95 protein-coding genes and 1 riboswitch (1 of these 96 only partly in view) are annotated in these 115,343 nt (G+C 48.9%); of the genes, 54 read left to right on the forward strand and 41 right to left on the reverse strand.

Features of this window, described 5'->3' with window-relative positions; genetic code table 11:
* The 5 genes from RQP52_RS25330 to RQP52_RS25350 form a co-directional block, all read right to left on the reverse strand.
* Positions 1–1,076 carry the 5' portion of an ABC transporter permease gene (locus RQP52_RS25330; RefSeq protein ID WP_315954414.1) on the reverse strand. It extends 583 nt beyond the left edge of the window, so only the first 1,076 of its 1,659 coding nucleotides appear in the window; the start codon lies at positions 1,074–1,076; its stop codon lies beyond the left edge, outside the window.
* Between the two features lie 98 nt (positions 1,077–1,174).
* Positions 1,175–2,209 (reverse strand): ABC transporter substrate-binding protein, encoded by a 1,035-nt coding sequence (locus RQP52_RS25335; protein WP_315954415.1) that lies wholly within the window; start codon positions 2,207–2,209, stop codon positions 1,175–1,177.
* Between the two features lie 24 nt (positions 2,210–2,233).
* A complete protein-coding gene (locus RQP52_RS25340; protein ID WP_315954416.1) occupies positions 2,234–3,019 on the reverse strand; it encodes a DUF3919 family protein in 786 nt (261 codons plus the stop codon).
* A gap of 43 nt (positions 3,020–3,062) precedes the next feature.
* Positions 3,063–4,499 carry a HAMP domain-containing sensor histidine kinase gene (locus tag RQP52_RS25345; protein WP_315954417.1) on the reverse strand — a complete coding sequence of 479 codons (1,437 nt, stop codon included), beginning with the start codon at positions 4,497–4,499 and terminating at the stop codon, positions 3,063–3,065.
* Positions 4,500–4,502: 3 nt separating this feature from the next.
* Positions 4,503–5,177: a response regulator transcription factor gene (locus RQP52_RS25350; protein WP_315954418.1), complete on the reverse strand. Its 675-nt coding sequence runs from the start codon at positions 5,175–5,177 to the stop codon at positions 4,503–4,505.
* 270 nt (positions 5,178–5,447) lie between these two features.
* Here RQP52_RS25350 and RQP52_RS25355 point away from each other — a divergent pair, with 270 nt between their 5' ends.
* The 18 genes from RQP52_RS25355 (at position 5,448) to RQP52_RS25440 (ending at position 28,316) form a co-directional block, all read left to right on the forward strand.
* Positions 5,448–6,479, forward strand: a complete 1,032-nt coding sequence (locus tag RQP52_RS25355) for a fatty acid desaturase (protein ID WP_315954419.1) — start codon at positions 5,448–5,450, stop codon at positions 6,477–6,479.
* An 808-nt stretch (positions 6,480–7,287) separates the two neighbouring features.
* Positions 7,288–8,220 (forward strand): ABC transporter permease, encoded by a 933-nt coding sequence (locus RQP52_RS25360; protein ID WP_315954583.1) that lies wholly within the window; start codon positions 7,288–7,290, stop codon positions 8,218–8,220.
* Positions 8,221–8,238: 18 nt separating this feature from the next.
* Positions 8,239–9,120 (forward strand): carbohydrate ABC transporter permease, encoded by an 882-nt coding sequence (locus RQP52_RS25365; protein WP_315954420.1) that lies wholly within the window; start codon positions 8,239–8,241, stop codon positions 9,118–9,120.
* Between the two features lie 161 nt (positions 9,121–9,281).
* Positions 9,282–10,865: an extracellular solute-binding protein gene (locus RQP52_RS25370; protein ID WP_315954421.1), complete on the forward strand. Its 1,584-nt coding sequence runs from the start codon at positions 9,282–9,284 to the stop codon at positions 10,863–10,865.
* A 92-nt stretch (positions 10,866–10,957) separates the two neighbouring features.
* Positions 10,958–11,998, forward strand: coding sequence for a response regulator (locus RQP52_RS25375; RefSeq protein WP_315954422.1), 1,041 nt, complete (start codon positions 10,958–10,960; stop codon positions 11,996–11,998).
* The gene (locus RQP52_RS25380) at positions 11,995–13,842 is read left to right on the forward strand and encodes a cache domain-containing sensor histidine kinase (RefSeq protein ID WP_315954423.1); all 1,848 of its coding nucleotides are present in this window, start codon (positions 11,995–11,997) and stop codon (positions 13,840–13,842) included. Before RQP52_RS25375 ends, RQP52_RS25380 begins: the two co-directional genes overlap by 4 nt.
* 579 nt (positions 13,843–14,421) lie before the next feature.
* Positions 14,422–15,189, forward strand: a complete 768-nt coding sequence (locus RQP52_RS25385; RefSeq protein ID WP_315954424.1) for an SDR family NAD(P)-dependent oxidoreductase — start codon at positions 14,422–14,424, stop codon at positions 15,187–15,189.
* Complete coding sequence (locus tag RQP52_RS25390) at positions 15,186–17,204, forward strand: heparinase II/III domain-containing protein (protein WP_315954425.1); 2,019 nt, start codon at positions 15,186–15,188, stop codon at positions 17,202–17,204. The genes RQP52_RS25385 and RQP52_RS25390 overlap by 4 nt, the downstream gene beginning before the upstream one ends.
* A gap of 17 nt (positions 17,205–17,221) precedes the next feature.
* Positions 17,222–19,525, forward strand: a complete 2,304-nt coding sequence (locus tag RQP52_RS25395) for a DUF4962 domain-containing protein (RefSeq protein WP_315954584.1) — start codon at positions 17,222–17,224, stop codon at positions 19,523–19,525.
* Positions 19,526–20,199: 674 nt separating this feature from the next.
* Positions 20,200–21,546 (forward strand): extracellular solute-binding protein, encoded by a 1,347-nt coding sequence (locus RQP52_RS25400; protein ID WP_315954426.1) that lies wholly within the window; start codon positions 20,200–20,202, stop codon positions 21,544–21,546.
* 101 nt (positions 21,547–21,647) lie between these two features.
* Positions 21,648–22,538 (forward strand): carbohydrate ABC transporter permease, encoded by an 891-nt coding sequence (locus RQP52_RS25405; protein WP_181646517.1) that lies wholly within the window; start codon positions 21,648–21,650, stop codon positions 22,536–22,538.
* 56 nt (positions 22,539–22,594) lie between these two features.
* Positions 22,595–23,437: a carbohydrate ABC transporter permease gene (locus RQP52_RS25410; RefSeq protein WP_127454106.1), complete on the forward strand. Its 843-nt coding sequence runs from the start codon at positions 22,595–22,597 to the stop codon at positions 23,435–23,437.
* A gap of 141 nt (positions 23,438–23,578) precedes the next feature.
* A complete protein-coding gene (locus RQP52_RS25415; protein WP_315954427.1) occupies positions 23,579–25,345 on the forward strand; it encodes a sensor histidine kinase in 1,767 nt (588 codons plus the stop codon).
* A gap of 4 nt (positions 25,346–25,349) precedes the next feature.
* The gene (locus RQP52_RS25420) at positions 25,350–26,525 is read left to right on the forward strand and encodes a response regulator (protein WP_315954428.1); all 1,176 of its coding nucleotides are present in this window, start codon (positions 25,350–25,352) and stop codon (positions 26,523–26,525) included.
* 188 nt (positions 26,526–26,713) lie between these two features.
* Positions 26,714–27,241 (forward strand): C40 family peptidase, encoded by a 528-nt coding sequence (locus RQP52_RS25425; RefSeq protein ID WP_315954429.1) that lies wholly within the window; start codon positions 26,714–26,716, stop codon positions 27,239–27,241.
* 65 nt (positions 27,242–27,306) lie between these two features.
* The gene (locus RQP52_RS25430) at positions 27,307–27,702 is read left to right on the forward strand and encodes a pyrophosphohydrolase domain-containing protein (RefSeq protein ID WP_315954430.1); all 396 of its coding nucleotides are present in this window, start codon (positions 27,307–27,309) and stop codon (positions 27,700–27,702) included.
* Between the two features lie 24 nt (positions 27,703–27,726).
* Positions 27,727–27,945, forward strand: a complete 219-nt coding sequence (locus RQP52_RS25435; RefSeq protein WP_315954431.1) for a helix-turn-helix domain-containing protein — start codon at positions 27,727–27,729, stop codon at positions 27,943–27,945.
* Between the two features lie 170 nt (positions 27,946–28,115).
* The gene (locus RQP52_RS25440; protein WP_126140957.1) at positions 28,116–28,316 is read left to right on the forward strand and encodes a cold-shock protein; all 201 of its coding nucleotides are present in this window, start codon (positions 28,116–28,118) and stop codon (positions 28,314–28,316) included.
* A 273-nt stretch (positions 28,317–28,589) separates the two neighbouring features.
* On the opposite strand, the gene RQP52_RS25445 is transcribed toward RQP52_RS25440, so the two are convergent.
* The 6 genes from RQP52_RS25445 to RQP52_RS25470 all read right to left on the reverse strand — a co-directional run bounded on the left by RQP52_RS25445 (position 28,590) and on the right by RQP52_RS25470 (position 37,163).
* Positions 28,590–29,906, reverse strand: coding sequence for an ABC transporter substrate-binding protein (locus RQP52_RS25445; RefSeq protein WP_315954432.1), 1,317 nt, complete (start codon positions 29,904–29,906; stop codon positions 28,590–28,592).
* A gap of 151 nt (positions 29,907–30,057) precedes the next feature.
* Positions 30,058–31,659: a response regulator transcription factor gene (locus tag RQP52_RS25450; protein ID WP_315954433.1), complete on the reverse strand. Its 1,602-nt coding sequence runs from the start codon at positions 31,657–31,659 to the stop codon at positions 30,058–30,060.
* A complete protein-coding gene (locus RQP52_RS25455; protein ID WP_315954585.1) occupies positions 31,637–33,388 on the reverse strand; it encodes a cache domain-containing sensor histidine kinase in 1,752 nt (583 codons plus the stop codon). The genes RQP52_RS25450 and RQP52_RS25455 overlap by 23 nt, the downstream gene beginning before the upstream one ends.
* An 87-nt stretch (positions 33,389–33,475) precedes the next feature.
* Positions 33,476–34,327: a carbohydrate ABC transporter permease gene (locus RQP52_RS25460; RefSeq protein ID WP_379173421.1), complete on the reverse strand. Its 852-nt coding sequence runs from the start codon at positions 34,325–34,327 to the stop codon at positions 33,476–33,478.
* Positions 34,324–35,286: a carbohydrate ABC transporter permease gene (locus tag RQP52_RS25465; RefSeq protein WP_315954434.1), complete on the reverse strand. Its 963-nt coding sequence runs from the start codon at positions 35,284–35,286 to the stop codon at positions 34,324–34,326. The genes RQP52_RS25460 and RQP52_RS25465 overlap by 4 nt, the downstream gene beginning before the upstream one ends.
* A gap of 803 nt (positions 35,287–36,089) precedes the next feature.
* A complete protein-coding gene (locus RQP52_RS25470) occupies positions 36,090–37,163 on the reverse strand; it encodes a YncE family protein (protein ID WP_315954435.1) in 1,074 nt (357 codons plus the stop codon).
* Positions 37,164–37,376: 213 nt separating this feature from the next.
* On the opposite strand from RQP52_RS25470, the gene RQP52_RS25475 reads away from it, so the two are divergent.
* The gene (locus RQP52_RS25475) at positions 37,377–38,492 is read left to right on the forward strand and encodes an amidohydrolase family protein (protein WP_315954436.1); all 1,116 of its coding nucleotides are present in this window, start codon (positions 37,377–37,379) and stop codon (positions 38,490–38,492) included.
* A 280-nt stretch (positions 38,493–38,772) separates the two neighbouring features.
* Here the strand turns inward: RQP52_RS25475 and RQP52_RS25480 are convergent, their stop codons facing one another.
* Both RQP52_RS25480 and RQP52_RS25485 read right to left on the reverse strand, forming a co-directional pair.
* A complete protein-coding gene (locus RQP52_RS25480) occupies positions 38,773–40,113 on the reverse strand; it encodes a 5'-deoxyadenosine deaminase (RefSeq protein ID WP_315954437.1) in 1,341 nt (446 codons plus the stop codon).
* Positions 40,114–40,183: 70 nt separating this feature from the next.
* Positions 40,184–40,283, reverse strand: a riboswitch (purine riboswitch).
* Between the two features lie 94 nt (positions 40,284–40,377).
* Entirely contained in the window at positions 40,378–42,495 is a 2,118-nt protein-coding gene (locus RQP52_RS25485; protein WP_315954438.1) for a multicopper oxidase family protein, read from the reverse strand.
* Between the two features lie 340 nt (positions 42,496–42,835).
* Here RQP52_RS25485 and RQP52_RS25490 point away from each other — a divergent pair, with 340 nt between their 5' ends.
* From RQP52_RS25490 to RQP52_RS25500, 3 genes are all read left to right on the forward strand, one after another.
* Positions 42,836–43,036 (forward strand): cold-shock protein, encoded by a 201-nt coding sequence (locus RQP52_RS25490; RefSeq protein WP_127453854.1) that lies wholly within the window; start codon positions 42,836–42,838, stop codon positions 43,034–43,036.
* A 94-nt stretch (positions 43,037–43,130) separates the two neighbouring features.
* On the forward strand, positions 43,131–43,358 hold the full coding sequence (locus RQP52_RS25495) for a cold-shock protein (protein ID WP_315954439.1): 228 nt from the start codon (positions 43,131–43,133) through the stop codon (positions 43,356–43,358).
* Positions 43,359–43,462: 104 nt separating this feature from the next.
* On the forward strand, positions 43,463–44,863 hold the full coding sequence (locus RQP52_RS25500) for a M23 family metallopeptidase (protein ID WP_315954440.1): 1,401 nt from the start codon (positions 43,463–43,465) through the stop codon (positions 44,861–44,863).
* A 58-nt stretch (positions 44,864–44,921) separates the two neighbouring features.
* On the opposite strand, the gene RQP52_RS25505 is transcribed toward RQP52_RS25500, so the two are convergent.
* Positions 44,922–45,956 carry a potassium channel family protein gene (locus tag RQP52_RS25505; RefSeq protein WP_315954441.1) on the reverse strand — a complete coding sequence of 345 codons (1,035 nt, stop codon included), beginning with the start codon at positions 45,954–45,956 and terminating at the stop codon, positions 44,922–44,924.
* An 85-nt stretch (positions 45,957–46,041) separates the two neighbouring features.
* On the opposite strand from RQP52_RS25505, the gene RQP52_RS25510 reads away from it, so the two are divergent.
* Positions 46,042–48,357: an ATP-dependent DNA helicase gene (locus RQP52_RS25510; RefSeq protein WP_315954442.1), complete on the forward strand. Its 2,316-nt coding sequence runs from the start codon at positions 46,042–46,044 to the stop codon at positions 48,355–48,357.
* Between the two features lie 95 nt (positions 48,358–48,452).
* Here RQP52_RS25510 and RQP52_RS25515 read toward each other — a convergent pair whose 3' ends face one another.
* The gene (locus RQP52_RS25515) at positions 48,453–49,616 is read right to left on the reverse strand and encodes an iron-containing alcohol dehydrogenase (protein WP_315954443.1); all 1,164 of its coding nucleotides are present in this window, start codon (positions 49,614–49,616) and stop codon (positions 48,453–48,455) included.
* 107 nt (positions 49,617–49,723) lie between these two features.
* Between RQP52_RS25515 and RQP52_RS25520 the strand changes: the two genes are divergently transcribed.
* Together RQP52_RS25520 and RQP52_RS25525 are read left to right on the forward strand one after the other, a co-directional pair.
* A complete protein-coding gene (locus tag RQP52_RS25520; RefSeq protein WP_315954444.1) occupies positions 49,724–50,149 on the forward strand; it encodes a VOC family protein in 426 nt (141 codons plus the stop codon).
* 159 nt (positions 50,150–50,308) lie between these two features.
* On the forward strand, positions 50,309–52,117 hold the full coding sequence (locus RQP52_RS25525) for an ABC transporter ATP-binding protein (protein WP_315954445.1): 1,809 nt from the start codon (positions 50,309–50,311) through the stop codon (positions 52,115–52,117).
* A 325-nt stretch (positions 52,118–52,442) separates the two neighbouring features.
* Here the strand turns inward: RQP52_RS25525 and RQP52_RS25530 are convergent, their stop codons facing one another.
* The gene (locus RQP52_RS25530; protein ID WP_315954446.1) at positions 52,443–53,057 is read right to left on the reverse strand and encodes an FMN-binding negative transcriptional regulator; all 615 of its coding nucleotides are present in this window, start codon (positions 53,055–53,057) and stop codon (positions 52,443–52,445) included.
* A gap of 171 nt (positions 53,058–53,228) precedes the next feature.
* On the opposite strand from RQP52_RS25530, the gene RQP52_RS25535 reads away from it, so the two are divergent.
* From RQP52_RS25535 to RQP52_RS25550, 4 genes are all read left to right on the forward strand, one after another.
* Positions 53,229–54,215, forward strand: a complete 987-nt coding sequence (locus RQP52_RS25535; protein ID WP_315954447.1) for a Gfo/Idh/MocA family protein — start codon at positions 53,229–53,231, stop codon at positions 54,213–54,215.
* Positions 54,216–54,407: 192 nt separating this feature from the next.
* Positions 54,408–55,457, forward strand: coding sequence for an ABC transporter substrate-binding protein (locus RQP52_RS25540; RefSeq protein WP_315954448.1), 1,050 nt, complete (start codon positions 54,408–54,410; stop codon positions 55,455–55,457).
* 112 nt (positions 55,458–55,569) lie between these two features.
* Positions 55,570–56,484 (forward strand): ABC transporter permease, encoded by a 915-nt coding sequence (locus RQP52_RS25545; RefSeq protein ID WP_315954449.1) that lies wholly within the window; start codon positions 55,570–55,572, stop codon positions 56,482–56,484.
* Entirely contained in the window at positions 56,484–57,278 is a 795-nt protein-coding gene (locus tag RQP52_RS25550) for an ABC transporter ATP-binding protein (RefSeq protein WP_127453829.1), read from the forward strand. Before RQP52_RS25545 ends, RQP52_RS25550 begins: the two co-directional genes overlap by 1 nt.
* Before the next feature lie 650 nt (positions 57,279–57,928).
* On the opposite strand, the gene RQP52_RS25555 is transcribed toward RQP52_RS25550, so the two are convergent.
* Positions 57,929–59,365: a DHA2 family efflux MFS transporter permease subunit gene (locus RQP52_RS25555; protein WP_379174439.1), complete on the reverse strand. Its 1,437-nt coding sequence runs from the start codon at positions 59,363–59,365 to the stop codon at positions 57,929–57,931.
* A gap of 155 nt (positions 59,366–59,520) precedes the next feature.
* On the opposite strand from RQP52_RS25555, the gene RQP52_RS25560 reads away from it, so the two are divergent.
* The gene (locus tag RQP52_RS25560; protein WP_315954451.1) at positions 59,521–60,063 is read left to right on the forward strand and encodes a PadR family transcriptional regulator; all 543 of its coding nucleotides are present in this window, start codon (positions 59,521–59,523) and stop codon (positions 60,061–60,063) included.
* 81 nt (positions 60,064–60,144) lie between these two features.
* Here RQP52_RS25560 and RQP52_RS25565 read toward each other — a convergent pair whose 3' ends face one another.
* The gene (locus RQP52_RS25565) at positions 60,145–60,630 is read right to left on the reverse strand and encodes a hypothetical protein (protein ID WP_315954452.1); all 486 of its coding nucleotides are present in this window, start codon (positions 60,628–60,630) and stop codon (positions 60,145–60,147) included.
* Positions 60,631–60,801: 171 nt separating this feature from the next.
* On the opposite strand from RQP52_RS25565, the gene RQP52_RS25570 reads away from it, so the two are divergent.
* Positions 60,802–61,479, forward strand: coding sequence for a response regulator transcription factor (locus RQP52_RS25570; protein ID WP_315954453.1), 678 nt, complete (start codon positions 60,802–60,804; stop codon positions 61,477–61,479).
* Positions 61,476–62,555, forward strand: a complete 1,080-nt coding sequence (locus tag RQP52_RS25575) for a sensor histidine kinase (protein WP_315954454.1) — start codon at positions 61,476–61,478, stop codon at positions 62,553–62,555. Before RQP52_RS25570 ends, RQP52_RS25575 begins: the two co-directional genes overlap by 4 nt.
* A gap of 516 nt (positions 62,556–63,071) precedes the next feature.
* Here RQP52_RS25575 and RQP52_RS25580 read toward each other — a convergent pair.
* The 3 genes from RQP52_RS25580 to RQP52_RS25590 all read right to left on the reverse strand — a co-directional run bounded on the left by RQP52_RS25580 (position 63,072) and on the right by RQP52_RS25590 (position 65,141).
* Positions 63,072–63,464, reverse strand: coding sequence for a DUF2500 domain-containing protein (locus tag RQP52_RS25580; RefSeq protein WP_315954455.1), 393 nt, complete (start codon positions 63,462–63,464; stop codon positions 63,072–63,074).
* Between the two features lie 43 nt (positions 63,465–63,507).
* Positions 63,508–63,945, reverse strand: coding sequence for a GNAT family N-acetyltransferase (locus RQP52_RS25585; protein ID WP_315954456.1), 438 nt, complete (start codon positions 63,943–63,945; stop codon positions 63,508–63,510).
* Positions 63,946–64,064: 119 nt separating this feature from the next.
* A complete protein-coding gene (locus RQP52_RS25590) occupies positions 64,065–65,141 on the reverse strand; it encodes a M42 family metallopeptidase (RefSeq protein ID WP_315954457.1) in 1,077 nt (358 codons plus the stop codon).
* Positions 65,142–65,295: 154 nt separating this feature from the next.
* Between RQP52_RS25590 and RQP52_RS25595 the strand changes: the two genes are divergently transcribed.
* Positions 65,296–66,021: an MBL fold metallo-hydrolase gene (locus RQP52_RS25595; RefSeq protein ID WP_315954458.1), complete on the forward strand. Its 726-nt coding sequence runs from the start codon at positions 65,296–65,298 to the stop codon at positions 66,019–66,021.
* 20 nt (positions 66,022–66,041) lie between these two features.
* The gene (locus tag RQP52_RS25600) at positions 66,042–66,611 is read left to right on the forward strand and encodes a TetR/AcrR family transcriptional regulator (protein WP_315954459.1); all 570 of its coding nucleotides are present in this window, start codon (positions 66,042–66,044) and stop codon (positions 66,609–66,611) included.
* Between the two features lie 293 nt (positions 66,612–66,904).
* Here RQP52_RS25600 and RQP52_RS25605 read toward each other — a convergent pair whose 3' ends face one another.
* Positions 66,905–67,636 (reverse strand): DNA-3-methyladenine glycosylase family protein, encoded by a 732-nt coding sequence (locus RQP52_RS25605; protein WP_315954460.1) that lies wholly within the window; start codon positions 67,634–67,636, stop codon positions 66,905–66,907.
* Between the two features lie 107 nt (positions 67,637–67,743).
* On the opposite strand from RQP52_RS25605, the gene RQP52_RS25610 reads away from it, so the two are divergent.
* From RQP52_RS25610 to RQP52_RS25625, 4 genes are all read left to right on the forward strand, one after another.
* Positions 67,744–69,744, forward strand: a complete 2,001-nt coding sequence (locus RQP52_RS25610) for a TetM/TetW/TetO/TetS family tetracycline resistance ribosomal protection protein (RefSeq protein ID WP_315954461.1) — start codon at positions 67,744–67,746, stop codon at positions 69,742–69,744.
* A 198-nt stretch (positions 69,745–69,942) separates the two neighbouring features.
* Positions 69,943–70,506: a glycerol-3-phosphate responsive antiterminator gene (locus RQP52_RS25615; protein ID WP_315954462.1), complete on the forward strand. Its 564-nt coding sequence runs from the start codon at positions 69,943–69,945 to the stop codon at positions 70,504–70,506.
* A gap of 17 nt (positions 70,507–70,523) precedes the next feature.
* Complete coding sequence (gene glpK / locus RQP52_RS25620; RefSeq protein WP_315954463.1) at positions 70,524–72,023, forward strand: glycerol kinase GlpK; 1,500 nt, start codon at positions 70,524–70,526, stop codon at positions 72,021–72,023.
* 167 nt (positions 72,024–72,190) lie between these two features.
* Positions 72,191–73,876, forward strand: a complete 1,686-nt coding sequence (locus RQP52_RS25625; RefSeq protein WP_394358175.1) for a glycerol-3-phosphate dehydrogenase/oxidase — start codon at positions 72,191–72,193, stop codon at positions 73,874–73,876.
* 331 nt (positions 73,877–74,207) lie between these two features.
* On the opposite strand, the gene RQP52_RS25630 is transcribed toward RQP52_RS25625, so the two are convergent.
* Complete coding sequence (locus tag RQP52_RS25630; protein ID WP_315954464.1) at positions 74,208–75,908, reverse strand: hypothetical protein; 1,701 nt, start codon at positions 75,906–75,908, stop codon at positions 74,208–74,210.
* Positions 75,909–76,159: 251 nt separating this feature from the next.
* Between RQP52_RS25630 and RQP52_RS25635 the strand changes: the two genes are divergently transcribed.
* Both RQP52_RS25635 and RQP52_RS25640 read left to right on the forward strand, forming a co-directional pair.
* On the forward strand, positions 76,160–76,693 hold the full coding sequence (locus tag RQP52_RS25635) for a GbsR/MarR family transcriptional regulator (protein WP_315954465.1): 534 nt from the start codon (positions 76,160–76,162) through the stop codon (positions 76,691–76,693).
* A 222-nt stretch (positions 76,694–76,915) separates the two neighbouring features.
* Positions 76,916–77,506, forward strand: a complete 591-nt coding sequence (locus RQP52_RS25640) for a TVP38/TMEM64 family protein (protein WP_315954466.1) — start codon at positions 76,916–76,918, stop codon at positions 77,504–77,506.
* Between the two features lie 21 nt (positions 77,507–77,527).
* On the opposite strand, the gene RQP52_RS25645 is transcribed toward RQP52_RS25640, so the two are convergent.
* From RQP52_RS25645 to RQP52_RS25665, 5 genes are all read right to left on the reverse strand, one after another.
* Complete coding sequence (locus RQP52_RS25645) at positions 77,528–78,262, reverse strand: DUF421 domain-containing protein (protein ID WP_326062573.1); 735 nt, start codon at positions 78,260–78,262, stop codon at positions 77,528–77,530.
* 49 nt (positions 78,263–78,311) lie between these two features.
* A complete protein-coding gene (locus tag RQP52_RS25650; protein ID WP_315954468.1) occupies positions 78,312–79,193 on the reverse strand; it encodes an SDR family oxidoreductase in 882 nt (293 codons plus the stop codon).
* A 37-nt stretch (positions 79,194–79,230) separates the two neighbouring features.
* A complete protein-coding gene (locus RQP52_RS25655) occupies positions 79,231–79,731 on the reverse strand; it encodes a DinB family protein (RefSeq protein WP_315954469.1) in 501 nt (166 codons plus the stop codon).
* A gap of 69 nt (positions 79,732–79,800) precedes the next feature.
* Entirely contained in the window at positions 79,801–80,736 is a 936-nt protein-coding gene (locus RQP52_RS25660; protein WP_315954470.1) for a helix-turn-helix transcriptional regulator, read from the reverse strand.
* A gap of 16 nt (positions 80,737–80,752) precedes the next feature.
* Positions 80,753–81,292, reverse strand: a complete 540-nt coding sequence (locus RQP52_RS25665; RefSeq protein WP_315954471.1) for an NUDIX hydrolase — start codon at positions 81,290–81,292, stop codon at positions 80,753–80,755.
* A gap of 131 nt (positions 81,293–81,423) precedes the next feature.
* On the opposite strand from RQP52_RS25665, the gene RQP52_RS25670 reads away from it, so the two are divergent.
* Together RQP52_RS25670 and RQP52_RS25675 are read left to right on the forward strand one after the other, a co-directional pair.
* Positions 81,424–82,872, forward strand: coding sequence for an amidase family protein (locus RQP52_RS25670; RefSeq protein WP_315954472.1), 1,449 nt, complete (start codon positions 81,424–81,426; stop codon positions 82,870–82,872).
* 85 nt (positions 82,873–82,957) lie between these two features.
* Positions 82,958–83,794: a hypothetical protein gene (locus tag RQP52_RS25675; protein ID WP_315954473.1), complete on the forward strand. Its 837-nt coding sequence runs from the start codon at positions 82,958–82,960 to the stop codon at positions 83,792–83,794.
* Positions 83,795–83,865: 71 nt separating this feature from the next.
* On the opposite strand, the gene RQP52_RS25680 is transcribed toward RQP52_RS25675, so the two are convergent.
* Complete coding sequence (locus RQP52_RS25680; protein ID WP_315954474.1) at positions 83,866–85,095, reverse strand: aminopeptidase; 1,230 nt, start codon at positions 85,093–85,095, stop codon at positions 83,866–83,868.
* 84 nt (positions 85,096–85,179) lie between these two features.
* On the opposite strand from RQP52_RS25680, the gene RQP52_RS25685 reads away from it, so the two are divergent.
* From RQP52_RS25685 to RQP52_RS25700, 4 genes are all read left to right on the forward strand, one after another.
* Positions 85,180–86,841 (forward strand): glutamine--tRNA ligase/YqeY domain fusion protein, encoded by a 1,662-nt coding sequence (locus RQP52_RS25685; RefSeq protein WP_315954475.1) that lies wholly within the window; start codon positions 85,180–85,182, stop codon positions 86,839–86,841.
* Between the two features lie 635 nt (positions 86,842–87,476).
* On the forward strand, positions 87,477–88,181 hold the full coding sequence (locus tag RQP52_RS25690; protein ID WP_315954476.1) for a response regulator transcription factor: 705 nt from the start codon (positions 87,477–87,479) through the stop codon (positions 88,179–88,181).
* Positions 88,175–89,563, forward strand: coding sequence for a sensor histidine kinase (locus tag RQP52_RS25695; RefSeq protein WP_315954477.1), 1,389 nt, complete (start codon positions 88,175–88,177; stop codon positions 89,561–89,563). The genes RQP52_RS25690 and RQP52_RS25695 overlap by 7 nt, the downstream gene beginning before the upstream one ends.
* A gap of 93 nt (positions 89,564–89,656) precedes the next feature.
* Positions 89,657–90,469: a hypothetical protein gene (locus RQP52_RS25700; protein WP_315954478.1), complete on the forward strand. Its 813-nt coding sequence runs from the start codon at positions 89,657–89,659 to the stop codon at positions 90,467–90,469.
* A 303-nt stretch (positions 90,470–90,772) separates the two neighbouring features.
* Here the strand turns inward: RQP52_RS25700 and RQP52_RS25705 are convergent, their stop codons facing one another.
* Entirely contained in the window at positions 90,773–91,882 is a 1,110-nt protein-coding gene (locus RQP52_RS25705; RefSeq protein WP_315954479.1) for a winged helix DNA-binding domain-containing protein, read from the reverse strand.
* 161 nt (positions 91,883–92,043) lie between these two features.
* On the opposite strand from RQP52_RS25705, the gene RQP52_RS25710 reads away from it, so the two are divergent.
* Complete coding sequence (locus RQP52_RS25710; protein WP_315954480.1) at positions 92,044–92,538, forward strand: CBO0543 family protein; 495 nt, start codon at positions 92,044–92,046, stop codon at positions 92,536–92,538.
* Between the two features lie 72 nt (positions 92,539–92,610).
* A complete protein-coding gene (locus RQP52_RS25715) occupies positions 92,611–93,444 on the forward strand; it encodes a DUF72 domain-containing protein (RefSeq protein ID WP_315954481.1) in 834 nt (277 codons plus the stop codon).
* Positions 93,445–93,508: 64 nt separating this feature from the next.
* Here RQP52_RS25715 and RQP52_RS25720 read toward each other — a convergent pair whose 3' ends face one another.
* Positions 93,509–93,955: a MarR family winged helix-turn-helix transcriptional regulator gene (locus tag RQP52_RS25720; RefSeq protein ID WP_315954482.1), complete on the reverse strand. Its 447-nt coding sequence runs from the start codon at positions 93,953–93,955 to the stop codon at positions 93,509–93,511.
* A 197-nt stretch (positions 93,956–94,152) separates the two neighbouring features.
* Between RQP52_RS25720 and RQP52_RS25725 the strand changes: the two genes are divergently transcribed.
* From RQP52_RS25725 to RQP52_RS36640, 5 genes are read left to right on the forward strand one after another with little or no spacing between them, the layout of a single operon-like run.
* Positions 94,153–94,590, forward strand: a complete 438-nt coding sequence (locus RQP52_RS25725; RefSeq protein ID WP_315954483.1) for a MarR family winged helix-turn-helix transcriptional regulator — start codon at positions 94,153–94,155, stop codon at positions 94,588–94,590.
* Positions 94,587–95,246, forward strand: a complete 660-nt coding sequence (locus RQP52_RS25730) for an efflux RND transporter periplasmic adaptor subunit (protein ID WP_315954484.1) — start codon at positions 94,587–94,589, stop codon at positions 95,244–95,246. Before RQP52_RS25725 ends, RQP52_RS25730 begins: the two co-directional genes overlap by 4 nt.
* Before the next feature lie 21 nt (positions 95,247–95,267).
* Positions 95,268–96,584, forward strand: coding sequence for an efflux RND transporter periplasmic adaptor subunit (locus RQP52_RS25735; RefSeq protein WP_315954485.1), 1,317 nt, complete (start codon positions 95,268–95,270; stop codon positions 96,582–96,584).
* An 11-nt stretch (positions 96,585–96,595) separates the two neighbouring features.
* Complete coding sequence (locus tag RQP52_RS25740) at positions 96,596–98,161, forward strand: DHA2 family efflux MFS transporter permease subunit (protein ID WP_315954486.1); 1,566 nt, start codon at positions 96,596–96,598, stop codon at positions 98,159–98,161.
* 51 nt (positions 98,162–98,212) lie between these two features.
* The gene (locus RQP52_RS36640; protein WP_315954487.1) at positions 98,213–100,537 is read left to right on the forward strand and encodes an S-layer homology domain-containing protein; all 2,325 of its coding nucleotides are present in this window, start codon (positions 98,213–98,215) and stop codon (positions 100,535–100,537) included.
* 455 nt (positions 100,538–100,992) lie between these two features.
* Here the strand turns inward: RQP52_RS36640 and dgoD are convergent, their stop codons facing one another.
* The 7 genes from dgoD to RQP52_RS25780 form a co-directional block, all read right to left on the reverse strand.
* The gene (gene dgoD / locus RQP52_RS25750) at positions 100,993–102,141 is read right to left on the reverse strand and encodes a galactonate dehydratase (protein ID WP_315954488.1); all 1,149 of its coding nucleotides are present in this window, start codon (positions 102,139–102,141) and stop codon (positions 100,993–100,995) included.
* Between the two features lie 32 nt (positions 102,142–102,173).
* Positions 102,174–102,806: a bifunctional 4-hydroxy-2-oxoglutarate aldolase/2-dehydro-3-deoxy-phosphogluconate aldolase gene (locus RQP52_RS25755; RefSeq protein ID WP_315954489.1), complete on the reverse strand. Its 633-nt coding sequence runs from the start codon at positions 102,804–102,806 to the stop codon at positions 102,174–102,176.
* Between the two features lie 18 nt (positions 102,807–102,824).
* The gene (locus tag RQP52_RS25760; protein ID WP_315954490.1) at positions 102,825–104,441 is read right to left on the reverse strand and encodes a response regulator; all 1,617 of its coding nucleotides are present in this window, start codon (positions 104,439–104,441) and stop codon (positions 102,825–102,827) included.
* Positions 104,438–106,198 carry a sensor histidine kinase gene (locus RQP52_RS25765; RefSeq protein WP_315954491.1) on the reverse strand — a complete coding sequence of 587 codons (1,761 nt, stop codon included), beginning with the start codon at positions 106,196–106,198 and terminating at the stop codon, positions 104,438–104,440. Before RQP52_RS25765 ends, RQP52_RS25760 begins: the two co-directional genes overlap by 4 nt.
* Before the next feature lie 116 nt (positions 106,199–106,314).
* A complete protein-coding gene (locus RQP52_RS25770) occupies positions 106,315–107,130 on the reverse strand; it encodes a carbohydrate ABC transporter permease (RefSeq protein ID WP_315954492.1) in 816 nt (271 codons plus the stop codon).
* On the reverse strand, positions 107,127–108,011 hold the full coding sequence (locus tag RQP52_RS25775) for a carbohydrate ABC transporter permease (RefSeq protein ID WP_315954493.1): 885 nt from the start codon (positions 108,009–108,011) through the stop codon (positions 107,127–107,129). Before RQP52_RS25775 ends, RQP52_RS25770 begins: the two co-directional genes overlap by 4 nt.
* A 79-nt stretch (positions 108,012–108,090) precedes the next feature.
* A complete protein-coding gene (locus tag RQP52_RS25780) occupies positions 108,091–109,440 on the reverse strand; it encodes an ABC transporter substrate-binding protein (RefSeq protein WP_315954494.1) in 1,350 nt (449 codons plus the stop codon).
* A 606-nt stretch (positions 109,441–110,046) separates the two neighbouring features.
* Here RQP52_RS25780 and RQP52_RS25785 point away from each other — a divergent pair.
* Positions 110,047–110,745, forward strand: a complete 699-nt coding sequence (locus RQP52_RS25785; protein ID WP_315954495.1) for a hypothetical protein — start codon at positions 110,047–110,049, stop codon at positions 110,743–110,745.
* Between the two features lie 335 nt (positions 110,746–111,080).
* Here the strand turns inward: RQP52_RS25785 and RQP52_RS25790 are convergent, their stop codons facing one another.
* Genes RQP52_RS25790 through RQP52_RS25800 form a run of 3 tightly spaced genes read right to left on the reverse strand, consistent with a single transcriptional unit; the run spans position 111,081 to position 115,092 of the window.
* Positions 111,081–112,862: an ABC transporter ATP-binding protein gene (locus tag RQP52_RS25790; protein ID WP_315954496.1), complete on the reverse strand. Its 1,782-nt coding sequence runs from the start codon at positions 112,860–112,862 to the stop codon at positions 111,081–111,083.
* Positions 112,855–114,612 carry an ABC transporter ATP-binding protein gene (locus RQP52_RS25795; RefSeq protein ID WP_315954497.1) on the reverse strand — a complete coding sequence of 586 codons (1,758 nt, stop codon included), beginning with the start codon at positions 114,610–114,612 and terminating at the stop codon, positions 112,855–112,857. The genes RQP52_RS25790 and RQP52_RS25795 overlap by 8 nt, the downstream gene beginning before the upstream one ends.
* Before the next feature lie 33 nt (positions 114,613–114,645).
* A complete protein-coding gene (locus tag RQP52_RS25800; protein WP_315954498.1) occupies positions 114,646–115,092 on the reverse strand; it encodes a MarR family winged helix-turn-helix transcriptional regulator in 447 nt (148 codons plus the stop codon).
* Between the last annotated feature and the right edge of the window lie 251 nt (positions 115,093–115,343).

Here is a 115,343-nt window from a genome sequence, read left to right on the forward strand (position 1 = left end):
GCGATGAGCGACAGTACCAAGCTGTTAAGAACAGCGGGGCTGGAAGGGTTGAACACCATTTTCGTGATATGACTCAGTGTAAATGTGTTGTCTCTCCCAAAGTTCTTCGTGAACGCGAACAAGATCGTAATCGCGAACATCGACAGGATGAAAAGCGTCATGATGCTGTTAAAAATAAAGAGAAGGATGTCCGTTTTGCGGGACGTTTTGACTCGGTTTAGTCCGGAAACGGGTTTTCCGGTTATCGTGGAATAGGAGCCTTTGGACAGCAGTTTGCTTTGAATGACGAAAACCAGCAGGGCGGGAATCACGAGAATGATGCCCATCACGGATGCGAGGCCAGGCTCGTTATTAATAATTTCTCCGTAAATTTCAACAGCCAGAAGGGAGTAGTTGCCCCCAATCAGCTTGGGATTTCCGAAGTCGGCAAAACAGTTGATCGCCACGAGCAGGAAAGCGTTGATAACACCCGGCAGCGCTAATTTAAATGTAATGGTGCGGAAAAGCTTGAAGCCGCGTGCCCCCAGGTTCTGGGCGGCGATTTCCAGATTAGGCGATATGGAGCGTAGAACGCCGGTAATGGTCATGTAGGCAAGCGGGAAATAAGAGATCGTTTGTACGATCCAGAGGCCCGGCAAGCCGTATAAATCAAGCTCGACGTTGAACCAGGCTTTGAGTGTTTGCGACACCATGCCGCCTCTGCCGAATAGAAGCAAGAAGGCCAGGCCGGTCATAACGGAAGGCGCGAGAATCGGGAGAAAGGCGATAAACCGGAAAAACTTTTTCCCCACAATGTTGCTGTAATGAATCGAATAAGCGTAAATAAAACCGCAAACCGTTGCCGTTAGTGCGGAAAGGGAGGAACTGACGACCGTGTTCAACAGGGCGGTGCCGTAACGGCTTTTGCTGAAGAAGGTCGTCCAATCCGTCGCTCCCGGCAAGGCAATGACATATATAAGCGGATAAATGACGAAGAGACAGAGTATGGCGAAACTGATGAGTACGAGGATCAGCGAGGAGGGATCTTTCACCAGCTTGCTGATCGAGGTGCTCATGCCTTTTTTTTCTATAATCATAAGGGGCTCACGACCGCCTTCCACATTCTTGGTTTAGAGGGGCATTGGTCCGCAGAAGATCCGGGAATATGCGGCACCAATGCCCTGGAAACGCTTTCTTATTTGAGGTTCTTGAGCGCGTCCTGCAGCTCTTTACGCTGCTCGGCAGCTTTCCATAAGCTGTAGCTTGTATTGTATTTAGTTGTTTTGATGTCGATACCGCCTTTAGGAATCGGTACCGTAGGTTTCACGGAGCTTGCGAAAGCCGATTCGGTATAAAGAAGTCCAGGTTCATTCGTTAGCATGAAATCCATGAGTTTCTTGGCGCCTTCGGTGTTTGCGCCGCCTTTGACAATAGCCAGTCCGCCAACTTCATAACCTGCGGCTTCCGGAACGATCGAAATAATCGGGCTGCCCTGATTCTTCATTTTCAGTTGATCGCCAAGAAAGGTGATACCGATGGTGTACTCTCCTTTAGCCGCTTTTTGAATCGGCTCGATCCCTGACTTCGGTCTTTCTTTCAGGTTAGGCAGCAGTTTGGCTACATAGTCCAGCATTTTGTCTTTGCCCCATACTTGCGCCAGGGAGGCAACGGCTGTGTAAGCGGTACCGGAAGTTGCCGGATCGGACATGCCGATTTCGCCTTTAAATTTAGGGTCAAGCAGCTCTTGGAACGTCTGCGGATAAGGCGCGGTAGCGTATTTCTCTTTCCAACGCTGCTCGTTGATGCCGATAGCAATTGGATTCAGGTAAAAACCAGTCCAAGAACCCTCTTTATCTTTCATATTGTCTGGGATATCTTTGGCGTTCGGAGAAATGTAATTCTCCAGTGCGCCGGCTTTTTTCAATACCTCGTGCGAATCTGCCGGACCGCCCATGAGGAAGTCCGCTTGGGGTTTGCCCATTTCATTTTGAACGCGTGTCACGGCTTCACCGCTCGGAAGACGAAGAACGTCATAATCGATTCCGGTCTCTGCCTTGAATTTATCCAGAATCTTACGCGCTTCTTCTTCTTGGAAAATGGAATAAACGGTAATTTTACCTTTCGCTTTCCCACCAAAAACACCAGACTTGTACAGGAAGAATCCTGCGACAAGCACGACAACAATAACGGATAAAATCATAACGGAGCTGTTACTTTTCTTTCTAGCCATTTCATCAACCATCCCCTCGATAGGTTAGGAGGCGTCACTTAACTTGAAATAGGCTTTATGGTTGGTTTCGTCCAGCAAATCAAAAACAATGAAGTAAGCGTTGTCATAGAGATCGATATGCAGCCAATGCTTCCCGCTCGCAGCTTCATCCTTTAGCTGTACAACATAGTGAGCGCTCGGGCGCTCCGCCATGAAGTCAAAATGGCTGAAGTCGATCAACCGGACCGCCGTTCGCATCTGTGCTGTCAGCGCAGTCCGATCCGCCTCGGATAACGCGGCAAGAACGCCTTCCTGCAAGCGAAATACTTGATGGACCGGGTTCGCAATCACACTGCTGACGGTTTCTGCGGTGAGCGTTTTGTCGATCAGCATGTTTTGCAGTTTGCGGATCTCCGCGCTAGTATCCAGCGAGTTCACCAAGTCACTGCCGAAACGAAAGCCGCTGGTCCCGATTTGGAACGGCACATCCTCTTGATCCAAGTAGGCCATGGAGCCTGTCAGCAGCAGCCGTGAAGCGTTTGCATGAGTGGGCTGCCCGCCTCCGTTTAATAAACGTGTGAACGAAGCTTTCCATGCAATCAACTCTTTGGGATCATCAATGGAGATGGTGCCGATACCCGGGTATGTGACATTCATGCTCATGGGAACGCCGTCGAACATGTCACGGCTGTTCGGGTCCTTCGGAACCGTTCGAACTTCATCGACTCCAATTCGGAATACATAAGCAAAAATGCCGATCAGCGTACAACCGATTACCATTTGCAATAAGATGAGACGCAACCATGAAAGCCCTTTCTTCTCCTCTTGCATGTAGATTACTCTCCTTTTATCTCAGAAAAATCATCGATTTGTATCAATTTTGTAACAGACTTTGGGGGCGTACAGGTTCCATTTGGAAGCTCAAAATGACTTCCGTTCCGCTTCCCTCACGGCTGTGAACGGTGATGTCGCCACCTTGCAGCTCCATCAATTGCTTGCAAAGCAGCAGTCCAAGCCCGTGCGAGTGGGCGGATACAGGCCGCTCGGCTTTTTCGGCAGAAGGATGGAACAGCGTGCGCGTTTCCTCTTCGTCCATGCCTTTGCCATTATCGGTAATGCGCACGAGACAGTGGTATTCCTGCTGCTCCAACCGTACGTTCAGCTGCGTGCAGTCACTGTGCTTGATTGCATTTTCTATAACGTTGAACAAAACTTGCTGTGTACGTTTTGGATCCATGTATACCTCACATGGTACTACTTGGACAGCAGTGGTAATGGCCGATTTATGGAGTGTAGGTTCTAAAATGCGCAAGCTATCCGTCAAGATCGCGGCCAAGTCTGTACGCTCAAGCTGCACCCGCCAAGCCTCATCGCCTTTGAGTGACGTTTGCAGCAGCTCTTCGACCATTTGCAGCAATCGCGTGCTTTCCTTGCGGATGTATACATTACAGGTTCGAATATCATCGATGTGCTCCATTTTATCAATCAGATCGGAGAAACCGATGATGGAGGTTAGCGGTGTTTTCAACTCGTGCGTGACATTGTCGTAAAATTTTTTCTGCTTGCTCTGCTCATAATGGAGCAGCTCGATATGTTCTTGCAGCGCCTCGGACATTTGATTAAAGTCATCGGCCAGCTCCCGCACCTCGTCCTGGCTGCGTACGGTTATTTTTCGACTGAAATCGCCTACGGTTACTAGCTTCAAAGCTTGCTGTAAGGCGTGCAGCGGCTGCATGATGAAGAAAGAGAACGAGTAGCTCGCGAGCAAAGCGACAAGCAGGCAGCCCAGTGCGACGCCAATAAACCAGGTCCTCATGGCGGACAGGGTTTCTTCGTGTTTGTTTAAATCAAGCAGGTAGCGGAACCCGCCGACAATTTTGCCTTCGTAAAGGAAAGGAGAGGCATAGATAAGCATCTTGCTGTTCTCACCTTCCGTAATGACGGTGGCGGTTTGCCCTGCGAGTGCAGCGTCGATATCGCTTCGCTTCACCAGATCTTCCCGATTTCCGCTATCGCCGATAATGGTGCCCTCCGGATCAAACAGCTGGACTTGGAAGTTGCTGTTGGCGGCAAGGTGTGAGGCGATCAGCGGGGCATACGTCCCGGAAAAAAGCTGCTCGATGCTAATTTTTTTATCGTTTACAATTTTTAACGCCTCGATGCGGTGGAGGTCGTAATATTGACTAAGCGTCTGGGTATCCCGCTCAATCATACTTTTGCTTAGCGTATAGTTTACGACCACATACATCGCGGCCAGCAGCATGATGATCGTAATGGTGTGCTGAATGAACAGCTTGTTGCGCAGCTTCATGGCTTAAACCTCCAGCTTGTAGCCCATGCCGTGAACCGTGGCCAGCACATGATCGTGGGGTTTCATTTTCTCGCGGAGCCGGTTCACCATCATATCGACGGAGCGGGTTTGTCCGTAGTATTCGAACCCCCATACCTGGTCCAAAATATGCTCTCGCGTGAACACCTTTTTCGGATTTTTACACAACAACCAGAGGAAGTCGAACTCTTTGCTGGTTGTTTTGACGAGTTGGCCCGCCACTTTCAAAGACCGCTCGTTCCGATCGATCTCTATGACGCCGGCTTGGAGGATATCGACCGCATGTGTAGTGGTATCCGGGGTCATTCGACGCATAACGGCCCGAATTCGCATGATAAGCTCCCGTGTTTCAAAGGGCTTGGTCAAATAATCATCGGCGCCGAGCTGGAAGCCTAATATTTTGTCGTTCATTTCGTTTTTCGCTGTAAGTACGATAACAGGTATATCTTTATAAGCTTGTTGGAGCGTTTTCAAAAGCTCAAACCCCGACTGATCCGGCAGCATCAGATCCAGCAAGATTAAATCAATCGGCTGCGCGGCGAGCACGTCGAGACCGGAGGCGACGGTACCGGCTACGATAGGGTGGAAACCCTCAACTTCCAGGCTTAATTTGAGCAGCATTTGAATACTGGAATCGTCTTCAATAATTAATATCGTCATTTGGAAAGCTCCTTTCCGGCAGTCATTTTGCATATCGTACGTATGTCTGATTAGGCATCATCTATGTGTATACATTCTACACAACAGACGAGCTATGTAAATACGATTGACTTATATTGCATTTTACAAAAAGCGTTTTCAACCGTATGATGAAAGTGCGATGTAATATTTCTTTCCGTATTAGGGAACTTAATTTGATCTGCAACGTACTACAACAGGTGACAACAAATCAGATCCGACACGATGTGGAGAGAAGGAGTTCTAAACTGAATGAAACATGATGATAAAAACGGATGGCGTTCTGACATCGCGCCCTACGAAAGACCGCATATGAGGCATAGCGTCTGGCAAATTTTGAATACGGTAATTCCCTTTTTTGCACTATGGTATTTCGCTTATTTAAGCCTTTCCGTCTCGATTTGGCTTACGCTAGTAATTGACATTATCGCCTCAGGCTTTTTGGTGCGCATCTTTATCATCTTCCACGATTGCTGTCACAAATCATTTTTCAAAAATAAATGGGCTAATGAAATTGTCGGTACGTTGACAGGAATTCTGACATTCGTCCCTTACCATCAGTGGCGTTACACGCACTCGATTCATCATGCATCCAGCGGCAATTTGGACCGCAGAGGTGTAGGCGATATTTGGACGTTGACGGTTGATGAATATCAGAAGTCCTCATGGAAAAAAAGACTTACCTACCGGCTGTACCGCAATCCGCTGATCATGTTCATTATTGGACCGATCTTCATTTTTCTTATAGATTATCGTTTTAACCGCAAGCGTGCGGGAATGAAAGAACGCATGAATACGTATATTACGAATGTTAGCATCGTGGGAAGTTTAGCGTTATTGTGCTGGGCGATTGGGTGGCAGTCTGTGCTGCTTATTCAAGGACCGATGTTTTTCGTTTCGGGCATGATGGGCATTTGGCTGTTTTATGTGCAGCATAACTATGAAGAGACTTATTTTGAAAATGAACCTGAGTGGGACTATGTCAAAGCGGCGATGCATGGCAGTTCTTTTTACAAATTGCCTAGAGTGCTGCATTGGATCACGGGGAATATCGGGTTTCACCATATTCATCACCTGAGCCCGCGAGTTCCGAACTATTACTTGGAAAAGGTTCATAACAAAAACGCTGTGCTGCGCAACGTGCAGACGATTACGCTCATGACGAGCTTGGAATCGCTCAAATTCCGTATTTGGTGCGAAGATACGAAAAAATTCATCCGTTTTAAGGATTTGAAGCCTATAAAAGTGAAGAGAAGCCTCGTCAAAACGTTGGAAATGGACTAGGTTATAAGGCAGAGCCGGCAGTTAAAGTAGAGAATCTACTTTGATTGTTGGCTTTTTTATTGTGTTTGTGGTCGGTGGATGGAGATTGGGAGATGGACCGCGGCCGCGAGCTGGGCGGGGCGTTCATTAATGTGTTTTGAGCCTCGTTGGATGAAATCCAATGAAAAGGCGATTTGGGGTGCTTTTAGACCCGGTTCGTTGGACTAAATCCAACGAGGTGTTCGATTTGGCGCTAATATGAGTCAATTTTGCGAGGAGTGAGTGGATTTCATCCAAAGGAGCGGAGGAATTAAGACGATAAAGTGTGTTTTCATTGGAAACTCTCCAATGGAACTTGAAGTGGCGGGAGAGGGGGGACACTCGAGCCGCCTGCGTCACATATCTACGTTGCACTTTCTACAACGTAGAAGCCGCATAAACAGCACAAGCCTTACTCTCATTGCACAAAGTACAATCATTTCACCTAAAGTGGCTCTTAGAGTAGCTAATTTAATGAAATCGTTTCACAAAGTGCAACGTAGAGTGCTTCAGGTGTGCGCAATCAGCCTTTTCGTTGCACAAAGTGCAACGTAGGACAGCCTAGGCGCAAGCAATCAGCCTTTTCATTGCACAAAGCGCAATATAGCCGGGCATGGAGGCCAGTAGAGTCTGAAATGATTGAACACGACAACCTAAAAAAAACACAAGTCGGTGAAAAGACATTCCATTGTTGCAAGCGCTTTAGGAAGGTACCATAGGGGTATAACATCGACGAAGAAATAGTGAGGGGGGCTAGATGATGGCGGTAGGCGCGCAAGCGGTAGAACAGATGAATAAGCGTGCGCAGACGAAAAAGGGCAAGTCCTTTCTGCGAACGTTTTGGAAGTATAGGGCGCTGTATCTGATATCAGTTCCAGGGATTTTATATTTTATTATTTTCAAGTATGTACCGCTGCTGGGTTCAGTTATTGCCTTTCAGGATTACAACATTTTTGACGGCTTCACCGGAAGCAAATGGGTGGGTTTAGAACATTTTACACGCATGTTTGCCCATTATGATTTTATCAAAATTTTGAAAAATACAGTCTTAATCGGTATCTACGATTTAGTGCTTGCATTCCCTGCGCCAATCATCCTGGCTCTCTTGCTTAACGAGCTGCGCGTTGTGCTGTACAAGCGCGTTCTCCAGACGGTCGTATACATGCCTCACTTCCTGTCATGGGTTATCGTGAGCGGGATTGCCATCGGCATTCTTTCCCCTTCGACTGGTGCGGTGAACCACTTCATCGCTTGGCTGGGGTTTGAACCGATTTATTTCTTGGGCGAAGAATCATGGATCCGCACCGTTCTCATCTCGTCAGGGATTTGGCGGGATTCGGGTTACGGCACGATTATTTATTTGGCAGCGCTTGCGGGAATTAATCCGGATTTATATGAAGCTTCGGAAGTGGACGGTGCCAACCGTTGGAGACAAACCATTTCAATCACGCTTCCATCGCTGCTGCCAACTATTATGATTTTGTTCCTGCTGCACATTGGTAAATTCTTAGATTTCGGCTTCGAGCGCGTGTATGTGTTCTTGAATCCGCTGAATAAAGAAAATGGTGAAATTCTGGATACCTACATTTATACCGCGGGATTATTAGGCCAACAGTTCAGCTATACAACGGCCATCGGTCTTTTCAAAGCCATAGTAGGTGTCATCTTTATTGTAACGGGTAATGTGCTCAGTAAAAAAACAACGGGTGAAAGCTTGTATTAAGACGGAGGTGAACGCTATATGAATCGCAAGCCGACAGCCGGCTGGCAAGTTTTTAACATAGTTAATGTCGTATTTCTAACTCTCTTATCATTGGCGATGCTCCTGCCGTTCTTAAACGTGCTGGCTCAATCGTTCAGTTCATCTCAAGCTATCGTGAATGGCAAGGTTTTGTTCCTGCCGGTGCAATTTACAGCGATCAACTATCAATACGTGTTTAGCGACGCGGCCATCTGGCGTTCTTTCGGAGTAACCGTGTATATTACGGTAGTGGGCACGCTCATCAACTTGATTGCAACAGCTTCACTGGCTTATCCGGTGTCGCGCCCCGAGTATGCCGGACGCAACGCGGTTGTGATTATGGTTCTAATTACGATGGTCTTTACAGCACCATTAATTCCTAACTTTATTTTGATGAAAAACTTGCATCTGACGAACTCGCTTTGGGCTCTTATGATTCCAGGTGCGATCAGCGCCTTTAACTTTTTCGTGATGAGATCGTTCTTCCTGCAGATCCCTAGCGAATTAATTGACTCCGGCCGGATCGACGGCTGCTCGGAGCTCAGAATGATCTGGAACATCGTGCTTCCTCTATCCAAGCCGGTTATGGCGTCCCTTGGGATTTTCTATGCCGTAGGCCACTGGAATACGTATCAAAGCGCGCTCTACTATATCAACAAACCAGCACTATGGCCGCTTCAAGTGAAGCTGCGCCAGCTCATTGTATCCGAAGATATCAGTATCGATCCTAACTCATCGCAATTTAGCGGACTGGCTCATATGGATCCGGAGGGTATCAAAATGGCGACGATTATTATCGCGACGATCCCGATTATCCTGATTTACCCGTTCTTGCAGCGTCATTTCGTCAAAGGGATGATGGTAGGCTCCGTCAAATCATAAAGAATCATTTGTGAAATCATGTATGAGATGGCGAGTTTTGACAACATTCTAAAAAAAATACAATTCGAACTAAAGACAACCCATATCGACAAATTGTAAACGCTTTTACAATGAGTGTGTGTATGAGGTCATATTTTAGCGAAATGAAAAGAGGGGTAGAAATGAAAAAATGGATTCCCACGACGATGGCCGCAGTTCTCTTGGCCACTACGATGGCAGCTTGCTCTTCCAAGCCAGCAGAACAACCGGCAACCAGTGCAGCAGCTAACGGGGCTAGCGCAAAGCCGGCGGAAAAAACGAAGTTCTCCATCTCCTTGCGTACACTGGCATTCGGACACGTGGAGAAGTCACCTGATATCAACCAAGACAAATGGGTAAAGAAACTCGAAGAACTAACAAACTCCGATTTGAATATCGTGCTTGTTCCGCACAAAGAATATGAACAAAAAATGATCCAAATGTTTGCAACCAACGACATTCCTGATGTTGTTCAAGGAAGCGGCGGTGTAAACGGGAAAGAAATGGCGGGCTCCGTCAAAGCAGGCGTATTCATGCCGCTGGACGATTTGCTGAAGCAGTACGGCCCGAACTTGCTGAAAAAAGTGCCGAAAGACGCTTGGGATAACGTAACGTACAACGGTAAAATCTATGCGATTCCAGAGTATTTGTCGAACCCTTCCCGCCGCGCGATCTTCGTTCGTAAGGACTTGCTGGATAAAGCCGGTCTAGGCGTGCCGAAAACGGTCGATGAGTACATGGCTGTACTTCGCAAGTTCAAAGAAATGGGCGTTGAGAACCCTTACATGGGCCGCGAGAACTTTAAATATGCGGATTCCTTCTTCGGAGCCTATGACGTCTATCCATATCTCTCCATGTTTGAGAAGTCCGGCGATCAAATTTTGCCGAAGTTTTTCGACACAGAGAATATGACCAAAGCGCTTCAAACGTACAAAACGATGTTTGACGAAGGATTGATCAACAAAGAATTCGCTACGATCAATGCAACGGTATTCAAAAACACGATCCTTGCCGGTAAAGCAGGTATGTGGTCCATGAACGCCAATGAAATGCTGCAATGGGAAACACAGTTGAAAACGACGGTGCCAACGGGCGATATCGAAATCATCGCATCTCCGACAGGACCGGACGGTAAAGGCGGTCACTACTTGTACGGACCTGCGCCGCGTGCTTACTTCATCAACAAAAATGTGAAAAATGCTGCGCAAATCATTAAATTCTACGATTGGATGATGTCTGACGAAGCTGAGAAATTCTTCACATTCGGTATCGAAGGCGACACGTACAAAACGGTAGACGGCAAAATCGACTACAAATCGCCGACAGATTCTGCTGGTGTAGATGAAGAGCGTTACCGCCAATCCTTCTTGTGGTTGGTTCAAGATACAACTTATAATAAAGGCACACTTAGTATGACAGAAGATGGCAAGAAATTAATGAACGTGTACGATACGACTTTGAAAAATGAAGGACGCGACGGTATCAACTTCGAGCCGCGCTTAGAGTCCTTAATGAAAAATCCTGACATTTCACCGCTGTCCGATCAAGCGCCTCCTGTTATTCTTTCCCACATGGTCAAAATGGTGTACGGCAAAGAGCCGATCTCCGATTGGCCGAAAGTATTGGAAGAGTGGAAGTCCAAAGGCGGCAACGAAGTGATCAAGGAAGCTACAGAGAAATTCAATAGCGAAGATTCCGGTACGACTGTGTCGATGCCGCGTAAATAAGCTCAAGCAATTGAGCATGACCGACTCCTCACGAGCACACCAGCGCGTGGGGAGCGGGCATTTCAGAAGGGTAAGAAGGGAGCTGCCGCCTCATGTACCGCATCCTCATTGTCGATGACGAACCGATGATACGCAAAGGATTACAAAAGCTAGTCGAACAGTCGGAGCTGCCGATCGAAAGCCTGCGAACGGCTGAGAATGGTGTTGTCGCTTTACAGCGGATTCAAGAGGATCGACCTGACTTCCTGTTTACCGATATTCGCATGCCCAAAATGGACGGTTTGGAGCTGTGTGCCCGCGTTGCCGAAATGGATGCGGACATCCAGGTTGTCGTTATTTCCGGGTATAGCGATTTTGAATATGCCCAGAAATGTGTTTCTTATGGCGTCAAAGAGTATTTGCTGAAGCCGGTGAATATCAAAGGGTTTCAGAACGTGTTGGAGAAGCTGATCCGTACCAAGTCCAAAGTAAGCTCCGAATCTTTCGTTGCCGTAACGAAGCTGGAACAATGGGCAAGCCGCATGGAGCATGCGGTCTGGATGCTGCATCAGGCGGAATTAGACAGCTTGCTCGAAGAAATTTATACAGAGCTCAAAGATTATAAGTTGAAGCTGAACCGGCTTCTCGATATTTTGGAGGAAATTCATACCCTGCTGCACCAACGTTTGAATGTGCGTGATGTTTATCTCATGCAAGGCGAGCTTGCCTTAACTGGAGCTGTCAGCGAAGAGGAAGCTTGGCTACGATTCACCGGGGCAGTCTACGGCCACTTGGATGAGCTGAGAAATAAGCGGAAAGGGAAGCTGAAAGACCCTGTGGAGGTAGCGAAGCAATACATTGAGACGCACCTCGCAGAGGAAGTTTCCTTAGAGGAAGTAGCTGAGTTTATCGGACTCAACCCGTCGTATTTTAGCCAATTATTCAAGCAAAGCACTTCGGAGACGTTCGTTCAGTACCGCACACGCAGGCGCATGGAAAAAGCGAAAAAGCTGCTGGAGCAGCCGCAATGGCGCATCACGGATATTTCGGGGGAAGTTGGATACGCTGACCACCCGCATTTTACAAAAACGTTCAAGAAGTATGAAGGCTGCCTTCCATCCGAGTATCGCCAGCAGATGGGGATTCGTACATGAGAGGCAAGACGCTGTCACGGCAAATTTTTTCCAACTTTCTTATTGTCATTGTGCTCTCCCTCGTATCGGTTGGAGCTTTCTCCTATGTGCAGTCTTCCAGAGCGCTCGATGGCCAGGTGAAGCAGTACATGGAGCAAATGATCGACAGTGCCAACTATCAGACGGATAGCTATTTGCAGGCCTATGAACTTTTGAGTAACGCATTTTCCTCCAATTCGGATGTGCGCGCATTTATGGAAATCAAACCGGATGATTCGTACGAGTACTATGTTTACAGCGAAAAAATCAAGGAATTTGCACGTATTTCGGTGATTTCCGTTGTGACGTTATATAAACAGTTGAACATGATCTATGCGGTTGGTCAGCATGGGCGATCCGTCATCTATGAAAATCAGAATTTGCTGAACTTCGATCCCGTACTGGTGAAAGAAAAATATGATTATTTGATGAAAATGACGCCGGTTGACGGCAAAATCTCGCTGCTGAATATGAGCATTCGCGAGGTGGATCAGGGCTCTGTTGTGACGATGGCACGTAAAGTAAGAGGACCTTCTTACGGGGATGCCAATCGCGGAGTCGTCGCCATCGAGATCAAACTGGATGAGCTGGCGAAGACGTGGGATCGGGTGAGTCTGGGAAAAAAAGGGTTCTTTTTCATCGTAGACGATGCCGGGAACTACATCTACCCTCGTTCCATGAGCGAGCGCAAGCCGCAGGACGATTTGGCTTCGCATGTGCTGGCAAGCGGCAACCAGACCTTCATTTACAAGTATGACGGTGAGGAGCGCATGTTTGTATCGCGCAAATCCGGTTACTCCGATTGGAATCTGGTTGCTTCCATGCCGGTTGACGAGCTGAGGCGTCCAGCGAATACGATTCGAACGACAACGATCAGTGTGGGATTGATTACACTCGCCATTGCGTTATGGCTGGCCTCCCGTTTCGGACGTTCGATTATTGCGCCGATCCGATGGTTGAAAGACAGTATGAGAGAAACGGAAAAGGGAAATTGGCAGTACATCGATGAATCGGGCCGTACGGACGAGATCGGCGGACTTATTCATAGCTACAACCTGATGGTGACGCGCCTTTCCGATATGATTGAACGGGTCTACGAGGCGGAGCTGGAACAGCAGAAAAATGCCCTGGAGTTAGGGGAGACGAAGCTGGAACGCCAGCGGGCGGAATACCAGTCGCTGCAGCTGCAAATTAATCCTCACTTTTTATATAACACGCTAGAAACGATTAACTGTTATGCCATCGTTCAGGACTCGACGGAAATCACCGAAATGGTGGAAGCTATGGCGTTCATGCTCCGTTATTCCGTTCAGACCAACCTGGAAGAGATTACAGTAGCCAATGAGTTGAACCATGTTCGCAACTACATGATTGTTTTGCAGCATCGGACTGGCAAAGAGTTTGAAATTGACGTGGCGATCCCGCCATATCTGCTGCTGGAGAAAATGGTTCGGCTGACGCTGCAACCGTTGATTGAAAATATTTTTCAACATGCTTTTCCGGACGGTGTGGAGCCGCATCACTTTATCCGTATCAATGCCAAGAAGGAAAACGGCTTGTTCCAGGTTTTTGTGGAAGACAACGGCATCGGTATGAAGCCGGAGCGGCTTGAGGAACTGCGAAAGAAACTGGAGCAGAACCGATTGGCGGAGCCGGAAGAGAACGGCTCGCCCCGCCGAGGCGGCATTGGCCTCATGAACGTGCATCGGCGCATACAGATGGTGTTCGGTGAGGCTTACGGGCTGTCGATCGACAGTGAGTGGGGACGCGGCTCGTGCCTGACGATGACGATGCCGGAGACGGCGCGGCCGAAGATGCGGAGCTGATGGAAGCGGGCCAATCCCGCCACGTCGCCACGCCTCTGACCATCTACGGGCAAGATGAGAGGGTGAAGCTGGGCTGGCGGGCCAGAGGAGGAACGCCTGGGGAACGCTGGAGTCACGTTGAGGTACTGCTGAGGCACATCTGAGAGCACTTGAGGCAACACGATGAACTTTCTTCGTGACGATGGCGAGAAGTCAGAGAAATAAGCAGGTGCGGAAGGGTTGCTAATGCCGCTACGCCACGGACCCCCGCCTCTGGCCTTCTACGCTAACGGACGCAGATGACCTTAATCGGGTCAAAAGTCTATCGCCAACTATTTTAACTGACACAGTAGTCCTTATTGGCTGGATATGATGGCATTTCTATGCTCTGAAGTGGGAATAGAGTCTCTCATGTCCGTTAGCCTTGAACAAGGAAGCAAATAGACTCATATAACGTTCCTTGAGTCCGTTACACTCATCGAGACGCTAGTCGCCAAGGCGAACGCTGAAAATTTTCGTTGGTAAACGGGGAATAGAAGTCGCTAGAGGCTCTTATTTCCCATTCATATATATCTTAAACAAAACATGGGAGGAATTCATATGAACATCAACTTAACGGGGAAAATTGCACTGGTAACAGGATCAAACGCGGGGATCGGACGCGCCATCGCACTGGCTTTGGCTAGCAATGGAGCAAAAGTTGGCGTGAACTGCCTGAACAACGTAGCACAAGGGCAAGAAGTTGTCGCAGCGATTCAAGCGGCGGGCGGAGAAGCTGTGTTAGTGCAAGCCGATGTGACGAATATCGAGCAGATCGATAGACTCGTAAGTGAAGTGGAGCAAGCGCTAGGTGGCACCATTGATATTTTAGTCAACAATGCAGGCCATTTGGTACAGCGTGTGCCGAATTCCGAAATGTTTGAAGAGATGTACGACCGCATTATGGACGTTAACTTGAAAAGCACCGTGTTCATGTGCAAAAGAGTGCTTGCCGGCATGAAAGCGAAAGGCTACGGCCGTATCGTCAACATGACATCTGTGGCTGCGCATAACGGCGGCGGACCGGGTTCGAGCATATATGCAGCAAGCAAGGCAGCCGTACTTACGTACTCTAAAGGCTTGGCGAAAGAAGTCGCAGCAAGCGGCATTACCGTGAATAACGTATCCCCAGGCTTTATCGGGAACACGATGTTCCACGCAACATTTACAACGGATGCAGCTCGTACAGCGACCATTAACGGCATTCCGCTTGGACGTGAAGGAGCACCTGATGATGTAGCTGGCGCCGTGCTTTACCTTGCTTCCGATTTGGCTTCTTATGTAACAGGCGAAACAATCGAAATCAACGGCGGGATGATGATGCGATGAGTACCGCGCTAAGATCGGACCGTATAGCCCATATCTTAAAAGAGGAAATCGACAAGCTGCAGCAGGCCGGCAGCCTGTCGATTCCGAAAGAACCTGGTGGCTGGTGGCACCAGTATGTTTGCCCACATCATCACACCGAACTGGTGTTCGATGACGGGCAAGTGGACGCAACCGATTTCGCGTGCCCGCACGGCTGCAGCATTGAAGGCGAAGCCTACCGCGGCGCTTGGCTCGTCTTTAAACATCAGTTGCTGGCACGCGTTGCGTTGCAGGCAGCGGCTGTCTATGCAGCGCTTGGCGAGGTTTCCTATGCCCGGCTTAGCAAAAGACTGCTCGTCGAATACGCCGAGCAGTTCCCGCTCTACCCCGTGCATCCGGAAGCACAAAGCTGGATGCTGAAAGGGCGCGCGTTCCATCAAGCGCTCACGGAGGCTATCTGGTCCACAACCCTGATTCGCGCTTACCTGTTATTGCGCGATAAAGGCGTTGTGTTCGACGGGAAGGAGCAGGCGGCTATCGACGTCTTCTTGGGATTGCTTGCCGGGAGTATGGAAGAATATCGGCACATTCTTATTCATGAGCGGAACAATGCGGAGAACAATTACACCGCTTGGCTGAACGCGTCATTGTCTTGCGTCTACGCCGCGCGTGGCGAACAAGCGGCGCTGGAAGCGCTGATTGAAGGCCAAGGCGGCTTCAAGCATCATCTCTCGATCGGCGTGAAACCCGATCAGTTCGAATTCGAAGGGAGCACGTATTACCACGTATTCGTGCTTCGGGCGTACTTGATCGCTGCGGAGATGGCACAGCGCTTCGGCATTGACCTCTACGCCGTCACAGGCGCAGAGGGCCAATCCATGCGCGGCATGCTGGAGGCGCTCGCCGAGCTGGCCGACGACCAGGGCGCGCTGCCTGCCCTGCATGACGGGCCGCTCGCGCGTGCTCCCTATGCCCGCGAGATCGCTGAGATCGCGGAGCAGGGGCTCGCGATCTACGGCATTGCCGGCCTCGCGCCAGTATTGCGCGAAGCGTACCGCCAGCTGGGCGCTGCCGGCGGCGAGCAGCTCGAGGCGCTGCTCTATGGCACAGACGAGCGCCCGCAGGCTCCTGCGGCTCCGCGGGCTTCAAGACTCTGGCCGGATGCCGGATTCGTCATCGGCCGTGTGGCGGGGAACCCGCTGTCGTTCCTCGCCGATTTCGGCGAGCATGGTGGTTCCCATGGTCACTACGACAAGCTGCATCTGACGTTGATGCACCCTGCGCAAACGCTTACTCCCGATTTTGGCATGGTGCCTTACGGCTCGCATATGCGGAAATCGTGGTTTGCCGAAACGTCCAGCCACAACACGGTGTCGCTGGACGGCATGTCCCAAGCGCCGCATGAAGGGCGCTGCGTTCGCTATGAGGCGGCTAATGACGGGAAGTCCGTCTACGCTTGGCTGCAATCCACCGGAGCCTACGAAGGCTGCACGATGAATCGCCACCTGCTGCTCACGGACGAATGGCTGCTGGATTGGTTCCAGGTTGAGCTTGCCGAAGGGGCGCGAAGCATAGAATGGTGGATGCATCCTGCCTTTCAGCCTCTAACAGGAACGCTTGAAGAACGGGACGAGGTGTACACACTTCGGATTAAAGAAAAAGATGCTTCCGCTTCCGCGATAGCTGAACTGAAGCTTCCGATCATTGGCGGGCTGGTGCCGGATGCAGGCCAACTGCAGTTGTCTTATGCGCTCGGGGAGAACACCGTCGTGTTCCACACAGCATTGGCAGAATCGGGCGACGAGCTGTTGGCGGTACAAACGCCAGGAGATTCTATCGACCCAAGTCAGCCGCTGACAGCCGTCCTGCACCGTCGTAATGACCGTAGAGCTGATTTCATCCACGTGTATCGGGCAGATAGCAGCGCCTCAATTATCCGTGTTTCCACGCAGGAAATTGAGATTACCGTACCCGGTCAACCGGAAAGTGCATCACGCATTCAACTTACGGAAGATAAAGGTTTGATTTTCATATAGAGGAAGGGAGCATCGTGATGACAACCCTGTCGCCATTATACGAACCGCAGAGCGGCGTATTAACCGTACAATACGAACCGAATGAGCAAACTAAACTGTTGGAGAACCCGCCACGCTTCACGTGGATTCCGGCCCAACTGGAGAATGACCGTTACGTGCTGCAAATTTCGCAGTCGGACGTATTTTCCGAGGCTGACACGCAAACGATCAAGCCGATTCCCTATAATTTATATACACCGGATGATGCCTTTGAAGCAGGAACTTACTACTGGCGCTACGCACTCCTTCAAGAGAACGGCGAGCAGACGGCTTGGAGTAAAGTCAGAAGCTTTGAGGTAGGAACGGACTTACCGGAAACTCCGCTGCCTAGTCGGGAACGCCGTTATGCCGAAGCCTCATTGCAGCACCCTCGGCTGTGGCTCCAGTCCGCTGAGGTTGAAGCTTTCCGAAGCGAGCTGGAGGCTGATCCGACTTACTGCGGGTTCGATGTTTTTTATGAAAAGTCTGTTAAACCGTGGATGGATCGCGAATTTATCGCTGAGCCGCAGCCATATCCGGGCAACAAACGTGTTGCCAAGCTGTGGCGTCAAATGTACATGGACACGCAAGAAGTCTTGTATGCGATCCGTCACTTGGCGGTAGCTGGAACGATTTTGGCTGACGAAGAGATGCTGGACCGTGCCAAAACGTGGCTGCTGCACGTCTGCAATTGGGATGTCAACGGCACAACAAGCCGGGATTACAACGATGAGGCCTCTTTCCGAATGACTGGAACGATTGCATGGGGCTACGATTGGCTGCATGGGCGGTTAACGGAGCTTGAGCGGAAGCTTGTGCGAGAGGTTTTGCTTGCACGTGCCCGGCAGATTGCTACGCATGTGATAGATCACTCCAAAATTCATCACGTGCCATTTGACAGCCACGCCGTTCGTTCGCTTTCCAGTGTGCTGGTCCCGAGCTGCATTGCCTTGTTAGAGGAAGAGCCGGAAGCACGCGAATGGCTGGATTATACCCTTGAATACTATGCATGCATCTATTCCCCTTGGGGCGGGCCGGATGGAGGCTGGGCGGAAGGTCCGATGTATTGGACGACCGGGATGGCTTTTGTTACGGAAGCGATGAACTTGCTGAAAAAATATACGGGCATTAACTTCTATAAACGGCCATTTTTTACGAAAACGGGTGATTTCCCGCTGTACGCTTTCAGCCCGGATACGCTTCGCGCAAGCTTTGGCGATCAATCCACATTGGGAGATCCTGTAAGCCTGAAGACAGGCTTCAACATCCGCCAATTCGCCGGTGTTACGGGGAACGGCCTGTATCAGTGGTATTTTGAGCGGGTACGTGAGACAGATACCGATTCTGAAATGAAGTTTTACAATTACGGCTGGTGGGACTTCCGCTTTGACGAAATGGTTTTCCGTCACGACTATCCGCAAGTGGATGCTATTGTGCCAACGGATGCGAATATCGAGCAGGTAAAATGGTTCCGCGACATCGGTTGGGTCGCATTCCACTCGAATATGGCGGATCCTGAGCGCCACATTATGCTGCTTACGAAGAGCAGCAAATATGGCTCAGTCAGCCATAGCCATGGGGACCAAAACGGGTTCCTGCTGCACGCATATGGTGAACCGCTTGCGATTGAGAGCGGCTACTACGTGGCGTTCAGCTCCACGATGCACATGAACTGGCGCAGACAGACGCGTTCGACGAATAATATTTTGATTGACGGCCTTGGTCAATACGCGGAGAAGAACAAAGTACTGAACATGGCGGCGAACGGGTTCGTTGAAGTGGCTGAGCAGCGCAAAGGCTATGGCTACTCCCGCAGCAATGCCACAGCAGCGTATAAGGAGTATGTTCCTTATCTGGAGCGGTATGTACGCGAGCTGTACTTCTTTGGGACTTATGTTGTAGTCGTGGATCACATCGATCTGGCACAGACGGGCACCGTGGATTGGCTGTTCCAGACGCTGTACGAAATGAAGCTGAACGGACAGACCTTCAAAGTCCAAGGCCGCAAAGCCGATATGGACGGTCGCTTCGTCTATTGCTCTTCCGGCGAGCTGGAGCTTACGCAGCATGAGGGCTTCGCGGATGTGGACATGAGCGAGATCGAAGGTTTGCCGCTGCACTGGCATCTTAAGGCGACGACGAAGCCGGCGCGCAGCCACCGGATCGCTACGCTCCTTGTGCCGATTAAGCATGGCGAGCCGAAGTACGTGTCCTATTTCATGGACGATCAAGGGTTCGATACGCATATTTACTTTACGGAAGATGGCGTCACTCATCGTGTTGAGGTGCCTAAGGCTTATTAGTCTATTCATTAGAACGACTCTCCTTTGCCAGCTTGGCGGGAGGGTCGTTTTTTATTTTCACGGCATGCGCTGTGTTGAGTTATTAGATAATAGTGGTAAAACCTACCGTTATTTGAGCGTTACTGAGGCGTGAATATGAATTAACTGGAAAAACTCCAACTAAACTGCTGGGTTTCTATGCTTAACAGGGCTATTACATGAATTTAAAGTGAGAAACTCCATTTATTTAAGATAAAACCTCGAAGCTAGCTGGATTAGCGGCAGTTTTTACAGTTAGTTGCTCGTGCAAGCCCCCCAAAAATTGCGATATCAAACCACATCTTACCGCCTCTGTACGTCACTACAATCAACAATACGGGGTATCCTACTGAATATCGGGGCGATGGCAAGCCTTGCTCAACGTTCAAAGCTCTTCATGCCTTAACAGTACTTTCACGCTCTTTGACAGTCACATTTTCAACGCTTTCCAACGCATTTTCAATAGCTTCTCTAGCTCGACTCAAGGCTCTTCAAACCCTATCGCCGGTCTTTCCCAAGCCCTTGAAAGGATACATTCAGGTACATAAACCTATAAAAAGTAAACATGAATCCTAAAGTTCACACATTGTAAGGGTTGCCAATTTCGAGCGATAATAGGGTCATCAAGTTCACCAAACAAACGAGGGGGATTCACATTGATTAAAAAATATAAAGGTCTTCAATTAACAGCAGCAGGCTTACTGGCTATCTCCTTAACAGCATGTGGTGCAGGCGGCAGCACAACAACACCGGCACCTGGCGCAAGCGCATCAGCAGCTCCAAGCGGTGGAAACACAACGAAAGAAAACGTAACGATTACGTTCCAAAACATATATCCCGATCCAACAGATCCGAAAAACGGTATGTTGAAAAAGATCGTGAACGACTACCAAACGAAAAACCCGAACATCAAAATCGAACTTGATTCCCTGAACACGGATCAACAAAAGCTGAAGCTTAAAACACAAGCAGCTTCCAAAGAAGTTCCGGATATCACGATCGTGAATCCATCCGCTCAAATGAAACCTTTCGTAGACGCAGGATTGTTCGCGCCGCTTAACGACATGGTTGAGCAAAACGGCCTGAAAGGCACGTTCCAAGAAGGCATTTTGAACTGGTACACATTCAACAACAACATCTATGCATTGCCTGATGGTAACAACATCGGTCTCGTTTATTACAACAAAGACTTGTTCAAACAAGCCGGCGTAGAAGTACCGAAGACATTCGAAGATATGGTCGCAGCTGTAAAAACACTGAAAGGCAAAGGCATTCAGCCAATGGCTATCGGTGAAAAAGATTCCTGGACCGGTTCCTTCTTGTTCATGAACGTGCTGCTTCGCACAAATGGCGGCCCTGGCTTCCTGCAAGCTGTTGTTGATGGCAAGAAAACATTCGCAGACCCAGCATTCACGGATGCTGTAAGCAGCTTCCAAGACTTGATTCAAGCTGGCGCATTCCAAGAAGGCGCAACTTCCTTTGACTACAACGCAGGTGAAAACTTGTTCAAAACAGGTAAAGCCGCTATGTACTACATGGGTTCATGGGCAACAGGCGGTATCGAGACTTCTTCCGTTAACGGTAAAGTCGGCGTATTCAAATTCCCAACGGTTAAAGGTAAAGGTAACCCTGACGAGTTCATGCTTGCACCAGGAAGCGCGTTCGCAATCTCTGCAAACAGCAAACACTTGAAAGAAACCAAAGATTTCTTGAACTACTTCATGTTGAACTTCCCGAAAGAAGCATTCGCGGTTAAAGGCGCAGTAGGTATCGCTCAAAAAGTGGACGGTGACTTCAAAGCAGCTGGATACTCCGATATGGCGATGGAAGTACTGGATATGTTCAAACAAGTTAAAGGCGGCGACCTTGCGTTCGATAACACAATGAACCCAGGAACAGCACAAGGCCACTTAGCAAGCATCCAAAACCTCTTCGTTCAGAAGAAAGATCCTGCTGAAGTTGGCAAAGAGCACCAAACAGCTTACGATACGAACAAAAAGTAAATAAATAATCATTTAGCAGCCAAATCGGAATTTATCCTTAGCGCCGCAAGGGTGTAGAGGGTGAATTCCGATTGGTATATCTCATGAAGGAGGCGAGCCAAGTGAATGTGTTAAGAGTCTCCAAGTGGACGATTGCCATGTTTGTACTGCCATGTTTGTTGATTTATGTCTGTCTCGTTTTTGTACCGATTCTAGTATCGTTATATAGTGGATTGCTGGATTGGAACGGGATCAGCGGTGCAAAATTCGTTGGTTTGGATAATTTCCGTAACTTGTTGTTTCATGATCCTGTGTTTTGGCCGTCCGTGAAACGGACTTTAATGTTTGCCGTATTTTCAATGGTTGAAATTCCAATTGCATTAGGTGTAGCCGTTCTCTTGAACCGATTCATCAAAAAGCCGAATTTTCTAGTTTCTGCTTACTTCTTACCGGTTATTTTGTCCGTTGTTATCGTCGGACAGCTCTGGAAAACCATCTATAACCCTGCCGCAATGGGCGGTATGCTCAATCAAGTATTGGACATGTTGAATTTGCATAGCTGGTCGAGATCCTGGTTAACGGATCCGAAGATTGCTATGTACTCTCTGTATTTCGTAGCCCTGTGGCAGTACCTGGGGTACCACACTTTGATCCAGTTCACCGGCATTCAGAACATCCCTGCCGATATTTACGAAGCAGCGCGGATTGATGGAGCGGAGGGCCTTAAAGCCGACTGGTATATCACTTTCCCTATGAATATTCCGATTTTCAAAATATCGATCGTTCTTGCCTTTATCGGCTCTTTACAAGCGTTTGACATGGTCATGGTTATGACCGGAGGTGGTCCGGCTCATGCCACAGACGTTATTTCCACGCATATGTACAACATGTCGTTCCTATCCATGAAGTATGGATATGGTAGTGCGATTGCTGCCTTCTTGGTTGTCTTATGTTTGATTGCAACTGTAATTATCAATGGTATCTTTAATAAACTAGAGAGAAGATTTACTTAAGGAAGGGGAGTGTCACCATGCAAGATGTCAGGAAAGCAGCGGTAGCTGCACCTGCAATGACTCGGAGACGCAAAAGCTTCTCTATCCTGAAAGTTTTGGTCATTGCACTCTTGTCGTTGCTCGTAGTTACACAAGTGTATCCATTGCTTTGGTTGTTCATTTACTCGTTAAAAACGAATGAGGAAATCTTGTCGGGGCGGTTTTTCGCCCTCCCCCAAGTGCTTCAATGGAAGAACTTCTCCTCGGCTGTAGAGGCGGGGCATTACTTCCAGTACTTGAAAAACAGTCTTTTCGTCACATCGGTTACAATGGTCTGCGTTATCTTGCTTAGTTCCTTGGTTTCTTTCGCCATTACAAGGTTCAAGTGGAAATATGGCCAAGTCGTCATGATCATCTTCCTGATCGGGATGATGGTCCCGATGCAAGCGACATTGCTGCCGCTGATGATTATTTTCAAAAACTTGAATGCTTTGAACACGCATCTATCCATCATCTTGCCTTATATCGCGTTTCAGACGCCAATTGCGGTCTTTATCCTCAGCGGCTTCATGAAATCCATTCCGGCTGAGATTGAAGAATCTGCTGTCGTAGACGGCGCGGGGGTTTTCCGAATCTTTGGAAGTATTATTCTTCCGATTTCGATTCCTCCGATGATGACGGTGTGTATCTTGACCTTCATCAATATTTGGAACGAATACATTCTTGCGGCGACATTCATTTCGTCGGAGCGGCTCAAAACGCTGCCTTTCGGGGTGAACAGCTTCGTCAGTCAATATTCGGTTAATTACGGAGCTATCGGTGCGTTTCTCGTGTTAGGTGCGCTGCCGGTCATTATCATTTATTTCTTATTAGCCGATAAAATTACAAAAGGTATGGTAGCGGGAGCGGTGAAGGGTTAACTTCACCCCTCTCTTTTTGCCGTTTAGGAAACAGCCTGTGATATGATAGCCTGTAACGACTAACGAAAGGGGACCGATTTCGAAGTGACACGGGGCCTTCATTCTATTCATAGCCGGCTGTTTTTGCTTTTTATTTCCTGCATGCTGATCCTTTTAACTTTGGTAAGCGTGCTCTATTACAAGAAAACAACGGACATTATTCATAGCAAAATCAGTGATTTGGCGGAGAAAAATATTTCCCAGACGGTAGGTCTCTTTGATCTGCTGCTGCAGGGTTATGACAGCATTACGAAATCGCTCAACAGCAACTATGAGATGCTCAGGTTAATCCATGACCGTGACACAAGCAAAGATGAAGCGGTCAATATCATTAATGAGCGCACCATTACGAATATCATGGGAGCAGCCTACTACTCCAGAGATGACATTGTCGGAATTCATATCATTACGAATGCGGGCAAAAACTATAACTATGAACGTGGTTTTGACAGCGTCATAAATGCGGACTATGCCAGTACGGCCTGGTACCATAAGCTGCAGGATTCCTCCGGTGAGATGGTTTGGCTGGGTCTATCCAAAGGCTCGATCATCAACCGGTTTCAGCAAGATTCTGTTTTCGTATTCGGACGCAAACTGTACGATTTAACCGATCATCGCTTGATTGGCGTGCTGGTGATTGAAACGAACCCGCAGCCGATTCTGGCGGCGCTTTCGAACGTGAGGATTTCCCCGAACAGCCAGGTGTATATCGTCGATAAGGAAGATCATATGATTGCCTCTACCGCGGGAGAAAAGGACAGTCCACCTTCTTTCGGAGGCCTGCCGCGCCCGCAAAACAATGAGATCGTCGTGGATGACCGAACGGAACAACTGATTGTTTCCGCTAAAGCGAAGATGTCCGATTGGACCGTATTCGGTTTAACTCCCAAAGGTGATATTAACTCTGAGGTTGTGAAAACGAGAGAGTACCTGTACCTCGTGATCCTGGCGGTGGTGTTCCTATCCTTGGTGCTTGCGAGTATTATTTCCCAGAATATTTCCTCACCTCTTAAGCTGCTGATACGGGAGATGAAGCAGGTGGAGATGGGGAATTTCAAAGGGTCAGTAACGGTCAAATCGTTCGAAGAAATTAACTCGCTCGTGTCTTCCTTTAACCGCATGGTGAATCGGATGGATGAGCTGATTGATCGCATTACGCTCGCCACCGTAAGTGAGAAGAACGCGGAGCTGCAAGCGCTGCAATCTCAAGTTAATCCGCATTTTCTCTATAATACGCTGGATATGATTTATTGGATGTTAGACGAGCGGGAGAACGACCGTTTAGGTAAAGTTATTTTGGCTTTGTCCCATATGTTCCGCTACAGCAGTGACTGGCAGGAGGCCTCGAAGACAACCCTTCGCCAAGAGCTGGATCAAATGCGTCATTATATGACGATCATTGAGAGCCGCTTAGAAGGCAGGGTCAGCACCGTATTGGACGTTGCGCAGGAGTGTCTGGATGTGGTTCTTCCGAAAATGACGCTTCAGCCAATCATTGAGAATGCGGTCAAATACGGGCTGGAGCCGCTCGATCGTCCTGGCGTGCTGCGGGTCTACACGGAGATCAGCGAGCATGAGCTGCGGATTGTGATTGAGGATAACGGTGTCGGCATCGAGGAGAGTGCCCTCCAGTGCATGCAGGAACAGCTGATCAAGGACGCATCGGATATCGACGGTGCGATGGCGTCTCTGCAATCTCCACAGACAACCGGTGCATCCGGACAAACTAGACGAGGCATTGGCATTACCAACGTGCATCGCCGGATTGTTCTTATGTTCGGAGATATTTATGGACTTCGCATTCATAGCAAGCAGGGGGAAGGAACGACCGTCATCATTGCGATGCCGCTTCCTCGGAAAGGAGAGTAAAACCATGGACATTCTCATCGTAGACGATGAAACGGTGATCCGGGAGGGCATCCAGCGTACGCTGCTCAACCGCTTCCCCGAGCATCAGGTTCATCTCGCGGCGAACGCGGAGCAAGCGATTGCTTTGCTGCGGAGCCACCGCATTCAAATCGTCCTCACCGACATTCTCATGCCGGGAATGACAGGGCTGGAACTTATGAATATGTCCCGGAGCCGGCATCCGAATGTGAAATGGGTGGTCATATCCGCGTATTCCGAATTTTCGTATGCGCAGGAAGCTGTGCGGCTCGGGGCCAAGGATTATTTGCTGAAGCCGATCGGCAAAGAGGTGCTCAGCGAGATGATCCGGAAGCTTGGCGAGGAAATCGCTCACGAAATCGAGCTGAACGAGGAGTCTGAGCTCCTGAAAGCGAACCGCAAGTATTTGCAGGAAGCTGTCTTTCAGCGCTTTGCGCAAGGACTGGATACCGGGCGCATCGATATGAAGCCCTTCATGGAGCAGCACCCGTATTTCCATCTGATTATGGTGAAAATGGAGAGCGATAAGGCCGTTTTCCTCGAAAATTTCATTATCGAGAACGTCCTTCAAGAGCTGATCGAGCGCTACGGCAAAGGTTTCGTAACAGTGCACGACAGCAAAAGCCTGCTCGGCATCGTCACACTGCCGGACGCCGCGCTCTTAACCACACTCGTGGATGAGCTGCGCAGCCACCTCGTGAAGTATTTGAAGGTGCCCTTTCAGATTATGAGCTCCGAACAGATCAACCGCTTCGAGGCGGTGCCAGCCGAAGTACAGCGCATGCGTCAAGCTTCGACGACGCAGGTCTACGAGCATCATGCGAGCGGCAGCGACCGCTCGGTCGATGTGGCTTTGCAATATATTCGCACGCACTATCATGACGACCTGTCGCTGGAGAAGGTCGCAGCGATCGTTTACTTGAATCCGGTTTATTTCAGTCAGTTATTCAAACAGAAGATAGGCCAGGGATTCAAGGAATATGTTACGCATCTTCGTCTGGAACAGGCGAAGCAGCTTCTTTTGAACCCTAAGCTGAAACTGGCGGACGTCGCCGATCGAATCGGTTATCAAGACATGCGTCATTTCTCGCAGGTGTTTCGCAAGAAGTACGGTGTGACCCCCTCTGAGTATCGAAATGAGCAGACGCCGAACACGGTGTGAGAGTTGTCAAGAGTTAGCGGCTCAGCCAACTTTCAGCAAATTCTAATAATAGCGCTTAAAGCTAGGCGCCGCTTGGATATCTCGTAGGACTGGTAAATACCGGTCCTTTTATGTGTGTTATGGTGGACCCAGGGCCAAACAAGCCCATCACCATGATCCATGAAGGAGGATATCCCATCAAGTTACTAGTGAAAAAGAGCCGCCTTAGCAAATCATTCGTGGGAATTGGCCTGGCGCTTTCCTTATTAACGTCCGGAACGATGTTATTCGGACCTCAGTCAGCCTTAGCTGCTGCGAGTGATTCCACAACAACCGCAGCATATAGCGCCACGAGCACAAGCAAAGCAAGCGGTGTTGTGCGCACGGCACGATCCTATATCGGTAAAGTGCGTTACAAATTTGGCGTAAGAGACACGTCACGTTTGATTCTGGATTGTTCCTCTTTTACACAGATGGTTTTCAAGAAGAACGGGATCACGATCCCATGGAGTTCGGCTGATCAAGCGAAGTTGGGGACAGCCGTTAAGAAGAAAGCGAACCTGCGCGAAGGCGATCTCGTCTTCTTCAGTACGTCCAAGCCCGGCCGTATTAATCATGTGGGCATCTATGTCGGTAATGGCAAGTTCGTGAGCAACACGGCGAGCTCCGGCGTCGTCATGCTGGATATGAATGATAGCTACTGGAAAAATCGGTTTATCACAGGCCGTCGGTTGTAATTGACCGATGGCTCTCTTTAATGGTATATAAAAGAAAACCTACATAAGGGAGCAGGGAAGCCATAATGAACTTGAAGAATGCTTTTAACGATGTGAAAAAGTTCCACCAGACCTTTGAGCACCCGGTAGGCACAACTCCGCAGCGCTTGTCGGAGAGCCGCAAGGCGGCTCGCCTGGCTTGGATGCAAGAAGAGCTGGACGAGTTCAAAGAGGCGGCGACACTGGAAGACGAAGTGGATGCCATGATCGATGAGTTGTACTTCGTGTTGGGTACCTTAGTCGAGATGGGAGTCGAGCCGGGGCCGATTTTTGACATCGTGCATCATGCTAACATGTCCAAAGTGTGGTCGGACGGTCTAGTCCATAAGAACGAATTTGGCAAAACCATTAAGCCCCCCGACTGGCAGGACCCTTTCGACAAAATTAGAGCAGAAATTCGCAGGCAGATGGACGATAAATAAGTTTTCAGTGGAGGAGGAAGAGGCATGTTATTTCATACCAGGCTGAAAGAGCTGAGACAACAGCAAAATCTAACGCTGCGCAAACTTGGCGAGAAAGCGGGCGTCAGTTATTCTATCCTGAATGCCATCGAAAATGGTCGAATACAACCGTCGAATGATGTCGTAATTGCTCTAACAATTGCCTTGAAAATAGAGGATAAAGAGGAACTCTTATCCTTAGTAAGAAATGCCTCTGAAGGGTAATTGCATTAGCCAAATATGTGTGGTACAGTATTAATAGTCTTTGGGGTAAAACCTGAATTGCTTATTGCAAAGGGTTATCATTTTAGTTTGTGAAACCTTTTCCAATGTGTAATTTTTTTGTTCGAAACAAGAAAAAAGACATGTTAATTAAAACTTTGGAGGTATTACCCATGGCAGTAGGAACAGTTAAATGGTTTAACGCAGAAAAAGGATTTGGCTTTATCGAAGTAGAAGGCGGCAACGATGTATTCGTACACTTCTCCGCAATTCAAGGCGAAGGCTTCAAAACTTTAGACGAAGGTCAACAAGTTGAGTTCAACGTTGTTCAAGGCAACCGCGGACCACAAGCTGAGAACGTTGTAAAGCTGTAAGCTTTTGCTTGCATAGATAGCAGTTCGGAGAACAACTCTTAACATTATGTTAAGAGTTGTTTTTTTGCGTCGGGAACTGCGATAGCCCCTACGAGGCGTTTTACGATACGTTCGAGGGCTTGAAGGACCTTTATCCGCTACTGCTCAGAAAACGGAACAGAGACGTGCTCAGAAGCCTCTCAGGAGGCGTCCGTGCCATGAAAAAGGGCTGCCCCTTGAGTAGATGATCTACTTCGGGGCAGCCCTTCTTGATACTTGTCTGTCGATGAGAATTTACTGATACTCTTTCGCCTTTTTCACAAGCTCGTCATAAGCAGCTTCCGGTGTGATTTTGCCGAACATGACTTTCTCGCCGATCGTTTTGAAATCCTTCGCTGTGTAGTTGCTCCAGCCTTTAGCCCCGGCATTGAAAGGTTGAGCGTCAGGAGCTACATTCTTAATAAGTTCAATTTGCATTTTATCAGCAGGGGTGAGTTTCGGTGTTAAATACTCGAGCATTTTCTTGGAAACCGGCACGCCCCGTGTTGTGGTTAGAATATCTGCCGCTTCGCTGTCATTCACGAACCAGTCGATGAACTTCTTGGATTCTTCAGCATACTTGGAATCCGCGCTCACAGACCAGAACATGGAAGGCTTCAGCCAACCGCTGGATTGCACGCCTTTCGGTTGATTCACAAGGGAATAAACGTTAGGTTTTACAGCTTCATAACCAGGCAGCAGAGCAGCGAAAGTACGCTTCATAAATACGTTGTCATTGTTCATGAGGTCGAGCTTTGCATCAGACTCTTTATCCGTGGTCGCAATTTCTGCCGGAGGAATGACACCGGCTGTGCGAAGCTCGGCATATTTTTTAACAAAAGTTAGATAGGTGTCTTTGTCGATGTTGAATTTGCCGTCTTCCGTAATCGGATAGCCCTTGCCTTGGCTCAGTTGATAAGCGGTGTAGACCGTATAGTCAGATGTTGCGTCCATCAAGACATATTTATCTTTTTCCAGCTTGGCTTTGGCATCTTTACCGAATTGGAAGTATTCATCCCATGTCCAGTTATTTTTAGGTGGCGTGATTCCGAGTTTATCAACCGCATTTTTGTTATAGATCATACCGGTTGCGTTATTGCCTAACGGGATAGCGTAAAGTTTATCTTTGTACTTGCCTGAGTCTACGAGCGACTTGTCGATATCTTCAGTGCGAATGCCTTTCGATAAGTCAGCAAGCTGGTTTCTGCCCGCATATTCGGAAAGCCAAGCCGGGTCCATTTGAATGATATCAGGCGCATTTTTGGCGGCTGCCTGGGTAGCGAGCTTATCGGCGTAACCGTCAAATCCCGAAAATTCCGGTTCGAAGGTCACATTCGGATGTTTTTTCGTATAAGCATCCAGTGCTTTTAGCGTAGCATCGTGTCTTGCTTGTGAGCCCCACCATACAATACGCAGTTTCACAGGTTGCGTGCTTGCAGCGTTCGGCGCTGTCGTTGCAGCTGTGCTACCTCCTGCTGTACTTGCTTTATTCCCAGAACCGCATGCGCTTAAAGACAGCGCTATCAAAGCAGTCATGCTGAGCATGCCCCATTGTCTCATCTGCATTTTCATTGATAATCCCCTCTCGCTAGCTAGTCTTCCCTACAATCTCATTATAGGATTAACGGAAAAAATGAAGAATGATAGTAATGAACACACTTCTTTCACTTTTGATCACAAAATTACAAAGCACAAAACGGATGCTTCATTTCATGAACGACGGTTAACCGCTTTTGCCTACTTCGCTTGGACTCATGCCTGTATACTTTTTGAAAATAGAGCTGAAGTAAGGAACGTTCTTGTATCCAACCTTCTCAGAAATTTCATAAATGAGATGTTTGCCTTCGGCCAGAAGGGCCTGCGCTTTCTTCATTCGAACCTGAATCAGGTAGTTGGTGAACGTTTCGCCGGTTGATTTTTTGAAAATCTGGTTCAAATAGTTCCGGGATAAGTACAGTTTTTTCGACATATCTTCCAAGGATACCTCTTCGGCATAGTGGTCATGCGCATATTGAATCATGAAATCGACAGCTTCTTTATGTTTCGAATTCTCATTCCAATGCCGGCTGGTGGCGATGATATGAATTTTGGCGCGCAGCCACTCTTGCAAGTGGGTTGTCGTTTGAATTTGCATGATTTCCGACGGCAGATGCATGTCCGGAAATAGTTCATCCAGCACAATGCCAACACTGTACAGGGAGTAGGCGAAGATCGTCCATAACTCTGTGCAGAGATACTGTAAGTAAGCAGGCGTTATCGTTGGCATCTGCTGCAATTGATGAATATAGGCATCTACAATTTGTGAAGCAGTCTCTTCCTTCGAATACACAATGGCTTCCGCAAGTTCCTGATAAAACTTGATTGGCCGAATCGCCAAATCCGATGGCAGGGAGGTTGGTTTGCCTAGCTGCGGAGTCATCGTTTGCTGGAGCAGATCCAGGAAAGCCTCCTCGGTGGAATCGGATATTTCCTGCCAAGCTGTTTTCACTTGACCTATTCCAATACGGATGTTCAGTTTAAGATACATAAGCACACAGTCAGTAATCCGGTTGCCGATTGCGCGAATGCGGCCAAGGGATGCGTCAGCAGGCTCCGAAGGTTCAATATGAAACATGATCGCAGCATGATGGCTGTGAAGCTCGATGAAGTCGGATTCAGGCCAATCTTCCGATAAAATTTCCTGAATGATATTAGCCAGCGCAAAACGGAATAAATTCCAATCGATCAGCGACAGGTTTGCCGTGCGTATTGTGCTCATCAACTCAATGCCCATGACAAGGTGATGGCGATGAATCCAGTGCTGCTGCTCAGCGGGAGGGAGATTTAGGCCGGAAACCCATTTATGGGACGTCCCCGTCATGACCGATTTCAACCATTCCTGCTGCCCGAATGGTTCATAGAGCATCAGCTTTTTTCTAATGTCTTCTTGTTCCATCTTGATAAGCTCTTTGGCTTCTAGTTCTTTAATGACTTTCTCCAGCACAGTCCGAAGCTCATCTACGGTAACGGGTTTGGATAAATAGTCACTGACATGCAGTCGCAATGCTTGCCGGGCATATTGGAAATCGGTGTACCCGCTCAGGATAATGATCTCCCCTGGAAAGTTCGCTTCCCGGAGTTTTTCGATCATTTCAAGCCCGTTCATCACAGGCATGTAAATGTCCGTAATGACGATATCCGGCTGGGTCTGGCTGATCATCTCCAGCCCCTCGGCGCCGTCGCTGGCCTCGCCCGCGAATTCAGCGTCAATGGCTTCCCAAGGAATCGCCTTTTTCATGCCTTCGAGCACTTGAAAGTCATCGTCAATGATGAGTATTTTCCACATAATACCGCTCCTCCACCTGTTCTTTGTATTGAATTTGTGGCAGCAGAACCGTGACAAGCGTGCCATTGCCTTTAGAACTGGTCATTTGAACGCCGTAGGGAGGCCCGAAATAGGCTTCAATCCGCTCCTTCACGTTGCGCACACCATAACCGCCCGTCTTTCTTACCTTTGGTTGATTCCAATCGGGACGCAGCCCTACACCGTCATCCTCAATCTGGAATTGGATGTCTTGATTGACCAGCTGTACGTTCACCTGGATCTCGCCTTTTTTTCTGCCGTGGAAACCATGAATAATGGCATTCTCTATAAAAGGTTGCAGCGTTAACCTCGGAATGTAGAGCTCTCTGGCGGAGTCGTCGACGTTAATGGTGAATGACAATCGGTCGCCCCAGCGGATTTGTTGAATTTGCAAATAACATTCGACATGTGTGATCTCGTCGGCGATCGGAATGAGCGTCTCCCCGTTAGATAGGCCGATACGGAACATTTTGCCCATCAAGGAGAGAATTTTACTAATTTTGTCTTGGCCTGAATCAATGGCTAGCCAGTTTAGTTGATCCAACGTATTGTATAAAAAATGCGGATTAATCATCGCTTGCAGCGCTTGAATTTCCGCTTCACGCTGGCGTTTATGTTGAGCTTTCAAGGAATCCAGCAGCTCCTCAATGCGTTCCATTTGTTTGCGATAACCGTTAAACAGGTTTCCGAACTCATTGGTATAGTCTTGGGGCAAGTCTGCCACAAAACCCCGGTCCGGCAGCTTGCTCATGAAGGCGAGCAGTAACCTGATGGGCTTGGTAAATTGTCTGGAAATAAAAAACGTGACAAAAAATCCAACAATAATAGCGGAAAGCCCTACCGTTAAGAGAATCAGTGCCAGACGGATACTGCCGTTAATGATGTTCTTCCAAGGCGTTACCTCAACCAACATCCAGTTGGAAGGCGATTTGCTCCATACCAGTAAGGAATCGCTTTGCTGTTTGGCTGACAGATGTATGCTTCCGAACTTTTCATTTATGACTTTCAGTTTATCCAGTACATCGCCTTGCAGACTTTGATCCCCAATCGATGTCATTTTCCTGCCGCTAGCATCGAATAACAGCCGGCTTCGGCCTTCCGTTTCCCCCCGAATCAAGTCCTGAATTTCCGAAGATTTCACGTTCAGCATCAGCATGCCATAGTAAATACCGGAGTTATTATAAAGTTTCCTGGCATAGCCGATTACAGCGAGCGGACCTTTGTTGGTCTGAATCGTCCGTTCTTTAATCCAGGCCGAATCGTTATTTTGAATATCCGGAAACCAGTCTTCCTCCCGTACCTTTTGCAAATTATAGACGCGGATAGGACCCTGCGAATCCGGCATAAAAGGCCGCTCCGTATACAAATAAATCGACTGCACCATGGTTGTGCTGTAGGTGATGCTTGCCAGCAAATTCTCCAAATCCTGCTTCCGGCGATTGCGCTCAAATAAGTCGCTTTCGAGTGGATCGTATCCGATAATATCGATGTTTCTGGAAGCGGCTAGCGACATTTGCTCTATCGAGTTTAGCTGAATGACCAGACGTTTATTTAATTCATTTAATAGATCCTGCTGATAATTAGCGGTATTGCTGGCCAGCTCGCGCGAAGTGAGGCTGTAGCTTATCCATGAGGTGACGAGCAGCAGCACGGCGATGAAGGCAGCGAAACTGCCAAAGAACAGCCGGCCGATGCGGACACGCTTGAACATAGTAAACAAGGCTGATCCCCCTCATAAGATGCTATTAAACTGGAAAAAGGCTGCCAAATGCGCAACCTTTTTCATATTTATTTCATTTTAGCCTTTCACAGCACCTGAGGCAATGCCGTCAACAAAATGGCGCTGCGCCATAAAAAAGATGATGAGCGAAGGGATGATGGATAGCAGCGACATCGCCAGCAATTGTCCCCAAGGCAGTGCCGACTGGCTGTCCACGAACAGCTTCAAAGCAAGCCCGACGGTGTATTTGCTAACCGAGTTAATATAAAGCAAGTGTCCGAAGAAGTCGTCCCAGTTCCAAAGGAAGCAATAAATGGCGACTGTGACGAGCGCTGGCTTTGTAAGAGGAAGCACAATTCGCCAGTAGATACCGAACCAGTTACAGCCGTCCATCTTGGCCGACTCGTCGAGCTCACGCGGAATGCCGCGGATGAACTGCACCAGCAGGAAGATGAAGAAGGGGCCGCCAATCCCCCCAGCTAAGGCGTGCGGCACATAGAAGGGCAAGTACGTATTCACCCATCCCCAAGTATTAAACATGATGTACTGAGGCACCAAAGTAACTTGGCTTGGCAGCATCAGCGTAACCATCAGGATGGCAAACCAGAAGTTCTTTAGCGGAAAATCCATCCGGGCGAAGCCGAACGCGACCAAACTGCAGGAAATGACAGACGTAATAAGCACTCCGGCAATTAATTCAAAGGTATTGATATAGAAATGGGTAAACGTAAATTTAGGAATGGCGACCCAACCTTCGCTGAAGTTGCTCCACAACCACTCATTTGGCAGAAGAGAAGGAGAGCTCATTTCTGCATTGGATTTAAAAGCCGCTCCGAACCACCACAGCATGGGATAGATCATGATTAAGCTGAATATAGCCAATAAGGAATGAGTTCTTAACGTTCGAGATGACATCAGTGGGTTTCTCATTTACCTTTCGCTCCTTCTGTTTCGTAGAATACCCAGTAGCGGGACGAGGCGAAAATGATTGCGGTCACAACAGCGATGACCACAAGAAGTATCCAGGCCAGCGCCGAGGCGTAACCCATCTCATATCGGGAAAAGGCGCGATCATAGAGGTACAAAGCGTACATATAAGTCGAGTTAATTGGGCCGCCTTTTGTAATGATGAAGGCTTGCGTGAACATCTGGAAAGAACCGATGGTTTGCAGCACAAGGTTAAACAGCAGAACAGGGGACAGCATAGGCAGGGTAATACTGACAAACTGTCTTACTTTCGAAGCGCCGTCAACGGATGATGCCTCATATAATTCGGTGGGGATTTGTTTAAGGCCTGCAAGGAAAATCACCATGGATGAACCGAACTGCCAAGCGACAAGGATGATCAATGTTCCTAAAGCTGTCTTGGGGTTGCTGATCCAGCTGGTGCCGTTTATGCCGAGCATGCCAAGAAATTTATTAATAAAGCCGTCCATGCCGAAAATATTTTGCCAAAGGATAGCTACCGCAATGCTGCTTCCAATCAGAGAAGGCAGATAGATGAACGTGCGATATACCGAAATTCCTTTAATTTTCTTGTTGAGCATCATGGCCACCATAAGAGCGCTAAACAGCTTGATTGGCACAGATAATACGACAAACAGAATCGTTATTTTCAAAGACTGTCGAAAAATCTCGTCGTCTGCAAAAATTCGCTCATAATTACGCAAACCAATCCATTCCGGAGCGTCAAGCAGCGTATATTTGGTGAAGGAATAATACATCGATTGGATCATCGGCCAAAGTGTCAGCAGCAGAAACCCAAGGAGCCAAGGGGAAATAAACAGATACCCCGCAAACGGCGACTCCCAGCGGCCTTTCAAAGTGAAGGATGATGTTATTTTTCGGGAATGAACTCTTTGTGGAGCGATACTCGTTTCAGCTTTCATCGGGAATAACCGCCTTTCATGTCAGAACATCTTTATGCTTAGTATAAAAGCTAACAGCCCTCTGAAACATGAGAGTAATGAACACACTTCATTCACAATCGAACACTGGTAAAACATGCAACATGATTGTAGGCTTTCTCGGCCATGGCTTGTCTATATGAAGGTTTTCCTTATCTATCACTTCACACAACAGTGCAATTCAGCTTTTTGGTCAGCTTGCAGCATCAATTGCTTATGACCCTCCCTCTTTTTGCCCTGTTTTTTTGTGCGAATTTCATGCATTTTAGCTATTTTTTTGGTAGTTTTACATTGCTACCTACCTTAAAATAATAGATTTATTTTTCTGACTATTTTTTGTTGGTGATTAAAATTTACTTATATATATGTATTACTTATAAAATATCAGTATTGTATGATAATTTAGATAACTTGGGAGGACCTGATGAAGCAAGATTATCCGCTTAATCCCAATGGGATGGAGATTGTGTTTCTTGCTGTGTTTTTAATTTTGATCTAGAAATTTTACGGATATAAGCCCTATAATTGCCACCTCTTTAACGGCTGCCTGATAATATAGGGAACGGATTACAATGAAAAGTAGATTTATATGAACGCTTGTTTTTAGACGGGAATCATATAATGGATATTAAAGTTTTAATATTTTGAATTTTAAATTTTTAAAATGTAGATTGAAAAAAGTGGCAACTATTTCTGGGAGTCTTATCGTTGACACAGGCTAGCGTTTGCTTCACAAAACAAACAAGCCTCCAAGCCCACCTTCTGTGGGTTTTGGGGCTTATTTATTATTTATGATCTTGAACAACGGTGATCGAGTTTTCATTGCCGACATAAATCCGGTTGCTTCGCTTATTCAAAGCCATGTTCCCTGCTGACTGCCCCGTTCGCAGCTTGACCAGCAGCCGATTCGTTAGTCCGCTGTACACGAACAAATCTCGGGTGTCCGTATCTCCGACATAATAACGGTTCGTCAACGGGTTGACGAGGAGTGAAGAGAACGTGGGAATGGGTAAGGTTGCCGCAATCGTATTTGTTAGCCCGCTAACCACGAACAGTTTGCCTTTCCCCTCTTGCTGAGCGCTTGCCAGATAGATGCGATTCGTTAGGTCGTTTACGGCAAGCTCGCTTTGGAGTTTTCCGAGTTGAATGGGCGTGCTTTTACCGAGCGTTGCACCTGATATCACAGAGGCAAACCGGCTTAGATTATTAGCTACATAAATCCGATTCGTCTGAGGGATGATACCCGGCGTAATAATCGGATTTTTGCCTACTTTAATCGTTTTAATTACGCTCAACGTAGAGCCGTTGATAACATGAACAGAGTCTTCCATTACATTTGTTACATAGACCCGATTAGTTCGTTTATCCATAGCGATAAGGGCCGGTGATCCGCCGACTATTATGGTTTTCAGGACACGGTTGGTGCCGCCGTCGATGACGCTTATCGTTCCACTCGTATTAGCGACATAAATGCGATTTCTTATTCGATCAACAGCAATACCAAAAGGGCGCTCGCCGACTGGTACGTTGGTGATGGCCTTGTTTGTTTTTCCATTAATAACAGTGACGTTTGCAGCTCGGAAGTTTGTTGAATAAATTCGGTTGGTACGCGTGTTCACAGCCAGAAATGTAGCGCCATCTCCCGTCTGCACACTGCCGATCACTTTATTCGTGTTACCGTCCAGTACGCCTACCAGATTCTCGTCAAAGACATAATAGACGCGGCTTGTAGACGAATTAACGCGAATATCACCCACTTGGCCAGCCACGGGCACAATTTTGATAACTTGCGGGTTATGGGTTTGTTTAATCTTAACTTGGACCTTAGTTTGTATAAGGGGTTTTGAGAAGTGGACCATTGGAGTCCCCCCTTCCCTGTATTTAATGAATGCAATAGTATATGGTCGACGAAGGGAATCGGAAACTTGTACTTTTGTCTCAGGTGAGTTTTAGAGAACAATAAGTCCGCTAAGAGGGTCCTCTTGACGGTTTTTCTCTATACAAAATGAAAATAATGGTATAATTTAGGCGGTGAGTATTTAGGGGATTGCTAAAGGAGCGGAGTGTCTAAGATGTCTAAAAAAAGGTCAAGTATGCTAGTTGGTGTAAGCGTTTGCGTTTGTATTGGAACCGGGATTTGGGGCTTAAGCTCGCTTAATTTCAGGGAAAGGACAAGCAACCCGACAGCGATTGTAACCTCCCTGGCAGCAACAACCGCGGCAACACCTGTTGAGAGTACACCACCCACGCTTGCGAAAAAAAGTTTCAACAATCTTCTTCAGCAGTATGGCTCTATACCGCTTTCGGATGCGCATAACCATGATGCGAGTGATTCGAAGTACATAAGCATGCAAAATATGTGGAAGCGGGATGCAATGGATCGCATTGTTCTTTTCGGGGATGTATCGGAATCGAGCGCGATTCGAACCGATGCCTATGCCTGGGATGCCTATATAGAAAAGCCGGATTTCTTTGTGCCTTATTTCTCAGGCTTTGATCTTCATGATCCATCTAGTTTGGAGGTCGTGAGGAATAATCTGGAACAAGGCTATTTTGGACTAGGTGAAATTGCTGCCGCTTCGTATAATTCTCCCGTTGTATCGAAAGTGGAATGGAAGGCTAAGGATCCTATGGACGGCTTTCTACCGCAAATTTATGAGTTGTGTGCGGAGTATCAAGCGCCGATTCTACTCCATATCGATCCACCGAATGGCTTCGTGATTGATAAATTGGAGGAAGCCTTGGCTGCACATCCCAAGACAACCTTCATTTTCGGTCATGCGAATGCCTATAATTCACCTGAGAATATCAAACAATTATTAGAAAAGCATGATAACATCTATATGGATTTTTTTGCTGGGTTTACCGTGCTTAATTTGGAAAGTTCGAACCGGATCGAGGATTTTCTGCCTGTTATGAAGCAGTTCCCTGACAAGTTTATGCTCAGCACTGACTCCGGCTTCGGACTTGCAAGCGAGGATGCTGCCATCGAGGCGATGTATCGTGTCATGGATGCTATCGGAGATCCTGCACTGATCAAGAAAGTGGCTTATGATAATTTAGATGCGATCCTTCAGAATGAACCAGCTACCAAAACGCAGAAGGAAGCTATTCTGAAGAAGGACGCAAATCGTGATGTTACGAAGCTTTCGAAGCTAGAGGCTGGGAGGCTGCTTTGGGGTAAATAGTGATGAGCGTGATGAGTAATGGCTAGTCACATCAAAACATGCAAAAAGTACATCAAATTTAGAATAATTACCCCATTCTAGGTAATCTCTAATGTTTTTGATGTACAAAATGCACGAACACTTCTAAAGTAGGCTAAAACGCAAAGGTTTGCTGTACTTTTTACACTTTCTCGCAGACGCGTCGTGCATCGTCCGCGATAATAATCAGATAACAGTGAAGCATGGCGAAAAAGCCAGCCCCCACCGCATACGAATACGGTGGAAGGCTGGCTTTTTCTCGTTAGCGAAGATTAGCGCGCTTCAGCAGCCGCTGGATCGAGCGGTTTGCCTCAGGCAGGACAATGTCCTTGTCGATCGTCCGCATGATGCGGTTTTCCATGACGATCCGACCGTTAATGATCGTTGTCTCCACATCCGCGCGTGTCGCGGAGTACACGATGCGCGAGATCGGATCCACGTCGAAGGACGGATACGTGTGGAAATTGATGAGATCGAGGATCGCCAAGTCGGCTTTTTTGCCGACCTCGAGGCTGCCGATCTCTTTTTCCATACCGACCGCACGGGCGCCGCCGATGGTCGCCATGCGGAAGACCGTCTGCGCGTTCATCGCCGTCGGTCCGTGCACGGGCTTCTGGATGAGCGCAGCCAGCCGCATCTCGTTGAACATGTCGAGATTGTTGTTGCATGGTGCGCCATCAGCGCCAAGCGAGACGGAGATGTCGAGCTTCAGCATGTCGGGCGTCTCGGCAATACCCGAAGCAAGCTTCAAGTTTGAGCCCGGGCAGTGGCTCACGTGGACGCCACGCTCATGGATGATGCGCTTCTCCTCATCATCCAGCCAAATACAGTGCGCCAGAATGAGGCGCTCATTCGCTAAGCCCAGATGGTCGAGATACACGACATTGCGCATGCCGGTCTCGGCCTGCACAATCTCGATCTCGCCCAGATTCTCGGATGCGTGCGTATGCACTTTCACTTGGTACTGCTCGGATAAGCTGCGTACTTCACGCAGCAGCTCTTCCGTGCAAGAGATGACGAATCGCGGCGAGAACGCGTACTGAATGCGGCCGCCGTCGTGGCCATTCCATTTTTCGAGCAAATCGACGCTTTGCTGGAGCGATTCGGATGTTTTTTCTTGCAAAGGGAATGGCACCTCATCGCCCTTGTCCATCATCACTTTGCCGGACAAAGCGCGGATCCCGCTCGATGCGATGGCTTGGAAGGCGAAGTCGGTATGATGCACCGTCTCCATATCTACGATGGTCGTTGTACCGCTTTGAATCAACTCGCCGATGCCGAGCAAGGCGGAATAATAGATGGATTCCTCGTCGTGGGAGGCTTCCAGCGGCCAAATCCGCTGTTTCAGCCAATCCATCAGCTCCAAATCGTCCCCTTTGCCTCGGAACAACGTTTGGCACAAATGAATATGAGTCTGCACGAAGCCTGGAATGACCGTCCGGTTCTTTGCTTCTATCACCTTATCCACTTGTGCGGGGTCCACATCCAGATCAGGTCCAATTGCCTTAATTCTGTCGTCTTCAATGAGCAGATCTCCAACGAAAATATCCCCGTCGCGGTTCATTGTTACTATTTCTGCCTGTTTAATAAGAATCGTCGCCATGGGCATAAACCTCCTACTTCTGTTTATTGTATGACGTCAGGAACATAAAAAAACTAGCCACGAAAAATATGCAAATGCGCACATTCTTCGTAGCTAGAAATTTACGGTTTCTAAGTAGAGACCCTTAATCCGATTATTAAGGTTATACGAAAGAGATTATTCAGTTCGTGTAGTTCCTGCTTTTCTCTAGCGTAAACGGGCATCGGCTTTTTGTCAACGAAATGTTATGAATGCTAACACGAACCCTACATCCCCTCCCTCTTTTTACTCGGGATGATTTTGTGTTCCGCTGCCCACGGCATAAGGGGTCTTCACGCCTTCATACATGAGGTGCATTGACATGCCTGCGGCGGCATGCACAAGATTGTGGCAGTGATCCATCCATAATCCCGGATTATTGGCTACAAAGGCGACCTCATACGTCTCTCCCGGCATCACGTTCAGCGTATCGGACCACCAAGGGCTGCCGGTTGAGGGCTTTCCATTGCGCGAAAGGACAAGCACGTGATGTCCGTGCAGATGCATCGGGTGGTCGACATTTCCTCGGTTAATGAAGGTTGTTTTAACGAGATCCCCTTCCTTCACCATAAACATAGGCGCATTGGGAAATACTTCTCCATTCAAAGTGTAGAGAAAATCAAAGTTACGGTTAAAAATGCCGAGCTTATTGTCCAGAATTAGCGTAAATTCTCTATCGAAGCGGCTGCTCGCATCAAAAGCGGTTGCCGCGGGGTTACCATAGGTAAGAGGATCGAAGGCTACGGTAGGCGGAATCTCAGGGACATCCCCACTGCCATCGGAAGACATAAGAATGCCTCCGCTCCGATTCCCTCCTACATTTAAGTAGACCGGGCGCTCAGGCATGATGAACGTGATATCATACCGTCCACCTGTAGGAACAACTACGTGGGTATTCGTTAACACATCGGGCTTATTCAGTTCTGTTCCATCAATAGCCGCCACCTCAAAGTGGGTGCCAACGAGTGTATAGTTTTGATTCACCCAATCGTCCGTGTTAATCAGCCGCATTCGGACAGGCGTTCCTGGAGCGATCGCCATGCGTTCGAGTTGATCCGAGGCGCCAACGGCAATCGAAGCTCCTTTCCAACGATGCGTCATCACGGTAATGTCTTTTACAGGCTGAAAAGGTTCCGTTTTTGGCTCCACGATCAAAGCCCCGAAGAGTCCCATGCTGACGGCTTCGCGCGAGTCCTGATGAGAGTGATACCAGAACGTGCCGACCTGCTCGGCGCGAAAGCGGTACGTATACGTTTCACCCGGCATGACCGCATTTTGTGTGGCCCCCGCAACGCCATCTTCGGCATTCGGCACATCCAGACCATGCCAATGCGCCGTAACGCCCTGCTCAATATCTTGGTTAATGAGTGTAACCTCGATCAACTCTCCCTCTTTCATGCGAAGCTCGGGACCCGGAATTTGCCCGTTGTACGTCCAGGCATCGACGGTTTTGCCGGAGCTGAGCGTGACAGTCTTTTTCTGAGCGGTTAGTGTAAAATGGCGATCAGGTATCCCCTCGCGCGGACCCGCCAGGTCGGCGACAGAGATCATTTTGCCTGAATTACTGGTCATTGCAGCCATTCCGCTTTGGTGATTATGCTGACTCATATCGGCCGGCATCACACCGCCGTAATCGTACGTCCCGCTTGCCATATCGATTTCGGGAGGCAGCTCACTTTTGTCCATGGCATAGTTAAAAAGATAATAACCTGATGCTCCCAGCACGGCGAGTACACAGACCATAGCCAAGCCTCGTTTCCAAAAGGCCGGGGCCGTATAAGCTTCCATTTTGCTTACCTCCCTGTAACGGAACTGATGCCTCCACCAAAGTCCTGCCGTTGCCAGCACGAAGACAGCCAGCGGTATGGAAATATCAAGCCATTTGAACGGAACAGGCGGAACTAGTGCGAAGTAAAAGGAAGTTAATGCGGCGAGCGCTGCCATCTGAAAAGGAATGATGAGGCCTGGAGCTGCTGCTCTCAAATGTGCTGTTGAATCAACAGGCGCTGCCTGCTGCGTGTCTCCAAGTGCTTGTTTGGTGATCGAGCGCAGCTTGAGCAGTTTAGGCACGGCTACGAACCAGATGGTGAGAAGCGGCAAAAGGATCAGCGGTGCTTGGATGAACACGTGATCGATCCAAAAGGTAGTGAGCATGGTCTGCTGCATCCAAGCGATAGCGCCTAGAATAGCGGCGGCCGGAATAATTGGGAACCAGGCCCAGAACAACAGCTTGCGCGTTTTGCGATGCATGCGTTCAATGGTGCGGCTATAGAGCAGTCGAGAAGCTTTCACGCTCCCGATCCAGGTGCATATCACGAATAGCAACGAAGCTGCCAGAATAGTTCCAATACTTATGTTGTACAAAATGAAGCCCCTCCTAAGTGTTTACGATAGCTTCAGTATAGAGTCGCTGCTTGAAGCGGCAAACGGTCCGGGGACCAAGTATCTACCTAGACTAAAGTTGGGGACGCTCATCTTCTTTAATCACCAGCAGGGTCGGGTAAGCGATTTCATTAGCATGTAAGAATTGGAAATAGTTTGCGTTTTCAAATGTGATATGTTATGATGAATCCAATCGACAAAAAGAACCTGAATTCACATATTGTAAAGGGTTTTCATTTTTGTTAGTGAACCTTTTGCAATGTGTGAATTTTTTCTCTTTGAAGAATAAAAAACATGTTAATAATTTTTGGAGGTATTTCTCATGGCTACTGGTACAGTAAAATGGTTTAACGCAGAAAAAGGTTTCGGTTTCATCGAAGTTGAAGGCGGCAACGATGTATTCGTTCACTTCTCCGCTATCCAAGGCGAAGGTTTCAAAACTTTGGATGAAGGTCAACAAGTTGAGTTCAGCGTTGTTCAAGGCAACCGCGGACCACAAGCAGAAAACGTTGTAAAACTGTAATATAATTTAAAAGACTGCCTTTACTTTGTAATGGCAGTCTTTTTTCAATTTAGCTATTGAAGTTTACTTACGTAAAACGCTGAGGAGGTCCATCATGTATTCCAGAAAAAAGTCCTTTGAAGAGATGCCTCTAGAAAATGTGACAATATGGTCTTGTGAACAAGAAGGTTGTAAAGGCTGGATGCGAGATAATTTTACATTTGATCACGTTCCGACTTGCCACTTGTGTCAGTCCACTATGGTTCGAAGCGTCAAGTTACTTCCTTTAGTTAATAACACGAGCATTGATCAGAAAACGCTCAAAAAAGGCGTTCAAATTTAATATAACAAAAGCCCGGAGACTCTGCTGTCTTCGGGTTTTTTATGTTATTATGGACACGTATTGGAAGAAAATAGCCCATCGCAAGTGAGGGAGGAATAGATGCTGTGAAATCAAAAAAACGCCGGCAATGGCCGCTGCTGGTAGGCGCTTGTGTGCTTGCGGCATGTGTCGTCATCGTGATCGGCAAATCGCCGTTTGGCCCGGTCTCTTCTTGGATGGCAGCCGGGAAGGATGTTCCGGCTGCAGCAACACCAGTGCCCACGCCTCCACCTAGAGAGGCATTGGAGTTCCGCATGGTCGATCTCGACCATGGCTGGGTGAAATACGCCGATGGGATCGCGGCGACAGAGGATGGCGGCGGCATGTGGCAACCGGCCGCTGGAGAAGTGGCTGCTGCAGAAACAGCAGTCGACGGTACTCTAGCTGAGCTGCTCAGCTTGGAAGCTGGCTCAGTTAGTTCTACTCCTGCCCCGTTAACGGCCACGTTAGGCGGGGCTGCGTTACCGGTGAAGCAAACGCAGTTTCTGACACCGCGTATTGGTTGGGCGCTGCCCGCCAGCAGCAAGGATGCGAAGAATCCGCTGCTGATCACCGTAGACGGCGGGCAATCTTGGGTGGATGGCATGACCGCGGAGGTCAAAGAGGCCATCCTCAAGGAGAAGGACCATTTGCAGCAGCTGGCGAAGGAAAGGGATCTTTACGCAACGAAGGAAGCGGCGAAAGGGATCATGAGCGCCAAATGGAAGCTCGTGCCTGAGAGCGCGGCGCCCGGAGATGCGGTTCTTGTGCGTCACGATGAGCCAGGAACGATTACCTGGCTGAACAAAACGTACACGCTCCAACCATACGGAGCGGGGTATTTCACGTATTTGCCGATTTCGATGAGTGCGAAGCCCGGCAAATATCCGATCGGCGATCAGACCCTCACCATCGTGGCGAAGAAGTTTGAGACGCAGTATCTCAAGGTCACGTCGGAGATGGAGAGCATGAAGCAGGATACGGCGCGTATCAACGCCGATCAGAAGAAAATCGATCTGGCGCGAAGCAAGTCCGAGCCGGAATTTCTGTTCAGCGGGCCGTTCGTGAAGCCCATCGAGGGGATTTTGACGACGCCATATGGGTACACCCGTTACGTGAACGGGAAGTACGATAGCGCTCATATGGCGGTTGATCTGGCCGCAAAGGAAGGTACGCCGATCAAAGCGACTAATGACGGGATCGTTGCGCTGGCCGAGAGCCTGTATTTGACCGGCAATTCCATTTATCTCGATCATGGGATGGGGCTTTTTTCGCAGTACGCGCATCTCTCCGAGCTGCGGGTGAAAACAGGTGACCGGGTGAAGCAGGGCGACATTATCGGGCTTGTCGGCACGACCGGGTTCTCGACAGGGCCGCATTTGCACTTTACATTTTGGGCGCATAATGTACAGGTGAATCCGGATTTATTTTGGAATACGACACCGTTTCGTTGGGTTCAGCCCACGCAGGCTAAGCCTAAGGGTTGAACATAAGAATAAAGGATACCATTCCTCGCTATGCGGAGAGGTTGGTGTCCTATTTGTTTTATTTTAGCGTGGAGAGACGCTCGTAGGTTTCCGCGTCACAGATGACGAAAAGCTGCGCATCCTCGGGAATGAGCTGATCTAACTTCTGATTGATATTCAGTTGATCACGGTCCGAAATCAGTGTCGCCCCCTCAAGGAGCAGCTGCTCAAAGGCGTCGCGGTATGTGCGCCAAGAGCTTCTTTTACCAAGCACCTGAAGGTTGCTGCTGGACTGTCTGGTCAAGAGCTGGGACACAATCCGTGATGATCCCGGTGAGAACGCCGAGCGAACGGCAAGCTGTGAAATCGTCTCGGAGCCGAGGATAAATTCATTCACATTAACATGCTGGAAATTTTGCATATTTTCGCTGTTTTTAATCTCGACGATGGAGTGGACGTTGCGGTAATTGCGCTCGATGGTTGTGGCGACCAGCAGTGTTTTGCCGTCCACAAAGGAGGGATCGCGCAGCATCGCCTGATCTTCCGTGATCTCATTGGCAAAGATGAAGACGGAGCGGGCTTTTTCCATATTCGCCATCTCCAAAGTTTCCATATGTGTAGGATTGCCTCTTATATAATGAACTCTGTTATGTACAATCGGCGTTTTCTCGAGAGTATCGATGAGCACGACCTCAGTGGATGTATCGGTGTTCAAAATTTCTTGAATCGCCAGCTCCGCATGTTTGCTCCAATCAATGATCACGAAATGCTGTTCGCCTTGATATCTCAATTTGCCCGCTTCCTTTCGCTGTCTGTATATGAATAATGAATCAACGACTTTGCTGATTGTGACGGAGATGAGACCAATTCCGAAAATATACAAAAAGATGCCGAGGCACTTGCCGGCCACGGTTTTTGGCGCATAATCTCCATACCCAGTGGTGGTCACGGTCGTCATTACCCACCAAAGTCCGTTGAAGACGCTGCCGAAGGTTTCTTTTTCCAGCATATAAGCACTGATCGCAGATAGAAGGATGAAAAGAAAGGCCAGACTATAGATGAACTTGTTGTTCATTCGCAGCAGTTTAAGAAAAATCTTACTGAAATAGAACATGGGGCTCCCTTCCTGAAAAAGTAGATATTTGGTCCGTCCGCATGCTACAATCAAAGAACAAATGTTCTGGAACGGAGAAGGACGAATGGCTGAAACGATCAACATTTCCGTGCGCTCTCTGGTTGAATATGTGTTTCGCAGGGGGAGTATTGAGTCCGGTTTTCGGACAAGCACTGCGCTGGTTGAAGGTACGAAGGCACACCAAAAATTGCAGAAACAATATGGCGAAACGGATCAGCATGAAGTGTATGTTTCCGCTGAAATTGCTTGCCGGGAGCTCCTATTCGTGATTGACGGGCGGTGCGACGGTCTTCTTCAAGATGCGGACGGCGGCCCAGTGACGGTGGATGAGATCAAGTCTACCTCCTCGGACATAAATGAGATCCAAGAAGACTCGTACCCCGTGCATTGGGCGCAAGCGATGTGCTATGCCTATATGGTAGCCAAAGATCGCGGGCTTCATCATATGCGGGTTCAACTTACTTATATGCAGGTGGAGACGGAAGATACGCGCCGATTCGTGAAGGAAGCTTCGTTTAGTGAGTTAGAAGTGTTCGTGCATGACGTGGTAGAGCGGTATTACCCCTATGCACAGGCGATTTATGAGCATGAGCAGCGAAGGAATCGCAGCATCAAGGAGCTGGCATTTCCATTTCCAGCGTATCGCGAAGGCCAGCGGAAACTGGCAGGAGCGGTGTACAAAACGATCAGCGAAGGGCGCAAGCTGTTCGCCAAAGCACCGACCGGTATCGGGAAGACAATGTCGACCTTGTTTCCGTCGGTGAAAGCGATTGGCGAGGGGCTGCTGCAGCGGATTTTTTATTTGACGGCAAAGACCATCACCCGCACGGCAGCAGAGGAAGCGTATGGCCTGCTTCAGGCACATGGTCTTCAGCTTCATGTCGTGACCATCACGGCGAAGGAGAAGGTGTGTCTGAAGGACGAAGTCCGCTGCACCAAGGAGCACTGCGAATTCGCCGATGGTTATTACGACCGAATTAACGGCGCTGTGCTCGATCTTCTTCAATCGGAGACGATTATGACGCGCACGGTCATTGAGTCATATGCTCGGAAGCATCGTGTTTGTCCCTTTGAGTTTTCCCTTGATGTCGCTTATGCCGCGGATGCGGTCATTTGCGATTACAATTACATTTTTGACCCGCGTGTCAATTTAAAAAGGCTGTTCGAGGAGCAGAGGCGGTACACGACTTTGCTTGTGGATGAAGCGCACAATTTGATTGACCGGGCGCGCGAGATGTACAGCAGCACGCTCTCCAAATCTGGGTTTCTTGCGCTGCAGCGGGAGTTCAAAGGCGTTCGCGCGGATTTGCACGATGCGGCTAAGGCCATCAACCAATATTTCATTACGCTTCGCAAAAGAATCGGAGACCGCCAGATGCTGGTAGAACCGGAGCTGCCGGAGGATCTCTTGGCGCTGCTCGATGGTTTCCTTGCAAGCGCTGAAAAGGAGCTGGCTGCAAGCGGTGGAAGCCCTGCGAGCCCGCTGCTCCTGGAGACTTACTTCGCAGCCCACAATTTCGTCCGTATAGCCAAGCTGTACGATGAACGCTATATGACATTGTTCACGTCTGATCGTAACGAAGTCAGTGTGAAGCTCTTCTGCCTGGATCCCTCCCATCTGCTCCGGCAGATGGGGAAAGGCTATCGCTCGCATGTGTTCTTCTCGGCGACCCTTTCGCCGCTGTCCTTTTTCATGGACACGCTGGGAGCGGGCGAGGAGGATTACTCTGTGAGCGTGCCTTCGCCTTTTGCCAAGGAACAGCTGGAGGTTTTCGTCCAGCCGCTGTCGACCCGGTATCAGGATCGCGAACGAAGCCGGGAGGCGATTGCCCGTTCGATTTATCAGATGGTGACCCGTCGTTCTGGCAACTATTTCGTGTTTTTCCCCTCGTATGCGTATATGAGCAGTGTCTATGAGGCTTTTACGGATCTTGTAGGTGAGCAGGGAGAGGATAGTCAGCTGCGCGTCCTGGTTCAGACGGTTCAGATGCCGGAAGAGGAGCGGGAGCAGTACTTGGCCGAGTTTCAAGCGGGACGTGATGGGACGCTGGTAGGCTTTGCCGTGATGGGCGGCATCTTCTCGGAGGGCATCGATTTGGTCGGCGAGCGGCTGACCGGCGTGGCGGTTGTTGGTGTAGGGCTGCCGCAGCTCGGGCCTGAGCGCAATCTGATCAAGGCCTACCTCGAAGACACAGGCAAAAACGGCTACGAATACGCCTACGTTTTCCCCGGCATGAACAAAGTTCAGCAGGCAGGCGGTCGGCTCATCCGCTCCGAAACGGATCACGGCGTGCTGCTGCTGATTGACGACCGGTACCTGCAGCCGCTGTATCAGCGATTGCTGCCGGAGGAGTGGCGTGATTATACGGTGCTGCGGTAGGATGGGAACTACAAAAGGAATAGGTGATCCGGCGGTTTGCCCATAAAAAAAGGCTATCCTCAAGCAAAAGAATCTGCTCAAGGATAGCTCTTTTTTTATAAGGACATCCGGTAAATGTTAACGACATCTTCGCGCGTCAACTTCTTGAAGTTCCCGAAATCGCCGTACACCATGGCTTTGTCAGCCATCAGCTCGATCGTGGAATCGTCGATGTCGTAATCCGCCAGGCGACTTGGCGCGCCGATGGAGTTAAGGAACCCGCGAAGCTCCGCGATACCTTCCTCGGCTACTTGGCGGTCCGTTTTACCGGTGGTTGTAACGCCAAAGACGCGCTGCGCGAACTGCTTGTACCGCGCTACATTGGTATCCAGCGTGTAGCTCATCCAGTTCGGGAATAGGATGGCAAGACCTCCGCCGTGCGGGATATCATGAACGGCTGACACCGCATGCTCGAGATTGTGCGTCGCCCAGTCGCCGCGAACTCCCATGCTAAGCGTCCCGTTCAGCGCCATCGTGCCGCTGTACAGAATCGTCGCACGATTCTCCAGATCCGTGAGATCCTGCAGCAAGCGAGGCGCCGTATCGATCACGGTGCGAAGAATCGTTTCACAAAAGCCATCTTGAAGAAGTGTATTATCGACATGATGGAAATATTGCTCAAAGACGTGTGACATGATATCAACCATACCATATACGGTTTGATTTTCAGGCAAGGAAGTTGTGTGGGCAGGATCCAGGATTGAAAATTTCGGGAAGGAGAAGGGGCTGCCCCAACCGAGCTTCTCTTTGGTCTCCCAATTTGTAATCACAGAGCCGGAGTTCATTTCCGAGCCCGTTGCGGCAATCGTCAGTACGGTGCCTAGTGGCAGCGCCCCCGTTGCGGATGCTTTACGCGTAACGATATCCCAGAAGTTGCCCTCATATTTGGCGCCGACGGCAATCGCTTTGGCACAGTCGATTACGCTGCCTCCACCTACGGCGAGGATTAGGTCGATGTTCTGAGTGCGGCACATTTCCACACCGCGGTGGACGGTTGTAAGTCTTGGGTTAGGCTCAACACCGCTCAGCTCGAAAATTGAAGCATCGATGCCTTTCAGCAGGTGAACAACTTGGGTGTAGATGCCGTTCAGTTTAATGCTTCCACCGCCATATACGAGCAGCACGTTCTTGCCGTATTTGGGTACCTCCGCAGTTAATTTCTCGAGTGTCCCCTGTCCGAAATGCAGCGTGGTTGGATTATAATAAGTAAATGTATTCATCGAATTACCTCCTCGAGATCATCTATATGTAGTCTTACCCCTATATTGTATAGAAAGAAACAGCAAAAAACAAAATTAGAAGGACGAAGGCGCAGAGCCGATTCTAGTTGGATCAACACCATAATAGGAGGAATGATCATGGCAACATTAACACCATACTTTATAGCAGAAATGCAAGAGAGCAGTCGGACTTTTATGTAAAAGCGTTTGGGGGCGAAGTCGTCAGCCTGCGTACGTTCAGAGATATGCCGGGGGCCGACGAGTCTATGAAGGATCGCGTGCTTCATTTGGAGCTTCAAGCGCTGGGCTTACGCTTTTTCATGGCGGATGCAGGTACGGAATCGGTAGATAGAGGCAAGGGGTTGGATTTGACGTTGGAATTTAAAGGTGAAGAGGAGGCGAGACGTATTTTTGAAGCGTTATCCCAGGGTGGCCATGTGATCATGCCCTTTGAGCGCATGTTTTGGGGTACGATGTTCGGTCGCCTTGAAGACCCGTTCGGTGTGATTTGGCAGATTTCTACGGAGGCATAAGGCTTGAGTTGAGCCCCTCTACGTCCACGGACCGATTCGTTCCCGTTTATATTCCGTTTAAAATACAGGTGTATGATTCATTTTGCAAAGAGATACTGGAAAGCAAAGAATCATTCAGATGACGGATGTATATTCGATTGGGTAAAGGAGTAGAGATACATGGCAGTTACAAGGAAAGAAGCGCCACAGAGCGCAAGCAATTGGCGGGGATTCATCCGCTTGATCATGCAGGCGAATCCACCCAAGCTTCTTCTAGGCATAGCATTAGGATTAAGCATTATTTCAACATTGGCAGGACTTGTGATACCGCTATTTACGAAAAATGTGGTCGACAGCTTTTCGCTCGACAACTTGAATTGGATGCAGATTAGTGGCATGGCGATCGCTTTTGTCGGTTCGGCGGTTGCCTCCGGCGTCTCGGTTTATTTATTGAATCACGCGGGTCAAAGCGTAGTGGCCGGCATTCGTGAGCGACTATGGAAAAAGCTCCTCGTGCTGCCGGTTCGTTATTACGATAACAATCAGACGGGGGATACGATTTCCCGGATGACCAATGATACGGCTGTGATTAAAGGGCTAATCGCCGAGCATATGTCAGGGTTCGTGACAGGTATTATTTCAATAATTGGTTCTATTGCGGTGCTCTTGTATATGGATTGGAAAATGACGCTTATCATGTTCAGTGTATTCCCGATAGCCTTCCTCATCCTATTTCCACTGGGCCGGCAAATGTTCAAAATCTCCAAGGGCATGCAGGCTGAGACAGCAAGTTTTACATCTGTGCTCAATCGTGTCCTTTCCGAAATCCGCTTGGTGAAAGCGGCCAATGCTGAACCTGTAGAGTACCAGGAAGGCAGCTCAGGGATTCAAAGGCTTTTTAAATTTGGACTTCGCGAAGGTAAGATTCAAGCATTAATGGCGCCGCTTGTAACGTTTGTTATGCTGATGTTGTTTGTTGTTCTGTTCGGTTATGGCGGTATGCGAGTGGCTTCAGGCGCGATAACCGCAGGTCAATTGGTGGCGTTCATGCTCTATTTATTCCAAATTGTCATGCCGATTACGCAGATCACACAGTTTTTCAATCAGGCTCAAAAAGCGATGGGAGCAACGGATACCATTCTCAAAGTGTTGGATTATGAAGAAGAAAATCCGCATGCAGGAGTGCCCGTAGCGAACGCTTCACAGTCGATTCATTTCGATCAAGTGACCTATGGCTACAAAGAAGGGGAGTCTGTCCTGAAAAATGTCAGTTTCACGATGGAAGCTGGCAAAGTGACGGCCATCGTAGGACCGAGCGGAAGCGGGAAGACGACGACGTTCTCCCTGCTCGAGAGGTTCTATACGCCGCAGAAGGGCTCGGTTACCTTAGGGTCCGATCCGATCGATCAGTTCTCGCTTGTTTCCTGGCGCAGCCAGATCGGCTATGTTTCACAAGAGAGTCCACTGATTGCGGGCACGATCCGGGATAATATTTGTTATGGCTTGCAGCGTGAAGTGACGCTGGAAGAGTTGAAGCGGGCTTCGCAGATGGCCTATGCGGATACGTTTATTGAGGAGCTGCCGCAACAGTATGAAACGGAAGTCGGCGAGCGCGGCATCAAGCTGTCTGGCGGACAGCGGCAGCGGATTGCGATTGCGCGAGCTTTGCTGCGCGATCCGAAGATTTTGATGCTGGACGAAGCGACATCCAGTTTGGACAGCAAGTCCGAGGTTGTGGTGCAGCAGGCGCTGCAAAATCTGATGCAGGGAAGGACGACGCTGGTCATCGCGCACCGCTTATCGACGGTGGTGGATGCCGACCAGATTATCTTCCTGGACAAAGGCGTGGTGACCGGCAGCGGAACGCATCAGGAACTGCTGGAGTCGCATGACATGTACCGCGAGTTTGCTACGCAGCAGCTTCAGCTGCGGGAGCAGCTCTCCGCGGATTCAGGTTTCGTGCCTGAGGAGGCTCCTTCACATCGGTAATTGTACAGGGTAACTGCAGCGCGGGCTGCAGAGTAGGTCTACAATAAGGACTGTTTCAAAAGCAGATTAATCTGCGATTGAGATAGTCCTTTTTGTAGTTGAGGGCATGTTGCAGACGAGAGCATGGCAACTCAGCGGGAACTACAGGGCGCTATTTGAGCTAAATCCGCTGGATTCAGGTCTGAACGGAACCACAGGCTCTTATTTGGGCCTAAAACCTTACATTTCAATTGAAATGGGGGAAATAGAGGGCCGTAGTTCCCCTTCACCCAGGAAACGGGTTCATTCACACGGAATAGAGGACCGTAGTTCCTCATCTTTGATTTTAAAGAAGCTCAAGGTTTCTTTTCATCAAAGCAGCGATATTCCTTTCATTCTCCCGATTGAAAGCTTCCAATCTCTGAATGACGAGTTCTTGGCGCTGAACGGGATGATTTTGGCTTAATTTGGCCTTACCCTCCATGTTCGATATGTGGATTTTAAAGCCTTGAATGCCTTTGCTTAATCCGGACAAGTAGGCGGAGTCTACGGATTCTAAATCATAGGGGCTATCGGGCTCCTCATATTTTTCAATCAAGCTCTTCATGGAGGACATCACTTCATCCTCATCGTCGATGAGCTCGGCTTGCCCGTATACGTGAACAGCCACGTAATTCCATGTCGGAACGGAATCGCTGGTTTCGTACCAGGAGGGGGAGATGTAGCTGTGCGGCCCTTGAAAGATGACCAGAACCTCCTGCTGCTGAAGATCTCTCCACTGTGGATTCGGACGAGCAACATGTCCATACAAGCATTTGTTGGTGCGATCAAGAGTAAGCGGCAAGTGGGTTGCCATCGGGTGGCCGTCATGCTGGGAAACCAGGGTCGCAAAGCCATTTTGTTCGATAACCGTGTACATGAGTTCGTCATCTTTTATTTTAAAATAGGAAGGGATGTACATGTTGCTTTTCACCTGCTTCTTTAAATTTAACGGTATTGTAACAAGGGAAATGGGCTAAATATAGTGCCAATTTTGATGGGAAATAGTGTGCCACTATACAAAAGGAGGAAGAGTGCTGTTGTCGAATAAGTAAAGTAGCATTCAAATGATGATCTGGAGGGATACGCATTAATGGATAAAGTGCGTTGGGGAATTATTGGTTGTGGAGATGTGACCGAAATTAAAAGCGGGCCGGCCCTCCAAAAAGTGGCGGGTTCTGAACTTGTGGCCGTCATGCGGCGCAATGGCGCGTTAGCGGAAGATTACGCGAGAAGACACGGCGTTGCTAAATGGTATGATGACGCGAATGCGCTTATTCATGATCCGGATGTCAATGCCATATATGTCGCCACGCCGCCTGGTTTTCATCATGAATATACGTTGATGGCGGCTAAAGCAGGGAAGCCGGTTTATGTGGAAAAGCCCATGGCTAGGAATCACGGGGAGTGTCTGGAGATGATCGACGCGTGTGAAGTGGCTGGGGTACCTCTTTTTGTTGCTTATTATCGCCGGGGTTTGCCAAAGTTTATTCAAATTAAAGAACTGCTGGATAGCGGTGTTCTAGGGGAAATCCGGTTCGTCCATACGACTTATCTACAAATGCTCAGAGAAGACCAGGGTCAGGATCTTCCGTGGCGGTTGCAGCCTGAGCTTTCCGGAGGCGGGCTTTTCGTCGATTTAGCCAGTCATACGCTGGATATTTTGGACTATTTGCTAGGGCCGATTGGCGAGGTCAAAGGTTTTGCTCGCAATCAGAGCGGTCAACTGCAAGTCGAAGATATCGTGACAACGGCGTATGCGTTTGAATCAGGCGTGATGGGGACGGGGATTTGGAGCTTTAACAGCTTCAAGCGCAGCGATGCGAACGAGATTGTTGGAAGTCTCGGCAAAGTCATTTTTTCAACATTTGGCGGGGATCTTCGTTTGGAGACAGCGGACGGTCAAGTGCAGGAGTTTACGATTCCGAATCCGGCCCATGTGCAACAGCCTTTAATCGGGATGGTAGTGGATGAGCTTAGAGGTGTGGGGAAAAGCCCAAGTACAGGACAGACGGCCGCGCGGACAAATCGGGTTATGGATGAGCTGCTTCACGACTTTTATCGCCAAAATCAGCAGTAATCTCGTCCATATATTAACAGAATGGATAAAACGATTGACGGAAACACGCGAGCCAATTAAACTATGGTAAATTAGAATCACAGCTTGGATGCCAAACAGCGCCTACATACTTTGCCGAGCAAAAGCGTTAAAGTGGTGAGCGGGCAATGGGTTCAAGTCAACCAAAAGGGAAAAAAGAGAGGGGTAATTAGGTTGAAAAAGAAAGCACTTGCATCACTTGTATTATCAGCAGCTCTTATGGTCGTAGCCGGTTGTGGTCAAAAAACAGAGACAACGCCTGCAGCAGGCGGCGCATCAACAGCTCCAGCAGCAACGGCAGCTGCGGCAAAAACGTACAAAATCGCGATTTCGCAAATTGTGGAACATCCATCTTTGGATGCAACTCGTCAGGGCTTTTTGGCAGCGCTTAAAGACGCTGGAATCGTAGAAGGCACGAACCTGAAGGTTGACTACAACAATGCGCAAGGGGATCAAACGAACAATTTATCCATCGCGCAAAAAATTGCTTCCGGAGACAATGACCTGGTGCTAGGTATCGCAACACCATCCGCTCAAGCGGTTGTACAGCAAGTGAAAAAAGCTCCGGTTCTATTTGCGGCTGTTACGGACCCGGTTGCAGCTAAAATCGTAACAAATGTAGACAAACCAGGCGGTACGGTTTCCGGAGCATCGGACACGAACCCAATGGCGGTCGCACAATTGATGGATTTCGTTGCGGCTAACATGCCTAAAGTGAAAACAGTCGGTCTTGTTATCAACGAAGGTGAGCCGAACGCCGTGATCATGGCGAAAAATGCTGAGCAAGCTTTGGCGAAAAACAACATCAAACTCATAAAAGCGCCAGTAACGAATACATCCGAAGTAAAACAAGCTGCTCAATCCCTAGTTGGACGCGCAGACGCATTTTTGATTACACTCGACAACACCGTTGTTAGTGGTGTAGATGGCATCATTCAAATTGCTAACGAAAAGCACATTCCGTTCTTCTCCAGTGACCGCGATACCGTGGAAAAAGGAGCATTTGCAACGGTTGGCTTCAAATACTACGATCATGGTTATCAAGTTGGTCAAATGGCTGTTGATATTTTGAAAAATGGGAAGAAAACAGCGGACATGAAAGTAACTGTTCCTGATAAGCTCGATCTGATCTTGAACCTGAAAGCAGCTAAGGCGCAAGGCGTTGAAGTAACGGATGCTATGAAAAATGCTGTAAAAGACAAAGAGAAAAACATTATCCAGTAAGGTTTGGTTTGGGATACAAAAGGGGTGGACGTCACTTTCGTTCATCTCTTTTTTTCTCTCGTCTGACCTGAGGTTAGGCATTGTTTATTTTAAACTAGGAGGTTGTTTCAACATGATGGATTCCATGAGCGGTGCTGTCGAACTGGGCCTTCTTTATGCCCTGATGGCACTTGGTGTCTACATCACTTTTCGCATTCTCGATTTCCCTGACTTGACCGTGGACGGGAGTTTCACGACGGGTGGCGCGATTGCGGCGATTATGATTTCACACGGATATTCTCCGCTGCTCGCTTGTTTGGCTGCTTTTGCAGGGGGACTAGCTGCCGGGGCTTGTACGGGATTGCTTCATACGAAGGGGAAAATTAACGGGCTTTTGTCCGGTATTTTGATGATGATTGCCTTGTATTCGATTAATATGCGGATTATGGGCAAACCGAACATTTCACTGCTTGGTGCAGATACCATGTTCACGTCCATCTCTCCGATTGCGGTGGGATTCATTGTTGTGATTTTGTTTAAATTGCTGATGGACGGGTTTCTGCATACTGATTTGGGACTGTCTCTGCGTGCAACGGGCGATAATGCCCGCATGATTCGCAGTTTTGGGGCAAATACAGACAATACCACAATTCTTGGTGTCAGCTTATCTAATGGATTAGTAGCGCTTTCCGGTGCCATGATTGCTCAACAATCCGGATTCGCCGATATTTCCATGGGCATCGGGATGATTGTTATTGGTTTGGCTTCGGTCATTATCGGGGAAGCGATCTTTGGTTCCCAGAGCGTGTTCCGAGCGACACTTGCGGCTGTTCTTGGCTCCATTGTGTACCGTATCGTGGTCGCTTTGGCACTGCGCGTGGAGTGGCTCAATGCTTCTGATTTAAAATTGATTACTGCAATTATCGTTATCATCGCCCTGGTGCTGCCATCCGTGCAGCGGTCTATCCGGCAAAAAGCAACCGCCAAACGGCGCTCCGCTGAGCTCATCGCCCACGCCGTTCAAATGAATAAGGGAGGTGGACGCTGATGCTGAAGCTTTCGAATGTTTCCAAGTTATTTAACCCTGGTTCAGCTGATGAGAAAATCGCGCTGATCGGCATTAATTTAACCCTGAAGCCCGGCGACTTCGTCACGGTCATCGGCAGTAACGGCGCCGGCAAATCGACGCTGATGAACATCATCTCCGGCGTGATGACGCCGGATGCCGGCGAGGTGGCGATCAGCGGTGAGACGATTCACCACCTACCCGAGTACGAGCGCAGCCGCTGGATCGGCCGCGTCTTTCAAGATCCCATGGCGGGGACCGCTCCTCGAATGACCATCGAGGAGAATCTCGCCATGGCGTATACCCGCGGCAAGAAGCGCGGGCTTAGCTTCGGCACCAACGCGCGGAGACGCGCGTTGTTCCTGGAACAGCTGCAGCGCCTGGGCATCGGCTTGGAGAACCGCTTGCGCGCGAAGGTGGGGCTGCTCTCCGGCGGAGAGCGCCAAGCCCTCAGCTTGCTGATGGCGACCTTCACCCAGCCGCAGATTCTGCTGCTGGATGAGCATACCGCCGCGCTCGACCCTGCGCGGGCGGAGCTGATTACACGATTGACCGAGGAAATCGTGCGCGAAATGAAGCTGACCACGCTGATGGTCACGCATAACATGGAGCAGGCGATTCGTCTAGGCAACCGCCTGATCATGATGGACAAGGGCCGCATCATCCTCGATGTGAGCGAGGAGCGGAAAAAGGACCTCACAGTGGAGCAGCTGCTCGGTGAGTTCGAAAACATCAGCGGCAGCAAGCTGTCGGATGACCGCGTGGTGCTGGGTTAATAAGAGAAGCCTTCAGTCTAGGGAGTTTTCCTTGGCTGAAGGCTTTTTTGTTTGGGTAGCATGGCTGGTGCGAGAAGAGGGAGTTAAGCAAGTTAAAATTGTTAATCCGTGCTGTGCAACCGATGTAGGAATAGCTACTCCAAGTGACAAAGACGCAGCAAATGTGCTTATTTAGAGGGAATGGTGCGAGAAAGGGAAGTTAAACAAGTTAAAATGAATCGGAGCTGATCCATCGATATGAAGTCAGTTGATTCATAAGTGCAGGCTGCTCGTTCCTGTTCTAGCGAATGTGCAAATGCGTGCCATCGCTTGATTGCACTTAATACAATCAAATACGCCTAATAATGCTGCTAGAGCATGCTATATTGCAATTTATACAACCATTTGCTTTATAAAGATGGCTATACAGCCCGTTTTGGCGAAATCATTGTATTTTATACAATGAAGAGTGGCTGCAGTGCATAAAATCCACCAAATCGTTGCATAAAGTACAACGTAGCCCCACATCCAAGAGCCAACAAAGCCAAAAAGGCTCTCTCAGCACCGGAAGTAATCAAATACGCAGCTGAGAAGTCTTAAAAAGCCCTCTCACGACAAAAAGTCCCCACCTTACTGTGTGACACACAGCAAAGGTAAGGACTTTTCATTAATTATTTAGCCGCTTTAGGGCTAATCACTGCTGCAATCGCAGCAGGCGATTCTTTCTCGATAGGACGTTTGCCGACGAACAAGCTGAGAGGCAGTGCAACTAACACGATGAACGTAGCCAGTAGATACACATCGTTCACGCTCATTGTGAAAGACTGCATGCCGATAACGGCTTTATCCGTGATCCCGCTGGTTGCGAGGTCTTGGGAATGAATTGCGGTTTGTGACGCTAGAACAGAAGTGAACAGTGCGATAGCGAAAGAACCAAAAACGTTGCGCACCCAGTTGCTCATGGATGTTGCATGACCGGACAGCGTGCGCGGAATTTGCTCCATACCGGCGTTGCTGGCTGGCATCGTCGCAAAAGCGATCCCCACGTTACGTACGATCATCCAAAATAAGATATAACCGCGGGAAACGTCGACACTTAACCAGCTAAGTGTTAATGTGCCTACCGCAATCAAGGAAATTCCGACAAACAGAAGAATGCGCGGACCCAAAATGCTATATAGTTTACCTACAAGCGGCATACAGAGCGCCATCGCCAGGGAAGCCGGGAGCAGGATTAAGCCAGTATCGAGTGGCGTTACATGCTGAATATTTTGCAGAAAAATAGGTGTCAGGAAAGTTCCCGAGTATAAGCTGATGGTAACAATACTAGAAATGATAAGTGTCAAAGAGTAGCGCGCATTAGCCAAGACACGTACGTTCAGCAAAGGAGAATCGGCTTTCAGCTCCCTCCAGATGAAGAGGCCAAGCATTAAGATACCTCCTGCGAATAATCCGATGACGCGACCTGATGTCCAACCCCAAGCATGACCTTGAGAGAAAGCAACGAGCAAAGAGAGACTTCCAAGGACGACGGTGATTAAACCGATCGCATCGAACCTTTTTGGCACAGAAAGACGGTAGAAGGGAATTAGCTTGATAACGAGAAAAATAGCAATAAGTCCAACAGGTACATTAAGAAGGAATAACCAGTGCCAGCTCCAATTCTGCAGAAGCCAGCCGCTCAAAGTCGGCCCGATGGCAGGAGCCATCATAGCGGATAACGACCATAGGGAAATCGCAATAGGCTGCTTGTCGCGAGGAATGACCTGATACACGATTGTCATCGTCGCCGGCATGATGAGCCCGCTGAAAGCCCCTTGGATAATACGGAAAGCAATGAGGGAAGAAGCATCCCAAGCAATTGCACATAGTAATGAAAAGACAGTAAAGCCCACAAGAGCTAAAGCATACAATCGCTTATAACTGAATCGCTCACCTAAGTAACCGGTAATAGGAGCAATTGTACCACTCGCCAGCATAAATCCGGTGATGGTCCATTGGATTTTACTCAAATCAGCATGGAAATGTTCACTCAAAATCGGTATAGCAATGTTAATTGTGCTCATACTTAAGATCGAAACGAAAGATCCGAAGAAGATGGCAATCATAATCGGCCAGAAACGAACTTGCTGTAAATCATCCTTACTCACTTGATACCTCCACACTCCATTGATCTTACTCGCCGGATTCTCTATAATTTGAATGAAAATCATCATACTACCAAAGATGACATATGTCAATTATGACATAACAAGGAGTTCCTATGAATACCCTTTCCTATGGATTGCTCAGCCTGCTATCTAAAGATTCTCGAACGGGCTATGAGCTTATGCAGCATATTCAGCCGTTTTGGCCAGCAAAGCATAGTCAAATATACCCACTCCTTGCTCAGCTAGAGCAGAAGGGGTATGTTGAATTTGTACACGTTATGCAGTCAGATAAGCCGGATAAAAAAGTATATTCATTAACAGAAGTCGGATTACAAGCACTTCAGGAGTGGATTGGGCTGCCTACAGACCCACCGGTGACTCGTGATGAATTTGCGTTGAAAGTATACTGCATTGGCCTTGTAAACAAAGAAGAAGCCCTGAAAATGCTGCTTGAGCGCGCGAGTTATTATAAAGGGAAGCAAGAGCGGTTTATGGAGACCTTGGAGAAGGTCAAAGGACAAAGTGCGAAGCCGCTTGAGGAATTAGAGTTTCATGACCCTATGTTCGCTAATTATGTTCTCGTAAAAAAAGCTATGCTCAAAGTAGAGGCAGACCTGCACTGGTGCGAGTGGATGAAATCGAAGCTGAAATCATAAATTGACGCTTTGCTGTTAGAACCAGGAAAGCCCGATAACGGGCTTTATTTGTTGCAGATCATAACGTTGATAGGCTGGATCTTAGTGACCAAGCTCTTGAATGACGGTTTGAATCTTCTGAAGGCGGATATATTCCGATTTTTCCAGTTGGGGACGGAAATAGGCGTATAAGTACGCCGCGTCATGGAAGTCCAGGCCGGGGTAGCACACGACCTCTTGGACTACCTGCGGGTTATCCATAATAACCTGCCATTCTCCCGTGCGTTCCGGCGGTGATATGGTCGTCAGGACGTGCTTTTTCGCTGCTAAGGTAGCCCCCAGCTCGGCCCAAATGCGTTCCCACGACGGGCTGAATTGTACCGGCTCCGGAAAGAGGCGGCCAGCTTTTGCGAGTGCCTGCTCCAGGCTAGGGATGTCCGCATCTGCGGCAGCTTTAATAGCCTCGGTTAAGCCGTCCAGCAGGCGGCGAAAGCCGGCATAACCCTCCGCACATACCTCTTGCTGATAAGCAGCTTCGGCTTCAGTGCTTTGAAGCATGGCAAACTCGGTATACGCGTTCGTTATCATACGGTGAGGTCCCCCCAAAACATACTTTCTCCAAAATGTATCACACTTTTTTTGCCAAAAAAAGCCCTTACATAGTAATAGACCTTCATTGGTTTAAATTCAGTTTATAAAAGTGCTTTATGCTAAAATAAGTGAAAATTAGACCTAACATGAAGCGAGGTTGGATATAAAATGGCTCCAATCCTGATCGTAGATGATGATCCTTATATTCGTGAGCTGGTCCGCGTCTTTATGCTGAACGAAGGCTTCGAGGTGGTTGAAGCTTCCGACGGCGCGGAAGCGCTCAAACTGCTGGAAACCGTCCAAGTCGACATGGTCATTATGGATATCATGATGCCGAATATGGACGGATGGGAGCTCTGCAAGGAGCTGCGGGAGCATTATGATATCCCGCTGCTCATGCTCACCGCCAAAGGCGAGACCTCGCAGAAGGTCAAAGGTTTTGAGCTGGGTACCGATGACTATCTCGTTAAGCCCTTCGAGCCTGTCGAGCTTGCGATGAGGGTCAAAGCCCTGCTGAAGCGCTATAAAATTGCTTCGTCCCAAACGGTTCAGGTCGGCGACCTCAGCATGAACAAAAAAACCTACGAGGTAACTGTCGGCTCCGAGAGCTTGACACTGCCGCTCAAAGAATTTGAGCTGCTCTACAAGCTGGCGAGTTACCCGGGAAAAACATTTTCGCGCGACCAGCTGATCGAGCAAATCTGGGGCTTCGATTATGAAGGCAACGAGCGAACCATCGATGTGCATATCAATCGGCTGCGCGAACGGTTCCCAGAAGAACGGCATTCTTTTCGCATTGCGACGATTCGGGGCTTAGGCTACCGGATGGAGGTACTGCCATCATGAACAAGAAAGTGCGGAGAAAGGACCCAAGAAGTCGTGGACAACGTGTACGTGGCACATTGTTCGCTGTAGGCTTTTTTCTGCTTATCATTTTGTACTGGCTCGCTGCTTTTTACGGTACAGAGTGGATTTACACCCATATTGATAAGCGCCCAAGCGAAGTCATCGTTCAGCTTATTAACTGTATCAGCGGCATGTTTCTGTGGGGCGTCACCATGACTTGCTTGGGCAGGTTCTTTCGCAGCGAGCAGATGAAATTTTTTAAAACCATGATTGCGGCGATCCAAAGTATGTCCAGAGGGGACTTCAATGTGTCTGTTGATAATAATCCGCACAATGGCCCCTTTGTAGAGCTGGTTGATTCCATTAACAACATGGCGGTAGAGCTGGGTCAATTGGAGAAAATGAGGCAGGAATTCATCTCTAACGTGTCGCATGAAATTCAATCCCCGCTCACTTCCATCAGCGGCTTCTCACGGGCGCTCCAGAACGAGAGCATCACGCCAGAGGAACGCAGGCATTATTTGGAAATTATTGAAGCCGAAAGCACACGCCTCTCCAAGCTAAGTGATAACTTGCTCAAATTATCGTCGTTAGAGTCACAGCATCACCCTTTTGAACCGAAAAGTTACCGGTTGGATAAGCAGATCCGCAATCATATTCTTGCCTGTGAACCGCAATGGATAGAGAAAAAAATCGAAATGGATATTGATCTGGAACCCGTTACGATATTGGCCGATGAAGATTTATTGAGTCAGGTGTGGACGAATTTAATTCATAATGCGGTCAAATTCACCCCTGTTGGCGGCACAATAGGTGTCCATGTTGAGAGCACCCGAAAAGAAGTTATTATTCGAATCTCCAATAATGGAGCTAATATTTCTGAGGAAGATTTGCCTCATATCTTTGAGCGTTTCTACAAGGCGGATAAATCGAGAAATCGAACCTCCGGGGGCAACGGATTAGGACTCTCGATTGTGAAAAAGATCATTGATATGCATGCAGGTACGATATCCGTAGAAAGTAAACCGGAGAAAAAGACGACGTTTATCGTTCGCTTCTCGTTGCAAGAGTCTTAGAAGGAGCACAAATAGAGACCTCCGCTTATCACTGATAACCGGAGGTCTCTAAGTTTCATACATCGTATTCAATTGTCCCTACACACACTCCAATCAAACCAACTTCCGTTGAAATTACGACGATAGACGATTACGGATCCTTTCCTCGAATAAACGCATGTTCACATTTACCGCTTCTGGATTCCCACATGCCCGTTGAACGTAACTCGTTCCCGCACCTTTTCTTCCGTCGTTTGAAGGAAAAGTGGGCATGTTTCGCTAACCTTGTCCATTGGACTATCCCCTTCCTAAGTTGAGAATATCCTAGCTACTCTTAGGGGTCCTTACCAGCTGTAAGGCTTGTCCTTCAAGTGAGCCTATACCAACTATAGTTCATTATTATAATATTGTAAATATTCAGAATATTTGCTAAAAAGAGATTATCGCCGAGTATTTTCGTGTTTTCTTTGATTTTCTTCGAATTGCTTAGTTTTGTAAAGGATTTGTAAATATATTATTTGCGGATATCGAACACTCTTAAGCTTGAAAAGATAAATGGCGAGAAAATCCTTTGAATCTGGTTCCTTGGTAAGTCAGTGTTCCCTGATCTCCCTCTACAATATAGCCGAACTGATCCCGTCCGACACGCAATTCTAATCTTTGGCGATCCTCAAATTCAAAGGTCGCATAATAGCTCGTATTAGCGCTCGAATCCCCGGACCCTCCGCTAACCTGCATTCTTTTGGCTACAACTCTACAGGTCAGGTTTTCGATGGGGGCTGAGTTATTGGAAGACCACGTGATAAATCCTTTGATAATGGCAAATAAAATAAAGCCGCCAATAAGCACCGCCATAATTGTAAAAATAACCATAAAAAGGTCTACACTGCCCTGATTAGGAAAGGCTCCTGTGTTGAAGCCTGTTGACATAATAATCACTCCTCAAAGTTTCGTAGTCAATTCGCGGACCTTTTTAGAGGAATCTTTTGACGAATCGATATCCGGTTTCATGAAAACCAAGCGGTTGCTGCGCTTTCCGGCTATCCCCATGGTTCTCCGAACCTGTGATCCACCACATCCCGGAGCAAGCGTGCTCTTGGGCCAGCTGCTCTGCATAGCTTTTTAGCTTATCAGCTGCTGCTTGGCTGCTGTCTGTTTCTTCAATCGATATCACGGAGACTTCGCTAAACTTCACAACGGCATCATCCGCTTGACGAATACGAAACCCTAGAGTGCCAAGTATTTGGTTCTCTTCTTCGTACACATAGAGGGATTCATCGGGATTATTACGCATAAAATGTAACCTATTTTCAATGTGCAAAGGGGAAATCATCTTGCCTGTCCGCTTGGAAACAAAATTGCTGATTTCTTTCGTATCTTGGGGGTTTGCTTCTCGAATGATATACGTCATTACGGGCCTTCTTTCTATGATCCTATGATTCTGCTAATTATACCATATATTGGAACATGAGTTCTACATTTGTATAAAAAAACCCGCCGAAGGGCGGGTAGAGCGTCAGAAGCCACGAATTACGCTTGCGCATGGATCGTGTTTAACGTCGTACGGTCGCTCGCTTGCACGAGCTTGATGAGCAGTTCTTTCGCTGCGGCATAGTCATCCACGTGAAGAATCGACGCGGAAGTATGAATATAACGCGCGCAGACACCGATCACGGCAGAAGGAATGCCGGTACCTTGCACGTGCACCAGTCCGGCATCCGTACCGCCGGCCGAAATAAAATATTGATACGGGATCTTGTGCGTCTCCGCCGTATCCAGAATGAACTCGACCATGCCGCGATGCGTGATCATCGTAGGGTCGAAAATGCGCAGCAGCGCTCCGCGCCCCAGCTGCCCAAAAGCATTGCGGTCGCCGGTCATATCCCCGGCGGCACTGGCATCCAGCGCGTAGAACAAGTCCGGCTGGATAAGATTCGCCGCCGTGCGTCCGCCGCGCACGCCAACTTCTTCCTGTACGGTAGCGCCGGCGTACAGGACATTCGGGAGCTTCGGCCCGCCGTGAAGCTCCTTCAGCAGTTCAATCGCCAGGCCTACGCCGTAGCGATTGTCCCAAGCTTTGGCCATAATCCGCTTCGGATTGGCCAGGGGTGTGAACGGGCAGATGGGAACAATCTGCTGCCCGAGCATGATGCCGATGGCGAGGGCATCGGCTTTATCTTCTGCGCCGATGTCAATGTACATCGTCTTGATGTCTGCGGGCTTGCTGCGTGCCGCCTCGTCCAGCAAGTGCACGGGCACCGAGCCGATCACGCCGATGATCGGCCCTTGCTCGGTCATGATCTGCACGCGCTGGGCGGGCAGCACTTGACTGAACCAGCCGCCGAGGGGCTGGAATTTGATGGTGCCGTGCTCGGTGATGCCGCTAACCAGGAAGCCAACCTCGTCGAAATGACCGGCAACCATGATTTTCGGACCGCCCTCGTCGCCGCGCAGGATGCCGAATAGGCTTCCGAGGCCATCTTGGACGAACTCGTTGGTGTATTTCTCCATTTCACCGCGGACAAACTTGCGGATGTCTCGTTCGAATCCAGGAGCTGCCTGGAGTTCGGTTAATGTACGAAAAAGCTCTAAAGTTTCAGTGTTCATTGGAAATCCTCACTTTTTTACATGATTAGGTAGTGCGATAACTGTTATTTTATCATAACAGAAAAATAAATGAGATTTAGGCCAAAGACAGCTTTACAAAACTAATGACATTAGTTATTATACTTATATAGATAATAAACGGGAGGCGTTCAAAATGAAGGTAACGAAAATAGGTTTTTTGTATCAGGTGTCTTTTATGCCGAGATTTTTTCCGGTAAATTGTTATTTGGTGGAGGAAGAGAATGAATTGACGCTGGTTGATGCGGCTTTGCCATTCAGTGTGAAAGGTATTCTTCAGGCCGCAGAGAGCATCGGGAAACCAATTACACGCATCGTACTTACGCACGCACATGGCGATCATATTGGCGCATTGGATGGTTTGAAAAAAGTCCTGCCGCAGGCGAAGGTGTATATTTCGCGAAGAGATGCCAAGCTGCTGGCGGGCAGCAAGGAACTGGAGGCCGGTGAGCCGAATTTACCGATCAAAGGAGACGTTCCGAAGTCGGTGCAGACGAAGCCGGATGTGTTGTTAAAAGATGGCGACTACGTAGGCTCGCTCCAAGCCATTTCGGCTCCAGGGCATACGCCGGGATCGATGGCCTTCATGGATGTGCGCAGCCGTGCATTGATTGCCGGTGACGCTTTTCAAGTTCGCGGTGGGGTGGCGGTTTCCGGTTTGATGAAGTTCTGGTTTCCATTCCCGGCGATGGCTACATGGAACAAAGAAGTGTCGCTGGAGAGCGCGCGCAAATTGAGACAACTGTCTCCAAGTCTTCTTGCAGTCGGGCACGGTGTAATGATTGAACAGCCGCTTGCGGTGATCGACCGCGCCATTGCGGAGGCAGCTCAGAAATTTCAGATGACAGCGGCAAACATTTAGATAAAAGGGACGGGACATCTATGGCGCAACGACAAGGACTAGACGCAGAAAACGTGCTGCAAGCAGCAATAGAAATGGCAGATACACAGGGGGTAGAAGGTCTGACATTAGCAGCATTAGCAGCCAAATTAAACGTAAAAACGCCATCGCTTTATAATCATATTAAAGGTTTGCCAGACCTGCGGACGCAGCTTTCCCGGCGTGGACTAATGCTCATCAAAGCCGCCATGGTCGATGCGGTAATTGGAAAAGCGAAAGATGATGCTTTGTTAGCTGTAGGTTTTGCTTACGTGGATTTTGCCCGGAAACATCCGGGTCTGTATGAGGCTATCTCCATCTTGCCTGATTATGAAGATCCGGAGTTGAAGGAGGCTGGCAACGAGGTTGTGTTTTTTTTACTGCGGATTCTTGAACCGTATGGACTCAGTGAGGAGGATGCGTTGCATGTGGTGCGCGGCTTTCGGAGTATGGTGCATGGCTTCGCGTCGCTTGAGCACAGGAATGGTTTCCGCATGGGACTCGAACGCGATGAGAGTTTGAGGCGACTGCTTAAGACGTATCTAAGGGGACTTCGGACGGCGGAGTCTTGATGGTGTACTGCAGAAAGTGCAACATAGCAAGTGACATAATGAAGCCTGACGGAAAAATTGATCCGTCAGGCTTTGCTGTTAGTTGTGTTCATTGGACCAAATCCAACGAATACAGTGGCATGAAGGCTTGATTTGTGATTCTATTGGATGAAATCCAATGAAGTCAGTTAATCAAGCTTCTATAGCACCGGATATTGCAGTCTCATTGGATTATGTCCAACCAAATGTGCAATTGGGGTTCATTATTGGTGTTTTCATTGGAAGTTGTCCAATGAAGCGGATCTGCTGCTACCTCACGTCTCCTCGGCAATCATCGACGAGTCCAGACAGACTTCCACCGGAAGCCCGGAGTCAACGAAGCCCATATCGACGGCACGCCATAAATAAAGCGAGGCGAAGCTCCGGTACGGGGACCATGCCGGGGCGATTTGCCCCAAGTAGTTGCCATCCTTGCGCTCCTCCAATTGGTGCAGCCAGCGGGCAGCGCGCTGGAGACCGGCATCACCGACGGACATGATATCCTGCCGACCCAAAGCAAAAATCATGAACATTTCTGCTGTCCAAATTCCAATGCCTTTGACACTTGTAAGCTGCTTCAAGAGCTCCTCGTTATCCAGCACATGCAAGGCGTCCAATCGCAGATCTCCGGCTATGACTTTCATGCTAAGATCGCGAATATAGCGGATCTTGGGAAAAGAGACTCCGCACTGCCGAATGGCAGTCTCATCCGTGGCGAGCACAAGCTCCGGAGTGAATTCGGGAACGATCCCTTTCACTCTGGCTTTGATGGTAGCTGCCGCTTTGGTCGATAGCTGCTGGGAGATAATTGACATCGCCAGCGATTCGAAGGGGGAGGCACTTGTTGTCAAAGTCAGCTCGCCAACAAGGCGAATAAGGCAGGCTAAACGATGGTCAGCTTCAGAAAGCGTCAGGATAGCAGGATGTTCCTTATGCAGCAGAATCGTTGTACGCAAAGAGACGGGTGAATCTTGTTCATTAGAGTTAGAGGGATCGATATCCAACATAGCCGCTTACCTCCTCAAAAGTTTAACGGGTAAATGTACGTAGGTGTCCATTCTTCAAGTATAATAGGGAGACAAAGGCTGGTAAATAGAAGGAGCAGAGCACTTCAATGACCGACGAAATGGGCAAGGATCAAGCTATTCCGCGAAGAAATGTGGGCATTTTCGCTCACGTGGACGCGGGCAAAACGACAACAACGGAACATTTGCTTTATCATAGCGGGCGAATTCGCGCCCTAGGCAGTGTAGATAGCGGCACCGCGCAAACAGATTCTATGGACGTGGAACGAGAGCGCGGCATTTCGGTGCGCAGTGCAACAACCACTTTTACATGGAAAGAAACTTCTATTAATCTGGTAGACACTCCTGGACATGTAGACTTCCTATCCGAGGTGGAGCGTTCTCTGCGCGTGATGGATGGCGCGATTTTGATTGTTTCTGCCGTTGAAGGGGTGCAGTCGCAGACTGAGATGATTTGGCATGCGCTGCAATCGCTTAAAATTCCAACCCTGCTCTATGTGAATAAAATGGACCGCGTAGGCGCGGACGCGGACAGAGTGCTGCGCGACATAGAGAAGCAGCTCACGGGCATGGCGGTGCCGATCTATGCACCGCTCGGCGTCGAAGACACGTTCCGCGGCGCGGAGAACGTGCTGATCGAGGGCGCGTCCGGCGCGCCCGGCTTCGACCTCGCGGCAGCGGTCGAAAAGCTGTCCGAGCTCGATGAGCAGCTGCTCACGAGCTACATTGAAGGCGTGCCCATCCCGGCACGCGAAGTAAAAGCAGCCCTGAAGCGCTATGCGCGGCAGGGGCGGGCCTTTCCTTTGCTTGTCGGAGCATCGAGCAAAGGGTTAGGGATCGAGGAGCTGATGGAGGCCATCCTCGATTATTTGCCCGGGCCTAGCGGCAGCGCGGAGCAGCCGCTATCGGCCGTGGTGTTCAAGGTCGAGCGGGACAAGACCATGGGGAGAATGGCGTACGTCCGCCTCTACGAGGGGGCGATCCGCAACCGGGACACCGTGCTCAATGCCACGCGGGGCGTGGAAGAGAAGGTAACCCAGATTCGCAAAATCGACGGCCGCCGCGCCGAAGATATCGGTTATGTCGCGGCCGGCGACATCGCAGCTGTCTGCGGCTTGACGCAGGTGCGGATCGGCGACGTGCTGGGCCGGCCTGATGCGGTACCGCCGGCTCCACGGCTTGCCGTGCCGCTGTTGACCGTGCAGGTGCATGCGGAGAGCGACGCGCAGTATCCTGCGCTCGTCGCAGCGCTGCAGGAGCTTACGGACGAGGATCCGCTGCTTGATCTCCAGTGGCTGCAGGAGGAACGCGAGCTGCATGTGAAGGTGATGGGCGCCATCCAGCTTGAGATTCTGACCAGTCTGCTGGCTTCGCGATTCGGGCTGCAAGCAAGGTTCGATCAGCCTTCCGTGATCTACAAAGAAACGCCTTCTCAGGCAGGTGAAGGCTTCATTGCTTATACAATGCCCAAGCCGTGCTGGGCCATACTGCGCTTCCGCATCGAACCCGGGGCGCCGGGCAGCGGACTCGTGTATTCGTCGCAGGTACGCGCCGATCAATTGCTGGCACAGTACCAGAGCGAAGTGGAGCGCCGGGTGCCGGAAGCGCTGCAACAAGGGCTATTCGGTTGGGAAGTTACCGATCTCAAGGTAACGCTCGTGGAGGGCGAACATCATGTATGGCATACGCATCCGCTTGATTTTGCTGTTGCGACACCGATGGGTCTCATGCAGGGTTTGGTGCAAACAGGGACTACGCTGCTTGAGCCGATGCTGCAAGTTCGCATTACCGTTCCAGAGGCTTACGGAGGCAAGGTGCTGAGCGATTTGGTGCAAATGCGGGCGAGTTTTGACCCGCCGCAGCTGAGCGGCGATCGGTTTGTCGTAGAAGGCCGACTGCCCGTTGCCACCTCTCTGGACTATCCGGTGAAGCTTAGTGCGATGTCCGGAGGCAGAGGGGTTATCACTTCGTCGTTCGGAGGCTACCAGCCGAGTCCGCCGGATGTGCATGCCGAGCGGAAGCGGCGAGGCGTGAATCCGCTCGATCAATCCAAATACATTTTAGCCGTGCGCAAAGCGTTATCAACATGACTTAGAATGGGCGGCTGTTCTCATTGACAGGTGGGGCAGGTGTCAGTACAATGGGAAGTAAGTTAATAACATGTGACGGAGAACAGGAGACTCACAAGGGATTGCCATTTTCATAGGAATGGGCATATCTTTTGGTGAGTTTTTTTGTTGTCATCCCCCAGGGGCGTGCACAGGAACGAGTGAACGGAGATGATGAGCTTGTCTTTGCAGGAGCAACGGATTTTACCGGCGATTCGCAAAATGAAGGATTTAGAGAAGCTGCTGAAATCCTCTTATACGTATATTGTGCTGCTGGACAGCCATATTGGACAGCTGAAAAGCATCGTTGATCTGGGACGGGCAAACGGCAAGAAGCTGCTGCTGCACGCGGATTTGATTGAAGGACTCAAAAATGACGAGTATGCGGCTGAATTTCTATGCCAAAGCATTCGTCCTGCCGGGATCATTTCTACACGGGGAACGGTCATCACGAAAACGAAACAGAATGCGCTCATCGCCATTCAGCGCCTTTTTCTTCTGGACAGCAGCGCACTCGAAAAGAGCTATACGCTTCTGGAACGAACGCAGCCAGATTACATCGAGGTCCTTCCTGGCATTATTCCGCACATTATTAAGGAAGTGAAGGAACGTTCGGGTATTCCTATTTTTGCAGGAGGACTCATTCGTTCTGTAGGCGATGTGGAGCAGGCGTTAGGAGCTGGGGCGACAGCCGTCACGACGTCGAACACAGAGCTGTGGCAGCAGTATCATCAACGATCCTAACTTTTGGAGGTAGAACAATGGCAGAAGCCTCTTCCTATATTCTTTCGCTGGATCAGGGAACGACAAGTTCCAGGGCGATTCTATTTAATCAAAAAGGGAGCATCGTGCACACGTCCCAGCAGGAATTTAAGCAGCATTTTCCGAAGCCGGGCTGGGTAGAGCATGATGCGAATGAAATATGGCTATCGATTCAAGGTGTCATAGCGGCGGTTTTGTCGGAAACCGGCATTCAGGCAGCGGAGATTGCAGGCATTGGCATCACGAATCAACGTGAAACGGCGGTTGTCTGGGATCGGCATACGGGAATGCCGGTGTATCATGCCATCGTATGGCAGTCTCGCCAGACAGCAGATATTTGCGAAGCGCTCAAGGCGCAAGGGCTTAACGATATTTTTCGCGAGCGCACAGGGCTTTTAATAGACGCTTACTTCTCAGGGACCAAAATCAAATGGATTTTGGACCACGTGGATGGCGCAAAAGAGAAAGCGGAGCGTGGCGATTTACTGTTTGGCACGATGGACACTTGGCTGATTTGGAAGCTAACCGGCGGCAAGGCGCATGTGACGGACTATTCCAACGCTTCGCGAACGCTGCTCTATAATATCCATGAGTTGAAGTGGGATGAAGAGCTGTTAGGTTATCTGGATATTCCGGCTTCCATGCTGCCTGAGGTGCGTTCTTCTTCGGAAGTGTATGGATATACGCAGGAAAATCTCTTATTCGGCTCGGCGATCCCGATTGCAGGTGCGGCGGGTGATCAGCAGGCGGCCTTGTTCGGGCAGGCTTGTTTTGAAAAAGGGATGGCCAAGAACACCTATGGCACCGGCTGTTTTATGCTGATGAACACAGGCAATCATGCGATTCCTTCGCGCAGCGGGCTTCTGACCACGATTGCTTGGGGGCTGAACGGGAAAGTGGAGTATGCGCTGGAAGGCAGTATTTTCGTAGCGGGATCTGCGATTCAGTGGCTGCGAGACGGGCTGCGGATGATCAAAATGGCGCAGGACACTGAGGTTTATGCCCAACGTGTGGAGTCGACGGACGGTGTGTATGTCGTTCCGGCTTTTGTCGGTCTGGGCACGCCCTATTGGGATAGCGACGTTCGAGGCGCGATATTCGGGTTGACGCGGGGGACATCCAAGGAACATTTTATCCGGGCAACGCTCGAATCCCTTGCTTATCAGACAAAAGATGTGCTGCAGGCGATGGAAGACGATTCCGGCATTCAGCTCACAAAGTTGCGGGTCGATGGTGGCGCCGTGAGAAACAACTTCCTTATGCAATTCCAAAGCGACATGCTAGGCGTCACGGTAGAGCGGCCGGTCATCAGTGAAACGACGGCGCTTGGCGCAGCATTTTTGGCTGGGCTGGCTGTAGGTTTTTGGCAAGATCAAGCTGAAATTGCGGCGCAATGGCAGGTGGATGAGGCATTCAAGCCCGTGATGGAAGCGGAACGTCAAGAACAATTGTACAGTGGTTGGAAAAAAGCAGTTGGAGCCGCGATGGCTTTTAAATAATTTGGTTCATGCTATGATATACTTATAACAAGTTAATAATTTGGTTGGAGACTAGGGAGAAGCCACAGCGGCCTGCACGTGATAGCGTGTTAGGTTTGTTGCGGCTTTTTATTTTTCATATACGAAGGGAGATTATTGAGATGACTGTAATGACAGAGATGCGAGAAGTGACAGATAGCTTTAGCGGGGTAAAAAGACAAGAAATGCTGCAAACCATGTCGGAGAAGACATTTGATTTAATCGTAATCGGAGGAGGAATTACGGGCGCAGGCATCGCGCTTGATGCCCAGAGCAGGGGGCTGCGCACAGCGCTGATTGATATGCAGGATTTTGCTGCGGGAACGTCGAGCCGGTCGACGAAGCTTGTGCACGGAGGGCTGCGGTATCTGAAACAGCTGGATGTGAAGGTTGTCGCTGAAGTGGGCAAAGAGCGCGCGATTGTGTACGAAAATGGTCCGCATGTTACGACGCCGGAGTGGATGCTGCTGCCTTTTTACAAAGGGGGCACGTTTGGCAAGCTGTCTACTTCTCTTGGTTTAAGGGTCTACGATTTCTTAGCGGGAGTGAAACGAGCGGAGCGCCGTAAAATGTTTCGTCCACAGGAAACGCTAGGGCATGAACCGTTATTGAAAAAGAAAGATCTGAGAGGCGGCGGCTATTATGTGGAATATCGCACGGATGATGCGCGTCTGACGATTGAAGTTATGAAGAAGGCTGTGGAGCTTGGCGCACAAGCCGTGAATTACGCCAAAGTCGAAGAGCTGTTGGTGAAAAACGGGAAAGTGGTTGGCGTTCGGGTGACGGATCAGCTGGGTGGTGACGGCGGGAACTCGTCCTACTCGCTATACGCGAGCAAGATTGTGAATGCAGCTGGACCTTGGGTGGATACGCTGCGCGAAATGGATCATTCCAAGAAAGGCAAGACGCTGCATTTGACCAAAGGGGTACATTTGGTGTTTGATCAGAGCAAATTCCCGCTGCGCCAGGCCATTTATTTTGATACACCGGATGGGCGCATGGTGTTTGCCATTCCGCGTGACGGCAAAACCTACGTCGGGACGACGGATACGAACTATAAAGGGGATATCGTGAATCCCCGAATCACCGTGGCAGACCGCGCCTATGTGCTGCGCGCCGCGAACGAGATGTTCCCGACCCTCGGCTTGACGGAAGCGGACGTGGAGTCGAGCTGGACCGGGCTGCGCCCGCTGATCCATCAGGAGGGCAAAGATCCTTCGGAGATTTCGCGCCGCGATGAAATCTTCGTGTCGGACTCCGGCCTGATTTCGATGGCCGGGGGCAAACTGACCGGCTACCGCAAAATGGCGGAGACGGTCGTGGACAAGATCGCCGCCATGCTGGTGGCGGAGGGCCTGTTTTCGGCGACGGCGTTGTCGCCGAGCCGTACTCGCACGCTGCCGATTTCCGGCGGCGAGGTCGGCGGCTCCGCGAAGCTGGAGTCGTTCTTGCAGAGCAAGATCAGCCAGGGCCAGCGGCTCGGGCTGACTAGTGCTGAGGCTGCGCTGCTGGCGCGGCGGTACGGCTCCAATGTGGATGCCGTGTTTGCCTTGGTGGCGCAGTACTGGAATGAGGCGGAGTGCCGGAAGATGCCCGCCGCTGTACTCGCTTCGCTCGTGTACGCGATCGAGTGCGAGATGGCCGTGAAACCGGCGGATTTCTTCATCCGCCGCACGGGGGCCCTCTTCTTCGATATCGCGTGGGCACGGCAGTGGAAGGCGCCAGCCATCGCCTTCATGGCGGAGCGCTTCGGCTGGGATGAAGCGCAGCAGGCGGCTTACACCGCCGAGTTGGAGCGGTTGCTCCATGAGGCGGTGAACCCGCTCGAGGCGTGAGCTCGAGCGGGGGGTTCAGCGGCTCGTACATGTAGCATGTAAGCTGGCTAATGTTGCCTCCGCTATAATAGAAGGAAAAACTACCGCTAATCGGAGCTGCGTTGGTCTGGGCTAAGCAATAGGGGGAGAAGCTCCAGCTAATTCATCGGATAATGGACGAAAATTGCTAGATTTCGTGGAATTAACTGCAGGAATTCCATTAAAGTTGTTTAAAGTGGACTAGATGCGGTGAATAACAGGGGAAATCGGCGTTAAGGAAAAGCAAAAAGAGCTGTCTCATAAGGTCGGGATTGACCTATGAGACAGCTCTTTTTCAATTAAAGATTAACGATTAGGCTTTGCTTGGTGTGTAACCGGGTGTATTGATAATTTCTGAGAGCTTCAAAACTCCTTCGGAGTAGTACTTATCTGCATCTGCTTGTGTTGCACGGTGCATGGAAACTTGGAAATCAAGGTCTTGTCTAAGGACTTTCAGAACCTTTTCTTTCAATTCGCCTGGATCTAGGTTAGCCGCAGAAGCCGCAAGGGTTTTACCTTGGCGAAGATCCTCAAGCACGTCTTTCTCTTCTCTTTTACCGAAAACAGCGGTGTCGTTGATTACGCGATCGATACGAGTTTGAATGACCTTTTCCAGATCGACCTGAGCTGTAACGGATTCAGGTGTGTAACCAGGTGTGTTGATAATATCCGTAAGCTTCGCAGCTCCTTCGGAGTAATATTTATTAGCATCTTCTTGTGTAGCACGGTTCAAAGATACTTGGAAATCAAGATCCTGTCTCAGAAGGTTCAAAACTTTTTCTTTAAATTCGCCTGGATCCAATCTTGCTGCGGAGGCAACTAGCGATTTACCTTGACGAAGGTCCTCGCGAACATCGCGCTCTTCTTTTTTACCGAAGACAGCTGCATCATTGATCACGCGATCGATACGAGCTTGAATGACCTTTTGCAGATCCGCTTGAACCGCGGTAGTCTCAGGAGTGTAACCAGGTGTATTAATGATATCCGCAATTTTAGAAACAGCTTCTGCATAAGACTTGTTAGCATCTTCTTGAGTAGCTTGCCCCATAGCGACTACGAAATCAAGATCTTGGCGAATGACATTCGAAATTTTTTCTTTGAGTTCGCCTGGATCTAAATTAGCTGCTGAAGCGACAAGTGTTTTGCCTTGGAGCAAATCCTCGCGAACGTCTTTCTCATCTTTTCTAGCGAAGAAAGCTGTGTCGGTAATAACATGGTTAATGCGACTAGCAACAAGTTTACTTAAATCTTTAGCTGCCCATTTCACGCTATCCGGATTGTAGCCGGATGTATTAATGATTTCGGATAGTTTACCTGCGCCTAGGGCGTAGAAACGATCGGCATCAGCTTGAGACGCTCCGTACATAGAGACCTGGAATTGCAGATCTTGTTTAAGCAAGCCCAGCAAATCATCTTTTAACTCGCCTGGATCCAAAGATGTTGCTGATTGAACGAGTGTATTCCCTTGGCGAAGAGCTTCGGAAATGTCATTTTGATCTTTTCTTGCAAAGCTGGCTGTATCACGCACGACGCTGTCCAATCGATTCATAACAAGATGAGCCAGAATTGCGTTGGTGTCAGCAGTAGGGAGCTTATCGCCTTTTGTTTCCAGGATGGCACCCAGTTGTTCAGCTACTGCGGCTTCACTAGCTAACAATTCGTCAGCTGAAATGATGCCGTAGCTGCTTGCCTTATGTAAATCAAAGTTAATGATGGGTGTCAAATCAGAAAGCAGATCAGTGCTGCTAATACCGGTAGCTTCAGGCAGCGTGTCTCCAACAGCAAGAGCGTCTCTAATATCGTCTTCGTCTTTGCCGGTGGCTTGAGCGGCATCCTTAGCAAGGATGGAAAGGTGATAGCTGATGAGTTGGTTTGCAAAAGAATCAGCTTGCAAAGTTGATTTTGCTGGAACCGCTTCGTCAGCGAATGCTTTACCTGCAGTAAGAGCAGAGCCTGAAAGCAGAATTGCGGCAGCAAGTGTACCTGTTGATAAAATTTTGAATGGTTTCTTCACTCGAAACATCTCCCTCGTATATCTATAAAATGTCACTAACTGCATTGCGTTAGTATTTATCGTTAACAACGTTGTTAATGATCATAATATAAATCCGCTGACGGGTATTGTCAATTCCGGATTGTGAAATGTTACACAATGTTCACAATATCGATTTTTGTCAATATTTCGACATTAAAGTTGACTGGCTGTTTTTTTTTGACTACAATTATCCTTGATATCTTAATTTTTCACAGAGGAGGAGAGTAGGGATGGATCAACATGAACAGACTTTCTCTGAGTGGAAGCAAACAATTAGCGATTTTATGTCATTGAATTACGAAAAAAAAGGCTTTAGTCCGCTTGTTGGGAAAATATTCGCACAGCTTATGTTCGCTACTTGTCCTCTTAGTTTACAGGATATTGTGGAACAGCTTGGCGTTACCAAAGCTGCTGTAAGCATTCAAATACGCAATATGGAAAGAATGGGCATGTGCAAGAAGATGCCTTCGACCAATGATCGAAGAGATTATTACTATGTTTCTGAAAGCTATAGTCTGAATCACGTTCGCAAAATCGTTCAGGATTTGGAATTATTTCATAAATGGGCGGAGAAAACCGTACAAGAAATCCCCAATATCGAAACTTGCAGTTCAGAGCAGAAGGAATCGCTGGAGCATTTTTCCCAAAGATTTTCGTTACTGGCTGCGATGTACGATATGCTGCATCCTATGATCAAGGAAGTAGAGGAGAAGTGGGAGCAGTGTGTGGTTGATCGCAAGAAAGCCAAAGAAAAGAACACGTAGAGTCTATCGTAACCGTTTACACGGCTCGATGGGCTTTTTTTTCGAATATCCTGAGTTGAAAGGGGCTATCCAACAGGTCATTGCCGACATGTTGAGTCAGCCCCGTTTTCGTTGTCTGGGATAGTCCCCAAAACGTGCTCCAATCTCGTAAAATATGCTATCATGCCTATAGACGGCGGCGCTTCCGCCATTCATTATTGCAAGCAAAGTAGGTGTTTCCCAATGGGATTATCAGAGCTTCTGTCTTATATGACGGAAGAGAACTTGGCCATGCTGGTCGATAAATACCGGTCGCTGGGCCCGTTGCCGGGTCTTCTTCTACCTTTTATGAAATCGTTCATCCCTCCTCTGCCGACACTTGTCATTATTAGCGTGAATGCGGCTGTATACGGGCTATGGCTCGGCTTTTTGTACTCATGGATCGGGATCGTAGGCGGATGTTTGGTGACGTTCGCGATTGTGAAAAAAGTGGCTGGACATCCCTATTTAGTGCGGTGGTCGCAGAAACCTAAGGTGCAGAAAAGTCTGATTTGGGCACGCCGGCAGGCTTTTAATTATGTGTTTCTGCTGAGTCTCTTTCCCGTGGGACCGTTCGTCGTCATCAATATGGCGGCAGGGTTAGTCGGGATGAGATTCCGTTCCTTTCTGGTTGCTGTGCTTGCCGGCAAAGCGGTTATGGTGATGTCGGTTTCCTTTATCGGCTATGATATTCATCGGTTTATCGAGAATCCGTCCCGACTTATTTACGTCGTTCTATTCATAGGGGCTTCGATGGTGATTAGTAAAAGAATCGAAAAACGTTTTAGTCATTAATTAAAAATGAACGAACGCTTCTCAGGAAGGCGTTCGTTCATTTATTTCGGTCGTATCGGCCTCTGTATATACGCGTATTTGAGCTTGATCATCCATGGTGGCCAGCACGACATCCTCCCAATCAACCTGATTAGCATGAATCTGGGCTTCAAGCCATTTTCTGTTCTTTCCTTGCTGAGTTAGCTGTTTCTCATTCATCGTACCTTCAACAATAATCGGCTTAACTAATGAGAAAGAGGAGGTGGGAATGTGCATGTCTTTGGGTGTAACTGGTTGGTGCTGCGCCTCAAGGAATACGGAAATCGTTCCCCCTGGCTCCCATAAAGCAAGAGCTACCTTATCAATATCCTCAATCTGCTGCTTCCGCAGTTCAGAAAAGAGATGGTCTACCGAAATGCGCGCTTTGCGTAAGTTTTTCATGACCATATTCCCGTGCTTGATCAGCGTCAAAGGCGCCGGATCCAGAAAATGCTTAAGCACGTTCCACTTCAGGCTTAACCAGGATGTAAAGATGTACAAGACTACAAGTACGGTGGTGGAAATCATAGAGCCGGTCAACGATAAACGCTCATCCGAGAGAGGGTGGGCAATAATGTTTCCCAAAATTAATGCAATGATGAAATCCAGGAATCTAAGCTGAGAAATGGAGCGCTGTCCGAGCAATTTAGCGGCAATGAGCAGGAAAAAGTAGCCCACAACAGCTCTCATCATCCATTCAAGCGCAGTTAAGGATTCCTGGCTATGAAAGAAGTCCAATCGAAGTCACACTCCGTGTATCAGGATCGTAAACCTGATTATTCTCCCCTTATTTTTCAGGCCTTAATCCGACTTCCCGCTCGCTCCATGCCCAGAACTGTTCGGCGAATTTATCATCTAGGGCCTTCTCGGAGACAGGCGCAATCTTCTTCTTATAAAAATATTCGCCGCTAACGGAGCGCACATCCGGACTGGACGCCAAAAAAATGGCTGTCTCCGCGCCTTGTGCCGGCGTTAGGAAAAAGGGCCGCAGCAAGCGGTGAACGGCCTTGCCGAATCCGGTGTCCCGATCGACACCGATATTCGTGCCGACCGCGCCGGGATGCAGCGCGTTCACCGTCACTGCTGTGCCCGCAAGACGCTTGGCTTGCTCGCGTGTAAACCAAATATTCGCAATCTTGGATTGCGAATAGCCTCTCCAGACACTGAACCCTTGGGTCAGGTGAGGGTTGTTGAAGTCGAAGTGCCCGATCTTGTGGGCGCCTGAGGAGACATTGACGATCCGCCCCTGCGGGGCGCGAATCAGGGCTTCGAGCAGCAGCTGGGTCAGCAGGAAGTGGCCCAGATGGTTTACGCCAAGCATCGCTTCGAAACCGTCGGACGTTGTTTGCCGTTTCACGGTGACGACGCCTGCGTTGTTTACAAGCACGTCCAGCACTTTATGTTTGGCGAGGAAGGCGTCAGCGAACGCGCGAACGCTGGCGAGAGAGCCTAGATCGCAAAGCATAAGCTCGATGCGGTCTGAACCGCTCTGACGGCGTGCTTCGGCAAGCGCCAGCTCGCCTCTTGGCTGACTGCGGCACAGCATGATCACGTAAGCGCCCTGACGGGCGAGTTCCACGGTTGTCGAGAGTCCCATTCCAGAATTAGCGCCGGTAACGATGACGGTTTGATTGTGCAAGCGAAACCACTCCTTGGGCTTTTCTTCCATTATAGCCCATGAAGGGTTGCAAGGCTCGAGTTGTCAATTAGACTAGCGGCTGCATGCCTCTTTCTATCCAATCTTCGCGAGTGGGTCCGTAAATATCCGGAACGCGTAGACCGGCTTGTCGCATCAAAACGATCATTTCACCACGGTGGTGGATTTCGTGTGAGATCAGCATACGCAGCGTTGTCGCATTCAGCCACATTTGGCCGTACATGTCGGTGGATTCCGTAAGCTTGGCATCCGTCCATTGGGACTGGATGGCACTTGTCAGTGCCGCTGATGTAGCGCGGTAAGCATCGGCTATGGTTTTGGCTGAGGCAGGCGCATGCTCATCACCTTCCGGTGCTTCAAAAGCGAGACCTACGCGAGATAACATTTCATGGATGGTTGTAGCGATATGCCAGGCTAGCTGTCCGAGTGTGCGGAAGTCCGGTGAGATTTGTTGCTTCAGGGATGCATCTATAAGTGTGTCGAGTACACGTTGTGTCGCTGTGGATTCTTCGTTCCATTCGTTCACGAAATCTTGAATTGATTTAAACATGAGGAAAGCCTCCTTAGATTGGATATACCCTAAGTATAGACAACCATGACTGACAGCATAATGTCAGTGTTAGGAATAGAGCTGAACAATTTTTTCAGCTTTTTCTTTAATGGCGGCCGCCAGATGGGCGGGTTCGAGAACTCGCACACTAGGCCCATAACCGAGCAGCAGGCTGTGCAGCCAGGGCTCGTCCGGCTGTTTGGCGGTAATGATCATGGAGCCGTCCGTCTGATAAGCGATCTGCTTCGGCTGGAAATAATCCTCAATCTGCGCCTGAATGCTTTGCTGCGCATGCAAAACCAGATTAATTAATGTGGATGGATCTCCTTTGCCCCAGCCATATTGAAACGGTGCTTTCACCTCAGCCCGGCGTTCAAACGTCTCCGAGAGCACTTCAATTTCCTTCATGCGGTTTAGCCGGAAAATCCGAAAATCCTGACGCAGCAGGCAGTAGCCGTACAAGTACCAGCCGAAACCTTTGGCGACGATGCTCATAGGCTCCGCTGTGCGAATGGACTGTTCGCTTTGTGAAGAAATATATTGAAAGGAGATTTGCCTCGATTCCTTAATGGCGGATCGCAGCATGTTCAGCTTCTCTTTATCCTCGCTGCCTCGTCGCCATGGATTCATATCAATGATGAGTTGGTCGTCCAATCTGGCGGCCGTGTTTTGTTCCGACTTCGCTACGAGTGCGCCGACTTTATCAAGCAGGTTGCCGATTTCCTGGTCGCCGACTGTGGAACGGATTCCTTTTAACCCGACGATAATGGATTGCAGCTCTTCCAGGGAGAGAAATTGGCGCTCCAATCGGTACTGGTCCATAATTTCATACCCACCGCTCAACCCGGCAAATGACACGATAGGGATACCCGCTTGGTTAATGGCTTCGACGTCCCGGTATACAGTTCGCAGAGACACTTCGAAACGCTCCGAAAGCTCCTTCGCACTTATTCTTCGGCGGTTCAACAGCAGCATGGTGATCGCTAGTAAACGGTCGATTTTCAAAAAAACACCTCACGGATTAAAAATACGTTCCTTTCGCCCCGTCTTGTCCGGTTAAAAGGTTAACGGCATGTTCCAAAATGATTCTATCGCGTAAAAGCATGAATTTGGCCGAATAACGCTGACATTTGTGCAGGGAGGTAGCCATTACGTCCAATGCTTCATCGAGTGTCATCCAGGCGACGGACATCCCCAGTCTCAACTCATTCTCTGTTAGGGAAGGGGCGCTGGAAGGGTGGTGCGCTTTGGCAATGTAACAGTAGGAAAGCTGCATAAAATGATTACGGTTCTTATGCTCCTCGATAATGCCTAATTCATGCGTAATTTCCGCCTCATAGCCGGTCTCTTCCTTGATTTCTCGCAAAAAAGCAGCCTTCGGTAGCTCATTGTCCTCAATCCCGCCGCCAGGCAGCTTGTACAGATCTGATTCCGATAAATACATCATCGCAATGTTCATCAAGCCGTCAATGAGAATGCCCCGGGATGAATAGCGGGAAACGCGGTCTATAAATACAGGATCGCCGCCCAACATATCGCTGTCTGTTATTCGTTTGATCATTTGCACGAGGATCACCTGCCTTATTTGAAGAGCGGAAAATACCCGCTGGAATGCATTCCAAAAATACCCACACCAAGAGTATAGTATAACTTAGGTAGTCATGTCTCGAAACTTACAGGAGGCGATCAAATTTGTCTGAAAAACCGGAAGAGTGGATTGTAGAAGCCGATATCATCACAATGCAAAAAGCCATGGAAGCAGGTGAAATCCGTGCCGTCGATCTGGTTGCTTTCTATGTAAAAAGAATTGAAAAATTTAATAAGACCATCAATGCAGTGTTGGAAATCAATCCGGATGCGCTTCAAATTGCACAAGCGCTTGATGATGAGCGTCAAAAGCAGGGAAGCCGAGGTCCGCTGCACGGCATTCCGATCCTGCTTAAGGATAATATAGATACGGGTGACCGTATGCATACGAGTGCCGGTTCTATGGCCTTGGCGCAGTCATTTGCAGCTGAGGATGCTTTTATTGCCGCCAAACTGCGGGAATCCGGGGCTGTGTTGTTAGGGAAAGTGAATATGACCGAATGGGCCAATTTCATGTCCGGACCGATGCCCTCAGGGTATAGTTCCCGAGGCGGACAAGTCCTGAACCCTTACGGTCCGGGACGTTTCGAGGTTGGCGGGTCCAGTTCGGGTTCCGGCGCAGCAACCGCAGCCAGCTTCGCAGCAGCGGCTATCGGGACGGAGACATCCGGTTCTATCGTGAACCCTGCGCATCATAACAGCTTGGTTGGTCTCAAGCCTACGGTAGGATTGCTAAGCCGTATTGGCATCATTCCCATCTCTCACTCGCAGGATACCCCTGGACCGATGACACGGACAGTTACGGATGCTGCGCTGCTTCTCGGAGCGCTGACTGGCGTGGATGCACGTGACCCTTTGAGTCTGGCCAGTGAAGGGAACAGTCCTAGGCAGAGTGATTACACAACCTTTCTGGATGCTGATAGCCTTCAAGGGGCTATAATTGGTATTCCCCGATGGTTCTACAAAAATTTGAATGAGGAAGCGCAACGTATTGCCGAAAATGCTATCCAAGTGCTGCGCGAGCAGGGTGCTGTTGTGATTGATCCCGTATCGCTTCCATGCGAGCAGGAGGAGTGGAATTCAGACGTATTGCGATACGAATTCAAAAAAGACCTGAACGACTATTTAGCCAAGCTCGATGCCTCCATCCCAGTGCATACTTTGCAGGAGGTTATTGCGTTCAATCATGAGCATGCAGAGAAGGCGTTGGTCTATGGGCAAAATACACTGATTTGGTCAGAAGAAACCAGCGGTACATTGACAGAGGATGATTATCTCCGCAATTTAGTCAAATATCAGGAGCTTACACGCTCTCGCGGCATTGATCATGTGCTCGAGGAGCATCAACTGGATGCGCTGTTTTTTCCTGGCGATGAAGGTTATGACATTGCGGCTCGTGCCGGCTATCCGCTGCTGAACGTGCCTGCCGGTTATACAGCTGACGGGCCTATGGGCGTCATGTTTTCCGCTGGAGCGTTCAGCGAAGGAAAGCTTTTGGCTTTGGGGTATGCATTTGAGCAGGCAACGAAATATCGTCGGTCTCCTATTCTGTAAAACGCCAGATTCCCGCATACAACTTGGAAAAATTTGAAACAATAAGCCGTATTCAAATCCAAGTCAAGGGAGTCTGATGATTCACATGTTTCAAAAAAGCGCTAAAATAGCGCTGCAAACAGCTGTAGTAGGCTTGCTTCTGGGGTGCCTATCCTTAGGGGGCCAGGGGACGGTTGTGGCTCAAGCAGCGAACAACGAAGAGCTTCCAGCGTCGCTACCGTCTCAGCAGCAGCCTGGACAGCTTAGACAAGCGCAGCTCATTCAGACGCGTGACATCGATGTGACAGGCGATGGCGTGCTGGATCAGGTGGCTCTTTCCGGTACGAAGCTGGAGATGAACAGTCCGTACTATGACCAGTTGTTCATTGTTGTAACGAGCCCAGGGCAAACGCAAGTCGTTATCCCTCTGCAAGGCGGATACAATCCGAACATGCAGTTCTGCGATTTTATCGGCGAGAAGCTGCCTCAAATTTATGTTTCCGCGGAAAATGGGGGAAGCGGCGGATTATCGACCTTTTATCTCTATTCACTAAAAAATAATGTGCCGACCGCAATCCCGCTGCCTGCACCGCTTCGCGTCTATGCGACTTTTAAGAACAACTATGTGGTGAAAATGAAGATCGAAGAGAGCGGTAAATCGTTCAATATCAATATCAAAGACCGGAAAGACGATTACGAACAGTTTGGTGTGTACAAAGACGGTAAGGTGGTTAAGCCGATTATCGTGAATGTGGATGCATACAGCCTTTTGAAGCCTGTTGATAAGGGTGGAAGCGGGAAGTGTGATCTGAGGGGAGTGCAGCGTATTACCGGCATTGCGAACGCCGATACGCTTGGTTACGCTACCTCTCTGTGGCAGTGGAAGAAGGGCAGATGGGTATTGAAAGAGTCTGCTGTCGTCAAGAACTATCATAATCATTGAATAAAAGACCGCCAAGTTAGGGGCTCGTGCTCCTGATTTGGCGGTCTTCTTGTTGAGAGGATGGCTTGTTCTTACACCCAGTTGCCATTGCGGAACAAAGGCTCGCGAGTGCCATCTTCTGATAAGCCATCAATGGCCATGTCGGCTGAACCAATCATGAAATCGACGTGGATCAAGCTTTTATTAAAACCATTCTGGTTGAGCTCTTCGAGACTCATCGACGTTCCGCCTTCAATCGTGAAAGGATACGAATTACCTAACGCGATGTGGCAGGAGGCATTTTCGTCAAATAACGTATTGTAATAGATCAATCCGGAGTTTGAAATCGGCGAATCATACGGCACGAGTGCCACTTCCCCCAAATAGCGGGAGCCTTCATCCATATCCAGCATTTTGTTCAGCACTTCTTGCCCTACTTCGGCGGTTGCTTTTACCACTTTGCCATGCTCGAAAGTAAGCGAGAAGCCATCGATCAGAGAACCTTGGTAGCTCAGAGGCAGCGTGCTGCGCACTGTTCCGTTCGTCCCTGTTTTGGCGGGCATGGTGAAGACTTCTTCGGTTGGAATGTTCGGAATGAAGAAAACACCTTTCTCGGTTTCGCTTCCTGCAGCAACCCATTGGTGCTTAGGCGCAAGCTCAATGTACAGATCAGTGCCTTCTGCCTTGAAATGAAGCTGCTTATATTTCTTGCTGTTCAGCATATTCTGTTTACCTGTCAAAGTCTCAATGTGTTCATTCCATGCTGCAACAGGATCTTCTTTATCCACGCGAGTAAGTTTGAAAATTTGCTCCCAAAGCTTCTTAACACGATCAGCTTCGCTCAAATTTGGGAATACCTTAGCTGACCATTCGGCCGTCGGGTAGGAGACCATTAACCAACTGACTTGATTGTTGCGCATATAATTGAGGAAGCCTTCGCGCGCTGTCGCTGCGGTTTTGCTGGAAATAGCAACCCGCTCAGGGTCTACATCTTTAAGCAAGTCGGAGTTCGGTGCGTAAATTTGCAGAAATGCAGCGTCATTCTTCGCCATTTCTTCCAGGCCGTTCGCGCGCCACATCGGATATTCGCGAAGCGTTGACTCAGGCGCATGCTTGAGTCGCAGCGCTTTTACTTCATCGTCATCCCAGTCGATAACGACGTCTTTCGCGCCTGCCTCATAGGCTTTTTTAGTCAGCTTGCGCACGAACTCCGCACATGATATTGGCGTCATGATGACGACTGTTTGATCCTTTTGTACGTTTAATCCTACACGAATTGCGAGTTCTGCGTATTTATCCAGATAATGATCGAATGTTTCCATCGCTTGGGCTCCTTTATATTTTAGTAACTTTTAGTGTATGATAGAAAATAAAACTTTAACCATTGGGAGAAAGGCTGGCGCAATATGGAAACGAAGACTCCAACGAGCACCCCGTCCAATTTCATTAAGAATATTGTAATCGAAGATTTGAATTCAGGCAAAGTCAGCCAGGTCGTCACCCGTTTTCCCCCAGAGCCGAACGGATACCTTCATATAGGACATGCGAAGTCAATTGTTCTTAATTTTGAATTGGCGGATGAGTTCAAAGGGCTAACGAACCTCCGCTTTGACGATACGAATCCCGTTAAGGAAGATACAGAGTATGTGGAATCCATTAAAGCTGATGTCGAGTGGCTCGGATTTAAATGGGACGGTCTCTTTTTTGCTTCGAATTATTTCGAGGAAATGTACAACCGCGCTGTGATTCTAATTCGTAAAGGTTTGGCTTACGTAGATGATCAAACAGCGGAACAAATTCGTGAAAGTCGCGGTACTTTAACTGCGCCTGGTACGAACAGCCCGCATCGCGACCGTAGTGTGGAAGAAAATCTCAGCTTGTTCGAGCGCATGCGCGCCGGTGAGTTCAAAGATGGCGAACGCGTGCTGCGCGCGAAGATCGACATGTCCTCGCCGAATATTAACTTCCGTGATCCGGTGATCTATCGTGTGGTTCATGCTCACCACCACAATACGGGTGACGCTTGGTGCATCTACCCAATGTACGCGTACGCGCATCCGATTGAGGACGCAATCGAGGGTGTCACGCATTCCATCTGTACCCTGGAGTTCGAGGATCAACGACCTTTCTATGACTGGGTCATCCGCGAGTGCGAAATGCCAAATGTGCCGAGACAATACGAATTTGCACGTTTGAATCTTACGAACACCGTAATGAGTAAAAGGAAGCTGAAACAACTCGTAGACGAGAAGGCCGTTGACGGTTGGGACGATCCGCGGATGCCGACCATTTCCGGACTGCGACGCAGAGGGTTTACACCGGAAGCGATTCGCACTTTTGCCCGTGAAATCGGCGTTGCCCGCAGCAACAGCACGGTTGATGCGAAAATGCTGGATCATTTTATCCGCGAAGATTTGAAATTGAAGGCTCTCCGCACGATGGGTATTCTCAATCCGCTGAAAGTCGTCATCACCAACTATCCAGAGGATAGCGTTGAGATGCTGGATGCCGAGAATAACTCGGAGAACCCGGAAATGGGCAGCCGCCAAATTCCATTCTCCCGCGAGATCTACATCGAGCAAGAGGATTTCATGGAAAATCCGCCGAACAAATATTTCCGCTTATTTCCCGGCAATGAAGTGCGCCTGAAAAATGCATACTTCATCAAATGCAACGATTTCGTCAAAGACGACAGCGGAAAAGTGATCGAGCTTCACTGTACGTACGACGTCGAAACGAAAAGCGGCAGCGGCTTTACAGGCCGTAAAGTCAAAGGCACGATCCACTGGGTCGATGCGAAAAGCGCCGTACCTGCGGAGTTCCGCCTGTATGAGCCGCTTATCTTAGATGACCAAGAAGACGAGAATGCCTCCTTCTTAGAAAACCTGAACCCGAACTCCCTGCAAATCGTGCAAGGTTTTGTGGAAGCGGGCATGAAAGAAGCGAAGCCGCATGATAAGTTCCAATTCTTCCGCCATGGCTATTTCAACGTGGATCCGAAGCATACAACTAGCGACAAACTGGTGTTCAACCTAATTGTTTCGCTGAAAAGCTCTTTTGAAGTGTAAAGTTTAAAATCCTAGCTTAGGCTAGGATTTTTTTTGATTTGTTTGGTGGCTGGGCAACACTAACGGGCCTCGTCGCTGCTAGAACGCCGAAAAACATTGCTAAACGTGTGTGGAACGCGCCAGAAGTTTGCGTTAACGCTGAAAAACAAGCTTAACGTCCGGCGAAAGAGCCAAAAAGTCGCATGTGGCCTGCTGAAACGCCGAAAACATTGCTGACGTGTGTGGAATGCGCCGGAAGTTTGCGTTAACGCTGAAAAACAAGCTTAACGTCCACTGAAAGAGCCAAAAAGTGGCGTGCGGCCTGCTGAAACGTCGAAAAACATTGCTAACGTGTGTGGAATGCGCCGGAAGTTTGCGTTAACGCTGAAAAACAAGCTTAACGTCCGGCGAAAGAGCCGAAAAGACGAGTGCCGTCCGCTGAAACGTCGAAAAACATCGCTAACGTGTGTGGAACGCACCGGAAGTCTGCGTTAACGCTGAAAAACAAGCCTAACGTCCACCGAAAGAGCCAAAAAGACTGTCTCGGCGCCGAGATGGTGGTGGAAGTGGCAGCATTTTCGCAATGAATAAATTTTTTATTCACAAATATCCAGTATGATGGTGTCATAGAACCTAATTTCAGGGGAGTGTGCCTTGTGAAAACCGTTTTGGTGGTAGATGATGATCTGAATATTTGCCGCATTACGAAGCTTTACTTAGAAAAAAGCGGCTATGCGGTGATGACCGCAAATGACGGCGAGCAGGCTCTCACGCAGTTCGAAGAGCTGCAGCCCGACTTCATCGTGCTCGATATTATGCTGCCGAAGCGGGATGGCTGGTCCGTGTGCCAGAAGATTCGCGCAATGAGCGATGTACCGATCTTGATGCTGACAGCCAGAGCTCACGTGGATGAGCGAATAGAAGGTTTGCAAATGGGCGCAGACGATTATCTGGTCAAGCCCTTTGACCCGAACGAGCTGGTTGCTCGCGTGACGACGATACTTCGCAGAACGCTGATTCGTACGGAAGCGTCAGCGCCCTCAAACATTTATGAAGTCGGCAGCCTGCGGGTAGACGCTCTTTCCCACGATGTCACCGTAGAGGGTCAACTGGTCGCTTTGCCCAAAAAGGAGTACGAGCTCCTGTTATTTTTTGTACGTAATCCGAATCAGGTATTCACTCGCGAAGATCTCATCGCCAAGATATGGGGTTGGGATTTTGAGGGGGAAGACCGTGTCGTTGACTTATACATAAAACGCCTAAGACAGAAGCTATCGGCGCATACGGAAAGAAAAGTAGACTGGAGCATTCGGACCGTGTGGGGCATTGGCTACAAGTTCGAGGGACCTGAGTCATGCTGAACTCTTTTTACCGCAAGCTCTTATTTATCTACATGTCCATCACGGTTGTGTCTATTCTTGCGATTTCAGGAACGATCGGTTATTCCATGAAACAGAAGACATATGACCGCAGTGAAAAGCTCTTGCTGGAGAAAGTTGAACAGGTCGATGAGTTAGCCAAAGAGTTATTCGACGGGTCTACTTTGCAGAAGGATTTCCGCAAACAAATAAGTGCGATAGAGAAATCGTCCAACGTTCGAGTGTCTCTGATCAAGCATCCAAAAGTGAATGCGGATAAACTCCAGTCCATCGGCGAGTCCCCGGCACGCAAGGAATGGCTGGATAAAGTGCTGGCAGGGAATCAGGTGACGGTGCGGAGCAATTTCACCCAGAATAGTACGGTGAAAATGTTGATTGTCGGACGTCCTGTGGTGCAGGAGAACCATGTGGTTGGGGCGATTTTTCTGTATACGCCAATTATGAATATCCAAGGAACGATCAACGATATCAATCGAGCGATCTATATCTCGGCCATATCGGTGGCGCTACTGGCGATGGCTGTGCTGTACTTTGTTTCACGGCATTTTGTGAAGCCGATTCAGCTCATGAGCAAGACAGCGGAGGCGCTGGCTTTGGGGGATTTTAGCGGAAGGGTCCCCGTTCGAGGGAAGGACGAGATTGCATCGCTGTCGGGATCGCTGAATCGCATGGCAGGCAAGCTGCAGAAGGTGGAAGAGGGGCGCAAAAGGTTTCTCTCTGAAATTTCACACGAGCTGCGGACGCCACTGACAACGATTCGAGCCTCTCTGCAGGGGATAACGGACGGTGTTGTGGAGCCGGAGGATGCCAAAGAGTTCATTCAGGTATCTCTTCAAGAGACGCTGCGACTGAGCAGTTTGGTGGATGATTTGATGGAGCTGTCTTCTTTTGAGGAGAAGCAGGTGAAGTTGAGTTTTCAACCTATGGATGTATCCGATGTCATTACCCACGTGGTCACCCAGTTGAAGATGAAAGCCAAGGCCAAACGGATCGAACTAAGTTCGGAGGCGGAGATGGCCTACAGGGTGCAGGGGGATGCCGATCGGTTGAGGCAGGTATTCATTAATTTACTGGATAACGCGATTAATCATATCCCAGAGGGATCAGAGGCGGGAATTCGGGTGAAAGCAGTCAGAAATGAGCGCTGGATCGAGGTCTGGGATAATGGTCAAGGTATTGCGCCGGAGAAGCTGCCGCATCTGTTTGACCGCTTCTATAAAGCGGATGAAAGCCGCAATCGCTCCGGTGCAGGCCTCGGACTGACGATCTGTAAACATATCGTTGAAGCCCACGGAGGCTCTATTCGAGTTGAGTCAAAGGTTGGGGCGGGGACGGTATTTAAAATATTTTTGCCGGTTGTTTAAACGTCGCGCTATGACAAACTTATGACATAATTATCCGCTAAGATAGGTTTCGTAAGGTAAACATAACCATAGACCAATCGAGGAGTGATACTTATGTTGAAAAAATTAACAGGACTAGCTTTGGTGGGCGCGATTGCATTAACTGTTCCGGTGGCGGCTTTTGCGGCGGAATCGCAGAGCAGCACGTTTCATCCACTTAAACAATTATTGTTGGATAAAGCGCAAGCTTTTGGCATATCGACGGACGGTAAAACAAACAAACAGATCAAAGATGAACTGAAAACGGCAAGTGCAGCCCAAAACACAGAGCGCTTGAAAAAAGCCGCAGCAAAACTGGGCATCAGCACAGACGGCAAAACAGATGAGCAGCTCAAAGCGGACATCCAAGCAGCGGTGCAGGTAAAACTGCAGGCGAGAGCGACGAAGCTGGGAATCAGCACGGATGGAAAAACGAACAAAGAGCTGAGAGAAGCATTGAAGGCGGCGGCATTGACGAAGTTGCAGGCGAAAGCGACGAAGCAGGGGATAAGTACGGATGGAAAAACGAACAAAGAGCTGAGAGAGGCATTGAAGGCGGCGGCATTGACGAAGCTGCAGGCAAAAGCGACGAAGCTCGGCATTAGTACAGAAGGTAAAACGAATAAAGAGATCAAAGCGGCGCTGAAAGCAGCTGAGTTGACTAAACTGCAAGAAAAAGCAACAGCGGCGGGTATTGCAACAGAGGGGAAAACAGCGAAAGAGATTCATGCAGCTCTCTCAGCAGGCAAAGATGCGAAAAAAGCCGCAGCATTAAATAAACGTGCTGAGAAGCTGGGTATTTCTACGGACGGTAAAACAGCCGATCAGATTCTTGCGGAAGTAGAAAGCGCATTGAAGGCGAAATGGGCTGAAAAAGCAGCGAAATAGGCCGGTTGTGCGTTTAATGTGCGACAGGTGGTCGGCAAGGCGGAATAGGGGAAGTGCAGGGTCTTAAATGAGCCAAAATGGGCTCATTTCTAGGTGAGATGGAACTACAGGGCCTTATTTCGCATAATGAACTTGTATTTTGGCCAATTTTGCTAAAATAGCGGAACGTAGTTCCCACTAACCTGAAGAATCGGCTGTATCGTGAAAAATAGCGGACCACAGTTCCCCCTACCCCAAGATAACTACTCATATGGCCTAGAAGGCTGTCTCAAAGGTTGTTTCCGACCTTGTGGGGCAGCCTTTTTAGTTATAGCAAATTTCCACGGACTCGGCCTCAGGAAAATGAAAGGCGCAGAGCCCCTCAGCCTCTGCTTCAACACTAGCTCGTTCTGACGAGGAAATGACGCGGAATAGCGTGATTGTTAACACGCACACTTTTCGTTTGTGCATCACAATGGACCAAGTGCCGCTGACAAAACCGTCAATAAGCAGCGCTGCGCGAATGATGCCGTTATACGTAAACACACGCTGCTTCAGCTCCTCCGCCATAATGCGGGAGCGGTCGTCGTAGGATAGCAGCATGTTGTCGAACTCCCCCAAGAAGCGAGGGGGAGCAGGCGTGCTAGCGTCCGGCCGTGGCGCCTCCGGCAGGTCGAACAGCTCACTGCCGTGCTCGTCGCGAAAGACGAGCAGGCCGGGGCGCAGCCGCTCCATGACCTCGCGCAGCCGGGTCAGCCCGGACCATACCTGCATATCCTTCACAGATGCAGGCCCAAATGCCGCCAAGTAGCGCAGCAACATGGCATCCACACTGGCCGCCTCCGCCAGCGGGCGGCTAAGCCACGCCTCCGCGGTCGTGTGGGCCGCCTGCCCGGCGGCTCCCCAGATGCCTCGCGGAGGCACCTGAACCAGCGGCAAGCGGCAGCGCACCGCTTGCGCCAAGGCCGTGGCGTCGCGCTGCGGCCACTGGGCCCTCAGGCGCTTGCCGAGCTCACCTAGCGTGAGCGGCTGCGCCTCAAGCAGCGCTCGCCCGGCGGCGGCAAGCGCGTCCAGGTCCAGTTCGGCAAGCTTCTTGCCGAACGCGCCTTGCAAGCCGCGATCCTGCACGGCTTGCAGGATCGGGCGCAGCGTCACGCAGTCGTCTGCCGTGACGAGGTGGATCGTCGAGCGCATCAAGGCGATGCGCACGATGCTTCGATCCAGGATGAGCTGCGACAGCTGCTCATGGTGAAAGCTTTGCAGGCGGGTCCACAACCCCACGTAGGGTGGGTTGGGGGCTTGCGCTTGCAGCCCGACGAGGTGCCGGACCGCCGCGAGGACAGGCATGTCCGATCGCCGCAGCAGCAGCTGCCGAGCCAGGAGCGCCCGGTTGAGGTCGCGTCGGCTGAGGATTTTATCCATATGTTCAGTCATGCATAGGCCTCCTACACGCTTTTATTTCAATATATAGCAAGCTCACTAACAGCAGTATGTCATAGTTGGTGCATGTCACAAAATGTATAATTTTGTAACTTATTTGTATATAATTGTAAATTATTTGTATAATAGATACAACGAGAAGGAGACATGTCGTTATGCACTTATTTGTGGCTATTTTCAGTGTTTGGGCTTCGTATCGATGGGGCGATTGGCGGAACTGGCAGAAGTATCAACCTACGATGATGTATTTCGCTATTGGTAATTTATTATACAACTATTTATGCGCTGAGCGTATGCTCTGGACGCTGACTCCCGACTGGTTCGGGGATACAGGCCTCACGGAATTGATTTACACCTTTCTTACTTTCCCAGCCACGGCACTCTTGTTTCTGACGAATTTCCCGCAGGGCCGGATGAAGGTCTTTTTTCACTATGTCCAATGGGTGCTCATCTATGGCGGGGTGGAGTACATCTACTCTTTGACGGGTAGAATCGAGTATCAATACGGCTGGTCTTTAGGATGGTCAATTATTTTTAATATCATCATGTTTCCTATGCTCAAATTGTTTTCGGTCAAACCTCTATTAGCTTATGGTTTTTCAATGCTGTTGACGGTTTTTTGGATGAAAATGTTTCATGTTTCGTTCTAGACCCCTTAGTTGTCCAACTCCCCTTCAAAAAGCTACAATAAAAGAAAATCAGCGATGTAAGGGGAACTTACAATGATCAATATCGGTCTCGCCGGATGGGGCGATCACGAGCTGGGCGGCAGTAGAGGGAAGCTGCGGGAGTACGGCGCACACTTTCCGGTTGTGGAGGTGGACACTTCGTTTTACGCGATTCAGCCGGAACGCAACTACATGAAGTGGAATCAAGAGACTCCGGAAGGATTCGGATTCATCATTAAGGCGTACCAGGGAATGACGGGGCATTTGCGGGGAGCGAATCCTTTTGCCGGCGGGATCGGAGAGATGTTTGAGACTTTCTTGCAGTCGATTCGACCCGTTCAAGAAACGGGTAAGCTGAAGACGGTTCTGTTCCAATATCCACCCTGGTTCGATTGCAGCAAAGCTAATGTGGATGTGCTGCGCGATGCGAGAGAACGCATGGGGGATGTGCCTGTAGCTCTGGAATTCCGCCATCAGAGCTGGTTCAAAGAGGACATGCAGGAGAAGACGCTCACATTCATGAAGCGCGAAGGTTGGATGCATAGCATCTGTGACGAGCCGCAGGCGGGAGTGGGCTCCGTTCCTACGGTGCTGGAGGTCACGCATCCTGATATGACAATGGTACGATTCCACGGACGGAATGTCGGCGGTTGGGTGCAAAACAACGAAGCAAATTGGCGCGATGTGCGATATTTATACGACTACAATCAACAGGAATTATTGGAATGGAAGGATTGGCTTATGCAACTTCAGGAGAAGACACGGGAAGTCTGTGTGGTGTTCAACAACAACTCGGGTGGACACGCGGCTGGGAATGCTAAGCAGTTGATGGCGATGCTGGGGCTTGATTATGAAGGGCTGGCACCGAGGCAGCTGGATTTGTTTTAAAGGTTTCACTTTACATGAGGTCACCGGATGTTTCTGGTCGACCTCTTTTTTTGCCCAACTAGGATTAGTTGGGCTCTTTGGCACGACTTTCATTGATTGTAATATTGAATTTTCGTAACAATTGTGCGAATGTTTGGCATTCTTCATCTGACCATTCTTTTAGTACTTCCTTGAATCGGACCGACCTTGCCTTTTTATATTCATCTAATTCATGTTTACCCAAATCCGTTATGTGTAAGGTATATGCCCTTCGATCTTGGGGGTCAGGTATTCTGTACACGTATTCTTTCTGCTCTAATGAAGATGCTTGCCTACTGACGGTGGAGATATCCAATTGAAAAATATCCGCCAATGCTTTTACGCCAGCGCAGCCATGAGCTGATATTTGGTGTAACAACAGATAAGCGGAGCGATCGATATTACCGAATTTCTTGTCGGATGACAAAGACGTGAGGCGGCGAACAAATATGGCCATTTCAAGTTCTATGATCTCCAATGAATCTATTTTCATACTTCTTCACCCCATTAGCTATATGAACTATGGTAACATACCCAACTCCAATTTTGAATCTGAAAAGAGGCTGAAAATGATGATTGACAACCCTCTATAAAGTTGTATAATACAACAATGTAGTTTTATGATACAACTTGTTTTTGGGGGAGTCAATGTGGCTCTTCAATTCTATTCGTCTGAAATGAGGTGTGTGGATGTATCTTGAGACCAATATTGCTAAACTTCTGAGGCAATTGACGAGATACCATAAAGAGTCGTTAGCTAAAAGGATTAATTGTTTGGGATTAACACCTCCCCAATTCATGACGTTGTGTCAAATTAAGAAGGAGCCCAAGACGATCGGGCAGATTGTCGACGCTGTTGATTTATCTTACAGTACCGTGTCGGGTATCATAGATCGGCTTGAACGCGATGGTTGGCTTGAACGTGTGAAAGACGAAGTGGATCGCCGCGTGACTTGGATTTATATGTCTGAGAAGAAACTGGCAAGGTTTGAGGAAAATACTTTTTTTCAAGAAGCTAATTATTCTAAGTTTTTAAATGGATTCTCAGAAGAAGAATTAGTCACTATTCATAATTCTTTCGATTTGATTACAAGACATTTGGAAAAGAAGGTTGAGGAGAAATCATGAAGCGTAAAGTAATGTTGTATATCATATTGACCGCTTTGGTCATCGTCGGCGGAGGAATCGGCGGTTATTTTTGGTATGAAGGCCAAAACTACCTAACTACGGATGACTCAAGGCTTGCCGGAGACATCTATAAAGTAATGCCGCGAATTACCGGAAAAGTGACTTCGTTGCAAGTTAGCGAAGGAGATCATGTGTTGGCCGATCAGATTATTGGGCAGCAAGACAATAATAATTTGCCCACAAGCAGCCTCGATCAAGCGGCACTACGCTCGCCAATTGAAGGAACTGTCATTAAAACTTTGGTTAAAGCCGGAGAAGTCTCCTCACCAGGTCAAACGGTAGCGATGGTCGTAGATACGAACAAGTTGTACGTGTCGGCCAATGTGGAGGAAACAGAGATTCATAAGGTCAAGGAAGGCGAAGTTGTAGAGATCAATTTGGACAATTTCCCTGGCAAAGTGCTGCTAGGCAAAGTGCAAGAAATTAGTAAAGCCACTGCGTCGACCTTTTCGCTGCTGCCTGCTACGAATACAAGCGGGAATTTTACAAAAGTCACCCAACGTATCCCTATCAAAATTTCGATCGATGACAATCAAGGGCTTGAATTATCACCCGGAATTAGCACTTCAATCAAAATTCATTTGAAGGGCAACTAAAACAAGAGGAGTTAGTCGACGATGCGTAAACGAAAACAAATAATCGTTCCAGCGATTCTCATATTGGCAGCTATTGTGATCCTTCCTGGATGTGGCGCCAAAGTTTCAGGTCAAGCGGATTCCGCAGCCGTACCGATTCAAGTTATTAAAGTGGGTCAACCTGCAACTGCAGGCTTAAGTGGTAAAGTTATTCCGGATCAGGATATTAAAATTGTATCCAAAGTAGCTGGTAAAGTTGCCAACGTAAACGTGCAAGAAGGCAGTAAAGTCAAACAAGGCGATGTGTTGGTTCAACTGGAAACAAGTGATCTAACGCAGCAAGTGAAACAAGCGGAATCTGCCCTCGTTGCGGCGCAAGCGAAACTTGTTGATACAAAAGCAGGTGCCCGTTCCCAGGAGATTCAAGGGCTTCAAAGCGCAGTTAGCGCAGCTCAAGGGGCTTATCAACAGGCAACCGCGGCGATGGAGCAAGCCAAAGCAGGACTCGATCTCGCTACAAGCACTTATAACCGTTTGAGAAATTCTTACGACAGCAATTCTGGTGTAACGCAAGAAGATTTGGATAAAGGAACACTTGATTATGAGAAAGCGAAAGCTGCCTCTGAACAAGCACAAGGCGCTCAAAAAGCGGCTGAAGCACAACTCCAAGGAGCAGAAGCTAAGCTGCAATTGGCTAAAGTAGGACCAACAGATAATACGATTTCAGCGCTTCAGGCTGATGTTGACCGTTTGAATGCAGGTTTGGAACTTGCTAACAGCGGTTTGAGCAATGCGACAATTACCGCGCCAATCGACGGACTTATTGTCAAAAAAAGCATTTCCGTGGGTGAACTCGCTCAACCGGGCGTGCAAATCCTCTCTCTGGTGAACATGGATCAAGTTCAAGTGGAACTAAGTGTGTCCGACAGCCAGATCACACAAGTGAAGGCCGGCATGCAGGTAGACGTTGCGATTCAAAACTTGCCGAATCAAACTTTTAAAGGCGAGATTTCTTTCGTAAGTCCCGTTGCCAACGCGAACAGCAACACGTTCCCTGTCAAAGTGAAGGTAGACAACAAAGATGGTTTGCTTTTTGCAGGTATGGTGGCGGAAGTTAAACTGAACGCTGCTCAAGAAAGCCGTTTGGAAGTTCCGAAAAGCGCAATTATTAAAAAAGATCAAAAAGAGTATGTATTCATCGTAACTGACAACACAGCTCACCTCGTTGAAGTAAAAACGGAGGAGAAAAACCAGGATTGGTCGTACGTGCTGCCTACGGATAAATTAAAGGCGAATGAACAAATTGTCGTGAATCCTGCAGACAAGATTGCTGAAGGCACGAAGGTAAAAGCCGAATAGGAGGCGCAGCTATGGCCGATGCATCGGCAGTAAAACAACAAGAATCAGAAGGCTCCGGTAAAATGTGGCTGTCGCTTATCGCCATCGTCATGGGTACCTTCGTTGCCGTTCTGAACAGCAGCTTAATGAATGTAGCTATGAACAAATTCGTTGCCGTATTCGGCTCGGATATTAATACGATGCAGTGGGTCATTACGGGATATACCTTGGCATCTGCGATGGTTATTCCGATGAGCGGCTTTCTCGGTGCCAAATTCGGAAATAAAAATATATTTATTTTCTCTGTAGCCGGGTTTACCTTATTTTCCGTAGTTTGCGGTCTGGCTTGGAGTTCTAGTACAATGATCTTGTTCCGAATCATTCAAGGTTTTGCCGGCGGATTTATTATGCCAATCGGGATGTCCATTATTTATACCACGTTTCCCCGGGAGAAAACCGGTACGGCCATTGGCCTGTGGGGGGTAGCCGCGATGTGTGCCCCTGCACTCGGGCCGACGTTCGGCGGATATCTAATCCAGAATTACAGCTGGAGATTACTCTTTTTCATTAATGTACCTATTGGGATTCTTGCTGTCATACTTGGGAAGGTCTTGCTGAAAGAATCTCCGCGAAGAGAAGGATTGAAATTCGACTTAACCGGAGCTATTCTGTCCATGGTCTTCTTCGGAAGTCTGCTATTGGCGCTAAGTAAAGGCCAGCAGCAAGGATGGACTTCTTTATTCATCATTAGTTTGCTGTTTGTTGCATTCTTCAGTTTGCTGCTCTTGATCTGGGTGGAGCTCGGAGTCGAACAGCCTGTGCTTGACTTGAAGCTTTTTAAAAATTTAAAATTTGCCATTAGCGTTATTGCAGGTAGTTTAGTTATGATGGGTATGATGGGCGGTACGTTCTTGACCCCTTTATATCTCCAGAATATTCAAGGGCTCTCCGCCATGCAGACCGGGCTTGTGATGATGCCGCAGTCCATCGCGATGGCGCTTATGATGCCGATCAGTGGCAAGCTCGCCGATAAATTCGGGATTGTCCCTTTGTGTATCACGGGTCTTACCATCCTTGGTGTCACGACATTGGATCTGCACCATCTCACGACGGATACGCCTAACCATTGGCTAAATACCATATTAACGATCCGCGGTATCGGAATTGGGCTTTGTATGATGCCACTAACTACAGCGGGTATGCGTGCGGTATCTCCACAGCAGGTAGGGAATGCTTCACCGCTATCCAACGTTGTGCGTCAAGTAGCTGGTTCCCTGGGGATTGCCATCTTTACGGCGCTTATGAGCAATCGTCAAATTCTTCACTTTCAACACATCAGCGATAATGTGCCGGTTGATTCGGTTTCAGCGAATAATACGGTATCCATGCTCTCAGGCTCCATTTATTCATGGTCGGTAGATATGGCAACAGCCTCAGGAACTGCGGCTAGCTATCTAGCCGGCATCATGCAAAAAGAGTCATTAGTCAGGTCAATCGCCGATACGTTCTATATTTCTGCTATGCCTGCTTTTATATGTATCCCTTTCGTCCTTTTCTTTATCCAGAGAAAAAAGGCGCCAACCGAGGTCAAAAAGTAAATGATTTGATGATATCCAGATTTATATCCAGCTTTTGAGAGGAGTACGACAATGAAGAAAAGTTTATCCGTTATCGTGAGCTCAGCTATGGCTGTTACTTTATTTGCATCTGTAGCTCTAGGTGCGACTGGCGCTAAATCCTCAGCGGATTTCAGTGATTTAAATGGGCTTGATGCGGGAACCAAAGCTAAATTTGATGCGATGATTTCCGCAGGTATTTTTGATGGAGTAAGCAATGGCGTTTTTGGCCTTCATGATAAAATGAACCGTGCGCAATTCGCCAAAGTGGCGGCTTTAATTTTCGGATTGAAGGTAAATTCAACTTTGCAGGTATCTAGTTTCAGCGATGTGAGCAGCTCAGATCCGGCAAATGGTTATGCTCTACCTTATATCGAAGCGTTGAAAGCTGCTAACCTTACCGACGGCTTTGGCCAAGGCACCTACAACCCGGCAGGCGAAGTTACGAAAGAGCAGCTGGCCGCCTTCCTACTTCGGGGATTGAATAAAGATGCCCAAGCTAAAGGAACTACAGGGGTTAATGATAACACCGTCTCCAGTTGGGCCAAAGGTTATGCCGCGTTGGCGATTCAATTGAACCTGCTCAGCAACCAAGCTGACGGTACATTCGGGGGAACCCAACCTGCGACACGCGACCTGTTGGTTACTTCCTCTTATGCAGCGAAGCAGCAATTTGTACCTGGGAGTATACCTTCCGGACAGCATTCGGAAATCCATGCAGAAGACCTGAAAGCCTATAGTCTTCCAGGAGGTTCACAGGCTCAAGTCAAGAGTGTTCTACAGGAAAAAACAACAGATGGTTGGAGAGTTGGAACCGTCGTTAAGCTAACCAATTCGTCCAATTCCACGATACGTGTTCCTGATTACGAGTTGCGTGTCAGAACGTCAGACGGCACGGACTACACGTTAGTGCCAAGCGCAAGCAACGCTCGTTCGATTTTGCCTCAGAGTGATGTGACACTTAGTTATATGACCGATATTAATGTAAAGTCGGACGTAAGTTTAACGGATGTTCTTTGGATCGATGTGGATACAAAAGTATATCCTAAGCAGGAAACGCTGCTTGCGGATTCTCCTGTTGGATCGATTGTATGGCGCGGTAATGATGCTGTGATCAATGATGCTTCGCTCATGGGAGAGTGGGGAGCTACCTTCTCCATTCCAGGCGTGACTTCATCTTTGAAATATTCGGCGACAAGTTTGTCCAAGCAGTTCTCGGGGCAATCGCCAACCTATATCGTACAAGTGAAAGTTCAGAACTCGGGAAGTTATGCGGAAACCATTCCGGATTTTACGCTTAGCGGGAAATCGAATGGACAATCTTTTATTGGAAAAAGAGTTGAGGAATCCCCAATAACTCTGAATGCGGGAGAACAGAAATATATCCATTTTGCGGTTACGACGGAAGCAAGTACGCAATTGAATGCTTTCTATGTTCTTACACCTGAAAGTTTCTTGAAACAAGGCCAAACAACGCCGCTTCAATACTATACAGGACGCATTGGATTCGGACTTCCGGCTAATGGCGGAACAGAAACAAGCACAGTCCCTTCCGGAGGCAACTATACATTTGGTACACCGATGGTATTCGAGCAAGGGAATGAGTTCATCAATCCTAATCTGGCTGTATCGTTAGAAGAATTGCATGTGACGAATAACGAAGAAACCGGAAATAAAACGGGATTAGCGAAGTTCAAGCTGGTTAATAAAGGTGATAAGCCGATTCCTGTACCGGCTTTAGCCGCGGATTTAACAGGGAAAGATGGTTTCACGTATACAGGAAGCCGTCAAACGTTAGGTACTTCGGACATCGCTCCTGGAACTGGTGTCGTAGTTAGCTATGGCTATACCATTCCATCGACAGACCAAAGTGATCAGTACAAACTGAATGTGCAGGGTGTCCTTGCAGGAGCTTCGCAAGGCCAAACGGGTTATAAATCCACCATTGCCAGCTACACGGTCAGCACGCAAAGCGACAATGATCATAACAATGTTTCCTTATATCCATTCAAGTTGAACATCAAAAGCTGGACTTTATCTCAGCTGACGATAACAACTCCGTCCTTATCTTATTCCTACAAATTAAATCTTGATTTGGACATTACACGTGACCCTGAAGTCCTTGTAGATAATAACTTCTCCAAATTGAAATTTGAATTGGTTGATGGTTCCGGAAGTTCATTGGGATCGAGTTCGTTCCCTTTCAGCGGAACAAATCGTTTGGTGAGCGGCACGCAATCGCTGAGCTTCAGCAATTTGACGCAAAACCAAGTTCAAAATAATGTTTCCATCAGAGTTTATGAGTCTGTGACTACACCGAATGGTGAGATGGACAGATTTATTACAGAATTGAAATAATCTTTACGATAAAAACAGAGCCCGCGAATTTTGCGTGGCTCTGTTTTTTTTGTTCGAGGGTCTGCCAGCACCTACTGTCGGCGCTAACGGACTGAGATGACGCTATTTGCTGCTTTTGAGGTAGATTCAGCATCTAACGGACTCACGAGCCGCTATTGGCTATGAAAATGCCAAAAACAGCGGCAAAATCCATAAATAGCGCCTCCTCCGTCCGTTAGCACGGGAAATCAGCCGAATTTAGCAGAATAACGGCTGCTGAGTCCGTAATAGAAGAGTGTGGCTGCTCACGTGCTGACGACTGAGTGGCTATTGGCGGGCGGGATTCTTATGCAACCGTCGCCTTGTTCTCGTCGTAAATGGAAAAAGGCTGCCCCACCGGTCTTTACAGACCTTCGGGAGCAGCCTCACGTTATGCCTAATCACCAGAAGAGGGGGAGGAAGCTAGAACCAGGATCCTACCACTCCGCTACCGTACCATCCGCTTGGCGCCAAACGGGATTTTTCCAAGTGTGCCCGATAGCGGCCATTTCACGAACCTTGTCCTCGTTGATTTCGATGCCGAGTCCTGGTGCGGTCAGGTTTTTGACGAAGCCGTCTTCGTATTGGAACACTGCTGGATCCTTCAAATAATCGAGCAAGTCGCTGCCTTGATTGTAGTGAATACCCAAGCTTTGCTCCTGAATGAAAGCGTTCGGGGAGCATGTGTCCAGCTGCAAGCAGGAGGCTAGGGCAATAGGGCCTAACGGGCAATGCGGCGCAACCGCAACGTCGTAAGCTTCCGCCATCGCGGCGATTTTGCGAGTCTCCAGAATGCCTCCGGCATGGGAAAGATCCGGTTGGATAATGTCTACATAGCCTTGCGCCAGCAGATCTTTGAAGCCCCAGCGTGTGTACATGCGCTCGCCGGTTGCGATCGGGCATGAGGTATGGCGGGCGATCTCCCGAAGCGCCTCATTATTTTCCGGCAGAACAGGCTCTTCAATGAACATAGGGCGGTATGGCTCCAGTTCTTTGACGAGGATTTTGGCCATGGACTTATGAATGCGCCCGTGGAAGTCGATGCCAATGCCGACATCCCGGCCGACGGCTTCGCGGACAGCGGCAATACGAGCGATGGCCTCGTCCACTTTGCTGAGCGAGTCGATGTAGTGCATTTCTTCCGTGGCATTCATCTTCACGGCCGTAAAGCCCGCGGCCACCTGCTGTTTGGCCGCCAACCCAACGTCGCTCGGACGGTCGCCGCCGATCCACGAATAAACGCGTGTGCGGTCACGGCACGCACCGCCAAGCAGATCATAAATAGGGGCATTGTAGAATTTCCCCTTAATGTCCCAAAGCGCTTGCTCGATGCCGGAGATCGCGCTGGTCAGAATAGGGCCTCCGCGATAGAAACCGCCGCGGTACAAGACCTGAAACATATCTTCAATCCGCATGGGATCTTGGCCAATGATTTGCTCACTCATCTCCATGACGGCGGCTGCGACTGTATCCGCTTTCCCTTCGACGATCGGCTCGCCCCAACCCGTAATGCCTTCATCGGTTTCGATTTTCAAAAACAACCATCTTGGCGGCACCTTAAACAGTTCTAATTTCGTAATCTTCATGGTAAATTTCCTCTCCCATAACCTAGAATGTCTTACTGGTTTACTGCCGCCATGAGCTGCTCGGCATATGTTGTAATCGCTTTATAATTCCCTTTTTGAATTTCGCTAAGTGAGACCAAACTTCCTCCCACGCCGACGGAAAAAGCGCCTGCTTCGAGATAAGCGGCAGCATTGTCCTTCGTGATTCCGCCAACGGCGAGGAGGTTTACATCGTTCAGAGGTCCTTTTATTTCTTTCAAATAAGAAGGTCCCAAGCTGGAGCAAGGGAATAATTTCACCGTTGATGCCCCGCAGTTCATGGCCTGCACAATTTCTGTCGGAGTAAGGGCTCCCGGAATCGGAAGCACCTCGCTAGCTAAAGCCTTTTCAATCATGCCCTGATCCACATTCGGCGAAATCAGGAACTGGGCGCCGGCCTGAATGGCTTCATCCGCGTAAGCGGCGTTCAGCACGGTGCCGGCACCAATCACCATACGGCCCTCATACTTTTTGCGCATCATTTGGATGATTTGCAATGCATTTGGCGTATTCAGTGTCACTTCGGCTAGTGCGATGCCGCCGCGCTCAAGCGCCTCAAAAAGAGGCTGAGCCTGAGAGGGCTCAATGCCGCGAATGATGGCAATGACCTTTGATTTCTTCAACTGCTGCAAAACTTCCGACGACATACCGTACATCCTCCTTTTTTATGAATATTGATCACGGTACTCCTGCGGGGTCATGCCGTAATGCTTTTTGAAGGCATGGTTGAAGGAGTGGGGACGTTGGTAACCGAGCTGTGTAGCGATTTCGTATATTTTATCGTGACCGTTCTTCAGCAGATAAGCCGCTCGATCCATTCGTACGCGATTGACATAATCGCTGAGGTTATCGCCGGTTTCCAGCTTATAAATTTTAGACACGTAAACAGGGTGCAAAAAGACATGATCGGCAATAGACTGCAGCGAGACATCGTTGGCCAGATGTTGATCGATAAAGGACCTGATGTCATTAATCAAGGTGACACGGCTGTCTTTCCGCTCTTGATCCATGTCTTCTCTCATCCGATGCAAGGAGCGAATTGTCCAATCACGCAGCTGGTTGACCGTACGAAACGGGATGCCTTCGGTCATCCGGTCGTAATCACCGCCGATGAGTTGGTGCAGAGGCCGGCCATTTTTATGAGCAATATAAGCAAAGGCAGACGCTACAGAGAAGTAAACCTCCAGCAAATGCTCCTGAGACTCGGAGAATTTCGCTTCCATTTCATCGAAAATCAGAGTTAGCTTATCCTCCGTATCCTCCCAACGGGCGGCTTCCAGGAGATGATTGAGCGTAGGCGGTTCGTACAGTCTTTGAAGAGCGGAGAGCTCTGGCTGAACGGATTCGTCGCCAAGCCGCATCAACAGCTCATGTTCACTGCCAATTTGTTTGCGAAAAGCGTTCAAAGAGGCGTTATACAGGGAGGTAACCTCACTGGGAAATTGTCCCCAGCTGCTCAGCAGAATGGAGATTTTACCTTTTAAATAATTTTTGACGGCAGATTGCAGGACGGAAGCGGTTCTCTCGAGCCAGGAGGAGTCTTCTTGATCCTCGGCCAGCGGCTTCTTTTTCATCACAAAAATCAAATAATCATGTGCATCTTTCGTGTGCCAGCTATCAAATTTCTCCGCGAACAGCTCCTCGACCATGTTGCTGATGGCATACTCCATAAGGGATAGACGGCTCATATCGTACTCCAGGAAATCTGACTCAAGCCGTATCATCATTAGCACACAGGGGTGTTCATGGAAATCCGGAAGCTCCAGCATCTGCATTTTGTCCCGGAGGGATTGCTCAGTAAGTTTGCGCCCCTGAAGAAGGTCGCTCAGTAAATTTCCCCGCAGCAGAGGGAGGTTTTCCTTCACTGTATAGCTCAATCGCTGCTTGGAGAAAACTTCCTGCCACTCGCTCTGAAGCTTCTCCATGACCCGCCCGACAGCAGCCAGCAAATCCGGTTCGGTCACGGGTTTCAGCAAATAATCCTCGGTACCTTGAAGAATCGCTTCCTTGGCATAGTTGAAATCGGAGTAACCCGATAAGAGAATGCATTTTGTTTTCTGCCATCTGCGGTTTATTTCGGCTATGAGCTGCAAGCCCGATATACCCGGCATTTGAATGTCGGTAAGAACAATATCGATGGAGAATTGCTCCAGGAGCTCCAATGCTTCCTTGCCTGAGTAGGCTTTGAATACTTGTTCAATCCCAATGGATGCCCAGTCAATCGTGGCATGAAGCCGATCTACGACATGAGCTTCGTCATCGACAATCAAAAGTTGAATCATCGTTTGCTCTCCCCGCCAGCTTCCGGAAGGTTCATCTGCGCACCGCGCTTCCAAGTTAACACAGCCTTCAAGCCTCCTTTTTCACCGGGATAAAAAGTAAGCCCTGATCCTTCTCCGAACTGGTAATACAGCCGGTGGTGGACGTTCCAAGTGCCGCAGCCAATGTCATCCGACATTGGGGAATGCAGCTGTTCCAGCAGTCGAGCTAGTCCCGCCTCGTTCAGTCCAGCGCCGTTATCTTCAACGATGACGCGGTTCCAATTCTCATCCTGCTCACCGGTTATGGTGATAAGATCGCCTTCCACGCTGCGTTCGATGCCGTGCAGGATGGCATTCTCCACCAAAGGCTGGAGGATCAGCCGCGGAACCCATTCATCCAGCATATTCACGGGAACAGAAATATCGTATTTCAATCGATGGATACGCAGGTGCTGAATATTCAAGTAGTGGCCGACCAGATCAAGCTCATCTGACAGTTTAACGGCCTGCTTTTCAACCCTGGTCGTATAGCGGTAGAATTCGGCCAAATTTTGCGCCATAGCCACGACAGATTCTTTATCCTCCATCTCGGCTGAATTGATGATGAAGAATAAGGAGTTATACAGAAAGTGCGGATGAATCTGCGATTGCAGCTGCTTCAAGGTGGCTTCGCGGGACCGAATTTTCTCGGCATAGACGTCTTCGACCAGCACTTGAATTTGCTCTGCCATTTCATTGAACCGCTGAATAAGGAAATCAAATTCATTTTTGGCCTTGTAGTGGATGCGGGCGGATAGATCGCCGCGTTTCACCTTTTGTACACTTTGCATCATTTTGCCAATCGGTATTTGTACGTTCCGGTACAGCATGAAAGAAGCAAGCACACTCATAACGAGCAGAAGTCCGATGGTGGTATAGAACAATTTGCGCGTCATGGTAATGGGCGAAAGTATTTTCTCCACAGGCACATAATCGACTAAATACCAGCCTAGCTGAGTGGATTTCACATAGCTGATCAAATACTGCTGACGATCGATCTCGAACTGGACTTGACCGGAGTTGGGAAGGTCCCCATCAAGGGCAAGCTGCTCTCTAATGGCATTCGTAATCTGCTGGTTGGAAGAACTGTTCACAATCAAAGCGTTCCTGCCGTCCACCAAAAAAGGATCGCTCCGTTTATCCTGCTTGTACACGTCCATAAGATTCACCATGTTTTGGACGCTGAACCTTACTTGATAAAGCACATTTGCTTGGTCCACCGTCTGCGCACGAATCGGCTCGCTAATTTCCCGGATGAACGACCCAATCCCTTTGTCGCCTTCCCGTATCTCATAGGTCCAGGTGCGCTGAATGGCTCGATGCCAAGGCCACACATCCGTGCCGTTGACGAAAATGCTGGAGGAAAGCACCTGCTTTCCCTTGGGTATGGCAACCGTGAGTTCATTGACCCAGCCGCTGGAGACGCTTTGCAAGCTGAGTTTTTGAATCATTCGCGATTGTTCTTTCAGCACATCATAGTCCGGTGAATCGCTCCGATTAATATATTCCCTCATATAAGGATCGCTCCCGAGAATGACGGGGGACATGGCCAGCCGCTCCACATCCGCATCCAGTTGATGCATGAAGAAGGAGAGCTGATTTAAATTTGAAGACTGAATCTGATCCTGCACAACGTTATTCGTAATCCGGTTCGTATAGCTGTACAGCAGCACGATAGGAATGAGCAGTAAGATCAACATGATTAAGATTTTGCTGAAAATATTCAATTTATAGGGCATGCCAAATCACCTTCCGGGTCCGCTAAGCGTTATAACTTAGAGTATACGCCTACGAGAGAAGTCCTCCAAATGAAGGAACCTCTCTCGTCATTGTATCCAGGGATAACCCTTCGGAATTAACCTTTTACAGCACCTGCGGAAAGCCCGCTGACAACATAGCGCTGCGAAACTAAAGCGATAATCAGCACCGGAAGCGTAATGATGCAGGCTGCGGCCATAAGAGCGCCCCAATTAATCTCCGAATAAGACATGAAGTTAAATACGGCGATCGGCAGCGTCTTCGTTTTGTCCCCGGCCAGAATGACAGAGAACATGAAATTGTTCCACGAGAAGATAAATGAAAGCAGAGATGCCGTAATTACGCCAGGCCCGGAGATCGGGAGAATAATCCGCAAGAAAACCTGATGATGTGTACAGCCGTCAATAAGGCCGGATTCTTCGATTTCCGTTGGCAAAGCTTCGAAGAAGGAGATCATAATCCAGATAATAAAAGGCAAACCGACGAGCATGTGGCTTAGAATAAGGGCCGTATACGTGTCCACCAAGTGGATTTTGGAAAATAAAATGAACCAAGGGATCAGGAACGTAATCCCAGGGATGATTCTCGCAACTAGAATGAGAAGCCCAAGCTTTTGAAGGTGATGTCTTGCAATTGCATAGGCTGCCGGAAGGCCCAGAATAAGGGACAGCAGCGTCGAACCGAAGGCAACAAGGAAGCTGTTCCAAATGAATTTCAAGAAATCGTATTCCTTGAACACACTGACATAGTTATGAAAAGTCGGTTTGAAAATAAACAATGAGCCGGTCGACAAAATTTGCGATTGTGTTTTAAAGGAGGCGAGCAGCATCCAGACAAACGGGAATGCAAAAACAATCAACACGATGAAGGTGAGCAGGGTTTGGAGCAATCGTGAACCTCTTTTTTTCTTCATGAAGTGGCTCCCTCCATTCGTTTGCGCATCCAAATCATAAATAACGTAAGGCCCATCACTAACGCGAAGAAGATGACAAGCAGGGACGACGCCATACCGAGCTTGAAGTATTGGAAGCCAAGTACATAGCCGTAAAGATTCAGTGTCTCCGAAGCGAAGTTCGGTCCGCCTTGGGTTGTTGCGTAGATGATGTCGAATGTTTTCAATACGTCGATCAAGCGGAGCATAGCCGCCACAATAATCGTTGGTCTTAAAAGCGGAAGTGTGATGGAAACGAACTTTCTCCATGTACTTGCGCCGTCCACATCAGCGGCTTCATAAGGGTCGGTTGGCAGTGTAGCCAACCCGGCCATGATGATGAGCGCAATCATCGGCGTCCATTCCCAGACATCTACGATGACCAGAGAAGGAATAACCTGATTGGGAGAAGCCAGCCATAGCAGGGGTTCTAGCCCTAATGATTTGAGCATCATGTTGGCGACGCCGATTGTCGGCTCATATATCAGCATCCAGACCAAGCCCATGGCGACCGGTGTGGCGACCATCGGGAGCAAGAACACTGTTTTGACGAGGTTCTTCCCGCGAAACTCTCTGGAAAGCAGCAAAGCGATGGCGATGCCAAGGATAACCTCCAAAGCGAGTGCTGCAAAGGTAAAATAAAATGTCGAGCCTGCGGCATGCCAGAAGCGCTCGTCTTTTAGTAAAGCTGTGTAGTTGGCTAAGCCCACCCACAGGGGTGGCGTCGTAGCGGACATGCTCCACTCGTAAAAGCTGATGCGCACCGTGTAGATGATGGGAAACAGCATCATGAGCAGGACGAAGATGACGGCCGGAAGGGTATAAATCCATTTTAAGTTGCGGTTAAACCAGCTGTATTGCACCTGAAGTCACCCTTTCTGATGTTCGGATTGAAAGGAAAAAGGGTCATCAGATGACCCTTTTCACCCATCAAACACCTATTTATCTCGTTTTATCTTTATCTATGATTGTTTGCAGCGCTTGGTTAGCTTTATCTGCAACCGGTTGGATGTTGGTTTCGCCGGACATCACCTTCTGCACGATTTCACCAACCGCATCACGAGCTTCACCTACGCTGATAACCGTTGGACGGTCGTGGTCAACACCTGTTTTGGCGCTTTCCTTGATGATCGGAACTAGCTCTGCAGGGAATCCGGTCGTACCTTCCGGTTTATCCCATACCGAAGCGCGGGCGCCGGGGTTGCCTTTTTGCTGTGTTTTCAGCACGACATCTTTGCTTGTCGCCCATTGGATGAAGGCCCAAGTTGCATCTTTATTGCCGGATTTGGCATTCATGGCAAGTCCCCAAGATGTGATGCTGTAAGGCTTGGAGCCTGCTTTGCCGCCAGGGAATACTGCGAATCCAACTTGGTCAGCTACTTTAGACTTGGCAGGATCCGTTGCATTCTGGTACAAGGAGTTGGCATCCGTTAAGAAAGCAACCTTTCCTTGTGCGAAAATACCAAAGGCTTGCGGCCAGGACATGTTAAGCACACCTGGAGGTGCGTAGTCTTTCAGCAGCGTACCGTATGTGGTAAAAGCTTTGATCGCTTCAGGCGTATTGATGCTGGCTTTCTCGCTAGTCGTGAAGTCCGCTCCTTCCGAGTACAGGAAGGACGACACCTGCGTGACGAGCGGTGAGCGCTGGCCCCTTGCGACGAATCCGTACATTTCGTTTTTCGGATCGTGTAATTTTTTCACTGCAGCATTAAGCTCATCTAATGTTTTCGGTACGGCGATGCCGGCCTTTTGCAGCAAGTCCTTGCGGTAGTACAAAATCTCTTGCTCCGTAATAATCGGAATGCCCGCTAATTTGGATTCAACCGTTGTGGAGCCGATAGCTGATTTGGAGAAATCGTTGAAATCGTAATCCTTGGCTTTTTGCGCATAGTCATCTAAAGGCTGCACCCAACCGTTTTTGTAAAAAAGCTTACCTTCCTGAAGCGGTCGGTACATGAAAACGTCAGGCGTTGCGGAGCCGGATGTGAATTGAACCGTCAGCTTTTGTGTGAGCTGATCTTCGAAAAAGCTTTCGACATTCACCTTGATGCCTGTTTCCTTCTCGAAATCCGGCAGCAAAGGCTTGATGGCATCTGCCCAAGGGTGGTTGGCCGTAACGAGCGAGATCGTTTTACCTGCGAACGGCTTTGCGTTAGCGGTTGCAGCAGCACCGGCGCTTGGCTGAGTAGATGGCTGTGTCGTGTTCGATGTACTTCCGCAGCCTGCTAATACCGTTGCAGCCATAACAGCCGTCGTGCCAACGCCAATCCATTGTTTGAATGATTTTTTCATCTAATATGTGACCTCCCATGTACTTAGAAATGACTGTGTTTACATCTCTAAGAGTACCTGAATCCTGTAGGGTGTTGATATAACTAAGATTTAAGATGGATAACTACGGCTGAAGGTAATTCGTGTTAGGGATAGGGTGCCCTGATTGAAAGCATAAAAAAAGCCCTATTAGGAGGGCAATTCTTAAGTGAATAGACATACTTCACTTAGTTGCAACCCAATAGGGCGTTACGCTTGCACTTCTCTCGCGCTGCTGGCAGTTTTACTTTTTCGTTCTTTTAACGTAATTGAGAGTTAAACCAATAATGTTCACGATTAAAAATAAGGTAAGTAAAATATTTGTGGTATGCAGTTCTGCCTTTAATTGCGTTATATCTGTTTGTAGTTGTTGTGAAAGGTTGTTAGTTTGATCTGCTACATTTCCAATCCTACTACTGATATCGTTAAAAAACTGGTGAAGTTCTGAAAAGTCCAAAGAATATCATCCTCTCAGATATAGATGCTTATTTTCTATATAATACTGTATATTTCTAATAATTTACAGTATTAATTCCATATTATAGTATTTAATTGTAGTATATATATTATTTTAAGGAGATGGTATTTTTGTTAAAAATTAAAGAAAGAGTTTTATCAGCTTTACTGGCACTTTGTTTTGTATTATCTATACCTTTTCAGGCATCAGCAGAAGAAGTAGTTTCCACACAAAAAGTTAAACTTAAACTGACGTATGTTGATATTCCCTTTTCTGAAAGCGTCAATCTGGTTAGAAGTGAAACTATCGATTCTGCAAAAGTTGAAGTTTTTGATACAAAAACTGGGGAATTGTTGAATACATATCGAGAAACGATTGAAAAACAACAGAAGAAGTCTAATATTAATTCTATTACAAGCGGCGATTACTACATAGTGACCACTACTAACGATAGAACAGATGGTCCGAGTGGTACACAAGCAGTTACTAGATTAACTGTTAAAATGAATGTCTATAGTTCTGGCGGGTTTAGACAAATAAACTCGATAGAATCTAAAACTATGGCTGTAGTAAATTCAGGAAGTTTTACTTTAGAATCTGTAGACACTGTGGCTATTTCAGCTACAGGCAGTTTTCCTACCACCGGAATAAGAGCCAATGGAACTGGTGTAATTACAAAAAAAATGACCTATACGTCTCTTTGGGAATTTAGTGCGGGACTATCGGCTTGGAAAATGGCGGAGTTTAATATTACTTATCAGGATAGTACAGCTAAAGAATTTTATGCTAGAAAGCCTATAAGTGTGAGTTTAAACTATAGTTTATATTAATTTAAAAAGACTACGGTAAAACCTTAGACGGAATTCTTTGCAAGTAAGTAAACAAAAAAGAGGGCTCCCAGATTAACGGGAACCCCCTTTTTGCATCTCTAACGGACTGAGCAGCCCTTATTCAATGAATTTGGGGCATTTTCAAATTGTAACGGACTCCAAAGCCGCTATTCACACAAAAATTGTGCGTTTTACTTGATTTATTAGCTAATAAGGACTCTGGTGTCCGTTACATTTGAGAAATAGGGAAATAAACGAAAATAACGTCTCTGGTGTCCGTTGCGGAAAGCTTGACCGCCTCAGCCATGGAGGCAGCCTTCAACCGTAACGGCTCCTTAAAGCGAGCTAACCTGGCTGAATTGGTTGGCATACAATTCATAATAATGCCCGCGGAGCGCAAGCAGCTCCTCATGCGTGCCCCGTTCCACGATCTCGCCGCCGTGGATGACCAGAATCGCACTCGCTTCGCGAATCGTGCTGAGCCGGTGGGCGATCACGAAGCTCGTGCGCCCTTTCATCAGAACGCCCATCGCCTGCTGGATGTGCAGCTCAGTGCGCGTGTCGACGGAGCTCGTCGCCTCGTCGAGCACGAGGATCGCGGGATCGGCGAGAATCGCCCGCGCGATCGTGAGCAGCTGCCGCTGGCCTTGACTCAGGTTGCCGCCTCCGGCGGTCAACATGGCGTCATAGCCGTTAGGCAGCTTGCGAATGAACCCGTCCGCGTTGGCAAGCTTCGCGGCGGCTTCGACTTCTTCGTCCGTCGCGTCCAGACGGCCGAAGCGGATATTTTCTCGGATCGTATCCGAGAAAAGGTACACATCCTGCAGCACGATGCCGAGGCGGCTGCGCAAACTGTCTTTATCGAGGCTGCGAATATCGCGGCCGTCGATAGTGATGGAGCCCTCGCCGACATCGTAGAAGCGGGTCAGCAGGTTGATGATCGTCGTTTTGCCGGCGCCCGTCGGGCCAACCAAGGCGATCAAATCGCCGGGCTCTGCGGCGAACGTGACATCGTTCAGCGTAGGCACGTCGTCGGTGTAGCGGAAGGAGACGTTTTGAAAAACGACTTCACCTTTCACGTCGGTTAGCTGCTCGAAACTTGTGCCAGGATCGTATTCCGTCTCGCGATCCATCACTTCAAACACACGCTCAGCACCCGCGATGCCGGACTGAATCATATTATATTGATTCGCAAGATCGTTGATGGGGCGGCTGAACTGCCTGGAATAGTTGAGGAAGCTGATAATAACGCCAACCATCGTCCAACCTTTGAGCACCATCCAGCCACCTATGGCAGCCAGCAGAATGAAACTGAAATGATTGATCATGTTCATGCTTGGTCCCATCATACCCGAAAGCTGCTGGGCGCCAGTACCGGCTGTGCGGAGCTGCTTGTTGATCGCACCCAACTGGCGGACCGTCGCGGCTTCACGGCGGAACGTTTTAACTACTTTTTGCCCGGAGATCGTTTCCTCGATTAAGCCATTGAGTTCACCGAGCCGCTGCTGCTGTTCCTTGAACAGGCGCTGAGTGTGCCTCGTAATCTGCTTCGTCGTGAATAGAACGATGGGAACCGTAATCAATGTAATGAGAGTAAGCCAAATGTTCAAAGTAATCATCATAATAAAAGATCCGACTATCATAACGATACTTGTAATGATTTGCGTTAAGTTTTGACTGAGCGTAGTTGCTACGTTATCGACGTCATTCGTCGTGCGGCTCATAAGTTCACCGTGAGAAGTCTTGTCAAAATAACTGATCGGAAGCTTGTGCAAGTGGCGAAACAGATCCTGTCTCATTTCCCAAACCGTCCGCTGAGATACCCCTGCCATCACATAGGATTGAATCCAAGTAGCGGCACCGCTGAACAAATAACAGCCAAGTAAAAGAAGGCAGAGTCCAAGCAGCCCGCTGCGGTCCCGCGGTACGATATAGTCATCGATGGCGACGCCTATCAAATAAGGCCCGAGCAGCGCAAGACCGCTGCCGACAACAGTAAGGATAATAACAGTGATCAGCCCGATGCGCTGCTGCTGAAGATAACCCCACATGCGAAGTAGGGTAGCACCGATGTGCTTGGCGCGCGGCTTTTGCGCCGGTGTCTGCTTTTTAGCCATGAAGGGCGGTCTCCTTTCCTTGCTGCGAGCGGTAAATGTCTTGATAGATCGCGCTTGTCGCCAGCAGCTCTTCGTGAGTTCCCCGTGCGGCGATGCGGCCCTCATCCAGGACAAGAATTTGATCGGCGTGCAGCACCGATGTAACGCGCTGCGCGATGATGATGCGTGTGCTGCCGGCCATTAACTGCTGTAGGGATCGCTGGATGCGCTTCTCCGTGCCAAGGTCAATGGCGCTGGTGCTGTCATCCAGTACAAGCAGCGGTGAGCGCAGGAGCAGAGCTCGCGCAATCGCTATGCGCTGTTTCTGACCGCCGGATAGATTCACCCCGCGTTGTCCCAGCTTCGCCTCGTACCCTTCGGGTAACTGGCGAATGAAGCTATCCGCTTCCGCAGCCTTGGCGGCTTCCTCGATCTCGGCCGCAGTAGCCCCGGGCCTGCCGAAAATAAGGTTCTCGCGAATGGTCCCGCTAAACAAGATGGACTGCTGCAGCACAATGCCAATTTGACTGCGAAGCTGTTCGACGGGCATTTCTTTAATATCAACGCCACCTAAAAGAATGCGGCCCTTCGTTGCGTCATAAAGCCGTGGAATCAAGCTGACAAGCGTGGATTTACCGGAGCCGGTCGCCCCGAGAATCCCGATCGTTTGACCTGGCAGCGCTTTGAAAGAGATGTCCTCAAGCACAGGCTGATTGGGAGCAGAATCATACACAAAGGATACATGTTCGAACTCCAACTCACAGCCAGCCCCTAGTGAATTCCGCTCTGTATGTACTTCGTTCCGTTCCTGCACAGGTTCGTTCATATCCGGTTCTGTCTCCAAGACTTCACGGATTCGCTCGGCGGAGACTTGGGCGCGGGAAATATTCATCAGCGTATTGCTGATTGAAACCAACGAAAAGAGCACTTGAGTGATATAGATAATAAAAGCGGCCAAATCGCCAATCGCCATAGAACCGCTCCAGGTCTGTCCGCCACCGAACCACAGAACCGCAACAATGCTAATGTTCAAAATTAATGTCATCAGCGGTCCGCTTGTAGCCAGAGCGCGGGCGGAGCTGAGACTTGCGTCCAGCAGGGCGGTGTTCGCTTTACCGAAGCGGGTTCGCTCGAAGGCGGCGCGAACGAAAGCTTTGATCACCCGAATGCCTGATGTGCTTTCCTGCATAACGGTGTTAACGCGATCGAGCCTCGCCTGCATCAACCGAAAAAGTGGCGTAGAGCGTTTCATCAGCACAAATAAAATAAGAAATTGAATCGGGACGACGACCAGCAAAATCAAAGAAAGCCGTGGCGAAATAACAATCGCCATGATGATGCTGCCAATCAGCAGCGAAGCCTCGCGTGTAAACTGGCGCAGCAGAATTTGCAGAATGTTCAGCATTTGCATCACATCACCGGTCAAGCGAGTAATCAGCGAACCGGTTGAAAAAGTATCCAACTGCCGGAACGAGAAGGATTGCACCTTCTCAAAAACGCTGAGCCGCAAGTCAGCGCCAAAGTTTTGTGCGGCTTTCACCGTAAAAAACGTACAGCCTACCCCGCCGACTAGGCCGAGAAAAGCAACGCCCAACATGTGCAAGCCCGTTGACCAAACCAGCGCGAGGTTACCCTCGGCTACGCCGTGGTTCACAATAGCCGCCATGAGGCGAGGCTGAGTAAGGTCCATGCAGACCTCCATCACCATGAGCAAAGGGGCAAGCAGGGTAATTAGCCAGTAAGGTTTAACAAATGATCGTAGTTTCCACATCGCAAGAAGTCCTTTCTTTTGTTTGGTGGCTAACTAATTTCCTTCCTCTTTCGGACGCAGATTCGCCTGCATTTGAAGCAAAAGACGGCGGAATAGGAGGATTTCCTCAGGCAGAAAATGCGAAAAGGTCAGCTCATCCGTCGCCTTAATGGCTTCCTTGACATGGACGGTGACTTCCCTGCCTTTATCTGTTAAATAAACGCGGGTAACCCTCTGATCCGTTGGGTCTGGCCGGCGTTCAACAAGGCCTGTTTTCTCCATGCGGTCAACCATAACGGTCAGTGTTGCCGGCTTATTGTGTATGCGCGCGGCAAGCTCGCGCTGACTGAGTCCGTCTTCGGCGGACAGGGCAAGGAGCAACGGCGGTTGTCCGGGATAAACGTCATACGGATGAATGATTTGATCGATCGTCCGGCGGTGCATTTTCAGCAAATGAGACATCATATGTGTGAGTGATTCGGGATTCGGGTGACGCGACACGGATATCCTCCTTTTTTGTTAGGTGACTAATCAATATCTTAGATACGTATTTCGATCCTGTCAATACAAGATTTCACTTCTACGCTCCTTGTAAAATGCTCTTTGCACGGCTCCACGCATTTCAGGTATTGTATAGGTAAGGCATAAAAGGAGAGTGGAAGGAAATGACCGGCGCTATTATTTTGGGCGTAATTGCCCTTGTTATCATACTTGGAGCAACATTCTGGGTAACTCGGAAGGCGTACTCCCGC

The sequence above is a fragment of the Paenibacillus violae genome (assembly GCF_032461945.1).
Taxonomy (GTDB): Bacteria; Bacillota; Bacilli; order Paenibacillales; family NBRC-103111; genus Paenibacillus_E; species Paenibacillus_E violae.

Bases quoted from the DNA above. Each gene is read 5' to 3' on its own strand.
- RQP52_RS25335 (WP_315954415.1), bottom strand. From the start codon at position 2,209: ATGGCTAGAAAGAAAAGTAACAGCTCCGTTATGATTTTATCCGTTATT.
- RQP52_RS25340 (WP_315954416.1), bottom strand. From the start codon at position 3,019: ATGCAAGAGGAGAAGAAAGGGCTTTCATGGTTGCGTCTCATCTTATTG.
- RQP52_RS25345 (WP_315954417.1), bottom strand. From the start codon at position 4,499: ATGAAGCTGCGCAACAAGCTGTTCATTCAGCACACCATTACGATCATC.
- RQP52_RS25350 (WP_315954418.1), bottom strand. From the start codon at position 5,177: ATGACGATATTAATTATTGAAGACGATTCCAGTATTCAAATGCTGCTC.
- RQP52_RS25355 (WP_315954419.1), top strand. From the start codon at position 5,448: ATGAAACATGATGATAAAAACGGATGGCGTTCTGACATCGCGCCCTAC.
- RQP52_RS25360 (WP_315954583.1), top strand. From the start codon at position 7,288: ATGAATAAGCGTGCGCAGACGAAAAAGGGCAAGTCCTTTCTGCGAACG.
- RQP52_RS25365 (WP_315954420.1), top strand. From the start codon at position 8,239: ATGAATCGCAAGCCGACAGCCGGCTGGCAAGTTTTTAACATAGTTAAT.
- RQP52_RS25370 (WP_315954421.1), top strand. From the start codon at position 9,282: ATGAAAAAATGGATTCCCACGACGATGGCCGCAGTTCTCTTGGCCACT.
- RQP52_RS25375 (WP_315954422.1), top strand. From the start codon at position 10,958: ATGTACCGCATCCTCATTGTCGATGACGAACCGATGATACGCAAAGGA.
- RQP52_RS25380 (WP_315954423.1), top strand. From the start codon at position 11,995: ATGAGAGGCAAGACGCTGTCACGGCAAATTTTTTCCAACTTTCTTATT.
- RQP52_RS25385 (WP_315954424.1), top strand. From the start codon at position 14,422: ATGAACATCAACTTAACGGGGAAAATTGCACTGGTAACAGGATCAAAC.
- RQP52_RS25390 (WP_315954425.1), top strand. From the start codon at position 15,186: ATGAGTACCGCGCTAAGATCGGACCGTATAGCCCATATCTTAAAAGAG.
- RQP52_RS25395 (WP_315954584.1), top strand. From the start codon at position 17,222: ATGACAACCCTGTCGCCATTATACGAACCGCAGAGCGGCGTATTAACC.
- RQP52_RS25410 (WP_127454106.1), top strand. From the start codon at position 22,595: ATGACTCGGAGACGCAAAAGCTTCTCTATCCTGAAAGTTTTGGTCATT.
- RQP52_RS25415 (WP_315954427.1), top strand. From the start codon at position 23,579: ATGCTGATCCTTTTAACTTTGGTAAGCGTGCTCTATTACAAGAAAACA.
- RQP52_RS25420 (WP_315954428.1), top strand. From the start codon at position 25,350: ATGGACATTCTCATCGTAGACGATGAAACGGTGATCCGGGAGGGCATC.
- RQP52_RS25430 (WP_315954430.1), top strand. From the start codon at position 27,307: ATGAACTTGAAGAATGCTTTTAACGATGTGAAAAAGTTCCACCAGACC.
- RQP52_RS25435 (WP_315954431.1), top strand. From the start codon at position 27,727: ATGTTATTTCATACCAGGCTGAAAGAGCTGAGACAACAGCAAAATCTA.
- RQP52_RS25440 (WP_126140957.1), top strand. From the start codon at position 28,116: ATGGCAGTAGGAACAGTTAAATGGTTTAACGCAGAAAAAGGATTTGGC.
- RQP52_RS25445 (WP_315954432.1), bottom strand. From the start codon at position 29,906: ATGAAAATGCAGATGAGACAATGGGGCATGCTCAGCATGACTGCTTTG.
- RQP52_RS25450 (WP_315954433.1), bottom strand. From the start codon at position 31,659: ATGTGGAAAATACTCATCATTGACGATGACTTTCAAGTGCTCGAAGGC.
- RQP52_RS25455 (WP_315954585.1), bottom strand. From the start codon at position 33,388: ATGTTCAAGCGTGTCCGCATCGGCCGGCTGTTCTTTGGCAGTTTCGCT.
- RQP52_RS25460 (WP_379173421.1), bottom strand. From the start codon at position 34,327: ATGAGAAACCCACTGATGTCATCTCGAACGTTAAGAACTCATTCCTTA.
- RQP52_RS25465 (WP_315954434.1), bottom strand. From the start codon at position 35,286: ATGAAAGCTGAAACGAGTATCGCTCCACAAAGAGTTCATTCCCGAAAA.
- RQP52_RS25470 (WP_315954435.1), bottom strand. From the start codon at position 37,163: ATGGTCCACTTCTCAAAACCCCTTATACAAACTAAGGTCCAAGTTAAG.
- RQP52_RS25475 (WP_315954436.1), top strand. From the start codon at position 37,377: ATGTCTAAAAAAAGGTCAAGTATGCTAGTTGGTGTAAGCGTTTGCGTT.
- RQP52_RS25480 (WP_315954437.1), bottom strand. From the start codon at position 40,113: ATGGCGACGATTCTTATTAAACAGGCAGAAATAGTAACAATGAACCGC.
- RQP52_RS25490 (WP_127453854.1), top strand. From the start codon at position 42,836: ATGGCTACTGGTACAGTAAAATGGTTTAACGCAGAAAAAGGTTTCGGT.
- RQP52_RS25495 (WP_315954439.1), top strand. From the start codon at position 43,131: ATGTATTCCAGAAAAAAGTCCTTTGAAGAGATGCCTCTAGAAAATGTG.
- RQP52_RS25505 (WP_315954441.1), bottom strand. From the start codon at position 45,956: ATGTTCTATTTCAGTAAGATTTTTCTTAAACTGCTGCGAATGAACAAC.
- RQP52_RS25510 (WP_315954442.1), top strand. From the start codon at position 46,042: ATGGCTGAAACGATCAACATTTCCGTGCGCTCTCTGGTTGAATATGTG.
- RQP52_RS25515 (WP_315954443.1), bottom strand. From the start codon at position 49,616: ATGAATACATTTACTTATTATAATCCAACCACGCTGCATTTCGGACAG.
- RQP52_RS25525 (WP_315954445.1), top strand. From the start codon at position 50,309: ATGGCAGTTACAAGGAAAGAAGCGCCACAGAGCGCAAGCAATTGGCGG.
- RQP52_RS25530 (WP_315954446.1), bottom strand. From the start codon at position 53,057: ATGTACATCCCTTCCTATTTTAAAATAAAAGATGACGAACTCATGTAC.
- RQP52_RS25535 (WP_315954447.1), top strand. From the start codon at position 53,229: ATGGATAAAGTGCGTTGGGGAATTATTGGTTGTGGAGATGTGACCGAA.
- RQP52_RS25545 (WP_315954449.1), top strand. From the start codon at position 55,570: ATGATGGATTCCATGAGCGGTGCTGTCGAACTGGGCCTTCTTTATGCC.
- RQP52_RS25550 (WP_127453829.1), top strand. From the start codon at position 56,484: ATGCTGAAGCTTTCGAATGTTTCCAAGTTATTTAACCCTGGTTCAGCT.
- RQP52_RS25555 (WP_379174439.1), bottom strand. From the start codon at position 59,365: ATGATTGCCATCTTCTTCGGATCTTTCGTTTCGATCTTAAGTATGAGC.
- RQP52_RS25560 (WP_315954451.1), top strand. From the start codon at position 59,521: ATGAATACCCTTTCCTATGGATTGCTCAGCCTGCTATCTAAAGATTCT.
- RQP52_RS25565 (WP_315954452.1), bottom strand. From the start codon at position 60,630: ATGATAACGAACGCGTATACCGAGTTTGCCATGCTTCAAAGCACTGAA.
- RQP52_RS25570 (WP_315954453.1), top strand. From the start codon at position 60,802: ATGGCTCCAATCCTGATCGTAGATGATGATCCTTATATTCGTGAGCTG.
- RQP52_RS25575 (WP_315954454.1), top strand. From the start codon at position 61,476: ATGAACAAGAAAGTGCGGAGAAAGGACCCAAGAAGTCGTGGACAACGT.
- RQP52_RS25580 (WP_315954455.1), bottom strand. From the start codon at position 63,464: ATGTCAACAGGCTTCAACACAGGAGCCTTTCCTAATCAGGGCAGTGTA.
- RQP52_RS25585 (WP_315954456.1), bottom strand. From the start codon at position 63,945: ATGACGTATATCATTCGAGAAGCAAACCCCCAAGATACGAAAGAAATC.
- RQP52_RS25590 (WP_315954457.1), bottom strand. From the start codon at position 65,141: ATGAACACTGAAACTTTAGAGCTTTTTCGTACATTAACCGAACTCCAG.
- RQP52_RS25595 (WP_315954458.1), top strand. From the start codon at position 65,296: ATGAAGGTAACGAAAATAGGTTTTTTGTATCAGGTGTCTTTTATGCCG.
- RQP52_RS25600 (WP_315954459.1), top strand. From the start codon at position 66,042: ATGGCGCAACGACAAGGACTAGACGCAGAAAACGTGCTGCAAGCAGCA.
- RQP52_RS25605 (WP_315954460.1), bottom strand. From the start codon at position 67,636: ATGTTGGATATCGATCCCTCTAACTCTAATGAACAAGATTCACCCGTC.
- RQP52_RS25610 (WP_315954461.1), top strand. From the start codon at position 67,744: ATGACCGACGAAATGGGCAAGGATCAAGCTATTCCGCGAAGAAATGTG.
- glpK (WP_315954463.1), top strand. From the start codon at position 70,524: ATGGCAGAAGCCTCTTCCTATATTCTTTCGCTGGATCAGGGAACGACA.
- RQP52_RS25635 (WP_315954465.1), top strand. From the start codon at position 76,160: ATGGATCAACATGAACAGACTTTCTCTGAGTGGAAGCAAACAATTAGC.
- RQP52_RS25640 (WP_315954466.1), top strand. From the start codon at position 76,916: ATGGGATTATCAGAGCTTCTGTCTTATATGACGGAAGAGAACTTGGCC.
- RQP52_RS25650 (WP_315954468.1), bottom strand. From the start codon at position 79,193: ATGGAAGAAAAGCCCAAGGAGTGGTTTCGCTTGCACAATCAAACCGTC.
- RQP52_RS25655 (WP_315954469.1), bottom strand. From the start codon at position 79,731: ATGTTTAAATCAATTCAAGATTTCGTGAACGAATGGAACGAAGAATCC.
- RQP52_RS25665 (WP_315954471.1), bottom strand. From the start codon at position 81,292: ATGATCAAACGAATAACAGACAGCGATATGTTGGGCGGCGATCCTGTA.
- RQP52_RS25675 (WP_315954473.1), top strand. From the start codon at position 82,958: ATGTTTCAAAAAAGCGCTAAAATAGCGCTGCAAACAGCTGTAGTAGGC.
- RQP52_RS25680 (WP_315954474.1), bottom strand. From the start codon at position 85,095: ATGGAAACATTCGATCATTATCTGGATAAATACGCAGAACTCGCAATT.
- RQP52_RS25685 (WP_315954475.1), top strand. From the start codon at position 85,180: ATGGAAACGAAGACTCCAACGAGCACCCCGTCCAATTTCATTAAGAAT.
- RQP52_RS25695 (WP_315954477.1), top strand. From the start codon at position 88,175: ATGCTGAACTCTTTTTACCGCAAGCTCTTATTTATCTACATGTCCATC.
- RQP52_RS25700 (WP_315954478.1), top strand. From the start codon at position 89,657: ATGTTGAAAAAATTAACAGGACTAGCTTTGGTGGGCGCGATTGCATTA.
- RQP52_RS25705 (WP_315954479.1), bottom strand. From the start codon at position 91,882: ATGACTGAACATATGGATAAAATCCTCAGCCGACGCGACCTCAACCGG.
- RQP52_RS25710 (WP_315954480.1), top strand. From the start codon at position 92,044: ATGCACTTATTTGTGGCTATTTTCAGTGTTTGGGCTTCGTATCGATGG.
- RQP52_RS25715 (WP_315954481.1), top strand. From the start codon at position 92,611: ATGATCAATATCGGTCTCGCCGGATGGGGCGATCACGAGCTGGGCGGC.
- RQP52_RS25720 (WP_315954482.1), bottom strand. From the start codon at position 93,955: ATGAAAATAGATTCATTGGAGATCATAGAACTTGAAATGGCCATATTT.
- RQP52_RS25725 (WP_315954483.1), top strand. From the start codon at position 94,153: ATGTATCTTGAGACCAATATTGCTAAACTTCTGAGGCAATTGACGAGA.
- RQP52_RS25730 (WP_315954484.1), top strand. From the start codon at position 94,587: ATGAAGCGTAAAGTAATGTTGTATATCATATTGACCGCTTTGGTCATC.
- RQP52_RS25735 (WP_315954485.1), top strand. From the start codon at position 95,268: ATGCGTAAACGAAAACAAATAATCGTTCCAGCGATTCTCATATTGGCA.
- RQP52_RS25740 (WP_315954486.1), top strand. From the start codon at position 96,596: ATGGCCGATGCATCGGCAGTAAAACAACAAGAATCAGAAGGCTCCGGT.
- RQP52_RS36640 (WP_315954487.1), top strand. From the start codon at position 98,213: ATGAAGAAAAGTTTATCCGTTATCGTGAGCTCAGCTATGGCTGTTACT.
- dgoD (WP_315954488.1), bottom strand. From the start codon at position 102,141: ATGAAGATTACGAAATTAGAACTGTTTAAGGTGCCGCCAAGATGGTTG.
- RQP52_RS25755 (WP_315954489.1), bottom strand. From the start codon at position 102,806: ATGTCGTCGGAAGTTTTGCAGCAGTTGAAGAAATCAAAGGTCATTGCC.
- RQP52_RS25760 (WP_315954490.1), bottom strand. From the start codon at position 104,441: ATGATTCAACTTTTGATTGTCGATGACGAAGCTCATGTCGTAGATCGG.
- RQP52_RS25765 (WP_315954491.1), bottom strand. From the start codon at position 106,198: ATGCCCTATAAATTGAATATTTTCAGCAAAATCTTAATCATGTTGATC.
- RQP52_RS25770 (WP_315954492.1), bottom strand. From the start codon at position 107,130: ATGAAGAAAAAAAGAGGTTCACGATTGCTCCAAACCCTGCTCACCTTC.
- RQP52_RS25780 (WP_315954494.1), bottom strand. From the start codon at position 109,440: ATGAAAAAATCATTCAAACAATGGATTGGCGTTGGCACGACGGCTGTT.
- RQP52_RS25790 (WP_315954496.1), bottom strand. From the start codon at position 112,862: ATGGCTAAAAAGCAGACACCGGCGCAAAAGCCGCGCGCCAAGCACATC.
- RQP52_RS25795 (WP_315954497.1), bottom strand. From the start codon at position 114,612: ATGTGGAAACTACGATCATTTGTTAAACCTTACTGGCTAATTACCCTG.